Source organism: Geomonas sp. Red32 (assembly GCF_023652955.1).
Lineage (GTDB): Bacteria > Desulfobacterota > Desulfuromonadia > Geobacterales > Geobacteraceae > Geomonas.
Genome location: NZ_JAKLOY010000005.1, coordinates 1 through 114518 on the forward strand (window position 1 = coordinate 1; position 114518 = coordinate 114518).

109 protein-coding genes, 5 tRNA genes and 1 rRNA gene (1 of these 115 running past the window's edge) are annotated in these 114518 nt (G+C 61.1%); 16 read left to right on the forward strand and 99 right to left on the reverse strand.

What is annotated here, in order from left to right:
- From L4X63_RS13800 to L4X63_RS14140, 69 genes are all read right to left on the reverse strand, one after another.
- Positions 1 to 90 (reverse strand): 16S ribosomal RNA (locus L4X63_RS13800); the annotation flags it as partial.
- 526 nt (positions 91 to 616) lie between these two features.
- The gene (gene tyrS / locus L4X63_RS13805) at positions 617 to 1807 is read right to left on the reverse strand and encodes a tyrosine--tRNA ligase (RefSeq protein ID WP_250679577.1); all 1191 of its coding nucleotides are present in this window, start codon (positions 1805 to 1807) and stop codon (positions 617 to 619) included.
- A gap of 157 nt (positions 1808 to 1964) precedes the next feature.
- Positions 1965 to 2756: a TIGR00282 family metallophosphoesterase gene (locus L4X63_RS13810; protein WP_250679232.1), complete on the reverse strand. Its 792-nt coding sequence runs from the start codon at positions 2754 to 2756 to the stop codon at positions 1965 to 1967.
- Complete coding sequence (gene rny, locus L4X63_RS13815; protein ID WP_502799917.1) at positions 2746 to 4341, reverse strand: ribonuclease Y; 1596 nt, start codon at positions 4339 to 4341, stop codon at positions 2746 to 2748. Before rny ends, L4X63_RS13810 begins: the two co-directional genes overlap by 11 nt.
- The gene (locus tag L4X63_RS13820) at positions 4337 to 4924 is read right to left on the reverse strand and encodes a 5-formyltetrahydrofolate cyclo-ligase (protein WP_250679234.1); all 588 of its coding nucleotides are present in this window, start codon (positions 4922 to 4924) and stop codon (positions 4337 to 4339) included. The genes rny and L4X63_RS13820 overlap by 5 nt, the downstream gene beginning before the upstream one ends.
- Before the next feature lie 318 nt (positions 4925 to 5242).
- Entirely contained in the window at positions 5243 to 5521 is a 279-nt protein-coding gene (locus L4X63_RS13825) for a cell division protein ZapA (protein ID WP_284694641.1), read from the reverse strand.
- A gap of 4 nt (positions 5522 to 5525) precedes the next feature.
- Positions 5526 to 5702: a cell division protein ZapB gene (locus L4X63_RS13830; RefSeq protein ID WP_250679236.1), complete on the reverse strand. Its 177-nt coding sequence runs from the start codon at positions 5700 to 5702 to the stop codon at positions 5526 to 5528.
- Between the two features lie 51 nt (positions 5703 to 5753).
- On the reverse strand, positions 5754 to 6989 hold the full coding sequence (gene ftsY / locus L4X63_RS13835; RefSeq protein ID WP_250679237.1) for a signal recognition particle-docking protein FtsY: 1236 nt from the start codon (positions 6987 to 6989) through the stop codon (positions 5754 to 5756).
- Complete coding sequence (locus L4X63_RS13840) at positions 6989 to 7348, reverse strand: roadblock/LC7 domain-containing protein (protein WP_250679238.1); 360 nt, start codon at positions 7346 to 7348, stop codon at positions 6989 to 6991. Before L4X63_RS13840 ends, ftsY begins: the two co-directional genes overlap by 1 nt.
- A 29-nt stretch (positions 7349 to 7377) precedes the next feature.
- Positions 7378 to 10911 (reverse strand): chromosome segregation protein SMC, encoded by a 3534-nt coding sequence (smc, locus tag L4X63_RS13845; RefSeq protein WP_250679239.1) that lies wholly within the window; start codon positions 10909 to 10911, stop codon positions 7378 to 7380.
- Between the two features lie 301 nt (positions 10912 to 11212).
- Entirely contained in the window at positions 11213 to 11707 is a 495-nt protein-coding gene (gene rplQ, locus L4X63_RS13850) for a 50S ribosomal protein L17 (RefSeq protein ID WP_250679240.1), read from the reverse strand.
- Between the two features lie 41 nt (positions 11708 to 11748).
- Positions 11749 to 12768, reverse strand: a complete 1020-nt coding sequence (locus tag L4X63_RS13855; protein WP_250679241.1) for a DNA-directed RNA polymerase subunit alpha — start codon at positions 12766 to 12768, stop codon at positions 11749 to 11751.
- 30 nt (positions 12769 to 12798) lie between these two features.
- Positions 12799 to 13425 carry a 30S ribosomal protein S4 gene (gene rpsD, locus L4X63_RS13860; protein WP_250679242.1) on the reverse strand — a complete coding sequence of 209 codons (627 nt, stop codon included), beginning with the start codon at positions 13423 to 13425 and terminating at the stop codon, positions 12799 to 12801.
- Between the two features lie 59 nt (positions 13426 to 13484).
- On the reverse strand, positions 13485 to 13880 hold the full coding sequence (gene rpsK, locus L4X63_RS13865; protein ID WP_250679243.1) for a 30S ribosomal protein S11: 396 nt from the start codon (positions 13878 to 13880) through the stop codon (positions 13485 to 13487).
- A 15-nt stretch (positions 13881 to 13895) separates the two neighbouring features.
- Positions 13896 to 14264, reverse strand: a complete 369-nt coding sequence (gene rpsM / locus L4X63_RS13870) for a 30S ribosomal protein S13 (RefSeq protein ID WP_250679244.1) — start codon at positions 14262 to 14264, stop codon at positions 13896 to 13898.
- Positions 14265 to 14291: 27 nt separating this feature from the next.
- Positions 14292 to 14405: a 50S ribosomal protein L36 gene (gene rpmJ, locus L4X63_RS13875; RefSeq protein WP_012529389.1), complete on the reverse strand. Its 114-nt coding sequence runs from the start codon at positions 14403 to 14405 to the stop codon at positions 14292 to 14294.
- 31 nt (positions 14406 to 14436) lie between these two features.
- Positions 14437 to 15183 carry a type I methionyl aminopeptidase gene (gene map, locus L4X63_RS13880; protein ID WP_250679245.1) on the reverse strand — a complete coding sequence of 249 codons (747 nt, stop codon included), beginning with the start codon at positions 15181 to 15183 and terminating at the stop codon, positions 14437 to 14439.
- Between the two features lies 1 nt (position 15184).
- The gene (locus L4X63_RS13885) at positions 15185 to 15835 is read right to left on the reverse strand and encodes an adenylate kinase (RefSeq protein WP_250679246.1); all 651 of its coding nucleotides are present in this window, start codon (positions 15833 to 15835) and stop codon (positions 15185 to 15187) included.
- Between the two features lie 6 nt (positions 15836 to 15841).
- Positions 15842 to 17149 (reverse strand): preprotein translocase subunit SecY, encoded by a 1308-nt coding sequence (gene secY / locus L4X63_RS13890; RefSeq protein ID WP_250679247.1) that lies wholly within the window; start codon positions 17147 to 17149, stop codon positions 15842 to 15844.
- Between the two features lie 2 nt (positions 17150 to 17151).
- Positions 17152 to 17592 carry a 50S ribosomal protein L15 gene (rplO, locus tag L4X63_RS13895; protein WP_250679248.1) on the reverse strand — a complete coding sequence of 147 codons (441 nt, stop codon included), beginning with the start codon at positions 17590 to 17592 and terminating at the stop codon, positions 17152 to 17154.
- A gap of 19 nt (positions 17593 to 17611) precedes the next feature.
- Entirely contained in the window at positions 17612 to 17788 is a 177-nt protein-coding gene (rpmD, locus tag L4X63_RS13900; protein ID WP_250679249.1) for a 50S ribosomal protein L30, read from the reverse strand.
- 21 nt (positions 17789 to 17809) lie between these two features.
- Entirely contained in the window at positions 17810 to 18298 is a 489-nt protein-coding gene (rpsE, locus tag L4X63_RS13905) for a 30S ribosomal protein S5 (RefSeq protein ID WP_250679250.1), read from the reverse strand.
- A gap of 21 nt (positions 18299 to 18319) precedes the next feature.
- Entirely contained in the window at positions 18320 to 18691 is a 372-nt protein-coding gene (gene rplR / locus L4X63_RS13910) for a 50S ribosomal protein L18 (protein WP_250679251.1), read from the reverse strand.
- Positions 18692 to 18713: 22 nt separating this feature from the next.
- The gene (rplF, locus tag L4X63_RS13915; RefSeq protein WP_250679252.1) at positions 18714 to 19253 is read right to left on the reverse strand and encodes a 50S ribosomal protein L6; all 540 of its coding nucleotides are present in this window, start codon (positions 19251 to 19253) and stop codon (positions 18714 to 18716) included.
- A gap of 25 nt (positions 19254 to 19278) precedes the next feature.
- The gene (rpsH, locus tag L4X63_RS13920; protein ID WP_250679253.1) at positions 19279 to 19677 is read right to left on the reverse strand and encodes a 30S ribosomal protein S8; all 399 of its coding nucleotides are present in this window, start codon (positions 19675 to 19677) and stop codon (positions 19279 to 19281) included.
- Positions 19678 to 19707: 30 nt separating this feature from the next.
- Positions 19708 to 19893 (reverse strand): type Z 30S ribosomal protein S14, encoded by a 186-nt coding sequence (locus L4X63_RS13925; RefSeq protein WP_250679254.1) that lies wholly within the window; start codon positions 19891 to 19893, stop codon positions 19708 to 19710.
- Between the two features lie 21 nt (positions 19894 to 19914).
- Entirely contained in the window at positions 19915 to 20454 is a 540-nt protein-coding gene (rplE, locus tag L4X63_RS13930; protein ID WP_250679255.1) for a 50S ribosomal protein L5, read from the reverse strand.
- 15 nt (positions 20455 to 20469) lie between these two features.
- A complete protein-coding gene (gene rplX, locus L4X63_RS13935) occupies positions 20470 to 20796 on the reverse strand; it encodes a 50S ribosomal protein L24 (RefSeq protein WP_250679256.1) in 327 nt (108 codons plus the stop codon).
- Positions 20797 to 20816: 20 nt separating this feature from the next.
- Positions 20817 to 21185 (reverse strand): 50S ribosomal protein L14, encoded by a 369-nt coding sequence (gene rplN, locus L4X63_RS13940; RefSeq protein WP_250679257.1) that lies wholly within the window; start codon positions 21183 to 21185, stop codon positions 20817 to 20819.
- 27 nt (positions 21186 to 21212) lie between these two features.
- On the reverse strand, positions 21213 to 21470 hold the full coding sequence (gene rpsQ, locus L4X63_RS13945) for a 30S ribosomal protein S17 (protein ID WP_250679258.1): 258 nt from the start codon (positions 21468 to 21470) through the stop codon (positions 21213 to 21215).
- A gap of 8 nt (positions 21471 to 21478) precedes the next feature.
- On the reverse strand, positions 21479 to 21667 hold the full coding sequence (rpmC, locus tag L4X63_RS13950) for a 50S ribosomal protein L29 (protein ID WP_250679259.1): 189 nt from the start codon (positions 21665 to 21667) through the stop codon (positions 21479 to 21481).
- On the reverse strand, positions 21657 to 22079 hold the full coding sequence (gene rplP, locus L4X63_RS13955; RefSeq protein WP_250679260.1) for a 50S ribosomal protein L16: 423 nt from the start codon (positions 22077 to 22079) through the stop codon (positions 21657 to 21659). The genes rpmC and rplP overlap by 11 nt, the downstream gene beginning before the upstream one ends.
- 15 nt (positions 22080 to 22094) lie before the next feature.
- On the reverse strand, positions 22095 to 22730 hold the full coding sequence (gene rpsC, locus L4X63_RS13960) for a 30S ribosomal protein S3 (protein WP_250679261.1): 636 nt from the start codon (positions 22728 to 22730) through the stop codon (positions 22095 to 22097).
- A 23-nt stretch (positions 22731 to 22753) separates the two neighbouring features.
- Positions 22754 to 23089 carry a 50S ribosomal protein L22 gene (gene rplV / locus L4X63_RS13965; RefSeq protein WP_250679262.1) on the reverse strand — a complete coding sequence of 112 codons (336 nt, stop codon included), beginning with the start codon at positions 23087 to 23089 and terminating at the stop codon, positions 22754 to 22756.
- A 21-nt stretch (positions 23090 to 23110) separates the two neighbouring features.
- Positions 23111 to 23392, reverse strand: coding sequence for a 30S ribosomal protein S19 (gene rpsS / locus L4X63_RS13970; protein WP_250679263.1), 282 nt, complete (start codon positions 23390 to 23392; stop codon positions 23111 to 23113).
- 25 nt (positions 23393 to 23417) lie between these two features.
- Positions 23418 to 24242 carry a 50S ribosomal protein L2 gene (rplB, locus tag L4X63_RS13975; RefSeq protein WP_250679264.1) on the reverse strand — a complete coding sequence of 275 codons (825 nt, stop codon included), beginning with the start codon at positions 24240 to 24242 and terminating at the stop codon, positions 23418 to 23420.
- Positions 24243 to 24260: 18 nt separating this feature from the next.
- Positions 24261 to 24560, reverse strand: coding sequence for a 50S ribosomal protein L23 (locus tag L4X63_RS13980; RefSeq protein ID WP_250679265.1), 300 nt, complete (start codon positions 24558 to 24560; stop codon positions 24261 to 24263).
- Positions 24557 to 25180, reverse strand: a complete 624-nt coding sequence (gene rplD, locus L4X63_RS13985; RefSeq protein WP_250679266.1) for a 50S ribosomal protein L4 — start codon at positions 25178 to 25180, stop codon at positions 24557 to 24559. The genes L4X63_RS13980 and rplD overlap by 4 nt, the downstream gene beginning before the upstream one ends.
- Before the next feature lie 15 nt (positions 25181 to 25195).
- Positions 25196 to 25831: a 50S ribosomal protein L3 gene (gene rplC, locus L4X63_RS13990; protein WP_250679267.1), complete on the reverse strand. Its 636-nt coding sequence runs from the start codon at positions 25829 to 25831 to the stop codon at positions 25196 to 25198.
- A 17-nt stretch (positions 25832 to 25848) separates the two neighbouring features.
- Positions 25849 to 26157: a 30S ribosomal protein S10 gene (gene rpsJ / locus L4X63_RS13995; RefSeq protein WP_012529365.1), complete on the reverse strand. Its 309-nt coding sequence runs from the start codon at positions 26155 to 26157 to the stop codon at positions 25849 to 25851.
- Positions 26158 to 26271: 114 nt separating this feature from the next.
- Positions 26272 to 27462: an elongation factor Tu gene (tuf, locus tag L4X63_RS14000; protein ID WP_250679268.1), complete on the reverse strand. Its 1191-nt coding sequence runs from the start codon at positions 27460 to 27462 to the stop codon at positions 26272 to 26274.
- A gap of 45 nt (positions 27463 to 27507) precedes the next feature.
- Positions 27508 to 29586, reverse strand: a complete 2079-nt coding sequence (fusA, locus tag L4X63_RS14005) for an elongation factor G (protein WP_250679269.1) — start codon at positions 29584 to 29586, stop codon at positions 27508 to 27510.
- Between the two features lie 39 nt (positions 29587 to 29625).
- Positions 29626 to 30096, reverse strand: coding sequence for a 30S ribosomal protein S7 (gene rpsG, locus L4X63_RS14010; protein WP_250679270.1), 471 nt, complete (start codon positions 30094 to 30096; stop codon positions 29626 to 29628).
- Positions 30097 to 30122: 26 nt separating this feature from the next.
- Entirely contained in the window at positions 30123 to 30494 is a 372-nt protein-coding gene (gene rpsL / locus L4X63_RS14015) for a 30S ribosomal protein S12 (RefSeq protein ID WP_250679271.1), read from the reverse strand.
- 132 nt (positions 30495 to 30626) lie between these two features.
- Positions 30627 to 34778, reverse strand: coding sequence for a DNA-directed RNA polymerase subunit beta' (gene rpoC, locus L4X63_RS14020; protein ID WP_250679272.1), 4152 nt, complete (start codon positions 34776 to 34778; stop codon positions 30627 to 30629).
- Between the two features lie 89 nt (positions 34779 to 34867).
- The gene (gene rpoB / locus L4X63_RS14025; protein ID WP_250679273.1) at positions 34868 to 38983 is read right to left on the reverse strand and encodes a DNA-directed RNA polymerase subunit beta; all 4116 of its coding nucleotides are present in this window, start codon (positions 38981 to 38983) and stop codon (positions 34868 to 34870) included.
- Positions 38984 to 39144: 161 nt separating this feature from the next.
- Positions 39145 to 39528, reverse strand: coding sequence for a 50S ribosomal protein L7/L12 (rplL, locus tag L4X63_RS14030; protein ID WP_250679274.1), 384 nt, complete (start codon positions 39526 to 39528; stop codon positions 39145 to 39147).
- A 52-nt stretch (positions 39529 to 39580) separates the two neighbouring features.
- Positions 39581 to 40102, reverse strand: a complete 522-nt coding sequence (gene rplJ / locus L4X63_RS14035; protein ID WP_250679275.1) for a 50S ribosomal protein L10 — start codon at positions 40100 to 40102, stop codon at positions 39581 to 39583.
- 281 nt (positions 40103 to 40383) lie between these two features.
- Positions 40384 to 41085 (reverse strand): 50S ribosomal protein L1, encoded by a 702-nt coding sequence (rplA, locus tag L4X63_RS14040; RefSeq protein WP_250679276.1) that lies wholly within the window; start codon positions 41083 to 41085, stop codon positions 40384 to 40386.
- 21 nt (positions 41086 to 41106) lie between these two features.
- Positions 41107 to 41529: a 50S ribosomal protein L11 gene (gene rplK / locus L4X63_RS14045; RefSeq protein WP_250679277.1), complete on the reverse strand. Its 423-nt coding sequence runs from the start codon at positions 41527 to 41529 to the stop codon at positions 41107 to 41109.
- Between the two features lie 63 nt (positions 41530 to 41592).
- Positions 41593 to 42120, reverse strand: coding sequence for a transcription termination/antitermination protein NusG (gene nusG / locus L4X63_RS14050; RefSeq protein WP_250679278.1), 528 nt, complete (start codon positions 42118 to 42120; stop codon positions 41593 to 41595).
- Between the two features lie 11 nt (positions 42121 to 42131).
- On the reverse strand, positions 42132 to 42317 hold the full coding sequence (gene secE / locus L4X63_RS14055; RefSeq protein WP_250679279.1) for a preprotein translocase subunit SecE: 186 nt from the start codon (positions 42315 to 42317) through the stop codon (positions 42132 to 42134).
- A 31-nt stretch (positions 42318 to 42348) separates the two neighbouring features.
- Positions 42349 to 42425 (reverse strand) — tRNA-Trp (locus tag L4X63_RS14060).
- Between the two features lie 40 nt (positions 42426 to 42465).
- Positions 42466 to 42618 (reverse strand): 50S ribosomal protein L33, encoded by a 153-nt coding sequence (gene rpmG, locus L4X63_RS14065; RefSeq protein ID WP_250679280.1) that lies wholly within the window; start codon positions 42616 to 42618, stop codon positions 42466 to 42468.
- 83 nt (positions 42619 to 42701) lie between these two features.
- Positions 42702 to 43892, reverse strand: a complete 1191-nt coding sequence (gene tuf, locus L4X63_RS14070; RefSeq protein ID WP_250679281.1) for an elongation factor Tu — start codon at positions 43890 to 43892, stop codon at positions 42702 to 42704.
- Between the two features lie 72 nt (positions 43893 to 43964).
- Positions 43965 to 44040, reverse strand: a tRNA-Thr gene (locus L4X63_RS14075).
- Between the two features lie 9 nt (positions 44041 to 44049).
- Positions 44050 to 44126: transfer RNA gene (locus tag L4X63_RS14080), tRNA-Gly, on the reverse strand.
- 107 nt (positions 44127 to 44233) lie between these two features.
- Positions 44234 to 44318: transfer RNA gene (locus L4X63_RS14085), tRNA-Tyr, on the reverse strand.
- A gap of 20 nt (positions 44319 to 44338) precedes the next feature.
- Positions 44339 to 44414 (reverse strand) — tRNA-Thr (locus L4X63_RS14090).
- 335 nt (positions 44415 to 44749) lie between these two features.
- Positions 44750 to 45298 carry a cysteine hydrolase family protein gene (locus L4X63_RS14095; RefSeq protein ID WP_250679282.1) on the reverse strand — a complete coding sequence of 183 codons (549 nt, stop codon included), beginning with the start codon at positions 45296 to 45298 and terminating at the stop codon, positions 44750 to 44752.
- Between the two features lie 89 nt (positions 45299 to 45387).
- Positions 45388 to 45558 (reverse strand): twin-arginine translocase TatA/TatE family subunit, encoded by a 171-nt coding sequence (locus tag L4X63_RS14100; protein WP_250679283.1) that lies wholly within the window; start codon positions 45556 to 45558, stop codon positions 45388 to 45390.
- 263 nt (positions 45559 to 45821) lie between these two features.
- Positions 45822 to 46307, reverse strand: coding sequence for a HyaD/HybD family hydrogenase maturation endopeptidase (locus L4X63_RS14105; protein WP_250679284.1), 486 nt, complete (start codon positions 46305 to 46307; stop codon positions 45822 to 45824).
- A gap of 281 nt (positions 46308 to 46588) precedes the next feature.
- The gene (locus L4X63_RS14110; protein WP_250679285.1) at positions 46589 to 48271 is read right to left on the reverse strand and encodes a nickel-dependent hydrogenase large subunit; all 1683 of its coding nucleotides are present in this window, start codon (positions 48269 to 48271) and stop codon (positions 46589 to 46591) included.
- A gap of 32 nt (positions 48272 to 48303) precedes the next feature.
- Positions 48304 to 49623: a Ni/Fe-hydrogenase cytochrome b subunit gene (gene hybB / locus L4X63_RS14115; protein WP_250679286.1), complete on the reverse strand. Its 1320-nt coding sequence runs from the start codon at positions 49621 to 49623 to the stop codon at positions 48304 to 48306.
- Entirely contained in the window at positions 49623 to 50549 is a 927-nt protein-coding gene (hybA, locus tag L4X63_RS14120) for a hydrogenase 2 operon protein HybA (RefSeq protein WP_250679287.1), read from the reverse strand. The genes hybB and hybA overlap by 1 nt, the downstream gene beginning before the upstream one ends.
- Positions 50533 to 51645, reverse strand: coding sequence for a hydrogenase small subunit (locus L4X63_RS14125; RefSeq protein ID WP_284694642.1), 1113 nt, complete (start codon positions 51643 to 51645; stop codon positions 50533 to 50535). Before L4X63_RS14125 ends, hybA begins: the two co-directional genes overlap by 17 nt.
- A 509-nt stretch (positions 51646 to 52154) precedes the next feature.
- Complete coding sequence (locus L4X63_RS14130; RefSeq protein WP_250679289.1) at positions 52155 to 54107, reverse strand: ATP-binding protein; 1953 nt, start codon at positions 54105 to 54107, stop codon at positions 52155 to 52157.
- Positions 54104 to 55465 carry a sigma-54-dependent transcriptional regulator gene (locus L4X63_RS14135; RefSeq protein ID WP_250679290.1) on the reverse strand — a complete coding sequence of 454 codons (1362 nt, stop codon included), beginning with the start codon at positions 55463 to 55465 and terminating at the stop codon, positions 54104 to 54106. Before L4X63_RS14135 ends, L4X63_RS14130 begins: the two co-directional genes overlap by 4 nt.
- 202 nt (positions 55466 to 55667) lie before the next feature.
- On the reverse strand, positions 55668 to 57638 hold the full coding sequence (locus tag L4X63_RS14140) for a YgiQ family radical SAM protein (protein WP_250679291.1): 1971 nt from the start codon (positions 57636 to 57638) through the stop codon (positions 55668 to 55670).
- Between L4X63_RS14140 and L4X63_RS14145 the strand changes: the two genes are divergently transcribed.
- Positions 57601 to 57834, forward strand: a complete 234-nt coding sequence (locus L4X63_RS14145; protein WP_250679584.1) for a hypothetical protein — start codon at positions 57601 to 57603, stop codon at positions 57832 to 57834. The two genes, L4X63_RS14140 and L4X63_RS14145, sit on opposite strands and share 38 nt — an antisense overlap.
- A 189-nt stretch (positions 57835 to 58023) precedes the next feature.
- On the opposite strand, the gene argC is transcribed toward L4X63_RS14145, so the two are convergent.
- The 8 genes from argC to L4X63_RS14185 all read right to left on the reverse strand — a co-directional run bounded on the left by argC (position 58024) and on the right by L4X63_RS14185 (position 65280).
- Positions 58024 to 59064 carry an N-acetyl-gamma-glutamyl-phosphate reductase gene (gene argC / locus L4X63_RS14150; protein WP_250679292.1) on the reverse strand — a complete coding sequence of 347 codons (1041 nt, stop codon included), beginning with the start codon at positions 59062 to 59064 and terminating at the stop codon, positions 58024 to 58026.
- Between the two features lie 150 nt (positions 59065 to 59214).
- A complete protein-coding gene (gene rpsI / locus L4X63_RS14155) occupies positions 59215 to 59604 on the reverse strand; it encodes a 30S ribosomal protein S9 (RefSeq protein ID WP_250679293.1) in 390 nt (129 codons plus the stop codon).
- Between the two features lie 22 nt (positions 59605 to 59626).
- Positions 59627 to 60058 carry a 50S ribosomal protein L13 gene (gene rplM / locus L4X63_RS14160; protein WP_250679294.1) on the reverse strand — a complete coding sequence of 144 codons (432 nt, stop codon included), beginning with the start codon at positions 60056 to 60058 and terminating at the stop codon, positions 59627 to 59629.
- A gap of 222 nt (positions 60059 to 60280) precedes the next feature.
- Positions 60281 to 61072 (reverse strand): tRNA pseudouridine(38-40) synthase TruA, encoded by a 792-nt coding sequence (gene truA / locus L4X63_RS14165; protein ID WP_250679295.1) that lies wholly within the window; start codon positions 61070 to 61072, stop codon positions 60281 to 60283.
- A 15-nt stretch (positions 61073 to 61087) separates the two neighbouring features.
- A complete protein-coding gene (locus L4X63_RS14170; RefSeq protein WP_250679296.1) occupies positions 61088 to 62104 on the reverse strand; it encodes an aspartate-semialdehyde dehydrogenase in 1017 nt (338 codons plus the stop codon).
- Positions 62105 to 62312: 208 nt separating this feature from the next.
- On the reverse strand, positions 62313 to 63410 hold the full coding sequence (gene asd / locus L4X63_RS14175; RefSeq protein WP_250679297.1) for an aspartate-semialdehyde dehydrogenase: 1098 nt from the start codon (positions 63408 to 63410) through the stop codon (positions 62313 to 62315).
- Between the two features lie 51 nt (positions 63411 to 63461).
- Positions 63462 to 64550 carry a 3-isopropylmalate dehydrogenase gene (gene leuB, locus L4X63_RS14180; RefSeq protein WP_250679298.1) on the reverse strand — a complete coding sequence of 363 codons (1089 nt, stop codon included), beginning with the start codon at positions 64548 to 64550 and terminating at the stop codon, positions 63462 to 63464.
- A 124-nt stretch (positions 64551 to 64674) separates the two neighbouring features.
- The gene (locus L4X63_RS14185) at positions 64675 to 65280 is read right to left on the reverse strand and encodes a Tgt2/MlaC family protein (protein ID WP_250679299.1); all 606 of its coding nucleotides are present in this window, start codon (positions 65278 to 65280) and stop codon (positions 64675 to 64677) included.
- 245 nt (positions 65281 to 65525) lie between these two features.
- Between L4X63_RS14185 and L4X63_RS14190 the strand changes: the two genes are divergently transcribed.
- From L4X63_RS14190 to L4X63_RS14205, 4 genes are all read left to right on the forward strand, one after another.
- On the forward strand, positions 65526 to 66833 hold the full coding sequence (locus L4X63_RS14190) for a ChaN family lipoprotein (protein WP_250679300.1): 1308 nt from the start codon (positions 65526 to 65528) through the stop codon (positions 66831 to 66833).
- A gap of 25 nt (positions 66834 to 66858) precedes the next feature.
- Positions 66859 to 67566: a CDP-diacylglycerol diphosphatase gene (locus L4X63_RS23915; protein ID WP_250679301.1), complete on the forward strand. Its 708-nt coding sequence runs from the start codon at positions 66859 to 66861 to the stop codon at positions 67564 to 67566.
- Positions 67567 to 67578: 12 nt separating this feature from the next.
- A complete protein-coding gene (locus L4X63_RS14200; RefSeq protein WP_250679302.1) occupies positions 67579 to 68031 on the forward strand; it encodes a PaaI family thioesterase in 453 nt (150 codons plus the stop codon).
- A gap of 180 nt (positions 68032 to 68211) precedes the next feature.
- Positions 68212 to 70347: a PAS domain-containing hybrid sensor histidine kinase/response regulator gene (locus L4X63_RS14205; RefSeq protein ID WP_250679303.1), complete on the forward strand. Its 2136-nt coding sequence runs from the start codon at positions 68212 to 68214 to the stop codon at positions 70345 to 70347.
- A 63-nt stretch (positions 70348 to 70410) separates the two neighbouring features.
- Here the strand turns inward: L4X63_RS14205 and L4X63_RS14210 are convergent, their stop codons facing one another.
- The 6 genes from L4X63_RS14210 to L4X63_RS14235 form a co-directional block, all read right to left on the reverse strand.
- Positions 70411 to 71787 (reverse strand): TolC family protein, encoded by a 1377-nt coding sequence (locus tag L4X63_RS14210; RefSeq protein ID WP_250679578.1) that lies wholly within the window; start codon positions 71785 to 71787, stop codon positions 70411 to 70413.
- Between the two features lie 199 nt (positions 71788 to 71986).
- The gene (mlaD, locus tag L4X63_RS14215; RefSeq protein WP_250679304.1) at positions 71987 to 72445 is read right to left on the reverse strand and encodes an outer membrane lipid asymmetry maintenance protein MlaD; all 459 of its coding nucleotides are present in this window, start codon (positions 72443 to 72445) and stop codon (positions 71987 to 71989) included.
- Positions 72446 to 72465: 20 nt separating this feature from the next.
- Positions 72466 to 73215 carry an ABC transporter ATP-binding protein gene (locus tag L4X63_RS14220; RefSeq protein ID WP_250679305.1) on the reverse strand — a complete coding sequence of 250 codons (750 nt, stop codon included), beginning with the start codon at positions 73213 to 73215 and terminating at the stop codon, positions 72466 to 72468.
- A 4-nt stretch (positions 73216 to 73219) separates the two neighbouring features.
- On the reverse strand, positions 73220 to 73990 hold the full coding sequence (locus L4X63_RS14225; RefSeq protein WP_250679306.1) for an MlaE family ABC transporter permease: 771 nt from the start codon (positions 73988 to 73990) through the stop codon (positions 73220 to 73222).
- A 141-nt stretch (positions 73991 to 74131) separates the two neighbouring features.
- Complete coding sequence (gene msrA, locus L4X63_RS14230) at positions 74132 to 74683, reverse strand: peptide-methionine (S)-S-oxide reductase MsrA (protein WP_250679307.1); 552 nt, start codon at positions 74681 to 74683, stop codon at positions 74132 to 74134.
- Between the two features lie 188 nt (positions 74684 to 74871).
- Positions 74872 to 76659: a GspE/PulE family protein gene (locus L4X63_RS14235; protein WP_250679308.1), complete on the reverse strand. Its 1788-nt coding sequence runs from the start codon at positions 76657 to 76659 to the stop codon at positions 74872 to 74874.
- Positions 76660 to 76811: 152 nt separating this feature from the next.
- Between L4X63_RS14235 and L4X63_RS14240 the strand changes: the two genes are divergently transcribed.
- The 6 genes from L4X63_RS14240 to L4X63_RS14265 all read left to right on the forward strand — a co-directional run bounded on the left by L4X63_RS14240 (position 76812) and on the right by L4X63_RS14265 (position 86185).
- Complete coding sequence (locus L4X63_RS14240; protein ID WP_250679309.1) at positions 76812 to 77129, forward strand: phasin family protein; 318 nt, start codon at positions 76812 to 76814, stop codon at positions 77127 to 77129.
- Positions 77130 to 78812, forward strand: coding sequence for an ABC1 kinase family protein (locus L4X63_RS14245; RefSeq protein WP_250679310.1), 1683 nt, complete (start codon positions 77130 to 77132; stop codon positions 78810 to 78812). It abuts the gene before it with no gap.
- A 208-nt stretch (positions 78813 to 79020) separates the two neighbouring features.
- The gene (gene lpxC / locus L4X63_RS14250) at positions 79021 to 79938 is read left to right on the forward strand and encodes a UDP-3-O-acyl-N-acetylglucosamine deacetylase (protein ID WP_250679311.1); all 918 of its coding nucleotides are present in this window, start codon (positions 79021 to 79023) and stop codon (positions 79936 to 79938) included.
- Positions 79939 to 80062: 124 nt separating this feature from the next.
- Complete coding sequence (locus tag L4X63_RS14255; protein ID WP_250679312.1) at positions 80063 to 82324, forward strand: sensor histidine kinase; 2262 nt, start codon at positions 80063 to 80065, stop codon at positions 82322 to 82324.
- A gap of 127 nt (positions 82325 to 82451) precedes the next feature.
- Positions 82452 to 85652: a DUF3971 domain-containing protein gene (locus tag L4X63_RS14260; RefSeq protein ID WP_250679313.1), complete on the forward strand. Its 3201-nt coding sequence runs from the start codon at positions 82452 to 82454 to the stop codon at positions 85650 to 85652.
- A gap of 125 nt (positions 85653 to 85777) precedes the next feature.
- Positions 85778 to 86185, forward strand: coding sequence for a hypothetical protein (locus L4X63_RS14265; protein ID WP_250679314.1), 408 nt, complete (start codon positions 85778 to 85780; stop codon positions 86183 to 86185).
- An 84-nt stretch (positions 86186 to 86269) separates the two neighbouring features.
- On the opposite strand, the gene L4X63_RS14270 is transcribed toward L4X63_RS14265, so the two are convergent.
- The 3 genes from L4X63_RS14270 to cdaA form a co-directional block, all read right to left on the reverse strand.
- Positions 86270 to 87931: a B12-binding domain-containing radical SAM protein gene (locus tag L4X63_RS14270; RefSeq protein ID WP_250679315.1), complete on the reverse strand. Its 1662-nt coding sequence runs from the start codon at positions 87929 to 87931 to the stop codon at positions 86270 to 86272.
- A gap of 69 nt (positions 87932 to 88000) precedes the next feature.
- A complete protein-coding gene (locus tag L4X63_RS14275) occupies positions 88001 to 89026 on the reverse strand; it encodes a C40 family peptidase (RefSeq protein ID WP_250679316.1) in 1026 nt (341 codons plus the stop codon).
- A gap of 124 nt (positions 89027 to 89150) precedes the next feature.
- Positions 89151 to 90323 (reverse strand): diadenylate cyclase CdaA, encoded by a 1173-nt coding sequence (gene cdaA, locus L4X63_RS14280; RefSeq protein ID WP_250679317.1) that lies wholly within the window; start codon positions 90321 to 90323, stop codon positions 89151 to 89153.
- 184 nt (positions 90324 to 90507) lie between these two features.
- On the opposite strand from cdaA, the gene ubiE reads away from it, so the two are divergent.
- On the forward strand, positions 90508 to 91224 hold the full coding sequence (gene ubiE, locus L4X63_RS14285; protein WP_250679318.1) for a bifunctional demethylmenaquinone methyltransferase/2-methoxy-6-polyprenyl-1,4-benzoquinol methylase UbiE: 717 nt from the start codon (positions 90508 to 90510) through the stop codon (positions 91222 to 91224).
- A 79-nt stretch (positions 91225 to 91303) separates the two neighbouring features.
- Here the strand turns inward: ubiE and L4X63_RS14290 are convergent, their stop codons facing one another.
- Positions 91304 to 91876 carry a class I SAM-dependent methyltransferase gene (locus L4X63_RS14290; protein ID WP_250679319.1) on the reverse strand — a complete coding sequence of 191 codons (573 nt, stop codon included), beginning with the start codon at positions 91874 to 91876 and terminating at the stop codon, positions 91304 to 91306.
- Between the two features lie 89 nt (positions 91877 to 91965).
- Here L4X63_RS14290 and L4X63_RS14295 point away from each other — a divergent pair, with 89 nt between their 5' ends.
- Both L4X63_RS14295 and L4X63_RS14300 read left to right on the forward strand, forming a co-directional pair.
- A complete protein-coding gene (locus tag L4X63_RS14295) occupies positions 91966 to 92229 on the forward strand; it encodes a hypothetical protein (RefSeq protein ID WP_250679320.1) in 264 nt (87 codons plus the stop codon).
- Between the two features lie 173 nt (positions 92230 to 92402).
- Entirely contained in the window at positions 92403 to 94241 is a 1839-nt protein-coding gene (locus L4X63_RS14300; protein WP_250679321.1) for an AMP-dependent synthetase/ligase, read from the forward strand.
- A 257-nt stretch (positions 94242 to 94498) separates the two neighbouring features.
- Here L4X63_RS14300 and L4X63_RS14305 read toward each other — a convergent pair whose 3' ends face one another.
- From L4X63_RS14305 to L4X63_RS14330, 6 genes are all read right to left on the reverse strand, one after another.
- Positions 94499 to 96340, reverse strand: a complete 1842-nt coding sequence (locus L4X63_RS14305; protein ID WP_250679322.1) for a tetratricopeptide repeat protein — start codon at positions 96338 to 96340, stop codon at positions 94499 to 94501.
- A gap of 153 nt (positions 96341 to 96493) precedes the next feature.
- Positions 96494 to 101224: a multiheme c-type cytochrome gene (locus L4X63_RS14310; protein WP_250679323.1), complete on the reverse strand. Its 4731-nt coding sequence runs from the start codon at positions 101222 to 101224 to the stop codon at positions 96494 to 96496.
- Positions 101225 to 101315: 91 nt separating this feature from the next.
- Entirely contained in the window at positions 101316 to 102188 is an 873-nt protein-coding gene (locus L4X63_RS14315; protein ID WP_250679324.1) for a cytochrome C, read from the reverse strand.
- Positions 102189 to 102704: 516 nt separating this feature from the next.
- Positions 102705 to 104042, reverse strand: coding sequence for a sigma-54-dependent transcriptional regulator (locus L4X63_RS14320; protein WP_250679325.1), 1338 nt, complete (start codon positions 104040 to 104042; stop codon positions 102705 to 102707).
- 17 nt (positions 104043 to 104059) lie between these two features.
- Positions 104060 to 105508: a sensor histidine kinase gene (locus L4X63_RS14325; RefSeq protein ID WP_250679326.1), complete on the reverse strand. Its 1449-nt coding sequence runs from the start codon at positions 105506 to 105508 to the stop codon at positions 104060 to 104062.
- The gene (locus L4X63_RS14330) at positions 105505 to 106383 is read right to left on the reverse strand and encodes a PhnD/SsuA/transferrin family substrate-binding protein (RefSeq protein ID WP_250679327.1); all 879 of its coding nucleotides are present in this window, start codon (positions 106381 to 106383) and stop codon (positions 105505 to 105507) included. The genes L4X63_RS14325 and L4X63_RS14330 overlap by 4 nt, the downstream gene beginning before the upstream one ends.
- Before the next feature lie 445 nt (positions 106384 to 106828).
- On the opposite strand from L4X63_RS14330, the gene L4X63_RS14335 reads away from it, so the two are divergent.
- Entirely contained in the window at positions 106829 to 108454 is a 1626-nt protein-coding gene (locus tag L4X63_RS14335; RefSeq protein ID WP_250679328.1) for a fumarate hydratase, read from the forward strand.
- A 751-nt stretch (positions 108455 to 109205) separates the two neighbouring features.
- Here L4X63_RS14335 and L4X63_RS14340 read toward each other — a convergent pair.
- From L4X63_RS14340 to L4X63_RS14365, 6 genes are all read right to left on the reverse strand, one after another.
- Entirely contained in the window at positions 109206 to 109877 is a 672-nt protein-coding gene (locus tag L4X63_RS14340) for a fibronectin type III domain-containing protein (protein ID WP_250679329.1), read from the reverse strand.
- Between the two features lie 329 nt (positions 109878 to 110206).
- Positions 110207 to 110713 carry a chemotaxis protein CheX gene (locus L4X63_RS14345; protein WP_250679330.1) on the reverse strand — a complete coding sequence of 169 codons (507 nt, stop codon included), beginning with the start codon at positions 110711 to 110713 and terminating at the stop codon, positions 110207 to 110209.
- Positions 110714 to 110783: 70 nt separating this feature from the next.
- On the reverse strand, positions 110784 to 111746 hold the full coding sequence (locus L4X63_RS14350; protein WP_250679331.1) for an HD-GYP domain-containing protein: 963 nt from the start codon (positions 111744 to 111746) through the stop codon (positions 110784 to 110786).
- Between the two features lie 112 nt (positions 111747 to 111858).
- Positions 111859 to 112041 carry a MerR family transcriptional regulator gene (locus tag L4X63_RS14355; protein ID WP_250679332.1) on the reverse strand — a complete coding sequence of 61 codons (183 nt, stop codon included), beginning with the start codon at positions 112039 to 112041 and terminating at the stop codon, positions 111859 to 111861.
- A 258-nt stretch (positions 112042 to 112299) separates the two neighbouring features.
- Complete coding sequence (locus tag L4X63_RS14360; protein ID WP_250679333.1) at positions 112300 to 112746, reverse strand: glutaredoxin domain-containing protein; 447 nt, start codon at positions 112744 to 112746, stop codon at positions 112300 to 112302.
- An 11-nt stretch (positions 112747 to 112757) separates the two neighbouring features.
- The gene (locus L4X63_RS14365) at positions 112758 to 113141 is read right to left on the reverse strand and encodes a S41 family peptidase (protein ID WP_250679334.1); all 384 of its coding nucleotides are present in this window, start codon (positions 113139 to 113141) and stop codon (positions 112758 to 112760) included.
- Positions 113142 to 113248: 107 nt separating this feature from the next.
- Here L4X63_RS14365 and asnS point away from each other — a divergent pair, with 107 nt between their 5' ends.
- Positions 113249 to 114518 carry the 5' portion of an asparagine--tRNA ligase gene (asnS, locus tag L4X63_RS14370; RefSeq protein ID WP_250679335.1) on the forward strand. The gene runs 116 nt beyond the window's last position, so the window shows 1270 of its 1386 coding nt (coding positions 1-1270); its start codon is at positions 113249 to 113251; its stop codon lies beyond the right edge, outside the window.

The following is a 114518-nucleotide window of genomic DNA, read 5'->3' on the forward strand; positions in this document are numbered from 1 at the left end:
CACCGGAGCAAGCTCCGGATCCCGTTCGACTTGCATGTGTTAAGCACGCCGCCAGCGTTCGTTCTGAGCCAGGATCAAACTCTCCAGTTTAAAATAAAAACCGAAAGCTCGATTCTGTTTAACAAAAACAACTGACTTAAATAGACCCACAATGTGATTCGTCTACTATTTAGTTTTCAAAGACCAAGATCGCCGCTCGTTGCGGCAGACTTCGCAATCTACACAAACCAGACTCGACTGTCAACCGATTTTTTTCTCGGCTGGAAGTTTTTCTTAGCGACTCTCAGAGGCGAAACCTTAGAGAGAGCAAACCAAACTCCTGAACCGTCGAGCTATTTGGATTTGAGAGAACGTTGCTGCGAAGTCAAACTTTATAACAGAGAGGCTTTCGACTGTCAACCTCTTTTTTTACCGCCGTGACCGTTTTTGTTTCCCGGTCAGTAGCGAGGTGTGGTTATAGCAAATGGTCGGAGCAGGGTCAACGGGTTTATTGTTAGTTTTTGTTCAGACCAATTTAAAGACACCTAAGGGATCAGAAGGGAAAGAAAAAGGGGACAGGCACCTTCTTGCGAAGGAGCCTGTCCCCTTGATTGATCAGTGTCGCGGAGCTGACAGACTACGACAGTTTTACTTTGGCGAAGCGGCGCTTGCCTACCTGAATAACGTATTCGCCGGCACCGAGCTCGGCGGTGTCGTCGGCGATCTTTTCGCCGTCAACTTTGACGCCCCCGCCCTGGATGGAACGACGCCCTTCCCCACCGGACTTCACCAACCCGGCAGTCGCCAGAATCTTGAAGATAGGCATGCGCTCGCCTTCAAGGGCAATGGCTACTTCTTCCAGGTCTTCAGGGGTCTGGTTGTCACGGAAACGCTTGATGAAGTTCTCGTCGGCTTGGACGGCCGCGTCGGCACCGTGGTACCGCCCTACCATCTCCCGGGCAAGCTTCTTCTTGGCTTCCATCGGGTGGACGTTGCCGTTCTTAAGACCAACCTTCAGCTCTTCCAGCTCGACCAGGCTCATGTCGCTCAACAGCTCATAGTAACGGAGCATCAGCTCGTCGGAGATCGACATCACCTTGCCGTAGATCTCATCGGCGGGCTCGTTGATCCCGATGTAGTTGCCAAGCGACTTGCTCATCTTATTGACGCCGTCGAGACCTTCCAGAAGGGGCATGGTCAAAACGGTCTGGGGGGTCTGCCCCCACTCGCGCTGCAGCTCGCGGCCCACCAGCAGGTTGAACTTCTGGTCGGTACCGCCGAGCTCGACGTCGGCCTTAATGGCGACGGAGTCGTATCCCTGCACGAGCGGGTACATGAACTCGTGAATGGAGATCGGCTGCTGGTTGGAGAATCGATTGCTGAAGTCCTCGCGCTCGAGCATCCTCGCCACCGTATACTTCGAAGCCAAGGCGATCATATCGGAGGCGGACATCTTACCGAGCCAATCCGAGTTGAACACGACCTTGGTGATCTTGGGATCCAGGATCTTGAACACCTGCTCCTTATAGGTCTCGGCGTTCTTGAGGACGTCTTCGCGGCTCAGGACTTTCCTGGTCTCGGACTTGCCGGTCGGGTCTCCGATCATACCGGTGAAGTCGCCGATCAGGAAATATATCTCGTGGCCGAGCTGCTGGAACTGACGCAGCTTGTGCAGGAGCACCGTGTGACCCAGGTGAAGGTCGGGTGCGGTCGGGTCGAACCCCGCTTTGATCTTGAGAGGCACGCCGGTCTTGACCGACTTCTCGAGTTTCTCGACGAGCTCCTTCTCTACCAGGATCTCGACGGCCCCCCTCTTGATTACTTCCATCTGCTCGGCGACACTCTTCACGCTACTACCCTCCAAGGCGTTATGTCTTAACCGGTGACCGGTGAGACTCTGCTTCCTGGCCCGGGGCCAGACATCCCCATCCGCACCCTGCCCCCCCCCTTAAGGGAGGGGGACCAAGGCACTATTCACCGGCAGGTCAGGAGCCGCAGGGGATGTTTATTCTTTCGATGCCGAGTGCGAGACCGGTGGTCTCGTCTATGTCGATAACGACGGCATTGATCCGGATGTCCTTCTTGGCGATCTCGAATTTGGCGGGACGCTGGGTGACGAACTTGTAAATCGGCTCTTCCTTCTTCACCCCGATCACCGAATCGAAGGCGCCGGTCATACCGACGTCGGTGATGTAGGCGGTGCCGGCGGTCAGGACCCTCTCATCGGCAGTCTGGACATGGGTATGGGTCCCAACCACTGCCGAGACGCGTCCATCCAGGTACCACCCAAGCGAGGTTTTCTCCGACGTCGCCTCTGCATGGAAATCCACGAAGACGATCGGCGTCTCTTCCTTCAGTTTGGCAACCTCCCGGTCGGCGCAGCGAAAGGGGCAATCAAGGCTGTTCATAAACACCCGTCCCTCAAGGTTCAGGATGCCGATCTTCACTCCACCTGGCGTACGGGCGATGGTGGCGCCGTGCCCGGGGGTGCCTTCCGGGTAGTTGGCCGGCCGCACGATCTTGTCGGAGCGGCTGATGTACTCGACCGCCTCCCTCTTGTCCCAGATATGGTTACCGGAGGTAAGGACGTGAATGCCGCACTTGAAGAGATCCTGGGCGGTCTCGGCGGTAAGGCCGAATCCGCCTGCGGCATTCTCCCCGTTGGCGATCACCAGATCCACGTAATGGCGATCGACGATCCGGTGCAACTCCCGGGAAAGGGCTTCGCGGCCGGGCTTCCCGATGATGTCGCCTATGAACAGCAGCTTAACGGGCATATTCGGTTGCCCTGGTTTCCCTTATCACATTGACCTTGATCTGGCCGGGATACGTCATTTCGGTCTCGATCTTCTTGGCGATGTCCTTGGCCAAGACGATGGCACGATCGTCGCTCACCGTGTCGGAGGAGACCATGACGCGGATCTCGCGGCCGGCCTGGATGGCGAAGGAGTTGAGGACGCCGTCGAACGAGGTGGCGATTCTCTCCAGGTCGTCCAGACGTTTCACGTAGGTTTCCATCATCTCCCGGCGTGCACCCGGGCGTGCTCCGGAGAGCGCGTCGGCCGCCTGCACCAGGACAGCCAGCACGCTGGCCGGCTTCTCGTCTTCGTGGTGGGCCATGATGGCATGGATGATCTTGGGGGACTCGCCGTACTTCTTGGCGATCTCCGCGCCGATGACCGCGTGGGAACCTTCCACCTCGTGGTCGACCGCCTTGCCGAGGTCATGGAGAAGACCGGCGCGCTTGGCCTGCTTGACGTTGATCCCGAGCTCGGCGGCCATGATCCCGCAGAGGAAGGCGACTTCCAGCGAGTGCTGGTAGACGTTCTGGCTGTAGGAGGTCCGGTATTTGAGGCGGCCGATCAGCTTGAGGATCTCCGGGTGGATGCCGTGGACGCCGAGGTCGAAGGCAGCCTGATCGCCGGCCTCCTTCATCGCCTGGTCGATCTCCTCCTGGCTTTTGGCTACCACCTCCTCGATGCGGCCCGGATGGATACGGCCGTCGGCGATCAGCTTCTGGAGGGAGAGTTTGGCCACCTCGCGGCGGACCGGATTGAAACCGGAGAGGATGACCGCCTCCGGAGTATCGTCGATGATGAGGTCGATGCCGGTAGCGGCTTCCAGCGCCCTGATGTTACGCCCTTCGCGGCCGATGATGCGCCCCTTCATCTCGTCCGAGGGGAGAGCAACCACCGACACGCTCCTCTCGGCTACGTACTCGCCTGCGTAACGCTGCATGGCCAGGGCCAGGACCTCTTTCGCCTTCTTGTCGGCGGTGGCACGGGCCTCTTCTTCCATGGTGCGGATCAACTTGGCGACGTCCAGTTTGGCCTCGTCCTCCATGGCGTCCATGAGGACCTTCTTGGCCTCCACCGAGGTCATCCCGGCGATCTGCTCCAGCTTGGCCCTCTGTTCGTTCACCAGGTTGTCGAGCTTCTCCTCTTTCTGGACCAGGGACTGCTCTTTGCTGGTCAGGGACTGCTCGCGCCCCGCCAGGGACTGTTCGCGCTTGAGGAACTCGGTGTCGCGCTGATCGAAGAGGTTGGTCTTTTTATCGAGATTGTCTTCCTTCTGCTGGAGGCGTTTCTCCAGGTTTTGCAGCTCTTTCCGTTTCTCGGATGTTTCCAGTTCGAACTGGCGCTCCATCTCCTCTTTGGCCTGGTAGACGGCGTCCTTGGCCTGTACCGCCGCTTCCATGGCCATCACTTCGGTCTGCCGCTTGGCATCCTCGATCATTTTGGCGGCCAGCGTCTCGGCGTTGGCGACCAGAGAATCGGAAAGCTTCTTACGCAGCAGGTTGCCGATGAAGTATCCGACACCTGCCGCCACGAGCACCAATAGTATGGTGATTGTAATGTCAATTTTCACGTGGTTCCCCCTCACATATATTGTTGTTAACGCGAACCAGCCTGACCTCGGTGACGACTACATCCATCGTCACGTCATGCGGCTCGCCGACTATCTCTGCCACAAGCTGAAAATCATAGCAAAAACCGACCAGTCTCCCCGTCCTCTCCAGAGTGTGAAGCGTGCGGTCGTAAAATCCCTTTCCGTAACCGATCCTTCTGCCGCAGATGTCAAAGGCCACCCCCGGCACCACGATCAGGTCGGCCTTCAGCACGTCGAAGGGAGCGCCGACCGGCTCCGGGATGCCGAACTTCCCCCGGACCAACTCCTCAAGGGATGCTACCTCGCGGAACTGGAGGTCTTCCCCGACGACGGCGGGGTAGAGCAGCTTCTTACCGGCAGCCAAAGCGGCCTGGGCCACGAGGTCGGTGCGAACCTCGCCGTGGACCGGCGCATAGGAGGCGACCGAACGGGCCTCGAGGAACTCCGGGAGCTCGAGGAAACGACGCTGCAGCGCGGCACTGTGCGAAGCGACCTGCTCGGCAGTCATCTCCCGGCGCCGGGACAACGCGGCGGCTCTCAGGGACCGTTTTGGCATCGATCGAAATTTCCCGTAGTTAAACGGCAGTGGACCGGGCGTGAACGCCCGTTGAGACAGGACTCTTTTGGGAGGGGAGTGCGGCTGGAGTGTTGGGTGAGCTACTTGACGGTGGTGATAGAAGGCTCGCGTTCAAATAATCGCAATTGAACTCTATATCAAATCGGCCATTAACCTCTAGACGTATGGAACTTAAGCGCCATCAGGCTACCTATCAACAATCGTAAGAAGACAGCTTCTTTCGAGGTAATCAGTCAAGTGTACTACCGTAATCTGCCAAACCGCTATATGTTGAAATCTCCCGTGAGAGACCCGAAACTACACTGCGTTATCGACACGGCCTATGAGGGAAGAGATTCTCTCCCGGCAGCTAAGCCGTTCTTCTTCAAGTTGTTTCTGCGATGCGAGGTACGCCTCGGCCAGGTTCATCAGGGTCAGGATCACTACCAGTTGGTGATCGCCGCTGGAAACCGCCTCGGTTGCCTCGGCAAGCTTCTCGTTGACCAGGGACTCGACCTGTGCCACATGCTCAGGGGTAGAGGTACTTTTGACCTGGAGCTCTCTCCCTAAAACCCTGATGCAGTGCGAGACGACCAAGTTATCAGACCCCTTCCAGTCTCTTGAGGATCGAGTCGAGCTTGACCTTGAAGTCTACCCGCTCCCCGCTCAGACGCTTGTTCTCCTCGTGCAGTCTCACGTTCTCGAGCTTCAGCTCCTCGATCACGTTGACCAGAGAATCAATACGCCCCTCCAATTCATTAAACAATTCAACGGTCATAATTCACCTATTGCGGCGGATATTATGCAATAAGTACGTAAAAGTCAAGGATTACTCGAAAAGAGCCTCCACGAACTGGACCGGATCGAACTCCCGAAGATCCTCGACCGACTCGCCAACCCCAATGAAACGGACCGGAAGCGCGTATTCATGACTTACCGCTACTACGATCCCCCCTTTGGCGCTGCCGTCGAGCTTGGTCAGCACCACGCCGGTTACGTCGGCGGCTTCCTTGAAAAGCTTGGCCTGGGAGAGGGCGTTTTGGCCGGTGGCGGCATCGAGGACCAGCAGCGTTTCGTGGGGGGCGTCGGAGATCTCGCGGGTCAGCACGCGGCGGATCTTCTTCATCTCCTCCATCAGGTTCACCTTGGTGTGCATACGTCCGGCGGTATCGATGATGAGGACATCGCTGCCGCGGGCCACGGCGGCCTTGCAGCCGTCGAAGACTACCGCGGATGGGTCGGCACCTTCTTTGTGCTTCACGATGTCCGCCCCGACCCGCGTGGCCCACAGCTCCAATTGGTCGGCGGCAGCGGCACGGAAGGTGTCGGCGGCGGCGAGCAGGACCTTCTTACCCTCGCCGGTGTAACGGGCGGCGAGTTTGCCGATGGTGGTGGTCTTGCCGACGCCGTTGACGCCGATCACCATGATGACAAAAGGTTTCTTCCCTTCCACCACCAGGGGCGCGGCATGAGCCTCCAGGCGGAGCTGGATCTCATCTTTGAGGGCCTTCTTAAGGGCGGCGCCGTCGGAGAGTTCGTTTCTTTTCAGGCGCTGCTCGAGGGTGCGGACCAGGTCGACGGTGGTTTTCACCCCGAGATCGGCGGTTATGAGGATTTCTTCCAGCTCCTCGAGCGTGTCGGTGTCGATCTGCTTTTTGCCGAGCAGCAGGGCATCGACCCGCCCGACGATGCTTTCGTGGGTTTTACTGAGACTTTTCTTGAGGCGCTCGAAGAAGCTCGGCTTGGCCTGCTCCTTCGGGGGCTCTACTGGTACCGGCGGCACGGCCGGCAAAGGCGACGGAACCGGAGTCGACTGCGGAGCAGGAGGTGCGGAGTCCGGCCTGGTGGACGCCGGGGGGACCGGGGGGGCGGTGAAGAGGCTGTCGTCGGGACGGGCAGCGGCAGACGGCACGGTGGCCGGCGGCTGGATGGGCTCCGCAGGCGCGGACGCTTCGCCCGGCTCCTGGCCGGTCTCTGCGGAAGGCGCGTCCTCCTTCGGCTCCTCCTGGCCCAGGCCCAACTTCTTCAGAAAGCCTTTGAAAAAGCCCTTGTTCTCTTCGGCCATCAGTATATCTCCTTCTCCAGCAGCCCGGAGACCTCCCGGAAGGAGCGAAGCGCCTGCAGCGGCAGGGCTTGCGGTCCGAGCGTCATCACCAGCGCGTACTCGGCACCGATGGCTCCCACTATGGCATGCTGTTCGTCGGTTGTAATCAGGCTCTCCTGAACCTGTCCGGCAGCGTACTTCTCATGCAACGTCTTAAGGCGGGTAAGGAGTATTCCCCAGTGGGCGGCAGTCACCTTCATCTCGAACGGGTCCCCCTGGCAGTGCTGCTCCACGGCTTCCCCTTCCCAATCGGCCAGGATCGCCCCGGTGGCACCCGGCACGGCCTCGACAAGGTTAGTCAGAAGTTGTTTGAAAGGCAAGTTCCACTCCTAAAGAAAATTGAGCAGCGCTAGCAGTTGAGGCGTACGGAAACCAGCTTCGACACCCCTGGCTCTTCCATGGTGACGCCGTACAGAGTATCGGCGACCGCCATCGTAGCCCGGTTGTGGGTGATGATGATGAACTGGGAGGTGGCACTCATCTCACGGACCATGTCGTTGAAACGGCCGATGTTGGCGTCGTCCAGCGGCGCATCAACCTCGTCCAGCAGACAGAAGGGGGACGGCTTGATCAGGAAGATCGAGAAGATCAGCGCGACCGCGGTGAGCGCCTTCTCCCCCCCGGAGAGGAGCGACACGTTCTGCAGCTTCTTGCCCGGGGGCTGAACGATAATGTCCAGGCCGGTGGTGAGGAGATCCTCCTCGTCGGTCAGCCTGAGCTCCGCCTGACCGCCGCAGAAAAGGCGCGGGAAAACGGTCTGGAACTTCTCGTTCACCAGGTTGAAGGTCTCCAGGAAGCGCCTGCGGGTGGTCCGGTTGATCTTCTGGATTGCCTTCTGCAAGGCCCCCATCGATTCTTCGAGGTCGTCGCGCTGCTCGGAAAGGAAGTTGAAGCGCTCCTCCATCTGCTTGAACTCCTCGATGGCCATCAGGTTAACCTCGCCCATCTCGTCGACCGCCTTTTGCAGCTCGGCCTGACGGGAACCTTTCTCCGCCTCGTCCCACTCCATCGGCGCGTAGGTGGCAAGCGCCTCGGCGACCTCCATCCGGTACTTCTCGCGGAGGGTCTCTTCCAGGTGGGCGAGCCTCATCCCCGCTTCTGAGAGTTTCAGGTTCTTTGCGGAGAGCTCGTCGCGGACCGAGGCGACATCACCGCGGACCACCTTGACCCGCATCTCCTCCTCGCGCACGGTCTCCGACTCTCCCTCGTAGCGGTCTTTAATCTTGGCAAGCGCCTGCTCGCTTTCGATCTGCCGGGCAATGATCTTTTCGAGCTCGACTTCCCCCTGCTTGATCGTCTCGACGAGGCGGACGCGATCGGTACCGGCCCCTTCCAGTTCCTTGCTCCGGCTGGCAATGCGATTCCTGAGGTCGGCGCACAGTCCTTCCACCCGCTGGTGGGCCCTCTGGGCGGACTCCCCCTTCTCCTTCAGGGCGGCGACCCGCACCTTGAGAGAGGTGACCAGTTCGCGCGCCTCCTCCATCTCGAAGCGTGCACCTTCCAGCCTGCGCTGCAGCTCCTCGACCCTAACCTCGATGCCTCGCTTCTGCTCGTCGGCCTGCGACTTCTTGGTGTCGGCCTGGGCCAGCTCTCGGGAGACCAGGGACTGCTCTTCGCTTAACTGGTCCTCTTCCATCTCCCTGACGGCCGCGTTCTCTTCGATCCGGCGGCACTCGGCGCCGGCGCTCTGGAGATCCTTCTGGGTGTCGAGGATCTTCATCTCCAGGCGGTGCAGCTGCTGCCTCAATTCGCCGCGCTCGATTTCGGCGTCGGCCATCTCCGTGCGCCGCTTTTCCCGAGCATCGGTCAGATCCTGCACTTCCCCGGTCAGCCGTTCGACTTCGGCACCGAGAGTCTTGATCTCGCGCTTCTTGTGAATGATCCCCTGCTGGGCGGATTCGGAGGAGCCCCCCTGGACGATGCCGCCGGTGTGGGCGAGATCCCCCTCCAAGGTTACGAAGGTGCAGGTGGGGAAGGCCGCCGAGAGGGTGACCGCCTGGGCGAGATCGGTAACGAGATAGGCGCCGGAGATAAGGGGGATAACCAGGGAGGCCAGATCGGCCGGTACCTGGACACGGTCGGTCAGCGGAGTGGCACCTTTGGGCTTGTCGCCGTTAAGGTGGCACCAGGGAGCGGCGGTGACAAAGCTGCAGCGTCCGCCGGAGCTTCCTTTGAGATGGGCCACGGCCTCCAAGGCAACATCGGCGGAAGGGGTGAGGAGGTACTGTAGCCGTTCGCCGAGCACCGACTCCAGGGCGACCTCGCACTCCTCGTCAACCTCCAGGGCGTCGGCCAGCATAGTAAAGGAGGTTCCGTGGAAGGCCTCGGCGGTGAGCAGGTTGCGGACACCCTGTCCATAGCCGGCGAACTGGGCTTCGAGCTCCTGTAAGGATTTCAAACGGGAAGCCGCGGCAGAAAGCTGGTCACGGCGCTGCTGCAGCAATTTGTCCCCCGCCTCCTGGGCCTGCTTCAACTCGGCCTCGCGGGCAGTGACGACGGTTAGTTCTTCCTGGGCCTCGCTTTTTCGAGTGGTGAGTTTGGCCGCCTCATCCTTCAAGGTGTCGGCCTTGGCTGCCGCCTCCATCAGCCGCTCTCCCAAAAGCACACGCTCGCGCGAGCTTGCCTGCAGCCGCTCGGCGATGCTGGAAAGGCGCTTGGCAGCGGCCTGGTGCTGGTTGTTGGCCTGGGCGGACTCGGACAGGACGGTGAAAAGGGCGCGGCGAGCCTCTTCCAGCTCCCGGCTCACCCCCCCCTCGCTCGCCGCCATCTCGTCGAGGAGTGCTTCCCGGGCCTCGAGCGACTCGCTCTCGCGCGAGACTTCTTCGAGGTAAGAACCGCGCTGCTGCAAGAGGGTAGAAAGTTCCAGCTCGGCCTGGGCGAGCTGGTCCTTGAGCCCCTGCAACTCTTCCTGGAATCGTTCGCCCTGTCGGTCCAGGTTGGCGAGTTCACGGCGCTGGAAGTCGAGGCGGTTTTCGCCACCTTGCAGCTCGCTTTTCCACTTGAAGATATCTTCCTGGGCCGCGGCCAGTTCCTTCTCGGTTTCCAGCAGCCGGACCTTCTTCTCCTCGATGGTAAGCTCACCCTCCTGGAGGAGGGCCGAGAGCCGGCTCCCCTTCACCTCGAGCTCGGCGATCTCCTTTTCGAGGGTGCGGCGCTCCTTGTCGACCACGCCGTAACCCTTGGCGGCGAAGAGCAGCTCGATTTCACGGAGCTCCTGCCTGAGCTCGCGGAACTTCTCCGCCTTCTTGGCCTGGCGCTGCAGGGCGTTCATCTGCCGCTTGATCTCGGAGATGATGTCGCCGATCCTGAGGAGGTTCTGCTTGGTCGCCTCGATCTTCTTGAGGGCGACCACCTTTCTGGCCTTGAACTTGGTGACTCCGGCGGCCTCCTCGATGAGGAAACGGCGCTCTTCGGGCTTGGCGTGGAGGATCATCCCGATCTTCCCCTGCTCGATGATCGAGTAGGCGCGGGCACCGATACCGGTGTCCATGAAGAGTTCGGCGATGTCCAAAAGTCGGCAGGGGGTCTTGTTCAGAAGGTATTCGCTGTCTCCGTTTCGGTAGAGGCGGCGGGTAACCTGGATTTCGGCGAAGTTGAGATACTTGGCGGGGACGCGGCCGTCCTCGGTGGAGAAGAAAAGAGAGACCTCGGCCATGCCCAAAGGCTTCCTGAACTCGGTGCCGTTGAAGATGATGTCTTCCATCGCCTTGCCGCGGAGGTTCTTGGCGGACTGTTCACCCATCACCCAGCGGATGGCGTCGCATACGTTGGACTTGCCACAGCCGTTGGGGCCGACGACTCCCGTGATGTTCTGGTTGAAGTCGAGGGAGACCTTGTCCTGGAAGGATTTGAAACCTTGGATTTCTAGGCGTTTGATCTTCATTAGCCGGACATACTAACAGAGAGGGGGTTTTAATGTAAAGGTAAAGATAACAGCGCGGCAGATCCGCACCGTGATCGGCAGATTCGGTTCGTCTCCCCCCTTGTTAAAGGAGGGCTGGGGGGCATTGCTTTCAAGCGGGGAATCTACGGCTTGCCCCCCCCTCCCCCCCTGTAACAAGGGGGAAAGTTGGTGCGAGCCCTTAAAAAGAGGGAGATTTCAGAGGGGCGTTAAACAGTGGGTTGGAAACAAAAAGAGGCACGGTTTCCCGTGCCTCTTCGTTGCTTCTTGATCAAACCAGAGATTACTCTTCGGTCTTCTCCTCGGTAGCCTCGGCCGGAGCCTCGGTGGCTTCTGCCGGAGCGGTCTCGACCGGAGCAGCCTCGGCCTTGGCGGCTTTGGGAGCCTTGGCCGGCTTGGCGGCGGCTTTCTTCGGCTTCATCTCTGCTTCGACGAGCTCGAGGATGGAAACCGGAGCGGTGTCGCCCGGGCGGATGCCGAGCTTGATGATCCTGGTGTAACCGCCGGGACGCTCGGCATAGCGGGGAGCGATTTCAGTGAAAAGCTTGGTCACAACCTTTTTGTCGCGGATATAAGCGGCAGCCTGCCTGGTCGCGTGAAGGTCGCCCTTCTTGCCGAGGGTGATCATCTTCTCGGCGATGGAGCGAAGCTCCTTGCACTTGGCATCGGTCGTGGTGATCTTTTCGTGCTCAAGGAAAGAGGTGACCATGTTCCTGAACATGGCGATCCTGTGACTAGTGGTCCTGCCGAATCTTCTACCTGCGCTGTTGTGACGCATATCGTTTCACTTCCTTTCAATCTATAAATGAAGTCGTAAGACTATTCTTCCTTCTGCTCGCCCCTCAGGCGCCTCATGATCTCCGGATCCGGGAAGTTGTCGAGCTTCATCCCGAGGGTGAGCCCCATGTCGACCAGGATATCTTTGATCTCGTTGAGAGACTTGCGGCCGAAGTTCTGGGTCTTCAGCATCTCGGCTTCGGTCCGGGAGACCAGTTCGCCGATCAGCTTGATCCCGGCATTCTTCAGGCAGTTGGCGGAACGCACCGACAGCTCGAGCTCGTCTACCGAGCGGTAGAGGTTCTCGTTGAAGCGCTCGCGCTCCTCTTCCGGTTCGGCCTCCTCCTGGGGCTCCACGTCCTCATCGAAGTTGATGAAGATGGTGAGCTGGTCCTTGAGGATCTTGGAAGCGAAAGCCACGGAATCCTGCGGCTTCACGCTGCCGTCGGTCCAGACTTCCAGGGTCAGCTTGTCGTAGTCGGTGATCTGACCGACACGGGCGTTGGTGACCGTGAAGTTGACCTTGTGGACCGGAGAGAAGATGGCGTCGATGGGAATGGTTCCCACCGGAGCCTTCTCGTCGCGGTTGCGGTCGGCCGGAACGTAACCCTTGCCGACTTTGACCACCATGTCCATCTCGAGATTCGCGTCCTTGGAGCAGGTCGCGATATGGTGCTCCGGATTCAGAATCTCAACGTTCTGATCGGTGATGATATCCTTCGCTTTGACGACGCCTTCGCCCTTCTGGACGATGCGGACCATCCTCGACTCGTTACCGTGCACCTTGAGGCGCACGCCTTTGAGGTTGAGGATGATGTCGGTCATATCTTCGGTGACACCCGGGACGGCCGAGAACTCGTGCAGTACCCCTTTGGCCTTCACCGACACGATGGCGGCACCCTGGAGGCTGGAAATCAGCACGCGGCGCAGGCCGGTACCCAGAGTGGTGCCGAAGCCCCTTTCGAAAGGCTCGGCGAAAAACTTGCCATAAGTATTGGTGAGCGTTTCTGTCTCAACCTGGAGCTTCTTCGGTCTGATCAGATCGCGCCAGTTTCTATACATTTAGTTCCCCCTGTATCGGTTGTGCACCCTTTACTTGGAGTAGAGCTCGACGATCAGCTGCTCCTGGATCGGCATGGTGATGTCTTCGCGGACCGGCATGTTCTTCACGGTGCCTTTGAAGGTATCCTTGTCGAGTTCCAGCCACTGGGGCATGCCCCTGCGCACGACGGCCTCGAGGGACTCGCTGATGACAGCAATCTTGCGGCTCTTCTCGCGGAGCTGGATGACGTCGCCGGTCTTCACCTGGATGGAGGGGATGTTAACCTTCCGGCCATTGAGGGTGAAGTGGCTGTGACGAACGAGCTGACGAGCCTCGGTGCGGGAGGAGGCGAAACCGAGACGGTAAACCACGTTGTCGAGCCTTCTCTCCAGGATGAACAGCAGGTTCTCGCCGGTGACCCCTTTCTGGCGGTCGGCCTGCTCGAAGTAACCGCGGAACTGGTTCTCGAGGATGCCGTAGACGCGGCGGACTTTCTGTTTCTCACGGAGCTGAACCCCGTAATCGGAAACTTTAATGCGACCCTGGCCGTGCTGGCCCGGCGGGTAGCTCCTTCTCTTGATTGCGCATTTATCAGTAAAGCAGCGCTCACCTTTGAGATAGAGCTCCACACCTTCGCGCCTGCAAAGCCTGCAATCAGGCCCAGTATACCTAGCCAATGAAGACCTCCTATATTCCTAACTGATGGTTCGTAACTCCAGGTGCCGTAAAACGGGACCTAGACTCTTCTTCTCTTCGGGGGACGGCAGCCGTTGTGCGGAATCGGGGTGACGTCGCGGATGAAGCTCACCGAGAAACCGGCAGCCTGGAGGGCGCGCAGGGCGGATTCGCGGCCGGAGCCGGGACCCTTCACGTAGACCTCGATGGTGCGCATGCCGTGCTCCTGAGCCTTCTTCGCGGCATCCTCGGCAGCCATCTGGGCGGCAAACGGGGTGCTCTTCCTGGAGCCTTTGAAGCCTTTGGCCCCGGAGGTGCACCAAGCCACCACGTTACCGACCGGGTCGGTGATGGTGATCATGGTATTGTTGAAGGTAGCCTGGATGTGGGCCACCCCGTTGGGAATATTCTTTTTCTCTTTTTTCTTCTTAACGACCTTCTTAGCCGGGCTCGCCATTATTCCTCCAGAACCTTATTTCTTCTTACCAGCGACCGTACGAGCCGGCCCTTTTCTGGTACGTGCATTGGTCTTGGTGCGCTGACCGCGGCACGGGAGACCTTTCCTGTGACGAAGACCGCGGTAGCAACCGAGATCCATGAGGCGCTTGAGGCTCATGGAAATATCACGGCGCAGGTCACCCTCGACCTTGACGCTCTTGTCGATGTAGTCCCTGATTTTCGAGACCTCAGCCTCAGTCAGGTTGTCGCAACGGGTGTTGAAATCAACACCAGTCGCTTTGAGAATTTCCTGGGAAAGAGACCTGCCGATACCATAAATATAGGTAAGCGCGATCTCGATTCTCTTAGTTTTCGGTAGGTCTACCCCTGCGATACGTGCCAATGCCCGCTCCTCCTAATGGAATACTCTTTAGCCCTGTCTCTGTGAATGCTTCGGAGTTTCGCAGATAACCCTGACGATACCCTTACGCTTGACAATTTTGCACTTCACACAGATCTTCTTAACAGATGCCCTAACTTTCATCTTTAGTTTCCTCTCAAAACGTAGTGCTGTCTCAAATTTGGGTGAGGATCCGGGGCCCCTTTGCAGTGATGGCCACGGTGTGCTCAAAATGCGCCGACAGGCCGCCGTCACAGGTGACAGCCGTCCACCCGTCATCAAGCACCCTGACTTCGAATCCCTTCTCGTTGATCATCGGCTCAATGGCCAGTACCATACCTGGCTTCAACTTGGGCCCCTTCCCCGGGGCGCCGAAGTTCGGAATCTGCGGTCCTTCGTGAAGCTCTTTGCCGATGCCATGACCGACGAAATCCCTCACCACCGAAAACCCGCGGGATTCGACGCAGGATTGGACCGCGTGAGCCAGGTCGGAAAGCCGGTGGTCCGGGTCGCAAAGCTCGATGGCCCGGTAAAGCGACTCCTCGGTTGCCTTCAAGAGCCTTGAGGCCGACTCAGAGACCGCCCCCACTGCAACGGTGATTGCCGCGTCCCCGTAGAAACCGTCGTAGACGACGCCGTAGTCGAGGCTGACGATATCGCCGGGTTTCAGAACCCGTGCGGAGGGAAACCCATGAACCACCTGCTCGTTGACGGAGCAGCAAAGCGAAAAAGGGAACCCGCTGTAGCCCTTGAAAGCCGGTTTGGCCTTCCTCTTCAACGCCTCCCTTTCGGAATACGCATCGAGCTCCAGCAGAGTCACCCCGGGAGCGACCATCTCTCTCAGCCCGGCGAGCACCTCCGCAACGATCCTGCCGGCGGAGGCCATCTTCTCGATCTCGGCCGGAGACTTGAGGACGATCACCTTAGGATCCTTGGATCCGGGAGACGATGTCGGCCTGGATCCCCTCAACCGTCCCGAGCCCGTTGACCGAGCGGAGAAGGCCGCACGACTCGTAGTAGGCGATCAGGGGAGCAGTCTGCTCCTCGTACACCGCGAGCCTTTTCAGAATGGTTTCTTCTTTATCGTCCTCGCGCTGGAACAGCTCGCCACCACAGGCGTCGCAGACACCGGCCACCTTGGCGGGGGCGAAATCGACATGGAAGACGGCTCCGCACTTGGCGCAGGCGCGGCGGCCAGTGAGACGTTTCAAGAGCTCACCCTTATCCACCGACAGCGAGATAACGTGGTCGATCTTCCTACTCATGCCGGAGAGGACCTGCCCGAGCGCGTCGGCCTGGGCCACAGTCCTCGGGAAACCGTCTAGGATGAACCCCTCGGCGCAATCCGCCTGGACCAGCCTCTCCTCGACGATACCAATCACCACGGCATCGGGAACCAGTGCGCCGGAGTCCATGTACCCCTTGGCCTTGACCCCCATGGGAGTCTGGTCCTTAACGGCAGCCCGCAGTATATCGCCAGTGGATATCTGCGGGATCCCGTACTTCTCGATCAGCAATTTCGCCTGGGTGCCCTTGCCAACGCCGGGGGGGCCCAGGAGTATCAGGTTGGTCATCGAGGTTTATCTCCTGCCCTGGATTCGAACGCCCTTCATGAACCCCTCGTAGCTCCTGGTGATCAGGTGAGCCTCGATCTGGGCCAAGGTGTCCATGCCGACCCCCACCGCAATGAGGAGCGCGGTGCCGCCGAAGTAGAACGGAAGGTTAAACTTGCCGATCAGGATCGAGGGAAGCACGCAGACGGCCGAGATGTAGATGGCCCCAGCGAAGGTCAACTTGGTGAGCACCGCATCGAGGAAGTCGGAGGTCTCCTTGCCAGGACGGATGCCCGGGACGTAGCCCCCCTGCTTTTTCACGTTATCGGCGACGTCAACAGGGTTGAAAGTGACAGCCGTGTAGAAATAGCAGAAAAAGATGATAAAGGCAACATAAAAGATGTCGTAAACCAGCCGCCCCGGAACGAGCATCTTGGAGACCTGCTGCACCCAGGGTACGTTGATGAAATTGCCAACGGTCGCCGGGAACATGATGATCGAGGAGGCGAAGATCGGCGGAATAACCCCCGCCATGTTCACCTTCAAGGGAAGGTGCGAGCTCTGGGCCCCCACCGTCTTCAGCCCCACCACCCGTTTTGCGTAGTGGATCGGGATCCTTCTCTGGCCGCGCTCGATGAAGACCACGGCGGCGATGACCACGAACATGACTGCACAGACCAGGATGAGCACCAGCACGTTAAGCTCGCCGGTACCGATCAGGCGGAAGCTGTTGCCGATAGCGGTCGGGATGCGGGCCACGATGCCGGCAAAGATGATCAGCGAGATACCGTTGCCGATCCCCTTCTCGGACATCTGCTCGCCGAGCCACATGATGAAGGCGGTCCCTGCGGTCAGGGTAATCACGGTCATCAGACGGAAGCTCCAGCCGGGGTTCGGGACGACCAGCTCACCGGCCGGACCGCGCATGGCCTCGAGGCCGATGGAGATGCCGAAGGCCTGGACCACCGACAGCACGATGGTACCGTAGCGGGTGTACTGGATGATCTTCTTGCGGCCGGCGTCGCCCTCCTTGGAGAGCTTCTCGATGGCCGGAACCACCACGGTCAGCAGCTGGAAGATAATGGAGGAGGAGATGTACGGCATGATGCCGAGAGCGAAGACTGCCAGTTTCTCGAGAGCCCCACCGGAAAACATGCCAAACATCCCAAGCAGAGTGCCCTGGGCTGCTTTGAAGAAATGGGACAGCGCCTGGGCATCGATGCCCGGGGTCGGTATATGACAACCGACCCTGTACACGGCCAGCATGGCCAGCGAAAACAGCACTCTCTTCTTAAGCTCGGGAATCTTGAAAATGTTCTGGAAGGCTTCTATCAAGACTAGATCTCCTCGATGCTCCCACCTGCAGCAGTGATTTTTTCACGGGCGGCGCCGCTGAATTTGCTGGCCTTGACGGTCAGGGCACGGGTCACGTCGCCGGTAGCGAGGACTTTGATGCCGTCGCAGACATCGGAGACGATGCCGGCTTTCAGGAGTGCCTCGGCGTCGACCACGGAGCCGGCTTCGAAGACTTCGAGCTGGCAGAGGTTCACCAGTGCGTAGACCTTCTTGGTGAGCGGGGTGAAGCCGCGTTTCGGGAGACGGCGATGCATCGGCATCTGGCCACCCTCGAAACCGAACTTGATGCTGCCGCCGGAGCGGGCTTTCTGGCCTTTGTGACCCTTGGTAGCGGTCTTGCCGTGGCCGGAGCCGGTGCCCCTGCCGATGCGCTTCCTATCTTTGGAGGCCCCGATGGCCGGTTTTATGGTATTCAATTCCATTTTTATCACCTTTAGGGAATTACTCTTCGACTCGAACCAGATGAGCGACCTTGTTGATCATCCCGCGTACTTCCGGGGTATCCTGCAGGGTCACGGTCTTCTCGCGCTTGGTGAGCCCCAGGCCCAGGAGACGGTTTTTCACCCTCTCCGGCTGACCGATGTGGCTCTTGATCAGGGTAACCTTGACTTCAGACATGTTTCAGCTCCTTGACGGCTTCTATTCGGTGACGCCGCGGCGAGCCATCAGCTCTTCCGGGGTCTTCAGCTTGGCCAGGCCCGCAAAGGCGGCCTTGACCACGTTGTGCGGGTTGTTGGAACCCAGGCACTTCGCGAGAATGTTGTGCAGACCCGCGGACTCGAAGACGGCGCGGGCAGCACCGCCGGCGATCACGCCGGTACCGGGGGAAGCCGGCATCATGAGCACCCTGCCGGCGCCGAAGTGGCCCAGCATCTCGAACGGGATAGTCTGGCCGGCTACGATGGGAACCTTGATCAGGTTCTTCTTAGCCTGCTCGACGCCCTTACGGATCGCCTCGGGGACCTCGTTGGCCTTGCCCAGGCCGTAGCCCACCACGCCGTTACCGTCGCCGACCACCACGAGAGCGGAGAAGCTGAACCGACGGCCACCCTTGACAACCTTGGCAACGCGGCTGATATGGACGACCCTGTCGGTAAGATTTAATTCACTGGCATTGATCTTAAGCAAACCTATTCCTCCTTACCTGCCCTAGAAGAGCAGACCGTTTTCGCGTGCGGCTTCAGCCAGAGCTTTGATCCTACCGTGGTAGAGGAACCCGTTACGGTCGAAGACGACCGTTTTGATGTCCTTCTCGAGGGCCTTCTTGGCGATGGCGGCGCCGACCTTGGCGGCTGCCTCGACGTTGCCGGTGTAGTCCAGTCCTTCAGCCACCTCGCCCATAACGGTGGAGGCGGCAACCAGGGTGGCGCCGGTGGTATCGTCGATCAGCTGTGCGTATATGTGGCGTGCGCTCTTGAAGACGTTCAGTCTGGGACGTTCCGGCGAACCGGTGACCTTTTTCCTGACCCTGGTCTGTCTTTTAAGACGGGCGGCCTGTTTTTTTTGGGCGAGAGAACTCAAGGCACTTCTCCTTAGCTATTTGCTATTTTTTACCGGTCTTACCGGCTTTTCTCAGAATGGTCTCGTCAGCGTACTTGATGCCTTTCCCTTTGTAGGGCTCCGGACCACGGAAGTCGCGGATCTTGGCAGCAGTCTGACCGACCAGCTCCTTGTCGATACCTATCACTTTCAGCTTGGTCATCTTGTCGACTTCGACGCTGATGCCCGCCGGAAGCTCGAAGTTGATCGGGTGGGAGTAACCCAGGGAAAGGTTCAGCACGTTCCCTTTGGCCTCGGCACGGTAACCAACGCCGTTGATCTCGAGGGCGGTCTCGAACCCTTTGGAAACCCCAATCACCATGTTGTTGATGAGGGTCCTGGTCAGGCCGTGGGCAGCGCGGCTCTTGGTGGAGTCGTCGGCGCGGCCGACCGTGATCTGGCCCTCGGCCACTACCACGGAGACGGCATCCATCACCGAGCGGGAGAGTTTGCCTTTCGGCCCCTCAACCTTGATCTCCGGCGCGTTGTATATGACTTTCACCCCCGCAGGGATCGCGATGGGAAGTTTTCCAATCCTAGACATGCAAAGCTCCTTAAAGCGAAAATAACTACCAGACCGTGCAGAGCACTTCGCCGCCGATGTTCAGCTCGCGAGCAGTCTTGTCGGTGATGAGCCCTTTGGAGGTCGACAGCACGGCGATGCCCAGTCCGTTTTTCACCTTCTGGATCTTGTCGGCGTTGACGTAGACCCGGCCGCCCGGCTTGCTGATCCTCTTGATCTCGTTGATGACGGGTTCCTTCTCGTCGATGAACTTGAGGTACACCCGCAGGATCCCCTGCTTGCTGTCCGCAATCACCTTGAAGTTCTTGATGTACCCCTCGGCGCGCAGCACGGTGGCGAGGCTGACCTTCAGGTTGGACGAGGGGATGTCAACTTTCTGGTGTTTTGCCATACCAGCGTTCCTGATTCTGGTCAGCATGTCGGCTACTGGATCTGTCATGCACATATCGAAACTACTCCTTATTCCTTGAGTCTGTTACCAGCTGGATTTGATGACGCCCGGGATCTGGCCGAGGTTAGCGAGCTTCCTCAGGCAGATACGGCACATGTCAAATTTCCGGTAGTAAGCTCTGGGACGGCCGCACAAGGGGCAGCGGTTACGCTCGCGAACCTTGAACTTGTTCCCTCTCTGAGCCTTTATGATCATCGATGTCTTAGCCACGGACTTCCTCCCAACTCTCTTTTAGTTTCTGAACGGGAGTCCCAGGAGCTTAAGAAGCGCCTTGCCTTCCGCGTCGGTCTTTGCAGTGGTCACGATGGTGATGTTGAGACCCTTGATCTTGTCCACCTTGTCGTAATCGATCTCAGGGAAGATGAGGTGCTCTTTGATGCCCAGGGAGTAGTTCCCTTTGCCGTCAAAGCCCTTGCCGGAGATCCCTTTGAAGTCGCGTACGCGCGGCAGCGACACGGAGATCAGGCGGTCAAGGAACTCGTACATCTTCTCGCGGCGCAGCGTCACGGCGCAGCCGATCGGCATCCCCTGGCGGAGCTTGAAGCCCGCGATGGACTTCTTGGCCTTGGTGATGACCGGTTTCTGGCCCGCGATGGCGGCCAGCTCTTCCACGGCCGAATCGAGGATCTTCACGTTCTGGATCGCCTCGCCAAGGCCCATGTTCAGGACGATCTTGGTGATCTTGGGGACTTCCATCACGTTCTTGTAGTTCTGGTCCTTGATAAGCTGCGGGACCATTTCCGTATTGTAAAGCTCAGCTAGCCGTGCCATTCAAATCCTCCAAAACTATTTATCAAAGGACTCGCCGCATTTGACACAGCAGCGCGCCTTCTTGCCGTCTTCCAGGACGGTTACCTTGGTCCGCACGGGCTTGCCGCACTTCTCGCACAGGAGCATCACGTTGGAGATGTGGACCGGAGCCTCTTTCTCCACAATGCCCCCCTGCTCGGAACCGCGAGCCTTGGTGTGGCGCTTGATCATATTGATCCCTTCGACGATAACGCCGTCCTTCTTGGGAACAATGGAAACCACCTTGCCGCTCTTGGACTTATCCTTGCCCGAGATCACCACGACGGTATCGTTCTTCTTGACATGTAACTTTTTGCCCAGCATCGTTATTCTCCAGGATCTTGTTAGAGTACCTCGGGGGCGAGGGAGATGATCTTCATGAACTTCTTAGCGCGAAGTTCCCTGGCCACCGGTCCGAAGATACGGGTACCGACCGGCTCGCCGGCGTTGTTGATCACGACGCCCGAGTTGGTGTCGAAGCGGATGTAGGAACCGTCGGGACGGCCCACGGCCTTGGCGGTGCGGACCACCACGGCTTTCACCACGTCGCCCTTCTTCACCTTGGCGTTCGGGATGGCCTCCTTGACCGAGGCGACGATGATGTCGCCAATCCCGGCATAGCGTCTCTTGGAGCCGCCGAGCACCTTGATGCAAAAGAGCTTCTTGGCGCCGGAGTTATCGGCCACATCCAGTATTGTCTGCATCTGAATCATTGTAAACTCCCAGCGAGCAGGACCTTGTTAGGCCTTGGACTCGATAATCTGTCTGATCTTCCAGCGCTTGTCCTTGGACATCGGGCGGGTCTCGACGATGAGCACCTTGTCGCCGATCTTGGCGGCGTTGACTTCGTCGTGCGCCTTGTACTTGGCCGAACGCTTGATGTATTTATTGTAGACGGGGTGCTTGACCAGACGGTCCACCTTGACGACGGCGGTCTTCTCCATCTTGTCGCTCACCACGATCCCGATCTGGGTTTTCCTGCTGCCTCTTTCGCTCATGGTATCTCTTACCCTCTTTTTTCGCGGAGTACGGTGTTCACCCTGGCGATGTCCTTCTTGAGAAGGGAAACTTTGGAAGTATTCTCCAGACGCCCGGTGTGGAGCTGAAACCTCACGGCGAAAAGCTCCTTGGTGAGTTCAGCGCTCTTGGCTTCGAGTTCGGCAGCCGTCGCGTTTTTCAGTTCACTAGCCTTCATTGTTTTCCATCCTTGAAATGAATTTCGTGGCCACGGGGAGCTTGTGGGCCGCCAGGCGGAATGCCTCGCGGGCTACTTCCTCGGTCACCCCTTCCATCTCGTACAGGACGCGGCCGGGCTTGATCACGCAGACCCAGCTGTCCGGCGAGCCTTTGCCTTTACCCATACGGGTCTCGGCGGGCTTGGCGGTCAGCGGCTTGTCCGGGAAGATGCGGATCCAGATCTTGCCGCCCCTTTTGATGTAGCGGGTCATGGCGATACGGCCCGCTTCGATCTGGCGGGAATCCAGCCAGCCGCACTCGGTAGCCTGCAGACCGAACTCGCCGAAGGCGAGCGACACGCCGCGCTGCGGGGTCCCGGTCATGCGACCTTTCATCTGCTTTCTATGCTTAACTTTCTTAGGCATTAACATCGCAAAAGACTCCTATTATTTTTTAGCGGCGAGCACTTCGCCCTTGAAGAGGAGCACTTTGACGCCGATGATGCCGTAGGTGGTCTTCGCCTCGGCAAAACCGTAATCGATGTCGGCGCGCAGCGTGTGCAGCGGCACCCTCCCCTCGCGGTACCATTCGGTCCTGGACATCTCGGCCCCGCCCAGGCGGCCCGAGCAGGTGATCCGGATACCCTTGGCGCCGAACTTCAGGGTGCTGGTAACGCTCTTCTTCATGGCGCGGCGGAAGGCGATACGGCGCTCGAGCTGCATGGCGACGTTCTCAGCCACCAGCTGGGCGTCCAGCTCCGGCTTGCGGACTTCCTGTATGTTAAGGTAGACCTCTTTGTCGGTGAGCTTGGCCAGCTCCTTTTTCAAGGTCTCGACTTCGGAGCCCTTCTTGCCGATGATGAGGCCGGGACGGGCGGTGAAGATGTTGATCTTCGCCTTGCCGGCGGCGCGCTCGATCTCGATCTTGGAGACCCCGGAATGATACAGCCTTTTCTTAAGGAAGGCGCGCAGCTTGATGTCCTCGTGAAGCAGCGCTGCATAGTCCTTTTCAGCGTACCAGCGGGAATCCCAGCTCTTGATGACGCCAAGCCTGAAACCTATAGGATTAACTTTCTGACCCAAAACTCCACCTCCGAGCGGTTAGCTTATTTCTTTTCCGCCAGAACCACAGTGATGTGGCTCGTCGGTTTTCTGATCTTGCTGGCGCGACCCATGGCGCGCGGAACGAAGCGCTTGAGCACGGCGCCGCCATCGACGAATATGGTCTTCACGTAGAGCTTGTCCACGTCGGAGACCCCCTTCTGCTCGGCATTGGCAACGGCCGAGGAGAGGAGCTTCGAGATCAGCTTCGCCGACGGTTGCGGCGAGAAGCGCAGGGTGTTGAGCGCAGTCTGAATGCCCTGGCCCCTGACGAGGTCGACCACAAGACGGGTCTTCCGCGGGGAGAGGCGGACAGAGGATAATTTAGCCGATGCTTCCATTACATGACTCCTTTAAGAACCTTACTTCTTCTTCAGCTTGCTCTTCTTGTCAGCAGCGTGACCGTAGAAGGTTCTGGTAGGTGAGAACTCGCCCAGTTTGTGGCCGACCATGTTCTCGGTGACGAACACAGGGATGAACTTCTTGCCGTTGTGCACCGCAAAGGTGAGCCCGATGAAGTCCGGGGTAATGGTCGATCTGCGCGACCAGGTCTTGATGACCTTCTTGGCTCCGGCCAGTTCAACCTGGACCTTCTTCTCGAGGTGTTCGTCGACGAAAGGCCCTTTCTTAATAGATCTTGCCATCTTAAAAATCCTCTATCCGGATGAATTATTTGGAACGACGCTTCACAATGAAAGCGGTCGACCGTTTATTGGTGCGGGTCTTGTAGCCCTTGGTGGGGATACCCCACGGGGTTACCGGATGACGACCGCCCGAAGTACGGCCTTCGCCACCGCCGTGCGGGTGGTCGACCGGGTTCATAGCGACGCCGCGGACGTGCGGACGGATGCCAAGCCAGCGGGAACGGCCGGCCTTGCCGATGGAGACGTTCTCGTGATCCACGTTGCCCACCTGGCCGATGGTGGCCTTGCAGTCCATGAGGATCATGCGGACCTCGGAAGAGGGGAGCTTGACGGTTGCGTACTTCCCTTCCTTGGACATAAGCTGGGCGAAGGTGCCGGCCGAACGGGTCAACTGGGCGCCCTTCCCTACCTTCATCTCGATGTTGTGGATGATGGTACCAAGCGGAATGTAGCGGATCGGCAGGGCGTTGCCCGGCTTGATGTCGGCCTGGTTGGAGGAAAGGATGGTATCCCCCACCTTGAGGCCGACCGGGGCCAGGATGTAACGCTTTTCGCCGTCGGCGTAGGTCAAGAGGGCGATGCGGGCCGAACGGTTCGGGTCGTACTCGATGGAAACGACCTTGGCCGGAATATCGACCTTGTCCCTTTTGAAGTCGATGATGCGGTACTTCTGCTTGTGCCCGCCGCCGACGTTGCGGCTGGTGACGCGGCCGTTGGAGTTACGGCCGCCGGACTTGCGCAGGGCTTCGCAGAGGGACTTCTCGGGTTTGCAGGCGGTGATCTCGTCGAAAGCGGAGCAGGTCTGGGCCCTTCTCCCCGGAGAAGTCGGTTTGTAGGTTTTAATAGCCATTATTCAAATCCCCCAGCTCTAAGCTTCGAAGAAATCGACGTCGCAGCCCTCGGCGAGGGTTACGTACGCCTTCTTCCAGTTGGAGCGCTTGCCGATGCCGCGCACGGTGCGCTTGGTCTTGCCGGCCACGTTCACGGTGTTGACAGCGGTCACGGTGACCGGCTTGTCCTTGGAGCCGAACAGCTGCTCGACTGCAGCCTTGATCTCGATCTTGTTGGCCGCGCCGTTCACCACGAAGGCGATGACGTTCTTGGCGTCCTTCTCAACCGTGGTCTTCTCGGTGATGAGAGGCTTCTTGATGACGTCATAGATATTCATGACTGTAACACTCCTTCAACCTTGCGAACGGCAGCCTCAGTGAAGACGACGCTCTGGTATTTCATAATGTCGAAGATATTGAGACCTTCCGGGCCGAGCACCTTGACGTTCTTGACATTGCGAGCGGAAAGTTCAAGCGTAAGATTCGCAGTATCGGTGATCACGAGAGTTTTGTCAAGGTTAAAGGCATTCAAGACATCAACAAAGGCTTTAGTCTTGATGGAGGGAAGCTCAAAGCTGTTCAGAACAGTTATAGCTTCTTTCTTATAGAGCATGGAGAGTGCGCTTCTGAGAGCGGCTTTCCTTGCTTTCTTGTTCATAGACAGATTGTAGGTCTTCGGCTGCGGGCCGAATGCCACACCGCCGCCCGGGTACTGCGGGGCGCGCTTGCAGCCCTGGCGGGCGTTGCCGGTGCCTTTCTGCTTGAACGGTTTCTTGCCGGAGCCGGAGACTGCGGAGCGGTTCTTGACCGCCACGGTGCCCTGACGGCGGTTGGCGAGCTGAATCTTGACGGCTTCGTGGATCAGGTACTCGCGAACGTCGTCGTTGAAGACGGCGTCGTCGAGCTCGATCTCGCCGACCTTGGTGTTTTTAATATCGAATACGTCTAACTTGGCCATGTCTATCTCCCCCCGTTACCGTTTGGTCTTGACGCTATCTTTGATAACGACAAGCCCGTTGGAAGAGCCGGGGATCGCTCCACCGAGCAGAATCAGGTTATCAGCGGCGTCCACGCGAACTACTTTCAGTCTCTGGACGGTCACCTTCTCGTTACCCATCTGACCCGGCATCTTCTTGTTCTTGAAGACCCTGGACGGGGTAGCGGAGCAGCCGATGGAGCCCGGAGCGCGGTGGAAGCGGGAACCGTGGGAAGCACGGCCACCTTTGAAGCCCCAGCGCTTGATGACGCCCTGGAAGCCCTTACCGATGGAGGTACCGGTCACGTCGACCAGGTCGCCGGCTTCGAAAACCGAAGCCTCGATCACGTCGCCCACGTTGTAGGCTTCGGTGGAGTCCATCCGCAGTTCGCGGTAGTGGGTGAACACACCGGCACCGGCACTCTTGCAGTGGCCGACCTGCGCGGCGTTGGCGCGGGAGGCTTCCTTCGGGCCGAAGCCGACCTGGATGGCGACGTAACCGTCTTTCTCCACGGTCTTCTTCTGGAGGACCACGCAGGGCCCTGCCTCGACGACGGTGACCGGGATACGGCGACCGTCTTCGGCGAAAATCTGGGTCATGCCCAGCTTCTTTCCAATCAATCCCTTATTCATGGTCAACTATCCTTGTCTTAAAGCTTGATCTCGACGTCCACACCTGCGGAGAGGTCGAGTTTCATCAGAGCGTCAACGGTCTGCTGGGTCGGTTCGAGGATATCGATCAGACGCTTGTGGGTCCGGATCTCGAACTGCTCGCGAGACTTCTTGTCGACGTGGGGTCCACGCAGCACGCAGTACTTGTTGATGACGGTCGGCAGCGGAATCGGGCCAGCCACGCGGGCACCGGTTCTTTTTGCAGTGTCGACGATCTCGCCAACGGAAGTATCGAGCAGCTTGTGGTCGTACGCTTTCAAGCGAATTCTAATTTTCTGACTAGGCATTTCTTCCTCGTGATGAAACAAGTTTGGCAGTTTACAGTCGACAGTTCCCGGCAAGGTCGCAAGCGCAATCCCACCGGGAACTGTAGTACTGAAAACCGTATGTAAACTACTTGGTTATTCGATGATAGAGGCGACCACGCCTGCGCCGACGGTACGGCCACCTTCGCGGATTGCGAAGCGGAGCCCTTCGTCCATGGCGATCGGGGTGATCAGGTTGACGGTAACGGAGACGTTGTCGCCCGGCATGACCATCTCGGTGCCGGCTTCAAGGTCGACCACGCCGGTCACGTCGGTGGTCCTGAAGTAGAACTGCGGACGGTAGCCGTTGAAGAACGGGGTATGACGGCCACCCTCTTCTTTGGAGAGGATGTAGGCTTCGGCCTTGAACTTGGTGTGCGGGGTGATGGAGCCCGGCTTGGCCAGAACCTGACCACGCTCGATCTCTTCACGCTTCACGCCGCGGAGCAGGGCGCCGATGTTGTCGCCAGCGCGGCCTTCGTCGAGGAGTTTGCGGAACATCTCGACGCCGGTGACGGTGGTCTTGGCGGTCTTCTTGATACCGACGATCTCGATCTCTTCGCCGACTTTGACGATACCGCGCTCGACGCGGCCGGTAGCGACGGTACCGCGACCGGAGATGGAGAAAACGTCCTCGACCGGCATCAGGAACGGCTTGTCGATGGCGCGCTGCGGCTCCGGGATGTAGGCGTCGACGGCGTCCATCAGCTTCATGATGGCCTGCTCGCCGAGCTCGCCCTTGTCGCCTTCGAGGCCCTTGAGAGCGGAACCCTTGATGATGGGAATATCGTCACCCGGGAAGTCGTAGGAGGAGAGGAGTTCACGGACTTCCAGCTCGACGAGCTCGAGGAGCTCCTCGTCGTCCACCATGTCAGCCTTGTTGAGGAACACGACGATGTAGGGGACGCCAACCTGACGGGCGAGGAGGATGTGCTCGCGGGTCTGGGGCATCGGGCCGTCAGCGGCGGACACGACCAGGATAGCGCCGTCCATCTGGGCAGCACCGGTGATCATGTTCTTGACGTAGTCGGCGTGGCCCGGGCAGTCGACGTGGGCGTAGTGGCGCTTGTCGGTCTCGTACTCGACGTGGGCGGTAGCGATGGTGATACCACGCTCACGCTCTTCCGGAGCGTTGTCGATCTGGTCAAAGGCTTTGAACTCGGCCTGGCCTTTGCCGGCGAGAACCTTGGTGATGGCAGCGGTCAGGGTGGTCTTGCCGTGGTCGACGTGACCGATAGTACCGATATTAACGTGGGGTTTAGTTCTTTCGAATTTAGCCTTTGCCATTTCGTAATCCTCCTAGTAAGGGAATTGAAAAGTATCTTTAAGCGCTTAGCCTTTAACCTTGGCGACGATCTCTTCCTGAACCGACTTCGGAACCGGCTCGTAGTGGTCGAAGGTCATCGAGTAGGTAGCGCGGCCCTGGGTGGCAGAGCGGAGGTCGGTGGAGTAACCGAACATCTGTGCCAGCGGGACCATCGAGGTGACTACCTGAGCACCGGCACGCCCTTCCATACCCATGATGCGGCCACGGCGGGAGTTCAGGTCGCCGATGACGTCGCCCATGTACTCTTCCGGAACCACGACCTCGACCGACATGATCGGCTCGAGGATCTGCGGGCCGGCTTTCTGGCAGCCCTCTTTGAAGCCCATGGAGCCGGCGATCTTGAACGCCATTTCCGAGGAGTCGACCTCGTGGTAGGAACCGTCGACCAAAGTGACCTTGACGTCGACCACCGGGAAACCGGCCAGCGAACCGTTGTCGAGCGCTTCCTTGATCCCTTTGTCGACCGCCGGGATGTATTCGCGGGGAACGACACCACCCTTGATAGCGTCGACGAATTCGTAGCCTTTGCCGGCCTCCTGCGGCTCGATCTCGAGCCAGACATGACCGAACTGACCGCGGCCGCCGGACTGACGGACGAACTTCCCTTCCGACTTGACCTTCTTGGTGATGGTCTCGCGGTAGGCAACCTGCGGCTTGCCAACGTTGGCGTCGACTTTGAACTCGCGGAACAGACGGTCCACGATGATCTCGAGGTGCAGCTCGCCCATGCCGGAGATGATGGTCTGGCCGGTTTCCTCGTCAGTCTTCACGCGGAAGGACGGGTCCTCGGAGGCCAGTTTGCCAAGCGAGATGCCCAGTTTTTCCTGGTCAGCCTTGGTCTTCGGCTCGATGGCGATGGAGATGACCGGCTCGGGGAACTCGATGGACTCGAGAATGACGGCGTGGTCTTCGTCGCAGAGGGTGTCGCCGGTAGTGGTGTACTTAAGACCCACCGCGGCAGCGATGTCACCTGCGAATACTTCTTTTATCTCTTCACGCTTGTTGGCGTGCATCTTAAGGATACGGCCGATCCTCTCGCGCTTCCCTTTGGTCGAGTTGTAGACGTAGGAACCGGAGTTCATGACGCCCGAGTAGACCCTGAAGAAGCAGAGCTGGCCGACGAACGGGTCGGTCATGATCTTGAAGCCCAGCGCGGAGAACGGCTCGGTGTCCGAGGCGTGACGCTCGATGGGAGCTTCGGTGTTGGCGTCGATACCCTGGATGGCCGGGATATCGGTCGGGGCCGGCATGTAGTCGAGTACTGCGTCGAGCAGCTGCTGAACACCTTTGTTCTTGAAGGCGGAACCGCAGATGACCGGGCAGATCTTGATATCGAGGGTGCACTGGCGGATGGCAGCCTTGAGCTCAGCGTTGGTGATTTCCTCGCCGCCGAGGTATTTCTCCATCAGGCCGTCGTCGTGGCTGGACACTTCTTCGATGAGTGCCTCACGGTACTCCTGAGCCTGATCGACCAGGTCGGCCGGGATCTCGACTTCGTCGAACACGGCACCCATGGTCTCGTCATTGAAGACGATGGCTTTCATCTCGATCAGGTCGACGATCCCCTTGTAGTGCTCCTCGGCGCCGATCGGGATCTGGAGGGGAACCGGGTTCGCCTTGAGACGGTCCTTGATCATGGCAACGCCGCGGAAGAAGTCGGCGCCCACGCGGTCCATCTTGTTAACGAAGGCGATGCGGGGAACGCGGTACTTATCAGCCTGACGCCAGACGGTTTCCGACTGGGGCTCGACGCCGCCGACCGAGCAGAAGACCGCTACCGCGCCGTCCAGCACGCGCAGCGAACGCTCGACCTCGATGGTGAAGTCCACGTGACCCGGGGTGTCGATGATGTTGATACGGTGGTCCTTCCACATGCAGGTGGTAGCGGCGGAGGTGATGGTGATGCCACGCTCCTGTTCCTGCTCCATCCAGTCCATAGTGGCGGCGCCATCGTGCACCTCACCGATTTTATGGGAAACACCGGTATAGTACAGAATACGCTCGGTGGTGGTGGTCTTCCCTGCGTCTATGTGAGCCATGATCCCGATGTTTCGGGTCATTTCAAGCGAAACCTGACGTGCCACTTACAATTCCTCCAGAGTGTTGTGCGACTTGGTACGGTACTACCAGCGGTAGTGAGCGAAGGCCCTGTTGGCCTCGGCCATCTTGTGGGTATCCTCACGCTTCTTCACCGCGGAACCGCGGTTGTTGTAGGCGTCGAGGATCTCACCGGCCAGCTTGTCGGTGACAGTCTTCTCGCTACGAGCGTTGGAGTACTTCACCAGCCAGCGCATGGCCAGCGACACGCGGCGCTCCGGACGCACCTCGACGGGGACCTGGTAGGTCGAACCGCCAACCCTTCTCGACTTAACCTCGAGCATGGGCTTGATGTTGTCCAGGCACTTCTTGAGAACCTTGACCGGCTCGTCATTGGCGCGCGAAGCGGCGAGCTCGAGTGCACCGTAAAGGGCGCGCTCGGCGGTGCTCTTCTTACCGTCCAGCATGATTATGTTGATGAGTTTGGCAACAACCCGATCGGCGTACTTCGGATCCGGGAGGATCACCCTCTTGGCAACTTCTCTTCTTCTAGGCATTGAAAAGACCTCTCGCTGTTAATCGGTTACTTCGGACGCTTGGCGCCGTATTTGGAACGACTCTTCATCCTACCCTTCACGCCGACGGAGTCGAGCGTGCCGCGGACGATGTGGTAACGGACACCCGGAAGGTCCTTGACCCTGCCGCCCCTGATCAGGACCACAGAGTGCTCCTGGAGGTTGTGCCCGACGCCCGGGATGTAGGAAGTCACCTCGACGCCGTTGGTCAGGCGCACACGGGCAACCTTACGGAGAGCGGAGTTCGGTTTCTTCGGGGTGGTGGTGTAAACCCTCGTGCAGACACCCCTCTTCTGGGGGCAGCTACGAAGTGCCGGAGCCGTCGACTTCTCTGCCTTAGACTCGCGACCGATACGGATAAGCTGATTGATAGTTGGCATTTCAGACCCTCTTACGCTATGCAGTCCACCTCAGGGGCTTCCCCTGCGGAAGCGACGAAAATAGCAACATAGCATGTGCTTGTCAAGTTTTATTTGAAAATATTTTCACGCACACCACCACCTAGGGGCGATCTACGCTTCGTCCAAATCTTCCAGCTCTTCCTGCTCGACCACGGGTTCGGGGATGATGACAGGCTCTTCGGCGATCATGCGAAGGTTGCGGTAGACCGCCAGCCCCGTACCAGCCGGGATCAGGCGCCCCATGATGACGTTCTCCTTGAGACCGCGAAGACTGTCAACTTTACCTTCTATGGATGCCTGTGTCAAGACTTTTGTTGTCTCCTGGAAGGAGGCCGCCGAGATGAAGGACTCGGTGGAGAGCGAAGCCTTGGTGATGCCGAGGAGCAGCGACTCCGCGGTAGCCGGCCTTCCGCCCTTGGCCATCGCCTTTTCGTTCTCCTCTTCGAAGACCCAGCGCTCGATCTGGTCGTCGATCAGCAGGTTGGTGTCGCCGACATCTTTCACGCGGACCCTTCTGAGCATCTGGCGGACGATGGTCTCGATGTGCTTGTCGTTGATCTTGACGCCCTGCAGACGGTAGACCTCCTGGACCTCGTCGACCAGGTACTTGGCCAGTTCCTTCTGGCCGAGCACGCGGAGGATGTCGTGCGGGTTGGAGGAACCGTCCATGAGCGCCTCGCCGGCGCGCACATGGTCCCCTTCGTGGACGCTGATGTGCTTCCCTTTGGGGATGAGGTATTCCTTCGGCTCGCCGACCTCCGGGGTGACGAGGACTTTGCGCTTGCCCTTGGCGTCCTTGCCGAAGGCGACCACGCCGTCGATCTCGGTGATGACCGCGAAGTCTTTCGGCTTCCTGGCTTCGAAGAGCTCGGCGACTCGGGGAAGACCACCGGTGATGTCCTTGGTCTTGGTGGTTTCGCGCGGGATCTTGGCGATCACGTCACCGGCGTTGACGATGGAGTCTTCCATCACGTTGATGTTGGAACCCACCGGCAGGTAGTAGCGGCCCAGGGTGGACTCGCCCACCTTGGCGGTCTTGCCGGACTCGTCCTTGATGGTGATGCGCGGACGCTTGTCGGTGTCGCGGGTTTCGATGATGACCTTGCGGGAGAGGCCGGTGACTTCGTCGACCTGCTCTTCCATGGTGACACCCTCGAGGACATCGCCGAACTTGATGCGGCCCGCGACCTCGGTGAGGATCGGCATGGTGTACGGGTCCCACTCAGCCAGCGACTCGCCCTGCTTGACCGGCCCTTCCGGGCTGACCTTGATCTTGGCGCCGTAGACCACGGTGTACTTCTCGCGCTCGCGCCCGGTCTCGTCCACGATCGCCAGTTCGCCGTTACGGTTCATGACGATGTGGTGCCCTTCCGAGTTGGTGACGTAGTGCAGGTTGATGAACTTCGCGAAACCTTCGTTCCTCGCCTCGAGGGAGGTCTGCTCGGCGCGGCGGGATGCAGTACCGCCGATGTGGAAGGTACGCATGGTCAGCTGGGTACCCGGCTCGCCGATGGACTGGGCGGCGATAACGCCGACCGCCTCGCCGCGGTTGACCAGGTGGCCGCGGGCCAGGTCGCGGCCGTAGCACTTGGCGCAGATGCCGCGGCGGGACTCGCAGGTGAGCACCGAACGGATCTTGACCTTCTCGAGACCGGCGGCCTCGATCTTGGCTACCAGGGTCTCGTCGATCTCCTCGTTGGCCGGGACCAGCACGTCGCCGGTGACCGGGTCGAGGATGTCGTCCAGGGCCACGCGGCCGAGGATACGGTCGCCGATGTGCTCGATGACCTCGCCACCCTCGGTAAGGGAGGTGACGGTGAGGCCGTCGATGGTGCCGCAGTCGACCTCGGTGATGATGGCGTCCTGGGCGACGTCGACCAGACGGCGGGTAAGGTAACCGGAGTTCGCGGTCTTGAGCGCGGTATCGGCGAGACCTTTACGGGCACCGTGGGTCGAGATGAAGTACTGGAGCACGGTGAGGCCTTCGCGGAAGTTCGCGGTGATCGGGGTCTCGATGATCTCGCCGGACGGCTTGGCCATGAGTCCCCTCATCCCGGCCAGCTGACGGATCTGCTGGGCGGAACCCCTCGCGCCGGAGTCGGCCATCATGTGGATCGCGTTGAAGGACGGGACCTTGACGTCGTTTCCTTCCGGGTCCTTGATGGTGTCGCGGGAAAGGTTGTCGAGCATCTCCTTGGCGATGTCCTCGGTGGATTTCGCCCAGATATCGATGACCTTGTTGTAGCGCTCGCCGTCGGTGATGAGACCCTCGGTGTACTGGTTCTGGATCTCCTGCACCTCTTCGGTGGCGCGGGTGATGATGGCCGGTTTCCCTTCCGGGATGACCATGTCGTTGATGGAGATGGAGATACCGGCCTTGGCGGCGTAGCGGAAGCCGATGGACTTCAGCTTGTCGGCCAGGACGACGGTCTCCTTGTTCCCGGCCAGACGGTAGCAGATGTCCACCAGGTTGGAGAGCTCCTTCTTGGTCATGACCTTGTTGATGGCCGAGAACGGCACCTGGGCCGGCAAGATCTCGCGGAGCAGCACGCGGCCAGGGGTGGTGTCGATCAGGGCCGGCTTCTCGTCGCTCTCCAGGTTCTTCATCCTGACCTTGACGCGGGCCTGGAGGTTGACCTCCTGGGCATCCCAGGCGATATTGACCTCATCCGGGGAGGCGAAGATCTTGCCCTCGCCCTCGGCGAAGAACTTCTCGCGGGTCATGTAGTAGATGCCGAGAACCATGTCCTGCGACGGCACGATGATCGGCTTGCCGTGGGCAGGAGAAAGGATGTTGTTGGTGGACATCATAAGGACGCGGGTCTCCACCTGGCTCTCGACGGAGAGGGGCAAGTGGACGGCCATCTGGTCACCGTCGAAGTCGGCGTTGAAGGCGGTGCAGACCAGCGGGTGGAGCTGGATCGCCTTACCCTCGATGAGGACCGGCTCGAAAGCCTGGATACCGAGCCTGTGCAGCGTCGGGGCGCGGTTCAGCATGACCGGGTGCTCTTTGATGACCTCTTCGAGAACGTCCCAGACCTCCGGCTTCTCCTTCTCCACCATCTTCTTGGCGCTCTTGATGGTGGTGACGAAGCCGCGCTCCTCGAGCTTGTTGTAGATGAACGGCTTGAAGAGCTCGAGAGCCATCTTCTTGGGAAGACCGCACTGGTGCAGGCGCAGCTCGGGACCGACGACGATAACGGAACGGCCGGAGTAATCGACACGCTTACCGAGCAGGTTCTGACGGAAGCGGCCCGACTTGCCTTTCAGCATGTCGGAGAGCGACTTGAGCGGACGCTTGTTGGGGCCGGCGATGGCGCGGCCGCGGCGGCCGTTGTCGAACAGGGCGTCGACCGCCTCCTGCAGCATGCGCTTCTCGTTGCGGATGATGACTTCCGGGGCCTGCAGCTCCATGAGGCGCTTCAGGCGGTTGTTCCGGTTGATGACGCGGCGGTAGAGGTCGTTCAGGTCCGAGGTGGCGAAGCGGCCGCCGTCCAGCGGGACCAGCGGGCGAAGCTCCGGCGGAAGCACCGGGATGCACTCGAGGATCATCCACTCCGGCTTGTTGCCGGAGTTTTTGAAGGCATCGATGACCTTGAGGCGCTTGGCGGTCTTCTTGCGCTTGGCCTCGGAGGTAGCCTCCTGCATCTCGACCCTGAGGTTCTCGGAGAGGACGTCGAGGTCCATCGAGGTCAAGCAGGAACGGATGGCGGCGGCACCCATGCCGGCCTCGAAGGAGCCGTGGCCGTACTCCTCGAGGGCCTTCTGGTACTGGTCCTCGGAGAACACCTGCCCGAAGGGGAATCCGGTGTTCTTCGGATCGGTCACCACGTAGGCCTCGAAGTAGAGGACCTTCTCGAGATCTTTCAGGGTGATGTCCATCAGGTTGCCGATACGGGACGGCAGGGACTTCAGGAACCAGATGTGGGCCACCGGGGTGGCCAGGTCGATATGCCCCAGACGCTCGCGGCGGACCTTGGACGGGATGACCTCGACGCCGCACTTCTCGCAGACGATGCCTCTGTGCTTCATCCGCTTGTACTTACCGCAGTTGCACTCGTAGTCCTTGGTCGGCCCGAAGATCTTGGCGCAGAAGAGACCGTCGCGCTCCGGCTTGAAAGTGCGGTAGTTGATGGTCTCCGGTTTCTTTACTTCCCCAAAGGAACGCTCGCGGATCTTCTCCGGGGAAGAGATGGAGATCTTGATGGAGGAGAAGTGGAGCGGATCTTTCGGCTTATCGAAAAAAGTGAAAATGTCTTCCAAAGTAGAATCCTCCTTGGTGTTAGGAGTTAAAGTTTGGCGCATCCGACCGACCGGGCAGGTCGGACCGATCAGTCGGATCCGATCACTCGCTAGTCCTCTTCGCTCTCTAGGAGCTCGACGTCGAGACCAAGGGACTGGAGTTCCTTGATGAGGACGTTGAAGGACTCCGGCAGGCCCGGCTCCAGGGTGTGCTTCCCTTTGACGATGGCCTCGTACATCCTGGTGCGGCCCGCCACGTCGTCGGACTTGACGGTGAGGAACTCCTGCAGCGCGTAGGCGGCGCCGTAGGCTTCCATGGCCCAGACCTCCATCTCCCCGAGCCTCTGGCCACCGAACTGGGCTTTACCGCCCAGAGGCTGCTGGGTGACCAGCGAGTAGGGACCGATGGACCTGGCGTGGATCTTGTCGTCGACCAGGTGGTGGAGCTTCAGGACGTACATGATGCCGACGGTGACCTTGTGCATGAACTTGTCGCCGCTCTTGCCGTCGTACAGGGTGACCTGTCCGGTGGTTTCGAAACCGGCGTGCTTCATGGCGGCCTGGATCGACTCCTCGCTCGCCCCCTCGAAGACAGGGGAGGCCATCGGGACACCGCGCTTCAGGCGCTTGGCCACGTTGATGAGCTCCTCCCCTTCCAGCTTGTCGAGGAAGGCGTCCATTTCGGGATTGCCGTAGGCACCCTTGAGGAAGCGCTTGATCTCGTCGTGCGGGGCGTTCTTTTCGAGGAACTCCTCGATCTTCCACCCGAGACCTTTCGCGGCCCAGCCAAGGTGGGTCTCGAGGATCTGACCGACGTTCATACGGGACGGAACGCCGAGCGGGTTCAGCACGATCTCGACCGGACGGCCGTCTTCCATGTACGGCATGTCCTCTTCCGGAAGGATCCTGGAGACGACACCCTTGTTACCGTGACGGCCGGCCATCTTGTCGCCGACCTGGAGCTTACGCTTGATGGCGATGTAGACCTTGACCATCTTGATGACGCCCGGCGGGAGGTCGTCGCCGCGGCGAAGCTTCTGCACCTTGTCGTCGAAGACGTACTTGATGATGTCGATCTGCTGGTTGAGGGTGGACAGGGTCTGCGCCACTTTCTCGTCGATGGTGTCGTCGTCGGCGATGGAGATCTCGTCCCAGCGGTCCATGGAGATACCCTTGAGCATCTCCTCGGTGATCGCCCCACCCTTCGGGATGACGACCTTGCCGTCGGAGCCCTCGATCTTCACGGCGGCGGTTTTGCCCACCAGCAGTTTTTTCAGCTTACCGATCGCCGAATCGCGGATGATCCGGATCTCGTCCTGCTCGTCCTTACGGAGGCGCTGCTCCTCGGCCTTCTCGATGATCTCGGTACGGGCGTCCTTGTCGGCCCCTTTACGCGAGAAGATCTTGGCGCCGATGACGGTGCCTTCCACCCCCGGCGGCACGCGCAGCGAGGTGTCGCGGACGTCGCCCGCTTTCTCGCCGAAGATGGCGCGCAGCAGTTTCTCTTCCGGGGAAAGCTGAGTCTCGCCCTTCGGAGTGATCTTGCCGACCAGGATGTCGCCCGGGCGGACTTCGGCGCCGATCCGGATGATGCCGGACTCGTCGAGGTCTTTCAGGGTCTCTTCACCGAGGTTCGGGATATCGGAGGTGATTTCTTCCTTGCCGAGCTTGGTATCGCGGGCCACCGCCTCGAACTCCTCGATGTGGATCGAGGTGTAGCGGTCGTCCTTGACCAGGCGCTCGGAGATGAGGATGGAGTCCTCGTAGTTGTAGCCGCCCCACGGCATGAAGGCGACCAGGACGTTCTGGCCGAGAGCCAGCTCGCCCATGTCGGTCGAGGGACCGTCGGCGATGATGTCGCCGGCCTTCACGTGGTCGCCCACCTTGACCACCGGCCGCTGGTTGATGCAGGTGTTCTGGTTGGAACGGGCGAACTTGATCAGGTTGTAGATGTCGACACCGGTGCCGGTCGCGTCGTACTGGTCCTCGTCGATCTTGACGACGATCCTGGAGGCGTCAACCGACTCGACCACGCCGTTGTGGCGGGCGACCGAGGAAACACCCGAGTCGCGGGCCACGACGCGCTCCATGCCGGTACCGACCAGCGGGGAGTCGGCCCGCAGCAGCGGTACCGCCTGGCGCTGCATGTTGGAGCCCATGAGTGCACGGTTGGCGTCGTCGTTCTCGAGGAACGGGATGAGCGAGGCGGCGACGGAGACGAGCTGCATCGGAGCCACGTCCATCAGCTCCAGCTCGTCGCGGCCGACCAGCACGAACTCGCCGGACTTCCTGGCCGAGATGTAGTCCTGCGAGAAGCGGCCGGTCTCGTCCATCTCGGCGTTAGCCTGGGCGATGGCGTGACCTTCCTCCTCCAGAGCGGAGAAGAAGCGGACCTCGTCGGTAACCCTGCCGTCCTTCACCACGCGGTACGGGGTTTCGACGAAGCCGTGCTCGTTGATCCGTGCGTAGGTGGAGAGCGACGCGATGAGGCCGATGTTCGGCCCCTCGGGAGTCTCGATCGGGCAGACGCGGCCGTAGTGGGTCGGGTGTACGTCGCGGACCTCGAAGCCCGCACGCTCGCGGGTAAGACCGCCCGGTCCAAGGGCCGAGAGACGGCGCTTGTGGGTGACCTCGGAGAGCGGGTTGGTCTGGTCCATGAACTGCGAGAGCTGCGAGGAACCGAAGAACTCCTTCACGACGGCCGAGACCGGCTTGGAGTTGATCAGGTCGTGCGGCATCAGGTTCTCGACTTCCTGCAGGCTCATGCGCTCCTTGATGGCGCGCTCCATCCTGACGAGGCCGATGCGGTACTGGTTCTCGAGGAGCTCGCCCACGGCACGCACGCGGCGGTTGCCGAGATGGTCGATGTCGTCGATGTTACCCTTGCCGTTTTTCAGCTCGATCAGGTAGCGGACCACCTCGAGGATGTCCTCACGGGTGAGCGTCATGCAGTCGAGCGGCACGTCCACGCCGAGCTTGTAGTTGAGCTTCAGACGGCCGACCGCGGAGAGGTCGTAACGCTCGGCGTTGAAGAAGAGGTTCTCGAAGAGCACCAGGGCCGACTTGAGGGTCGGGGGATCGCCCGGACGCAGACGGCGGTAGATCTCGATCAGCGCCTCGTCGGTGGAGCCGATCTTGTCGATCAGGATGGTGTCGCGAAGCGAAGAGGTGACGTGCAGGTTGTCGATGAAGAGCACCTGGAAGCTGGCGATCCCCTTCTGGGTCATCTCCTCCAGTTTCGCCTCGGTGATCTCCTCGTTGCACTCGACCAGGATCTCGCCGGTGGCGGGATCGTAGATGTCGTGGGATGCGACCTTGCCGATGACTTCCTCGGCGGTGATCGGGATCTCCTTGATGCCGTGCTCGGTCATCTTGCGGATGGCGGCCTTGGTGAACTTGCGGTTCCCCTTGAGGATCACCTCGCCGGTCGCGGGGTCCACGATGTCGGCGGTCGCCTTCTGGTTGGAGAGGAGTTCGGCGTCGGCCACCTTGGTGAGCGCACCGTTCTCGCCGACCTTCACCTCCTCGGACTTGTAGAAGTAGTTGAGGAGGGCGTCGTTGGAGTAGCCAAGGCCCTTCAAAAGGACGGTGGCCGGCATCTTGCGGCGGCGGTCTATGCGAACATAAAGGATGTCTTTATGGTCGAATTCAAAGTCAAGCCACGAGCCGCGGTAAGGGATCACGCGGGCCGAGTAGAGGACCTTACCGGAGGAGTGGGTCTTCCCTTTGTCGTGGTCATAGAAAACGCCCGGGGAGCGGTGCAACTGGCTCACGATGACGCGTTCGGTGCCGTTGATGATGAAGGTACCGTTCTCCGTCATCAGCGGGATCTCGCCGAAATAAACCTCCTGCTCCTTGATATCGCGAATCGACCGGGTACCGGGATCCTTGGCGACATCCCATACGACAAGCCTCACCTTCACCTTCATCGGGGCCGCGAAGGTCATCCCGCGCTGGTGGCACTCTTCCACGTCATACTTCGGCGCGCCCAACGAATACGATACGTACTCAAGCGAGGCGGTGTCACTGAAGTCCTTGATGGGGAACACACTTTTGAAAACGGCCTCAAGGCCCGAGTTCTTGCGTGCGTCTACCGGCGTGTCGAGTTGGAGGAATCTCTTGTAGGAATTTTTCTGGATGTCGATGAGGTTCGGTATGTCGATGATCTTGTGGATCTTGGCGAAGTTCTTGCGCAACAGGGGGTTATTCGCGATTGAATAAGCCATATCTTCTCCTTTGGTGAACGCCTTGGAAGACCTTCACCCCCTTGAATTTCCTGCTGTTTCACTGCTGCTGCCAGGTGGGTGAAGCGGCCTCAAACTAAAAACAGAACAGCCAAGGCCGCAAATTGCGACCTTGGCTTGGATAAAGATCGGCGTCTTTATGCTTACTTGACTTCCACTTCTGCGCCGGCTTCTTTGAGCTGCTTCTCGGCGTCAGCAGCCTCATCCTTGGAGATGCCGGTTTTGACCGGCTGCGGAGCGCCGTCGACCAGGTCCTTGGCTTCTTTCAGGCCCAGGGAGGTCAGAGCGCGGACAACCTTGATGACAGCGATCTTGTTGGCGCCAGCGCTTTTGAGGATGACGTCGAACTCGGTCTTCTCTTCGGCAGCTTCAGCCGGGCCAGCAGCCGGGCCAGCAGCGGCAGCGACGGCAACCGGAGCAGCGGCGGAAACGCCGAATTTCTCTTCCAGCTCCTTCACGAAGCCGGCGAGTTCGAGGACGGTCATGTTCTCAATAAAGGAGACTACTTCTTCTTTGGTGATAGCCATTAGCTTATTCCTCCAGGAATTATTTTAGATGGTTAGTGTCGGTTGACTAGTCTTAGGCAGCTTTTTTCGCACGAATGCCATCGAGCACGCGGACGAAGCCACCCGGAACGGCAGCCAGGACGCGGACGAAGTTGCTGGTCGGGGCCTGCATAGAGCCCAGCATGCGGGCCAGCAGGACCTCGCGGCTCGGCAGGTCGGCCAGTGCCTGTACGTCGCTCGGGTTGATGGTCTTCCCGGTAAGAACGCCGGCCTTCAAGGTGAAGGGCGTGGTGGCGTCTTTCGAGAACTTCGAGAGCACTTTTGCTGCTGCGACGGGATCGTCGTAGCTGAGCGCGATCGCAGTCGGGCCGGCGAGGAAGGGGGTGATCCCCTCTTTGTCGGTGCCTTTGGAAGCGATCTCGAGCAGGGTGTTCTTGAAGACCTTGAACTCGACGTTGGCCTTGCGCAACTCGACGCGGAGAGCTTCGGCCTGGGTCACGGTCATGCCGCGGAAATCGGCGGCGAAGATGGCCTGGGCACGCTGAAGCTTCTCGTGCATTTCGGCAACAAGTTCTTTTTTGGTTTCCTTATTCAAGCGCTTTCCTCCTTTCTTTTAATGCGGGTCGAAACCCTGCCAAAGTCAGGAAGTTGCGGATAAATCCGTCAACATCTTTGAGTCTCGGTTGGCCGCCTTGCGGCATTTAAGCACGCCCCTTTGCTTCCGGATTGTGCACCTACTGTCTTTGACTTTGGGCTTTAAACTCTATTCGAATCTCTAGACGCGCTAAACGGAGGCCAAGCTAAGAGAGCGGATCAACCGCGTGGGTCGATCCGCATCTAGCTTGAGCCGCGAAAACCGCGGTCTATAGTTATTGCTTATTTGAGGACGGAGGCGATGTCGGCCAGGTCCAGGTTGACGCCCGGGCCCATGGTCGAGGAAACGGACACCTTCTTCATGTAGGTACCCTTGGCCGCCGCCGGTTTGGCCTTCTGAAGGGCTTCCACCAGGGCAACCACGTTCTCCCTCAGGGTCTGCACGTCGAAGGAGACCTTGCCGACCGGAGCGTGAACGATACCGGCTTTCTCGACGCGGAACTCGACCTTACCGGACTTGGACTCCTTGACGGCGCGAGCGACGTCGAAGGTGACGGTACCGACTTTCGGGTTAGGCATCAGGCCGCGGGGACCGAGGAGCTTACCGATCTTACCGACCACGCCCATCATGTCCGGGGTGGCGATGGCGGTGTCGAAGTCGAACCAGCCGCCCTGGATCTTGGCGACCAGGTCGTCGGCGCCCACGTAATCGGCACCGGCCTCGCGGGCCTCCTTCTCCTTCTCGCCCTTGGCGAAGACCAGGACGCGCACTTCTTTGCCCAGGCCGTTCGGGAGGACCACGGCGCCGCGGACCATCTGGTCGGCGTGGCGGGGATCGACGCCCAGTTTAACGGCCACGTCGACGGTTTCGTCGAACTTGGCGAAAGCGGCACCCTTCACGAGAGAAAGTGCGTCATTGATAGGATAGGTCTTGCTTCTGTCCACCTTGGCAAGAGCTTCCTGAAGCTTCTTATTAGTTGCCATTTCTAGTCACCCTCTCTTTACTTAAGCTATTTCAACGCCCATGCTGCGGGCGGTGCCTTCGATGGTCTTCATGGCAGCCTCGAGGCTCGCAGCATTGAGGTCCGGCATCTTCTTGGTGGCGATCTCGCGGACCTGGTCCTTGGTCAGTTTGCCGACCTTGGTCTTGTTGGGCACTGCGGAGCCACTCTGGATGCCGAGGGCCTTCTTGATGAGAATCGGGGCCGGCGGAGTCTTGGTGATGAAGGTGAAGGACCGGTCGGCGTAGACAGTGATCACCACCGGGGTGATGGTCCCTTCGTCAGCCTGGGTCTTGGCGTTGAACGCCTTGCAGAACTCCATGATGTTGACGCCGTGCTGGCCGAGCGCCGGACCGATCGGGGGAGAAGGATTCGCCTTCCCAGCGGGTACCTGCAGCTTTATATAACCGGTAATCTTTTTGGCCATTTTTCCTACTCCTTTGATCTATCCTGAACTGCCTGATGCTTATTCGTTCACAGCAGGATGAACCTACTGTTTTTCCACCTGCATGAATTCCAGCTCCACCGGGGTCGCGCGGCCGAAGATAGAGACCATGACCCTGAGCTTCCCTTTGTCCGGCTTGACGTCTTCCACCACGCCGGAGAAGTTGAGGAAGGGGCCGTCGATGACGCGGACGGTTTCGCCGACCTCGAAGAGGACCTTGGGACGGGGCTTCTCGGCACCCTCTTCCATCCTCTTGGTGATCTTGTTCACTTCCTCATCGGGGATGGGGAAGGGATTGTTGCCGCCCACGAAACCGGTCACCTTGGCGGTTTCCTTCACCACGTGCCAGGTGTCGTCGTTGAGCTCCATGTTGACCAGGATGTACCCGGGGAAAAACTTTCGCGAAGAGGTCTTCTTCTCGCCCTTCTTCAGCTCGACAACCGTCTCGCACGGGATCAGGATCTCACCGAAGAACTCTTCCATCCCAAGGTTCTTGATCCTTTCGGCGAGCGAAAGGCGCACCTTGTTCTCGAAGCCGGAGTAGGTGTGAACACCGTACCATTTAAGTGCCATATTGTAGTCCTCTAGCGGAGTACCGACTGGATGATCTTTGCAAGGACTACGTCGCAGGCGCCAAGGTAGAGGGAGATCAGTACAATGATGACGACAACAACCTGGGCAGTGGAAAACGTCTCCTTGCGAGTCGGCCAGGTTACCTTGGCAAGCTCTTCCATCACATCGTTGTAGAAAGTTTTGGCTTTTGCGAGCACATGCCACCCCACTGATGTTTATAAATAAAAATGGCAGGCCAGGAGGGATTCGAACCCCCAACACCCGGTTTTGGAGACCGGTGCTCTAGCCGTTAGAGCTACTGGCCTGCGGCGGAGACCCCGTACCGTCACGGAGCCTCAAAGCGGATTATTTGGTTTCTTTGTGCGGAGTGTGCTTGCGGCAGAAACGGCAGTACTTGTTGAACTCGAGCTTCTGCGGGGTGTTTTTCTTGTTCTTGGTCGTCGTATAGTTGCGCTGTTTGCACTCGGTGCAACCAAGGGTAATAATATCTCTCGCCATTGTTCGATCCTTTCTTACATCCTAAAAAAAGCCTGCGCTCCCCGCCGGTTCAGCCAGCAGGGAGCGCACGACCTGAAGGTTTACTACTCGATGATGGAGGCAACCACGCCGGCGCCGACGGTACGGCCACCTTCGCGGATTGCGAAGCGGAGCCCTTCGTCCATTGCGATCGGAGTGATCAGGTTCACGGTGACGGAGACGTTGTCGCCCGGCATAACCATCTCGGTGCCGGCTTCGAGGTCAACCACGCCGGTCACGTCGGTGGTCCTGAAGTAGAACTGCGGACGGTAACCATTGAAGAACGGGGTGTGACGGCCACCCTCTTCTTTGGAGAGGATGTAGGCTTCGGCCTTGAACTTGGTGTGCGGGGTGATGGAGCCCGGCTTGGCCAGCACCTGGCCACGCTCGATCTCTTCACGCTTCACGCCGCGGAGCAGGGCGCCGATGTTGTCGCCAGCGCGCCCTTCGTCGAGGAGTTTGCGGAACATCTCGACGCCGGTGACGGTGGTCTTGGTGGTCTTCTTGATACCGACGATCTCGATCTCTTCGCCGACTTTGACGATACCGCGCTCGACGCGGCCGGTAGCGACAGTACCGCGACCAGAGATGGAGAAAACGTCCTCGACCGGCATCAGGAACGGCTTGTCGATGGCGCGCTGCGGCTCCGGGATGTAGGCGTCGACGGCGTCCATCAGCTTCATGATGGCCTGCTCGCCGAGCTCGCCCTTGTCGCCTTCGAGGCCTTTGAGAGCGGAACCCTTGATGATGGGAATATCGTCACCCGGGAAGTCGTAGGAGGAGAGGAGTTCGCGGACTTCCAGCTCGACGAGCTCGAGGAGCTCTTCGTCGTCCACCATGTCGGCCTTGTTGAGGAACACGACGATGTAGGGGACGCCGACCTGACGGGCGAGGAGGATGTGCTCGCGGGTCTGGGGCATCGGGCCGTCAGCGGCGGACACGACCAGGATAGCGCCGTCCATCTGGGCAGCACCAGTGATCATGTTCTTGACGTAGTCGGCGTGGCCCGGGCAGTCGACGTGGGCGTAGTGACGCTTGTCGGTCTCGTACTCGACGTGGGCGGTAGCGATGGTGATACCACGCTCACGCTCTTCCGGAGCGTTGTCGATCTGATCAAAGGCTTTGAACTCGGCCTGGCCTTTGCCGGCGAGAACTTTGGTAATGGCAGCGGTCAGGGTGGTCTTGCCGTGGTCGACGTGACCGATGGTGCCTATGTTAACATGCGGTTTAGTTCTTTCGAATTTAGCTTTTGCCATTAGGATATCCTCCCTGATGTTACTGCCGACGTTTCTGGTTGTATATTGATGCGCAATTCTTTGAGGAGTGAATGGAGCCCACAACCGGATTCGAACCGGTGACCTCTTCCTTACCAAGGAAGTGCTCTGCCTACTGAGCTATGTGGGCTTACATTTTTGGAGCGGGAAACGGGACTCGAACCCGCGACCCTCAGCTTGGAAGGCTGATGCTCTAGCCAACTGAGCTATTCCCGCCAATTCCGTGCGAAGTTTTTTGATTCGATTGAGCGGCGACCTTACCAGTACTTGCGGCCCTCAGGCCTCCTGATTCGGGGCGGCGCCCATCTCATCTGAAGTTTTTATGGTGGAGGGAGGAGGATTCGAACCTCCGAAGTCGATGACGACAGATTTACAGTCTGTTCCCTTTGGCCGCTCGGGAATCCCTCCAGACGGTGTGTGTGCTTGTGTGGAGCTGACGATGGGACTCGAACCCGCAACCTGCTGATTACAAGTCAGCTGCTCTACCAATTGAGCTACGCCAGCCCATCATCGGCCCCGCTCCGTTTCCGGAGCCAGTTCGTCAAAGCGAGTTCCACTTTCTAAAGCAAATCGTCCCGGGTGTCAATCTCTTTTTTCAAGAAGCGAAAATATTTTTTTCATCCGGGCCGCGTCCCGCCTGGCAGGAGCGTTTTCGCTGCCGCAGCGGAGCAAGCGCCAACTATAGCACAATGAGCTTGGGATGCAAGCTAAAATAATGAGAGGTTCAACTTAATCGTGCCGAGCGGCAGAGAAAGTCCGCTCTTTTAAATAGATCCGCCATCCACCCGCTCCCCTCGTCAAAACAGTACCGGGGTCTCGGATACGACCCCGGCAAAGCGTTACAGAGAAGCAGAGACCTCTTCCGTGGATATCGCTTTGGCGAAGGTGCCGTGGAGGGCAGCGATGTAGGCCGAATGGACGTCGGGGGCGGAAACAGTGCGATCGCCGAAAGAGAGGGCGCGGGTGGCGCAGGCATCGTGCGCGAGGAGGCAGGTGAAGCCGAGATCGAAGGCGGCGCGGACGGTGGTGTCGACGCACATGTGCGTCATCATACCGGCCACCACCAAGGTGCCGATCCCCTCCCCTTTCAGGACGTCGAGGAGAGGAGTGCCGCGGAAACAGCTGGGGAAATGTTTGGTGATTACCAGCTCTCCGTCCCGGGGAGCCACCGACGGATGGATCCCGGCACCGGCGGTACCGGGGATGAAGAAGGTGGCTCCCTCGCGGGCGGCGAGGTGCTGGACGTGGATGACCGGCAGCCCTTTGTCACGGAAGGCGGCCAGGAGCGTTGCGGCATTATGGGCAGCTTCGGGGCTCCCGGCCAGTTCCATGGCGCCGCCGGGAAAGTAGTCATTCTGGATGTCGATAACGAGCAGTGCCTGCTTCATACGGCCTCCCACAGAAGAAGTTCGCTGGAAAAGAAGTGGCCGCGACCGTAGCACAATTTCAGTAACCGGACAAGATGAGGAGAGAGTTATTAGGGCTTCTTCTCCTCAATGGGGGTCACATCGTTTCCATCCAAGGCTTTCTTGAACCCTTTGATGCTGCTGCCAAGCGCCTGACCGAACTGGGGAAGCTTGCTGGGGCCGGCGACAATGAGAACAATGGCGAGAATGATGCAAACCTCGGGTAGGCCAAAACCGAACATGGTAGTTACTCCTTCGCACTTTTTTCAATAGCATCCCGGCGACCTCAAGGGACGGCAACCTTCCAAACTGGCGCGTCTTCCACCCATTTCGGCCGGCCGAAATTCGGCCTAACCTACCGATGTAGCAGGGGTAACCGCGCAAAACTGGTTCAAAATCTAGATAAAAATGGTGCCACAACACCGGCCGCTAACCGGAACTGCCTCGCATCGCTAGCCGGCAAATATCGCTTCCCGCCCTTCCCTCACGGGTTGGGCGAGAGTGCCTAGCGCCCCTTCGGCTTAAGCTCGATGCCGAGCGAGGCGAGCTCGTCGACCACCAGCGAGGCCACCTTCACAAGCCCGGCCTGCAGCGGAGGGGAGAGGACGGTGCCGGGATCGAGGCTCTGCGGGATGATGCCGAAGAAGGTGAGGTCTGCCTTGGGCGCGTCGCGCATCTCGCTCAAAAGCAGCATCTCCTGCAGCCCGATCTGGTGCGGGGACATTTTGACAGGGATCTTCTTCAACATGATGTCTTCCCGCTCGTAGCGGAAGATGTCGCCCGGCTCGCCAGCCGTATCGACCACGTCAACCAGGATTACCTTGTCGGCCTCCTCGAACTTGAAGTGCACCATGATGCCGAGGGTCCCGCCGTCGTAGACCTCTACGTTTTCGGGGACCTCGTAGTGCGCTTCCAGATGCCGGATAAAATGAACGCCGAAACCTTCATCCGAGAGGATGAGGTTACCGGCGCCGTAGATGAGAACCTGCATGAATACTCCTTCTTCCCGGAGGAAGATAATACTCCTGCCGAAGCAGGCGATGCGGCTGGCCTATCAAAAAGAGCTTCCCCCTATGCCCCCGGAGGGAGGTTGGGGGTGGGGGAAGCCGGCCCGAAGGGAGGGCCAGACAAAAAAAATACTGCTGCCCCACGCTCCATCTCTGCGTTCACGCCCCCCTCTGCGTAACGCTCCCCCCTCTCCCGCCTTCGCCGTTACTTCGGCGGACGCGTCGCAGAGGGGGGGAGCGTGTGGGCGGGACGTTGGTGATCGGACTACATCACCTTGACCTTGGTGATCTCCTTGCCGGCGGGGTCGATGGTGTGGACGGCGCAGGCGATGCACGGGTCGAAGGAATGGATGGTGCGCAGGACCTCGAGCGGCTTGTCCGGCTGGGCCACCGGGTTCCCCATCAGGGATGCCTCGTACGGACCGAGCTCGCCCTTTTCGTTTCTCGGAGCGGCGTTCCAGGTGGAGGGGACGACGGCCTGGTAGTTCTCGATCTTCTTACCCTTGATGACGATCCAGTGAGACAGGGTGCCGCGCGGCGCCTCGTGGAAGCCGACCCCGCGGTATTCACCGGCCGGGATCTCGGTATGGTTCGCGTAGGTCTTGTCGCCCGAGACGAGATTGTTGATCAGTTTGTCGAGGTTGTCCAGCGCGATGTCGGCCATGACGTTTGCGCGCACGCCGCGGCAGAAGATCCTCCCCATGGTGGAGTGGATGTCGTTGAGACCGATCCCCAGCTTGGAGACCGCACCGTCGACCAGCCCTCTGACCTTCGGGTTCCCTGCCACGTAGGCGGCCATGATCTGGGCCGGCGGACCGACCTGGACCGGCTTCCCTTCCAGAGTCGGGGCCTTGCACCAGGAGTACTTGCCGTTTTCCTTGAAATCGGTGTAATCGGGCTTGGTCTCCCCTTCCCACGGGTGGAGAGTGCCGGAGCCCTCGTACCAGGCGTGGGTTACGTTCTCCTTGATGTTCTTGATCAGGTAGTCGTCGTGGTGGTCCTTGATCATCCTCATACCCTTGATGTTACCGCCGGTGACGATGCCGCCCGGGAGTACGAACTGGGTATTCTTGGTGTCGAGCGGGAATTCCGGCACGGCCAGGTAGTTGGTAACCCCTGCGCCGTATTTGAACCAATCCTTGTAGGCGCCGGCGATGGCGAGGAGATCCGGGTAGTAGACCTTCTGCACGAAATCGCGGGTCTCTTCCATGAGGGTCTTCAGGTAGATGAGGCGCTCCATGTTGAGGGTGGCGAGGTTGTCGACGTTGATGGCGGTGGCGACGCCGCCCACCACGAGGTTCTGGATGTGCGGGTTCTTCCCGCCGAGGATGGCGGTAGCCTGGGATGCCTTCCTCTGGTAGTCGAGCGCCTTCAGGTAGTGGGTGACCGCCAGCAGGTTGATCTCCGGCGGGAGCTTCATGGCCGGGTGCCCCCAGTAGCCGGACGCAAAAATGCCGAGTTTGCCGCCCGCCACGAAGGCCTTGAGCTTTTCCTGGGTGGCCTTGAACTCCTTCTCGGAGTTCCCCGGCCAGTCGGAGATGCTCTGGGCGATGGAGGCGGTCTTCTTCGGATCGGCGGAAAGCGCCGAGACGATGTCGACCCAGTCAAGGGCGCAGAGGTGGTAGAAATGCACGATGTGGTCCTGCACCGAGTGCTGGGCGATCATGATGTTCCTGATGTACTGGGCGTTGAGCGGCACTTCCACGTTGAGCGCGTTCTCGACGGCGCGGATCGAAGAGATGGCATGAACGGTGGTGCAGACGCCGCAGAAGCGCTGTACGAAGCTCCAGGCATCCTGGGGATCGCGCCCCTTCAGGATCACCTCGATCCCCCTCCACATCTGGGCGGAGGACCAGGCGTTGGCGACTCTGCCGTCATTTACTTCAACGTCCACCCGCAGATGGCCTTCGATGCGGGTGATGGGATCCAGCGTTACTCTCGTAGACATGTATTCCTCCAAGGGATAAGTAGCGAATGTAATCAGGCGGCCTTAGGCAGCGGCGCGTGTTCCTTCTGTTCCGGCTCCAGTTTCTTCCGCATTTTCCCGCCGTGCCCGTGGGTGTTCGGGAGCACCGGGAAGAGTGCAACGAACACCTTGTAGCCGAGGATCTCCAGAGCCACGATACCGACGGTGATCATGATCTCTGCGAAGGACGGGAAGTACCTCCACCCCTTGCCGGGGTTGAACCCGATCAGGTAGACGTTGAAGCGGTAGAGTGCTCCGCCGAGCACGATCATGGCGGCGGAGACGAAGAGCCAGCGCGGGGAGTGGCGCATCTTCTTGACGAAGAGAAGAAGCGAGCCGACCGCAACCAGCAGGAACTCGGTCAGGAAGAAGCCGGAATAGAAATCGCCTTTAAGGGCGGCGCCCACCTGCCCGCGCCAGATCAGGTCCCCCACCACGACGCTCAGCCAGATCACCGTCACGTACGGGATGAGGTTGGCGAGCCCCGACAACTCCTCGGTCTCGTAGGGACGTTTGAAGCTGTAGCAGGAGATGAGCGACTCCAGGATGGCGATCGCGTAGCCGATGAAGATGCAGTTCAGAAGGAACAGCAGCGGCAAAAAGCCGGTGTGCCAGAGCGGGTGCAGCTTGGTGGAGGCGATCAAGAGCAGCGATCCCAGCGACGACTGGTGCATGGTCGGCAAGGTGATCCCCAGGACGATGAAGAAAATCAGCACCTTGTTGAGCCGCGGTTTCAGCCAGGCGGCGCCCAGCCGGACGGCCTCCAGCTTGTCGACCATGTCATCCGGATCGGGAGCGATCTTCGGGTGCAGCCAGTCGCGCACGCGGTGCATGGTCTCCCACTTGCTGTTCTCGATGCTGGTCAGGATGGCGGGGATGAACTCGATGATGAGCACCGTCGAGTAGGCCATGACGCAGAGTGCCACCTCGAACATGGCGGAGTTAGCCTGCCACTTCGAGGGGATGAAGAAGTTGTAGGCATTCCACGGGCGGCCCAAGTCGACCATGACCGAGAAGCCGGCCAGGCCGTAGCCGAACATGGAGGTGAGAATCGCGGAGCGGATCAGCGGGTGGTACTGCATCCTGTTCCGGATGTAGACCAGGATGGCAACCGCGTAGCCGCCGCAGGCGATGGCGGTGCCGGTGGCGACGTCGTAGGTGATCCAGATACCCCACGGGTAGCCGTCGCTCATGTTGGATACCGCGCCGATCCCTTTCACGTAGCGCACGCCCACGAAGAAGAAACCGACCATGACGGTGAGGAGGAGGATCCAGAAGGCCTTGGTGAAGATCTTACCTTCCAGTCTCTGGTATTCATCTTGATGATGAGACATCAGCTTTCCTCCTTGTCATGAGAGTCATGGCCTTCCTTGCCGTGCCCTTTCATGTTCTTCACCGCGATGAAGCAGAGGGTCGAGTACAGGGCCACCGGGGCGATGAACCCCTTGTAGATGGTGTGCTGAATCTTCTCGGAAAACTCGGCGGGTGCCTCGGGCTTGATTTCCGGCAGCCCCAGCTTGTTGAACGGCATGGCGGCCAGGTACATATGGTTGGTGCCGCCCCCTTCGTGTTCGCCGTAGACGTGGGCGATGTAGCGGTCAGGGTTCTCGAGAAGCCTCTGGTGGGCCTCTTCGAGGAGGTCCTTACGCTTACCGAACTTGATGGCGCCGGCCGGGCAGGTCTCCGCGCAGGCCGAGATCCCTTTCTCGCGCAGGTTGGTGTTTTTGCAGAGGTCGCACTTGACGATCTGCGGGATGGCCTTCTCCCACTGGAACTTCGGGATGTTATAGGGACAGGCAACCTGGCAGTAACGGCAACCGATGCAGGTGTTCTTGTTGTAGTCGACGATGCCGGTCACCTTCTCCTTGGTCATGGCCGATACCGGGCAGACCGAGACGCAGGAAGGCTTCTGGCAGTGCATGCAGGAGTACTTCACGTAGCTCCAGCGCTGGTTGGACTCCTTGAAGAGCTTGATGAGGGTCCGGGTGGAGCCGTCGAGGTCGCTCGGGGCATCCCACAGGCCGTCGGAGTCGAAGCTCGCTTTCTCGTAGGAGAGGCTGCCGTAGTCACGGTTCACGCGCTTGCAGGCGGACATGCAGGCCTTGCAGCCGACGCACTTGGTGGCGTCGTAGAGCATGCCGACCTCTTCGTTATTGACGACCAGCTTTTCACTGGCGCCCGCGGTGGCGGCGGTCCCGGCGACGACACCGGCACCGACCGCGACCACCTTCAAAAAGTCGCGCCTACTTTGTTTCTTCATCGTGCCCCTCCTGCTCCTCTCCGGAAGGCAGTTTCTTGGCGACCATGGCGCCAGCCCCCAGAGCGGCACCGGCGGCCAGTCCGACGAAGCCGGTGGTCAGCGGATCGGGGCCTTTCCCCTTCTCCTTGAGATCGACCGGGGCGTAGCTGTCGAACGGGGTCGGCTCGTGGATCTGAACCTTCTCGGCGATCGCCTTCTGGAAAAGGATGCTCGGTTCGGTGCAGCCGATGCAGGGGTGCCCAACCGAGACCGGCCACACGCCGACGTCGTTGAAGCGCTGGACCGAGCAGTTCGCGTAGGTAGCCGGACCTTTGCACCCCAGTTTGTAGAGACAGTACCCCTCGGCATGGGTGGCGTGGCCGTAGGCCTGGGCGAAGCGCCCGGCGTCGAAATGGGGACGGCGCTCGCAGTGCTCGTGGATCTTCCTGCCGTAGGCGAACTTCGGACGGCCGAGGTTGTCCAGCTCCGGGATTTTCTTGAAGGTCAGGTAGTAGAGAACGGTAGAGAGGAAGTTGTAGGGGCTCGGCGGGCAGCCCGGAAGGTTGATGATCGGCTTGTCCTTGATGATATCCTTGACGCCGACCGCGCCGGTCGGGTTGGGAGCGGCGGCCTGGATCCCGCCGTAGCTAGCGCAGCTGCCGATGCAGATGATGGCTGCGGCGCCTTCGGCGGCGTGCTGCAGGGATTCCAGGGCAGTCTTGCCGGACACCTTGCAGAAGATGCCGTTCTGCTTGGTCGGGATGGCGCCTTCCACCACCAGCAAGTACTTGCCGTGGTTGGCGGCCATCGAGTCGTGCAGCGACTTCTCGGCCTGGTGCCCGGCACCCGCCATCAGGGTCTCGTGGTAATCCAGCGAGACCATGTCGAGGATGAGGGTAGAGATCGTCGGATGGCTCGAACGGAGCAGAGACTCCGAGCATCCGGTGCACTCCTGGAAGTGGAGCCAGATGACGGCCGGATTGCCGTTCTTCTCCACCGCCTCAGCCACCTGGGTGTGCATGGCAAAGGGAAGGCCCATCATGGCCGTGGCGGCCATGCAAACCTTCATAAAACTCCTTCGCGTAACTCCTTCACAAATCATTTCATCGTCTTTCATACCACCTCCGGGAGAGTCGAGTCGCTAGTATCGAGCAACAGCCATGCCAACGCCCCGGAGTGCGAAAAAACCAGCGATTCCGTAAACGCCATAAAAAAACGGTGGCCCCGCCGAATGGGCACACCGCGCACTTTGTATCCTTCTGTCTTGCCGTTTTGTATCATTTTGTCCAACCGGTGCGCCAAAGTGACGCACACCTTCTCGTGCGTTCATCTATTCTCCCCCCCTTTGCAAACGTTTATCGGGGAGTTACTGGGAGACCATCAAGTCCCCCTTGATAAAGGGGGATTTAGGGGGATTTGCCTCTCGACCCACCAAAGTGCAAATCCCCCCTGTCCCCCCTTTGACATGGGGGGGACCTCGTTTCGGCAACCGTCCCCGATGTCCCTCTAGAAGCTTCGCAAAGGGGGGGACGCGTCGCTGATGCTGCAGGTGTAACTCCCCCTCCCCTGGAGGGAGGGAGCAAGGGGGGTGGGGGAAGCATCCAGGAGGCGCCGCAGCGGGTCCGGCTAAATCGGGAGAATAACGCTGAAAGAGGTGCCGAAACCGGGGCGGCTGGTGACCTCGATGGTGCCGCCGTGTTCCTTCACGATGCCGTAGGAAACCGAGAGACCGAGGCCGGTACCGGTGGTCTTGGTGGTGAAAAACGGGTTGAAAATCTGGTTTACGTTCTCGGCCGGAATTCCCACGCCGGTGTCGGAGATGCATACCTGGAAGGTCTCTTCGTCCAGGCCGGGGAGTGTCTCCACCGTCAGGGTGCCGCCCGCCGGCATGGCCTGCACCGCGTTGAGAATGAGGTTGGTGAAAACCTGGTGTAGCTGCCCGCTGTCGCCGGAAACCAGGGCTACTTTCGGGGAGAACCTCTCCTCAAGCTCGATCCCATCCAGCGACTCCTGGTGGCCGATCTGCGCAAGGATATCCTTCAGGAGCCCGTTGAGCTGGACCGTCCCCTGCTCGCGCCGCTCGCGGCGGGCGAACTTGAGGAGGTTGGTAACGATCCGCTCCACCCGCTTCACCTGGGCGAAGATCGTTTCCACCTCCTCCCGGTTGGGGTCGTCCTCGTCGATGGAGAGCTGCAGGAGCTCGGTATTGCCGCGGATGATGGCCATCGGGTTGTTGATCTCGTGCGCCACCCCGGCAGCCAGCTCACCGATAGCAGCCAGCTTTTCGACTCGCAGCAACTCCTCCTTGGTCTGCAGCAGGAGGCGGTTATTCTCTTCCAGCTCGGCGGTCCGCTGCTCGACCTTCTTTTCCAGGTCGCGGTTGAGCTCGATGATCCGCTCCTCCCTCTCGTTCAGAGCCCGGCTCATCTCGTTGAAGCTCCCGGCCAAGTCGCCGATCTCGTCGCGGGAGTCGATGTTGCTTTGGACGTTCCTCTCCCCGGCGGCGAGTTTCTTGGCCAGCATGGAGAGCTCTTTCACCGGGCGGGCCAGCCGGCTTCCCAGCACGCCGGACACCGAAACCCCGATCAGAAGGCTTAGAAACACCACTGCGCACAACAGGAGGTTCAGGTCCGAACGCCCGGTCGAATAATTGCTCTCCTGCATACCGAGATAGAGCGCACCGAGGGGAACGCCCTGGAGGGAGCGGATCGGGTCGTAGGCGGTCAGATACCAGTCATTGGAGACGAAGGTGCGCTCCACGGTCCGGTTATCGCCCAGCAGCACGCTGCGGTAGATCTCGTCGGGCAGCTTCTCCCCGGCGGGATAGTTCGCAGTGGCCGGCCCGGCCCCCGCTATGCGGACCTTCCCGAAAAACAGGTTGGCCGCCCCCACCTCTTTGCGCTGCCCCGCCCCCTCGTAGACCGCGGTCTTGATCTTTTCCAGCAAGGCATTGTTGTTGTTGAGGAGAACACCGCCGCACATCGCGCCGACCACCGTACCGGAGGGAGCGCGAACCGGAACCGCCACCTTCAGAAACAGGCCGGCAACCACCGTATCGGCCCCAGCGACGACCTTCGCCCGCTGGGTCAACGCCCCCCCTTCCAGGGCAAGCCTTGATACCGGTATCACGGTAGCTCCCGCGGCGACCTCCCCCTTGAGGGCGCGGGCTACGTATTGGTCGCCATTTTGGAGATCGCCGTAGATGAGAGGATTGGCCGCGCGGAACACCACCTTGCCGTAGGCGTCGACCGCCGTAAGGAGGTCCAGATGCTCTGCCTGGCGCACCGGCCCCAGCAGGGTCGCGAGGGTGGTGCGATCTCCGGCATCTATGGCCGGGGCCGTGGCCCCCAGGGCGGCGGTGAAGCGCACCACGTCGTTGACCCGGGAGAGTTCCTGGCGAAGCGCCTCGCGGGCCACGTTGAGGTCGGTCTTGGCCTTTTCCTGCGCCTGGCCGCTCATCTTGGTGTTGACGATGAAGATACCGGCCAGGAAACAGAAAACGATGCCTATCGCCAACGGGATCAGGGTGGCGACCGTGAGCTTAGTCTTGATGGGGAATCGGCTCAGGGAGAATTTCATTCGGGAATGGCTATCGCGTACTCGGCTATCTTGCGGTCCAGGGTCCGGCGCGAAATACCGAGTATATCTGCGGACTTGCTCTTATGAAAGCCGGTGCTCTCCAGGGTATGGGCGATATGGTCGCGCTCCATGTTTTCCAGCGACACCAACGGCACGTCCTTCTTGGGCGGCGCTTCCGGCTCCTTCTTCCACATCGGTAGCTCTTTGGGTGTGATACATTCGGTACGCGCGAGGATTACCGCCCGCTCCATGACGTTTTCCAGCTCCCTGATATTGCCGGGCCAGTCGTAGTAAGTGAGGAGCCTGAGCGCGTCGTCGGTGATGAGCGTGACCCGCTTCTTGATCTTCTGGGCGTATTTCGCCAGGAAGTGCTCGGCGAGCGGCCGTACGTCCTCCCGGCGCTCCCGCAAAGGCGGGAGAGGAATGCTGATGACGTTGAGACGGTAGAAGAGATCCTCCCGGAAGGTCCCCTTGCGGACCTCGTTTTCGAGGTTCTTGTTGGTGGCGGCCACGAAGCGGACATCGACCTTTATGGCCTTGGTCGATCCAACGGGGATGAATTCGCGCTGCTGGATGACCCGCAAGAGTTTGGCCTGCATCGGAAGACTCATGTCCCCCACCTCGTCCAGGAACAAGGTGCCGCCGTCGGCCTCCTGCAAAAGCCCTTTCTGTGCGGAAGTGGCGCCGGTGAAAGCGCCGCGGACATGGCCGAAAAGCTGGCTTTCGAGGAGGGATTCGGTGAGGGCTGCGCAGTTTATAGAGAGGAAGCGGCCGTTGCGACGCAGGCTGTTGCAGTGGACAGCTCCCGCGATCAGCTCCTTTCCGGTGCCGGATTCGCCGAGCACGAGGATATTGGCGTCGCTGGCTGCCACCTGCAGCGTCATATCGTAGATCTCGCGGAAAGAATCGCTTTGGAAGACGATTGCCTGCTGAAGGGGTTTCTCCAGTTCCGACTTGAGGGAGAGGTTTTTCTGGATCAACTGCTCTTTCTCCAGAGCGTTGTTGATCATCCCGAGGATCTTTTCCTTGGGGAATGGCTTGGTTACGTAATCGTAGGCGCCGAGCTTGATGGCTTCCACCGCTGCGTCGATGGTACCGAAGGCGGTCATCACGATGACCGGTAGCGCCGGCCGTATTTTCTTGGCCTCGGAAAGGACGGTGATACCGTTGATGTCCGGCATCCTGACATCCTGAAGCAAGAGGTCGGCGTCATCGAGGTCGCCGGCCTTAAGCCGAGCCAGGAGTTCCTTCCCCCCCGTGAAGGTCTCTACCAGGTGCCCCTCCGAGTTGAAGAGCTTCTTCAGGTATTTGAGGATCCCTTCTTCGTCGTCGCAAATCAGAATTCTTCCCTGTGCCATTGCCACTCCTGCCTTGCTCAATACTGCCATCAGGATCCCCCTCGCACTCTACCGCTGCCGTTTGAGAGTACAACGATGGCAGCCGATAGTAACATCGCACGCGCTGCTTCTTCAAAGCAATTTCCGGGCACTGTAATAGCCTGTCCGGGATCGCGCGACGCTGTATACATGCAAAATCGGGTCCAGATAATTCTGATTCGGTTTACCGCCTGCGCCCCCCGAACAATTCGTCGGCGTCCCCTTCCCTTCCACATTCTTTCAACGCCAGCAGACAGTTCTTCCGCTCCTCGGGCACATGGTAGAGAAGGAGTGACTTCTGGAGCCCTTTCTCCCTATCGCTTTTGGCGACGTAGACCTTGGCACCGGTCAGGGGATCGATCCCCGTGTGGTACATGCAGGTGGAGAGAGTACCCGGGGTGGGGGTGAAATCCTGCACCTGCTCGACCTTCATCCCCCAGCGTCTCAGCATGAGGGCGAGGTCGACCATGTCCGAAAGGGTGCAGCCGGGGTGGCCGGAGATGAAGTAGGGGACGATGTGCTGCTTCTTCCCGATGCGCGAGCTCTCCTTGAGGAAGGCGTCGCGGAAGCGCTCGAACGTTGCACGCCCCGGCTTGCGCATGGCGGCGGTGACGCGGTCGGTGAGGTGTTCGGGAGCGACCTTGAGCAGTCCGCTTACGTGGTGCCCGATCAGTTCGCGGAGATAGCGCGGCTGCCGCTCGAGGAGGTCGTAGCGGACCCCGGAAGAGACGGCGATATGTTTGACACCCGAGACACCCCGGGCGCGGGCGAGAAGGCGGGAGCTCCGGGCGTCGTCGGTGACGAGATTGCCGCACGGCTTGGGAAAGAGGCAACTCTCACGCCGGCAGACCTTCTCGGCCTCCTTGTTCCCACAGGAAAGGCCGAACATGTTGGCGGTCGGCCCGCCGATATCGCTCACGCTCCCGCGGAACCATGGCTCGGCGGCCAGGCGCTTGAGTTCGTCCAGCACGCTGGCGTCGCTGCGGGATTGAATGGTCTTACCCTGGTGATGGGTGATGGCGCAGAAGGCACAGCCACCGAAGCAGCCGCGGTGGGTAGTGACGGAGGTCCGGATCTGCTCGTAAGCCGGGATCGCCTCGCCATAACTTGGGTGCGGCGCTTTCTGAAAGGGGAGCGCGTAAAGGGCGTCGAGCGCCTGAGGGGTGAGAGGCTGCGCCGGAGGATTGCACACCAGGTAACGCTCGGCATGGCGCTGGACGACCACCCTGGCGCAGCCGGGGTTCTGTTCGGCGGATAGGAGCTTGAAGGAAACGGCGAAGGTTTCTTTGGCGGCGGAGACCTCTTCGTAGGAGGGGAGTTCGACGGCTTTGGCGCCAGCGCTAAAATCCCCCCTGTCCCCCCTTCGCAAAGGGGGGGACGCGTCGCCACCGCTTTCCCGGCTTTCCCGGCTTTCCCGGCTTTCCCGGCTTTCCACGGTGTCCACGGTGTCCACGGTGTCCACGGTGTCCACGGTGTCCACGGTGTCCACGGCGGTGACAGTGGCGGCAGTGGCGGCGGCACCCGGCGGGGTGGACGCGACGTAGGCGGTGCCGCGGATGTCGCGGATGGCGGCGAAGTCTTCGCCGGCCTGCAGCCGTTCCACCAGTTCCCGCAAGGGTGCCTCCCCCATGCCGTACACCAGCAAGTCAGCCTTGGCGTCGAAGATGATCGAGCGGCGGACCTTGTCCTCCCAGAAGTCGTAGTGGGCAAAGCGCCTCAGGCTCGCCTCGATGCCGCCGATCACCACCGGCACATCGCGGTAGGCCTCTTTCAGCCTCGAGGTATAGACGATGGTGGCGCGATTGGGCCGGGCGCCATGGCGGTCGCCGGGTGTGTAGGCGTCGTCGCGGCGAAGCTTCCGTGCCGGCGTGTAGTGGGCCACCATTGAGTCCATGGCGCCAGCCGCCACGCCGAAGAAGAGGCGCGGCTTCCCCATCGCCATGAACGGTTCCTTGCTCCGCCAATCCGGCTGGGCAATGATCCCCACCCTCAGCCCCAGCGATTCCAGGAAGCGCGCCAAAAGCGGCACCCCGAAGGCCGGGTGGTCGATGTACGCATCCCCGCTCACGAAGATGACATCCAGCTCGTGCCAGCCGCGTGCCCTTGCTTCGGCCATCGTGGTCGGAAGGAAGGCGGACACGGACTTATCCCCCATCCTCACCCGGTCACTCCCCTTGAAGGGGAGGTTACCAGCGGCAGAGGTACTCGCAGGAGCCGGATTCTTCGCCGAGGCGGGCTTGGTCGAAGGCTTTGAGGGCTTCGCCGGGACCGGCTTGGACGGAGACGATTTCGAGGTGCTGGAGTGCGGCGATGACGGCTTTGGCGATTTCGGCTTGCTAGGAGAGGAATGAAAGTTGGGTCTGCCGGATTGCTGCTTGGGGGAGCGTGCCTTTTTCATAAAACCTTTGGCTCGTCACGAGCCTTTTATCAAAGTCCCCCTTTGAAAAAGGGGGATTTAGGGGGATTTGCCTTTCAGATGAAACACCTGCAAATCCCCCCCTGCCCCCCTTTTTTAGAGGGGGGAGGAGAGAATGGGGAGACTACGGGAAGACCGGGAGGAGTTCCAGGCCAAGGGTCTCGGGGAATCCGCACATGAGGTTCATGTTCTGGATTGCCTGACCGGAGGCGCCTTTGACCAGGTTGTCGATGGCGGAGAGGATGATGATCCTGCCGGTCCGCTCGTCGACCACGATGCCGATGTCGCAGAAGTTCGATCCCCGCACGTACGCAGTGGAGGGGAGACGCCCTTCCGGCAGCACCCTCACGAACGGCTCGCCGTCGTAGAAGGTTTCATAGAGAGTGATGAGCTCGGCCGCCGTCACCTTCCCGTTGGGGGCTGCGTAGATGGTCGAGAGGATCCCGCGGTCCATCGGTACCAGGTGCGGAGTGAACGAGATGGCGATGTCGCTGCCGGCCAGCAGGGAAAGCTCCTGCTCGATCTCCGGGATGTGCCGGTGAACGCCACCCACGCTGTAGGCGCGGAATGCCTCGTTGACCTCGCAGTACAGGTTATCGACCTTGGCGCCGCGGCCGGCCCCTGAGGTCCCTGACTTGGCGTCGACGATGATCGAGGCGGGATTGATCACCTTCCCCTTCAGAAGCGGTGCGAGGCCGAGGATGACGCTGGTCGGGTAGCAGCCGGGGTTGGCAATCAGCGACGCCTCGGCGATCTCGGCGCGGCGAAGCTCCGGAATGCCGTACACGGCCTGCTCCAGGAACTCAGGATTGAGGTGCTTGTCGTACCACTTGTTGTAGACCTCGGCATCGTGCAGACGGTAGTCGGCGGAGAGATCGATCACGTCCTTGCCCATCTTCAGGAAGGTCGGGACGACCGCCATGGCGGCCTTGTGCGGAAGAGCGGTGAAGACCACGTCCACTTTTTCGGCGATGGTTACCGGCTCCAGGTTCTCCAACAGGATGTCGCAACGGCCACGGAGAGTCGGAAAGACATCGCTGACCGGGCGGCCCGCACTCTGTTCCGAGGTTACGCAAGTTACCGCGACCTCAGGATGGGAATGAAGAATCCGGAGTAACTCTACACCGGTGTAGCCACTGGCTCCGACTACGGCAACCTTTAACATGGAACGCCTCCGTGCACTGGTAATTCGGGAATTGTAGTAGGTAGTGAAAGGAAAAGGCAACCGATTTGTAGCACCGAACAAACAGCAAAAGGAGGAACCCTTGCGGATTCCCCCTTTGAAGTGCTGAATGAACGGCTTTCCGGCAGCGGATTAACGCTTGGAGAACTGGAAGCTTGCGCGGGCAGCTTTCTTGCCGTATTTCTTTCTTTCCTTGATGCGCGAATCGCGGGTGATGAAACCAGCCTTTTTGAGGGTGCCACGCAGTTCGGCTTCGGCCTCGATGAGGGCCTTGGTGATGCCGTGTTTGATGGCGCCGGCCTGGCCGGAGTCGCCGCCGCCTTTGACGGTGACGAAGATGTCGTACTTGCCGACATTCTCAGTCAGCTCAAGCGGCTGCTTGACGACCATCTTGGAGGTTTCACGACCGAAGTACTGGTCGAGAGACTTGGTATTAACCGTGATCTCACCCGAACCCGGCTTGATCCAAACCCTGGCGATCGAGGATTTCCTTTTTCCCGTAGCGTAAAAGCTCACTGCCATTTTATATCTCCTGATGTACGAATTAGATGTTCAGATTTTTCGGCTGCTGTGCGGCATGCGGATGAGCAGAGCCGGAGTAGATCTTGAGCTTCTTCAGCATGTGACGGGCAAGCTTGTTCTTGGGAAGCATACCCTTGACCGCTTTCTTGAGGAGCTCTTCCGGCTTCTTGTCAAGAAGCTTGCCGGCAGTGATCTCTTTGAGACCGCCGGGGAAAGAGGAGTGGCTGTAGTAAGTCTTGTCGGAGAATTTCTTGCCGGTCAGGGCAATTTTCTCGGCATTGACGACGATTACGAAGTCGCCGGTATCGACACTCGGGGTAAAGGTCGGCTTGTTTTTGCCACGCAGGACGTTGGCGATTTCGGTGGCAACACGGCCGAGGACCTTATTATCCACATCAACCAGGTACCAATCCCTGGTCACTTCTTCTTTTTTGGCAACTTGCGTCGTCTTCATAAAACCTCACAGCTATCTGGAATTAGCAAAAGCTACTATGGGAAATTCGGAAATTGAAAATTTAATCGAATTGTCTGTCCGTGTCAAGATAAAAACTCGGATAATGTTTGATTAACAAGGTCGGCACTAGGTCCCCCCCCTTTGCGAAGGGGGGACAGGGGGGATTTTAGCTATCGGTGGAGAAGCCCTCCTCCGCCCCAATGGCCGGGTTCCCCCACCCCCTCACCCCCTCCCTCCAAGAGAGGGGGAAATCGGGACCGGCATTTTCAGCGACTCTTCCGGGTAGAATACTTCCATCAGGCAAAGCCCCTGCGGCGGCGCGGTGATACCGGCGTCCGGGCGATCCCCTTCGAGAAGGAGCCGCCTGATATCCTCCGCAGTTCTCCTTCCCAGCCCGACGTCCACCAAGGTCCCCGCCATGATCCGCACCATGTTCTTGAGAAAGCCGCTCCCGTTGATGTCGAGGTGAAGGAGTTCCCCCTCCCGGACCAGATCGATCGAGTTGATCCTCCGGATGGTCGTTTTGGCCGCGCATCTGGCTCCCTGGAAGGCAAGGAAGTCGTGCTCGCCGATGAACCCGGCCGCCGCCGCCTCCATAGCCGGAACGTTCACCGGTCCCGGCACCCTCCACGACGTATGCCTCACCAGGGGTGAGCGGAAGCGGTCGAGGAGGAGCGTGTACCGGTAATGTTTCGACACCGCATCCGCACGCGGATTGAACTCCAGCGGGACCTCGCACGCGTCGCGCACGGCGATGTCCTCGGGAAGCTGGGTATTGAGCCCCTCGCGAAAGGCGCGTAGCGGCATCCCCTTGCCGGTCCTGAAACAGGCCACCATGCCGCGGGCATGGACACCGGCGTCGGTCCGCCCCGAGGAGCGGAGCTTGGCCGGCTCGCCCAGCATGCGGCCGAGCGCCTCCTCCATGACCTCCTGGATGGTAAGCCCGTTCGGCTGGATCTGCCAGCCGGCATAGGCGGTGCCGTCGTATTCGACGATGAGCTTGATGTTCCGCATACGGCCCCGTGGTGGTTACAGGTATTTCTCGATGAGGATCTCGGCGATCTGCACCGCGTTGGTGGCGGCACCCTTGCGGAGGTTGTCGGCCACGATCCAGAGGTTGAGGCCATTCTCTACCGACTCGTCTTCGCGGATGCGCCCCACGAGGGTGGCATCCTCTCCGGCGGCATCGATCGCCATCGGGTACTCGCTCTCCTCAGGATCGTCAACGAGTTCGACACCCGGCGCAGCCTTCAGGAGCGTTCTTGCCTCGGCCACGGTCAGCTTCTTCCCGGTCTCGATGTTGACCGACTCCGAATGCCCGAAGAAGACCGGCACCCTGACGCAGGTGGCGGTGGTCTTGATAGCCGCCCCCATGATTTTCTTGGTCTCGTTGACCATCTTCATCTCTTCCTTCGTGTAGCCGTTGTCGCAGAAGGAATCGATCTGCGGCAGGCAGTTGAAGGCGATCTGGTGCGGATAGACCTTGTTTTCGGCGGGGCGGCCGTTCAAGAGCTCACCGGCCTGGATCCTCAGCTCGTCGATGGCCTTGTTGCCGGTGCCGGAAACCGCCTGGTAGGTGGAGACCACGATCCTCTTGATGGCCGCCGCGTCGTGCAGCGGCTTCAATGCCACCACCATCTGAATGGTGGAGCAGTTCGGGTTGGCGATGATCCCCTTCTTCCTGAAACCGGCGATCGCCTCCGGATTCACCTCCGGCACTACCAGCGGGACATCCTCATCCATCCGCCAGGCGGAGGAGTTATCGATGCAGACCGCGCCCGCCTTGACTGCGGAGGGGCAGAACTCCTCGGAGCGCGCACCGCCCGCCGAGAAGAGAGCGATGTCGATCCCCTTGAAGGAATCGTGGGTAAGCTCTTCCACCTCGATGGATTCGCCGCGGAACTCGAGAAATTCGCCGGCGCTCCGTTTGCTGGCCAGCAACTTGATCTTCCCGACCGGGAAATCGCGCTCATCCAGGCACTCCATCATCTGCGCCCCGACCGCGCCGGTAGCGCCCACGATTGCAACATTGAAAAGCCTGCTCATATCTTCTCCTTACGTTCGTCCTCTATTTTCAATCCCCCCTCCCCTTGAGGGAGGGGGCGAGGGGGTGGGGGAGGTATCAACGGAGTACCGAAGCCAGCCTCCCCCCCACCCTGCCCCTCCCCCTCCAGGGGGGAGGGAACAAGAGGCAAAAAGAGAAGCGCGCCCCGCAAGGGGACGCGCTCCTTACTGCCGTTATGTGAGGAAGAGACTACCTCTCCTTCAGGATCTGCAGCATGCGGCGCAGCGGCTCGGCGGCACCCCACAGGAGCTGGTCGCCGCAGGTGAAGGCGGTGACGTACTCCGGCCCCATCTTCATCTTGTGCAGACGGCCGACCGGAACGGTGAGCGAACCGGAAACGGCGGTCGGGGTGAGCTGGGCCAGGGTGTCCGGCTTGTTGTTGGGAACGTACTTGACCCACTGGTTGTCGTTCTTGATCATCTCCTCGAGGTCGGCGAGAGGAACGTCCTTCTTGAGCTTGATGGTCAGCGCCTGGCTGTGGCAGCGCATGGCGCCCACGCGGACGCAAAGGCCGTCCACCGGGATCGGGGTGGCGGTGCCGAGGATCTTGTTGGTCTCGGCGTACCCTTTCCACTCCTCGCGGCTCTGGCCGTCTTCCACTTCACGGTCGATCCAGGGAAGGACACTCCCGGCCAGCGGGAAGCCGAACTCCTTCACCGGCATGTCGCCGCCCCTAAGGGTTGCGGTGACCTTCTTGTCGATTTCGAGGATGGCGGAGGAAGGATTCTTCAGCTCCTCGGCCACCGCCGCATTCAGGACACCCATCTGGGAGAGAAGCTCGCGCATGTTGGGAGCGCCCGCGCCCGAGGCGGCCTGGTAGGTCATGGAGGATATCCACTCAACCACGCCGGCGCGGAAGAGCCCGCCGAGGCCCATCAGCATGAGGCTCACGGTGCAGTTGCCGCCGATGTAGTCCTTGACCCCCTTGGCGAGCGCTGCATCGATGACGTTGCGGTTGACCGGGTCGAGGATGATGACGGCATCGGACTCCATACGGAGGGTCGAGGCCGCGTCGATCCAGTAGCCGTTCCAGCCGGCCTTGGCGAGCTCCGGACGGACCGCCTTGGTGTAATCGCCCCCCTGGCAGGTGATGATCACGTCGAGCTTTTTGAGCTCGTTGATATCGGAAGCGTCCTTCAGGGTGCCGGCGTTCATCGGGGCCGGCTGCCCCGTCTGGGAAGTGCTGAAAAACACCGGCTCGATACCGGCGAAATCATTCTCCTCCTGCATGCGCTGCATAAGGACGGAGCCAACCATACCACGCCAACCGACAAGTCCGACTTTCATAGTTCGTTCCTTTTCGCTTATTGGGTTAATAGGGAAGTAAGTGTTTAGCTATTACAGGTTCGCGATGATCGCGTCGCCGATCTCCTTGGTGTTGACCAGCTTCTCGCCTTCCTTCTGCTGATAGATGTCGCGGGTGCGGTAGCCCTGATCGAGCACCTTGGCCACCGCGCTGTCGATGGCGTCGGCCGCCTCGACCATCCCGAAGGAGTAGCGGAGCATCATCCCGGCGGAGAGGATCTGGGCGATCGGGTTGGCGACACCCTGGCCCGCGATATCCGGGGCGCTGCCGCCGGAGGGCTCGTACATACCGAAGGAACCTTCAGCCAGGGAGGCGGAGGGGAGCATGCCGAGGGAGCCGGTCAGCATCGCGGCCTCGTCGGAGAGGATGTCGCCGAACATGTTTTCGCAGAGGATGACGTCGAATTGCTTCGGCCACTTTACCAGCTGCATAGCAGCGTTGTCCACGTACATGTGAGTGAGCTCGACGTCCGGGTACTCCTTGGCGATCCCGATCACCACTTCACGCCACAAAACCGAGGAGGAAAGGACGTTGGCCTTGTCGATCGAGCAGACCTTCTTGCCGCGCTTTCTGGCCGCCTGGAAGGCGACGTGGGTGATGCGCTCGATCTCGGGGACGCTGTAGCGCATGGTGTCGACCCCGACGCGCTCACGCCCTTCCCCTTCGATCCCTTTCGGCTGGGAGAAGTAGATGCCGCCGGTCAGCTCGCGAATGACCAGCACGTCGAAGCCCCCCGCGATGACCTCTTCCTTCAGGGAGGAGGCGCCGGTCAGGGACGGGAAGATGATGGCCGGACGCAGGTTCGCGTAGAGGCCGAAGATCTTGCGAAGCGGCAAAAGGGCGCCGCGCTCCGGCTGCTCGTCGGGCGGAAGGCTTTCCCATTTCGGGCCGCCTACCGAGCCGAAGAGGATGGCGTCGGCGTTCTTGCAGATGTTAACGGTGGTTTCGGGAAGCGCACGCCCCTCGAGGTCGATGCCGGCACCGCCGACGTTTGCGTGAGTGCGCTCGAACTTCACCTCGTAGCGTTTCTCGATTGCGTCCAGCACCTTCAGCGCCTCGGCCATAACCTCGGGGCCAATGCCGTCACCAGGAAGAACCGCCACTTTGAAAAGCTTTCCCATTTATAAAACCTCCACGTTGTTATTAAATTCGCGATTCTATTAGCGTAGGCGCTGGATTGTCAATACAAAAAAGGCCGTCAAACAAAGGTTTAACGGCCTCAATTACAGTTATGGAAACAGCCAGTTACGGCGCTTTGATCTCCTCGCTCTTCGTCCTTAGCTTCTTGACCAGTGCAGGGTACCCCTGGCTGTTGATGATCCGGTTGAACTGTCCCCGGTAGTTGGAGACGAGGCTCACCCCTTCGATCACCACGTCGTACACCATCCATCTCCCGTTTTTGAGCAGGAGCCGGTAATCCAGTGCATATTCGTCCCCCTTGGGAGCTATGACTTTCGACCTCACCTCCGCATGCTGTCCGTCCACCACCTCGTTGAGGTAGACGATCTTCTCGTTATGATAGGACTCGATCTTTCCGGCGTAGGAGTTCTGCAAAAGGGTCTCAAACAGGGAGACGAACTCCGCGCGCTCCTGGGGGCTCCGCTCCTTCCAGTGGGTTGCCAGCGAGCGCTGGGCCATCTCCCCGTAGTCGAAGATCCGGCTGATCGACTGCTTGAGTGCCTGCCGGCGCTGCTGTTCCTTCTGCGGCTTTTTAAGCTCAGGATTCGACACGACCCTGACCACCTCGTCGACCACCTGTTTGACCTCGCTGGTGGGCGAGGCATAGCCATTGGCAGGGGTGACAACGCAAAGAAAGAAGACCATGACCAGTGACATAAACGATGACTTCATACTCATTCCTCCCAACCAGGTACTGCCGCATCTCCGCACAACTTGCGGTTTATATTCATGAGTGTTATGGTACCATCTTTGTATTCCGCGGGGTAGAGCATACCATCCGGCACTGATTCAGCAACCGGATAATCAATCGCAATCCCTGACTCTTGGAGCGGCCTGAGCCATGAATCGTCTCCCTTGCCTTGCCCCGCCGATTTCAATTCACGCCCCCCTTACAATGGGCGTCTTCCGGAGGAACCATGTCCTTACTCCCGCGACCGCTACTGCTTGCCGCCTGCCTCGGACTCTTTGCCTTGACCGCCTGCTCGACTGCACCGAAGCACCGTCTCATGGGTAATCCCGAGAACCCCTATCCGCTGGAGACGCCCCCCAAGGTCGGGGAGATCGTCCACCTCGCCACCGGCGTCAAGGTGAGCGCCGAGGAGATGCTCGACATCGCCGGCGACTCGCGGGTGGTCTACGTCGGCGAGACCCACGACAATCCGGCTTCCCACCGCCTCGAGCTTTTGGCACTTAAGGGAATGGAGCGCCGCCACCCGGGCCAGACGGCCCTCGGGATGGAGATGTTCACCCGGTCGCAGCAGCCGATCCTGGACCGCTGGGTGGCGGGAGAGTTGGACGAAAAGAGCTTCGTCAAGACGTCCAAGTGGTACGACAACTGGCGGATGGATTTCGACTACTACCGCGACCTGCTCCTCTTCTGCCGGGACCAGCACATCCCGGTGGTGGGATTGAACGCGGACAAGAGCCTCGTGCAGGCCGTGAGGAGCAAGCCGCTCGCAGAGCTCACCCCGGAAGAAAAGGCGCAGCTCCCCGAATTCGACATGAACGACCCGTACCAGCGCGGGATGACCGAAAGCATGTTCCAGGGGCACACCCATGGGAAAATGGCCGTGGAAGCCTTCCTGCGGGCCCAGACCTTGTGGGACGAGACCATGGCCGAGTCGGCGGTACGCTTCCTCAAAAGCCCGGCCGGCAAGGGGCGTCACCTCGTGGTGATCGCGGGGGGCAATCACATCAACTATGGATTCGGCATACCCCGCCGTGTCTTCCGGCGGCTCCCCACCTCGTACACCTTGATCGGCGGGAGCGAGATCAGCATCTCCGAAGGGAAGGTCCCCGAGTACATGGATGTCACCATCCCGGATTTCCCGATGCGGCCCTACGACTTCCTTGCCTTCATCTCCTATGAGCAGTTGCAGAAGCAGATCCTGCTCGGCGTCGCATACGAGCCCGAACCGAACGGCAAAGGGCTCAAGGTACAGACCGTGGTCCCCGATTCCAACGCATCCCGCGCCGATATCAAGGCCAGCGACATCCTTACCGCCATGGACGGCGAGCCGCTCACCGACGGCTACGACCTTTCGTTCGGCATCAAGAAGAAAAACCCCGGCGACCACGGAACCATCGAACTGCTGCGCGACGGCAAACCGATGAAGGTCGACGTGGAGTACCGCGGCGCTGGCGGGGCCCCGGCAACGGGAGCCGCCCCGGCGGCAGGCGCCCCCCCGGCCGCCAGCGAAACCCATCCCAAAGAGAAACCGTGACCGGCCGGCCGCAAGGAGAATGCCCGTGAATCGATCCCGCTCTCTCCGGGTGCTTACCGTCTCGGTACTGATCGCGCTCTGGGTGAGCCTGCCGCTCAATGCCCTGGCAGGCTCGCGCGACATTCTCTGGGATATCATCGGCAACTGCCTCGACCCGTCGGCCGCGGACTACTGCGCCAAGTGCCGGGCACCCCGTGCGGAAACAGCCTGTGCCGCGGAGAATTTCTGCAAGGAGACCACCGAGGTCTGGGCCGAAACTGCAGACTTCGTCGCCGTCCGCGACCGCAAGATGTGCGGCTGCCCTTCCGGCTTAGTCCATGGGCTGGCCATCCCCCGCGCCCGGGTGGCCGGTGTGGAGGATCCGCGGCGTCCGGCCGCCATATGGGAGTTCGCCTGGGCCACCGGGCGCTCGAAGATTCCCGAAGAGGATCTGCTCACCGTCGTCGTCAATCCCCGTAGCGGCCGCAGCCAGGACCAGATGCACCTGCACATGGTCAGGCTCAAGAAAGACGCCCGCAGCCGCTTTTCCTCCTACCCGACCGCCCGGATACGCGACCTCGCCAACGTATGGGACACCGCGAGCCGCCTCGCCTGCGCCGCGAAGCTCTCCGAGTACGGCGTCCTCGTGGCCCGGGATCCCGGGGGGGGATTCGTCGTGCTGGTCGATGCCGCCAGCCCCGAGAAGGACTTCGTCCAGGAGCGTTGTCTCCCGAACCAGCCACACCAACCGTGAGGAGCCGATAGCATGACCGCACCTTCGACAGGGCCGCACCAGTTCGCCATGCCGGCCTGGATCAGCACCGCCCCCTTCGAGCAACTGCTCAACATGACGATCCATTGCGCCGAAGACGGCAAAGCGACCCTCTCCATGCCCTTTTACCAGGAGTACTGCAACGGTGCGGGGCTCATGCACGGCGGAGCGCTGGTGAGCCTCGCGGACACCGCCGTCGTCATGGCCATCAAAAGCCTCGTCGAGCCGGGCTCCCACTTCGCCACCATCAAGATGGAGGTGAGCTTCCTCCACCCGGTAAAGAAAGGGGTGGTCACCGCCCGTGCCGAGGTGGTTTCCCGGGAAGAGAGGATCATCCAGGGGATCACCACCGTCTATGACGACGAGGAGCGGGGTGTGATGGAGTTCCGCTCCACTTTCAAGATCGCCCGCGACGTCAAGGTCCGCGGCATTACCTTCGGAGACTAGACCACCTGACCTTCCTCACCAGCCCCGCTCCGGGGTAATCCCATAATCTCCCCGGGAGATCCGCCTCCTCGCTTCCGCCCAGGCGTCCCCGCACCACAGCCGTTGACGCCCGGGGTCCGGATGTGACATAGTTCGCCGGAATTCCACCTTTTCTCCGGCAGTTACCAATTGGAGCACGCGATGAGGACCAGGCTTCGGCGGGGGGCCGCCAGGGAAACCAGGAAAATTGTCGTTATCTACGCCCTCTTCGGGAGCGCCTGGATCTTCTTTTCCGACACCCTGGTCTCCGGGATGATCGAGAGCAGGGAACTCATCGCCCGCCTCTCCGTCTTCAAAGGGCTTCTCTTCATCCTCATTACCTCCGCCATGCTCCACCAGTTGATCGGGCGCTTCGGCCGGCGCAACGCCGAGATGATCGAGGAACTGGCCGAAAGCGAAGAGCGCTTCCAGACCATCTACCACAACGTCAACGACGCGATCTTCATCCACGCCCAAGACGGCAGCATCCTCGACGTAAACCAGACCATGTGCACCATGTACGGTTACCCCCGCGAGGAGGCCCTCAAGCTCTCCGTACAGGACATAAGTTTTGGCCGCCCCCCCTACTCGCAGGCAGAGGCCATGGTCCACCTCGAGAAGGCCGCCGGCGGAGAGGTCCCGGTATTCGAGTGGCTCTGCCGGCGCAAAGACGGCACGCTCTTCTGGACCGAGGTCAACATGCGTGGGGCCGCCATCCGGGGGGAACCAAGGGTCATCGTCGTGGTACGCGACATCACCGCCAGGAAGGAGAGCGAGGAGACGATCAGGAAGAACGAAGAGGCGCTCAAGGGGATGATGGAGCAGATGCCGACCGGGGTAGCCTGGACCGGCGAAACCGGTACCTTTGCCTACCTCAACCGCTGCCTCATCGACTGGCTCGGCTACACCGTCGAGGACGTTCCCACCGTCGAACAGCTTCTGGTCCGCGCCTTTCCCGAGGCCTCCGGCGGAGGTACCGTCCGGGAGGTCTGGAACCGTGCCATCCGAACTGCCCGGGAAGGCGGCGCCGTCCCTCCGGTCGAGGGGACCGCGACCTGCAAGGACGGCTCCCGCCGCCACCTGATCGTCAACATCCGGCTGGTACACGACCGCTTCCTCTACATCTTCACCGACCTCACCCGCTGGGAGGCGATGCAGTCCGAGATCCTCAAGACCCAGAAACTGGAGTCCCTCAGCATCCTGGCCGGCGGGATCGCCCACGACTTCAACAACATCCTCACCGGCATCCTGGGAAATCTCTCCTTCATGGGGCTTCTCATCGATCCCTCCCACCCGGCCCGCAAGTCGCTGGGACACGCCGAAAAGGCGTCGCTGCGAGCCGCCGAACTGGCCCACCAGCTCCTCACCTTCGCCAAGGGGGGAAACCCGGTGAAGAAGGCGGTCCCGGTGAAGGATCTGGTCAAGGAGTCACTCTCGCTGGCGCTGCGGGGATCGAACTCGAAGGCGGTGGTCGATCTCCCGGAGGTGATCGACTGCATCGAGGCCGACGAGGGGCAGATGAACCAGGTCTTCAACAACGTCATCATCAATGCGCTGCAGGCGATGCCGGGGGGCGGGACTCTTACGGTGAGCGGAGAGAACGTGGTGCTGGGGGAGGACAGCGGCCTGCGGCTGCCGCCGGGACGCTACGTGAAGATCAGCTTCGCCGACCAGGGGTGCGGGATTCCTAAGGAAGAGGTGTCGAGGATCTTCGATCCCTTCTACACGACCAAGGCGGGGGGGACCGGGCTGGGGCTCGCTTCGGTCCACTCCATCGTCGGCAAGCATAACGGCAAGGTGGAAGTCTCTTCCACCATCGGCGCCGGAACCACCTTCACCTTCTACCTTCCTGCCTGTCGCCACTCGCCAGAGGGCGAGGCCGCACCCGGCTGCGGTGCAGACCAGGTGGAGACTCCCCAGGGAAGGATCCTGGTGATGGACGACGAGGAAACCATCCGGCTCCTCACCCGCGATATCCTCAATCACTTCGGGTATGAGGTGGTGGCCTGCGCTACCGGCGAAGAGGCGGTCTATATCTACCAGGAGGCGGTGGAAGAGGGGAGCGGATTTGCCGCCGCGATCATGGATCTCACCGTTCCGGCGGGGATGGGTGGCAAGGAGGCGGCCAAACTTATTCTCGCCCTCGATCCCGACGCCGCGCTGATCGTGTCGAGCGGTTACAGTAACGATCCGGTGATGGCCAGCCACCGGGACTACGGCTTCCAGGCCGCCATCACGAAACCCTACGGCTGGACCGAAATCAGGGAGGCGCTCCGCCAATTGCCGCAGAAAAGCTGACCTTCAGCTCAGCCTTCCCCCGCAGCCCTACTCCCCTCCCCTCCCCTACTCCCCTCCCCTCCCCTACTCCGCTTTTCCCACTGCCCGCGCCAGGTTGGCCATGGACATGTTGTAGTCGTAGACCGCCTGGAAGTAGGCGGCGCGCATCTTCGCGTACTGCTGGAGGGCGTCGAAGATGTCCTTGGCGGGCCCCACTCCGAAGTCGAAGTTGGCCAGCGCCGTCACCGCCCACTTCTTCGAATTCTCGTACCCCTTCCTGGTCGCCTCGATGGCGGCGGCCGCCTCCACCCCCTCGTCGTAGAACTTGGTGACCTCCAGGGGGATATTCTCCTCGGCAAACTGCTTCGTAGAGATCAGCCGGTCGTACTGCGCCTGTTCCTGGGAGATCTTCGCGGAGGTGATGCCGAAATCGAGCTTCCACTTGAGCCCGAGTGCCGCCCCGCCCCAGAAGTGATTGAACTCGTCGGGGACCCAGGGGTTGTTGACGCGGTCGCGCCCCGGGGAATCGGCGGCCGAAAGGGTGGCGCCGAGAAAGAAGTCGGGGTAGCGGGCTGCCTTGGCACCGGCGACCAGCTCCTCACGGGCCTTCAGCCCCTCTCGCACCTGCACGAACTCAGGGCGGCCGTCTTTGGCCTTGGCCACATACTCGTCCAACGGGGCCAACTGGTCGGCGACCCGGGTGAGCCGCCCGTCGGCGATCTCCAGCGGCTCACCGGGGGAGAGGCCGATGCGGGCCTTGAGAGCGGACAGCGCCAGGGTCTCCCCCTTGTTGGCCTCGGCGATGTACTTCTCGACTTCGCCTCCGAAGGCGTCGAGCTTGAAGACATCGGCCTCCTCGACGTTCTCCGAGTTCTGCTCGAGAAGCTTCTGCGCCTTCTTCTTGGCGTCGTTGAGGTCGTCGCGCACCTCGGCCAGCAGGGATTTCAGCTCGCGGGCCAGCAGCACTCCGTAGTAGTACTCCTTCACCTTGACCGCGATCTCGTTGCGCTTTTGCTCCTTGCGCGCCTTCTCCACCTCGATGCCGTGGGTGGCAGCGGACATGGCGTGGGAGAGCTTCCCGAAACTATAGATCGGCTGGATTAAGAGGACGTCGGCCCGCGAGAACCAGGTGAGGTCGGTGGAGTTGATGCTGTCGGGAGAGCTGACCTGGTTTCCCCTTGCCCGCGGCACCGGCCCGATCAGCCCGAGGACATCCACCTGTGGCCATCGCCACCCCTTGGCCTCGGAGAGCTTTCCGCTCATGAGCTCCACATCGGCCTGAGCCTCGCCCAGCTCCGGTGCGTGGGTCATTGCCCGCTCAAGGCACTCCCTCAAGCCGAGCGCCCCCTGTGGCGCCGCGTGAGCAGGGGTGACTCCGTAACCGAGGAAGATCGCCAGAAAAGCAGTGAAAACCACCACCGGGAAACGGTGCAGTTTGATATTTAAAAGCTGGAAGCTCATCGCTCTCACATCTCACCTCCTCCGTGCATTTCCCCTCCCCCGGAGAGGGGCCAGGGGGTGGGGTAGTCGGCGAAATCCCCCCTGTCCCCCCTTCGCAAAGGGGGGAACGCTCCGCCAACCAAGCCTATCCGTCCGGTCCCCCCTCCCCCGGAGGGAGGGGGCCAGGGGGTGGGGGAAGCCGGCCTCAGGCATCATTCCTTTAATCCACTTTCCCGTGGATGTACTTGCTTAACAGGTCCTCCAGATCCACCGACGACTCCGTTTCGCGGATGACGCCACCCGGGCCGATGGCGGTGTCCGAGCCGCCGGGCCTCAGGAGGATGAACTTGTCGCCGATGATCCCGCGCGTCCGCACCGAGGCGATCACGTCGTCCTGGAGTTTCACCGACCGCTGCAGCTTGAGGACGACCCGCGCCCTCCCGGCCTGCTTGGGATCGAGACCGATGCTGTCGACCTGTCCCACCTCCACGCCGGCGATCTCCACCGAGGCCCCCTTCTTGAGCCCCGATACCGAGTCGAAGAGAGCGTAGACCCGGTAGTTGTCCCCCCCGACGATCTCCAGTTTGCCGAGCCGGATCGAGAGGTAGCCGAGGCAGAGAATCCCTACCAGCACGAAGACGCCGACCAGCGTGTCCAAGCCAACCTTTTTGGTGTCCATGACGTTTGCCTCAAGCCTCGCTATCTGATCAGCCGGATCGGCCCGTCCAGGCTGCCGCTGATGAACTGGCGCACTACCGGGTTGGCGGAACCCTGCACCTGCCCGGGAGTCCCGCTCTCGATGATCTTTCCCCGGTAGAGAACGGCTACCCGGTCGGAGATGTCGAAGATCTCCGGGATCTCGTGGGAGACCACCACTGCCGTGTAGCCGAAGCGGCCGTGGGTTTCCTTGATCATCTGGTGGATGGCGCGGCAGATGACCGGGTCGAGCCCGGTGGTCGGCTCGTCGAAGAGGATGATGGCCGGGTCCATCAGGAGCGCGCGGGCAAGCCCCACCCTCTTTTTCATCCCCCCCGACAGCTCGTCCGGGTACTTCCGTTCCACGTCCGGGAGCCCGACGTGGGAAAGCGATTCCCTGACCCTTTGAGCGATCTCCGCGTCCGAGAGCTTGGTCTTCTCCTGCAGCGGGAACGCGACGTTCTCGAAGACGGTGAGCGAGTCGAAGAGGGCGGCGTTCTGGAAGAGCATGCCGAACTTCTCGCGCACCCGGTTGAGGGCGGTCCTCCCCATTCCGGAGATCTCCTCGCCGTCGACCGTCACCGTTCCGGTCTCCGGCTTCAACAGGCCGATCATGTGCTTGAGGAGCACACTCTTCCCCTCGCCCGATGGGCCGATGATGGCAGTGATGAGACCGGTCTCGATCTCGAGGTCCAGTTCGTCGAGGACCACCTGGCTGCCGAACGATTTTGTCACCCGCTCAAGCTTGATCATGGCGTCACAAAAGTACCGAAGTTATGAAGTAGTCCCAGATCAGGATCATGACGCTCGACATCACCACCGCGGTGGTGGTCGCCCTCGAAACCCCTTCGGCTCCGTGTCCCGTGTAGTACCCCTTGTAGCAGCAGATCCAGGAGACGATCCCCCCGAAGCAGACGGACTTGATCACCCCGGAGTAGACGTCCTTCCACTCCACGCTCTTTTGCATCTCGCCGAAGTAGGCGCCTGGATTGACCCCGAGGAGTTTGACGCCGACCAGGTACCCTCCCCAGATGCCGACCACATCGAAGATGGCGCAGAGAAGCGGCAAGGCGAGCAGCGAGGCCACCAGCTTGGGCGCCACCAGGTACTTGAACGGCTCGAGCGCCATGGTCTCCAGGGCGTCGATCTGCTCGGAGATCCGCATGATGCCGATTTCGGCGCTGATTGCGCTGCCGGCCCGCCCGGTCACCATGAGAGCGGAGAGGACCGGGCCGAGTTCCCTGATAAGGGAGAGAGCGACCGCCACACCGAGCATCCCTTCCGAGCCGAACTTGGTCAGCGTATAGTAACCCTGGAGCCCGAGCACCATTCCGGTGAAGGCGGCAGTCAGCACGATGACAAAGGAGGAGCGGACGCCGATAAAAATCATCTGCTTCAGTACGTGCCGCGGGTGCCCGGGAGACTTGATAGCGATGTAGAAGGCATAGAGGATGAAGTTGAACATCCTCCCCATCTCAGTGAGGCCGGCAAGAGTGAGTGCGCCGATTTTCCGAGTCAGAGTAATCATCGCTTCACCAATCGAAGGAGAGTCACAATGAAAGTGTAAGAGATGGGCCGGAATTGGCAAGGCAGGTTGAAAGCGAGGGGAGAGGGTGGCCGAAGGCCGGGTGAGGGGTAGCTTGCAGTATCAGACGAGCCGGGGGAGAACTTAGTGCTTCTCCCCCCAAAGCTCCTTCAGCCGGTAGATGCGTCCGCAGTTGTCGTGGTACTGCTTGTAGCGGTACGGTTCCTTCTTGTAGTACTGCTGATGGTATTCCTCAGCCTCGTAGAACTCCCCCGCCGGAACGATCTCGGTGGCAATCGGCCGTTCGAAGGTGTAGACCTCCAGCACTTCGCGCAGGGTGTCCTCCGCTATCCGCTTCTGGTTCTCGTCGAGGTAGAAGATCGCGGTCCGGTACTGGGTCCCGTAGTCGCAGAACTGGCGGTTACGGGTGGTGGGATCGATATTGCGCCAGAAGACCCGCACCAGCTCGCGGTAGCTGACCTTGGCGGGATCGAAGCGGATCCTTACCGCTTCGGCGTGGCCGGTTTCCCCCTGGCAGACCTCCTGGTAGCTCGGATTGGCAACCTCCCCGCCGATGTAGCCGGGCATGACCGAGACGACCCCGCCGATCTTATCGTAGACCGGCTCCATGCACCAGAAACATCCCCCGGCAAAGATGGCGGTCTCCAACCCTTTGGCCTCTGCATCTGCATTCATACACGCCTCCCGGCACCGTAAGCAGTAAATCGATTCTCCATCTCTCAAAGGGAGCCAGACAAAGATGTCATAAATAGTAGATGGGGAACTCCCGGCTGTAAAGGCGCGCCAAAAGGAAGCCGTTTCAAAGTAAAGACCCCGGCAGGAAATCCACCGGGGTCTTTTTGAGCAGGCGAGGAGAACCGGAGTTAGCCCGTTACCGCGAGGACCTCTTCGTAGGTGGTGATCCCTTCCAGCATCTTCCTGATGGCCAGCTCGCGCAGCGGGACCATGCCGTCGCGGCGGGCGGCCTCCTGGAGCGGGGCGAGGTCCATATGGTCGGCGATGACGCTCTTGGTAATCTCGTTCACGTCCATGATCTCGAAGATGCCAGTCCTTCCCTTGTAGCCGGTCCCCCGGCATTCGGGGCACCCCTCTCCGTAGGAGATCTTGTGGCTCCCTTTCAGCCCCAGGTACTCCCGCTCCTCCGGGGAGATGGCGCGATCCTTCTTGCAGGCCGGACAGATCTTCCTGAGGAGCCTTTGGGCTATCACGCCGATGATGGTGGAGGAGATCAGGAAGGCCGGGATCCCCAGGTCCAGCAGCCGCGTGATGGAGGAAGGAGCATCGTTCGTGTGCAAGGTGGAAAGCACCAGGTGGCCGGTCAGCGCCGCCTGCACCGCGTTCTCGGCCGTCTCGCGGTCGCGGATCTCGCCGATCATAATGATGTCGGGGTCCTGCCGGAGGATGTTTCTCAGCACCTTGTCGAAGGTCACCCCGATCGCGGTCTGCACCCCCACCTGGTTGAATTCCTCCATCACCATCTCGATCGGATCCTCCACCGTTACGATGTTGACCTCGGGGCTGGAAAGGGTCCGCAGCGTCGAGTAGAGGGTGGTGGTCTTGCCGCTGCCGGTCGGGCCGGTGACCAGGATGATGCCGTTGGGGCGGCGGATGTAGGAGTTGTACAGCTGGTACTCGCGGGGGTAGAACCCCACGTGGTCGAGGTCCTGCATCAGGATGTCGGGGTCGAAGATCCTGATGACCACCTTCTCGCCGAAGGCCACCGGCAGGGTGGAGACGCGGAGCTCGATCTCCTTGTCACCGTGGGCGGTCTTGATGCGGCCGTCCTGGGGGCGCCGTTTCTCGGCCAGGTCCATGCGGGAGAGCATCTTGATGCGCGAGACCATCGGGGGGTGAAGCTGTTTCGGGACGGCATGGATGTTGTGGAGCACCCCGTCCACCCGAAGCCGGACGAGCGACTTCTCGCGCTTGGGCTCGATGTGGATATCGCTCGCCCGCTGGTCGAAGGCGTACTGGAGGAGAAACTCCACCGCCGACACGATGTTGCGGTCGGTGCTCTCGATCTCGTGCCCCATCTTGAGCCGCACGAACTGCTCGAGGTTGCCGAGATCCACCGACGGCCCCACCTCGATCTCGGCCGCCTTCACCGAGGCGCGGAAGCCGAAGAACTCCCGGAGGATCTTCAGGATGTCGTTGCGGGAGGAGAGCACCCGGCGGAAATCCATCCGGGTGAGGTCCTTGAGCTCCTCGATGACCTCGTCATTGAAGGGGTCGGCGACCGCGATGGTCAGCACCCCGTCGCCGAGAGCGACCGGGACGATCAGGTTCTTGAGGGCGAAGGGGCGGGAGATGTGGGCGGTGACCAGCTCCAGGTCGAGCTTCATCGGGTTGATCTTCAGGTAGGGGAGCCCGACCGCCGAAGCGAGCATCTCGGTGATGGTGTCCTCGGTGAGGATCCTCCCTCCGGATCCCGCCACCTCGAGAGTGAAGGAGGCGATCACCTCGGCCGGGGAAGGCTTCTCGGGGACCTGCTGCAGCCGCCGGGAGTAACCCGCCTGCTGGGCCCCCGTCAGGCGCTGGGCCTGCGCCTCCCCCTTGGTCAGGATGAGGTTGAACTGCTCCTGGTCGATCAGTCCGCGCTGCAAAAGCATCTGACCGAGGTTCTTGAGAGTCACCGTCTTCTTTTTGTGCATAGAGGCGTCCTTTTTGGCCGGTGCCGATATGGCAGTATCCGGTAGAACCCGAGTAAAGTCAAGGGGCTGTGCCGTTGACAACGCGAGTGTGGCCGGTATCATTAACACGTCATGCCGCTTGGTGTTGCTGACGATCCCAAAGGAGGTAGACCATGTTCGAGCTTTTGGAGAAGGCGGCCCTTACCGCGCTGGGCGCCGCGGCGCTCACCCAGAAGAAAGGAGAGGAACTGGTGAAGGAGATGAAATCCCGCTACAAGGTAAGCGAGGAGGAGGGGAAGGCGTTCCTGGAAAGGCTCCAGGAGCTGGCCAAGACGGGGCGCGAGAAGACCCAGGAGATGGCCGAGGCCGAGGTCAAAAAGGCCATGGACCGCATGGGGGTGGTCTCCCGCGAGGAGTTCGACCGGCTGGAGCGCCGGGTCCGCGCACTGGAGGCCTTGCAGGCCTTGGAAGAGGAAGAGACCGGGGCCTAGATGCTGAGATTCATCCAGATAAACCGCAACGTCAGGAGTATCAAGCGCTACCGCCAGATCATCGCCGTGATGGGCGGCTACGGGCTGGAGCAGCTCCTCGAGTACCTGAACCTCACCCAGTTCGTGGCGGCCTCGCGCCGCGTGCTGCGCCGGTCGTCCAGGATCTCCCAACTCTCGGCCCCCCAAAGGCTCAGGCTCGCCATGGAGGAGCTCGGCCCCACCTTCATCAAGCTGGGGCAGCTCCTCTCCACCCGCGCCGACATCATTCCCCCCGCCTTCGTCCAGGAGTTCGCCCGCCTGCAGGACTCGGTCCCCTCTATTCCCTTCGAGCAGATCAGGGAGAAGATCGAGCGGGAGCTGGGGGTCCCCATCAGCTCCCGCTTCGCCCATATCGATCCCGAGCCGATCGCCGCCGCCTCCATTGCCCAGGTGCACCGCGCCCGCCTGTTGAGCGGCGAGGATGTGGTGGTCAAGGTGCGCCGCCCGGGGATCACCCAGCTGGTCGAGACCGACATCGACATCCTGATGGGGGTGGCCATCCTGGTCGAGCGGCACCTGGCGAGAAGCGACATCTACGACCCGGTGGCGGTAGTGAGGGAGTTCGCCTCCACCATCCGCCGGGAGATGGACTTCGCCCGCGAGGGGCATGCCATCGAGAAGATCCGCGATAACTTCCAAGGCGACCCGACCCTCTACTTCCCGGCCGTCTACTGGGAGGCGACCGCCAAGGGGGTCCTGACCATCGAGTACGTGGAAGGGATCAAGGTGAGCGACCACGCCGCCATCGATGCCGCCGGCCTCAACCGCCGCGAGATCGCCCACCGCGGCGCGGTAGTCTTCCTGAAGATGGTGCTCGAGCACGGCTTTTTCCACGGCGACCCCCACCCCGGCAACGTCCTCATCCTCCCGGGCAACGTGATCTGCCTCCTCGATTTCGGCATGGTGGGAAGGCTCGATCCCGGCATCAAGCGCTACCTGACCAACGTCCTCTCGGCGGTGACCAGGCGGGACGTGGACGAACTGGTGGAAACCATCACCTCCCAGGTGGAGGTCGGCGAGAACCTCAACGTCCCGGCTCTCAAGAAGGGGCTTTTGGAGTTCATCGACGGCTACTTCGAGATCCCGTTGAAGGATATCGAGGTAGGCCGCATGCTCCTCGAATTCATCGACCTGGTCTCCACCCACCGGATCCAGATCCCTCCCGACCTGACCTTCCTGGTCAAGGTGCTGGTGGTGGTCGAGGGGATGGGGAGGGAGCTCGATCCGCAGTTCGACATGGTCGGCCACCTGCGCCCCTTCCTCGAGCAGGCCTTCAGGGAGCAGCACTCGCCGTGGAACCTCATGCACGAGATGGAACAGGGCATGCAGGCGTATCTGGCGCTCTTTCGCAACTTCCCGCGCGAGTTGAAGGAGATCCTCAACAAGATCAACCGGAACAAGTTCAGGATCGACCTGGAACACCGGGGGCTCGACCGCTTCAGCCGGGAGCTCGACCGCTCCGCCAACCGCCTCTCCTTAAGCCTCATCATCGCGGCGCTCATCATCGGCTCCTCGATCGTCATGCAGACCAACCGCGGGCCGCTTTTGATGGGGATGCCCGCCTTCGCCTTCCTCGGCTTTCTCTGCGCGGGGATCGTCGGCTTCTGGTGGATGATCGCCATCCTGCGCTCCGGCCGCCTCTGACTGTTGCACAAATGCAACACTCAACCGTTGCTTTTGCACCACACGACACACCTCCCCGCCCCCTTGCGGCCACCTCCCCCCATGGGCCGCAACCGGCAAATCCTTTAATAATAACGACTTCCTTCCCAGACCAGACGGCGACCACATTTGGCCCGCTCCTTGCTAAATAGTCCGCATACTGATTATTTATTCCGGCCGGGAGCACGCCATGATATTCCAGAACACGTTGGGCAACAAAGTAACCTTCAGCGGCATCGGCCTTCATACCGGAAAGACCATCACCCTGACCCTGCGTCCGGCCGAGGCCGGCACCGGGATCGTCTTCCACCGGGTGGACATCTCTCCGGCGGTCTCGATCGAGGCCAAGGCGGCCAACGTGGTTGCCACCCGGCTCTCCACCACCATCGGGCACGACGGGGCCACCGTTTCCACCATCGAGCACCTGATGGCGGCCCTCTACGGCTGCGGGATCGACAACGCCCACATCGACATCGACGGGCCGGAAGTCCCCATCATGGATGGCAGCGCGGCACCGTTCGTGGAGAACATCGTCAAGGCTGGCTCCAAGGCCTGCGGCAAGGCCCCGCGGAAATACCTGGTGGTCAAGAAGCCGGTGACCGTCATCGAGGGGGACAAGCGGATCTCCATCATCCCCTCGCGCCACTACAAGATCTCCTTCGACATGGAGTTCGCCCACCCGGCGGTGCGCAGCCAGTTCCGCTCCATGGTCTTCAGCAACGACTGCTTCTCCCGTGAATTCGCCGCCGCCAGGACCTTCGGGTTCCTCGCCGAGGTTGAGATGATGAAGTCCCACGGCCTGGCCCTGGGGGGATCGCTCGAGAACGCCGTCGTCATCGGCGACGAAGGGATCCTCAACGAGGAAGGGCTCCGCTACCCGGACGAGTTCGTCCGCCACAAGATCCTCGACTCGGTGGGCGACCTGGCGCTGGCCGGCTACCGGCTGTTCGGGCACGTGAAGTCGGTCAAATCCGGCCACGACCTCAACCACAAGCTGGTCACCGAGCTCCTCAAGCGCACCGACGCCTACGCGATCGTGGAGCTTGCCCCCGAGGGTGTCCTCCCGATCAACATCGCCGCCCCGGAGTTCACCTACCAGGCCGCCTGATCCTGGTCCGTCACCAGAGCCGCACCGAGGCAGTCCCGCAAAGGGGCTGCCTTTTTTGCTGATTTCCGTCTGCATCTGCCCGTCCCCTATTGAGTAGCGGACGGTTTTCGTATAGAGTGGCACGATGCCGAAATCCCCAGAAAATCCGAGCAAAAAGGACCCGTCCGGGCCGGACCTCCCCCCGGGGGAGATCAGGAAGCGGAAGCGGGAGGCGGTCTTCATCTGCCTCTCCATTTTGAGCATCCTCCTTTTGACCGTGTTCGAGATCCACCTGTCGCGCCTTTCTTCCGAGGTGCCGATGGGGAGCAACATCGTCATCTTCGGGATCATCAACGTCATCATTCTCCTGATCATCCTGCTCATCTATCTCGTCTTCCGCAACATCACCAAGCTGGCCTTCGAGAGGCGCAAGAACGCCCCGGGGGCGAAACTCCGCACCAAGCTGGTGCTCGCCTTCGTGACCCTTTCGCTGGTCCCCACCATGCTGCTCTTCTTCGTCTCCGCCGGCTTCATCACCAACACCATCCAGAACTGGTTCAACAAGCAGGTGGAGAGCTCCCTCAACGAGTCGATGGAGGTCGCCCAGACCTACTACAAGAGCTCGGCCGCCAACGCGCTCTACTACGGACAGCAGATCGCCGAGATCGTCAAGGAACGGGAGCTTCTCAACGAGGACAACCTCCCCAAGCTGAAGAACCTGGTCCGGCAAAAGCAGAAGGAATACAACCTGGGCGTCGTGGAGGTCTTCTCCTCCCAGCGCGAGGAGCTGATCCGGGCCGCCAACCCGAAGGTGCCGCTGGGTGAATTCACCAACCCATCCTCCGACGACATCAAGGTGGGGCTCGCCGGCGACGAGCTGACCAGGATCAGCGCGGCGGGCAAGGCGGACCTGATCCGCGGCATCGTCCCGGTCCGCTCCAACTGGAATAACAAGGACGTGGTCGGGGTCATCGTCGTCAACTACTACGTCCCCTACTCGCTGGTGGCCAAGATGCGGGAGATCTCCGCCTCCTACCACGAGTTCCGCCAGCTGAAGATCATGAAGAACCCGATCGCCACCGGGTACATCCTCACCCTCTTCCTGATCACCATGGTGATCGTCTTCCTGGCGGTATGGTTCGGGGTCTACCTCGCGAGAAGCCTCACCGACCCGATCCGGCAGCTCGCCGAGGCGACCCGGCAGGTGGCCGAGGGGAACCTCGACGTGCACCTCGGGGAGACCGGACACGACGAGATCGGGATGCTCATCTCCTCCTTCAACCGGATGACCCAGGACCTGCGCGAGAACCAGGCGGCCCTGCAACGGACCAACGAGGAGCTCCAAAAGTCCAACCTCGAGCTGGAGCAGCGCCGCCGCTACATGGAGACCGTGCTCGCCAACGTCAACGCGGGGATCATCTCGGTCGACAAGGACGGCCTCCTCACCACGGTCAACAAGTCGGCCGAGAAGCTATTGGCCATCAACCTCGACAAGGTGGGGGGGAAGAACTTCCGCGAGGTGCTCTGCGTCGAGCACCTGGACATCGTGAAGGGTCTTTTGCGCGACATGGTCCTCGCCAAGCAGGATGCGATCACGCGCCAGATCACCATCACCGTACGCGGCCAGGAGGTGACGCTCCTCTCCAACCTGACCGTTTTGAAGGACGAGAACGACGTCTTTATGGGTATGGTCGTGGTGCTCGACGACCTCACCAGCCTGATCAAGGCCCAGCGCATGGCGGCCTGGCGCGAGGTGGCGAGAAGGATCGCCCACGAGATCAAGAACCCGCTCACCCCGATCCAGCTCTCGGCCCAGCGGCTGAGAAAACGCTACCTGTCCCGCTTCGAGGGGGAGGAGCAGGTCTTCGACGAGTGCACCGCCATGATCATCAAGTCGGTGGACGAGCTCAAGGGGCTGGTCGACGAGTTCTCCAAGTTCGCCCGCATGCCGGCCGCGGTACCGAGGCCCAACGACTTGAACGAGCTTTTACGGGAGGCGCTCACCCTCTACGTCGAGGCGCACCGCCACATCCGCTTCACCTTGAAGGCCGACCCCGGCCTCCCGAAGATCATGCTCGACCGCGACCAGATCAAGCGGGTGCTGATCAACCTTTTGGACAACGCGGTGGCCGCCATCGAGGGAGAGGGGGAGGTCGAGATCTCGAGCGCCTTCGATCCGGTCCTGAAGATGGCCACCTTTACCGTATCCGACACCGGTCACGGCATCTCCGCCGAGGACCGCCCGCGGCTCTTCGAGCCGTACTTCTCCCGCAAGAAGAGCGGGACCGGCCTTGGGCTCGCCATCGTCAACACCATCATCACCGACCACCACGGCTTCATCAGGGCCAAGGAAAACCTCCCCAAGGGGAGCCGGTTCATCATCGAGCTCCCCGCGGACGCCGCATAAGAGAATTTCTACCGTCTACCGCAGGCCGCGTTGAACGGCCTCATCGTGAAACGCGGCGATCACCGTGACCGCAAAATACCGTCGCGTATCGTACCTCGACGCGGCCTACATCTAATAACGACAGACAATGAACAAACCGACCCGACCGAAAAGACCGTGGCTTTTGCCCCTCATCCTGGCGATCATCTCCATCGTGGTGGTGGGGGCCAGCCTCTCGCTCCGCTATCTCGACCTCGACACCTACAAGGCGCAGATCGTCTCCCAAGTGAAGAGCGCCCTCAAGCGCGACCTAAGCTATCAATCCGGCGACTTCTCCCTCCGTTACGGCCCCTCCTTCACCTTCTGGGGGGTGACCATCAAGGAGAAGGACGGGGTCACCGACTTCATCAAGACCGACCGGCTGATCCTGCGGTTCGCCATCCTCCCGCTTCTGCACGGCAAGATCGCCCTCTCCCGGATGCGGCTCGACCAGCCGGACATAAAGCTCAGCCGCGACGCCAGCGGGACCTTCAACATCAGCGACCTCCTGAACCGCCCGGAGGGGGGTACTGCCCCCGGCATCGGCGGCATCGAGGTGAAGCAGGGGAGGATCACCTTCACCGATGCGGCGGCGGGTCCCCAGCCGCTGGTCACCACCCTTACCGATACCGCCCTCTACCTGAGCCGGCTCACCCGCGGGAAATCCTGCGACGTCGAGCTCTCCGGCTCGCTCGTCACCGGCTCCCGCCGGGTCCCCATCTTCGTAGGCGGGGACGTGGTGCTTCCGCACCAGAACGAATCCTGGAAAAACTGCCAGATCAACGTGCGGGTCAAGACGGGGGGGATCGACACCGCCCACTTCTGGCCTTACTACGGCCGCTTCCTCCCCTTCAAGAGCCTCGGGGGAACGGTGGCACTGCAGGGTAGCTTCAAGGGGCGCCCCACCGCCTTTCACTCCAAGCCCGAATTCACCATCGCCGGACTGCAGATGGATTATCCCCAGGTGTTCCATGCCCATCTGAGTCCCCGCCTGGTCAAGGGCTCCTGCGACCTCGAGCTCAAGGACCAGCACCTCAACATCGACGCCATCAAGCTCGACGTCGACGGCGGGCTCAAGGTACAGGGGAGCTGCCGCCTCTCGGACCTCAACTCGAAGGACCTGCGGATCACCGCCAAGGCGACCACCAGCAGGTTCAACCTGGCCGACTACCGCCAGTTCATCCCCTACGGAATCATCGTCAAGGACACCGCCGACTTCATCGAGAGGAAGATCCTGGGGGGGCGCTACAAGCTCGAAGAGGGAAGACTGGACGGCAGGGTGAGCCAGATCCTCCACATGGAGAAAGGGCAGAATTACAACATCCTCTACGTCAGGGCCCACGTCGACGACGGGGTGGTTGCCTACGGCGGAGGCTTCCCGGTGGTGAGCGCCATTTCCGGGGAGCTCTTCATGGAAGGTAAAGACTTCATCCTGAAAGGGATGAAGGCCAAGTTCGGCACCTCCCCCATGACCCTCGATGGCCGGATCACCGACTACCCGCTCGATACCCCCTGCCGCTATCCCTTCACGGCCGTCGTGCAGCCGCGGCTTCCCGAAGCGGCCTGGGTGCTCGGGCATCCCCAGGGGCTCACCCTTTCCGACGGGGGGACCGTAAAGATCACGGCGGACGGCGGAACCTCCGCGTACCGCATGAACTGCGAAGCCGATCTCGGCAAGGCTGCCTATTCGCTCCCCGATCTCGTGGTGAAACCGCAGGGGCGCGCCAATACGCTGGCGCTGCAGGTGACCTTCGAGAAGGAACTTTTCCGGATCGCGGGGCTCACCTACCACCTGGCGCCCCTCACCCTCAACGCCTCCACCGTCAGCCACTACGACGGCCCGATGAGCCTCGAGCTCAAAACGAACCAGTTCCAGGTGGGGGAGGTGGCCCCGCTCCTTCCGGCCCTGGCCAAGTACCACCCGGCCGGGAAGGTGCTGGCCAACCTGCACGGCACCGGGCCGTCGCTGGCCAAGCTCAACTGGGGAGGAAGCGTCGATGTGGCAGGCGTTTCGCTTCGTCCCGGCGACAAGGTCAAGCCGTTGAGCGGCGCCACCGGGACCCTTAAATTCAGCGGCGAGACGGTGGGAACCTCGCAGCTTACCGTGCGGCTGGGAAGCTCCATCCTGAGCGGGCACGGGAGCCTCACCGGCTTCAAAAGCCCCGCCGTTTCCGCCGTCTTCTCCTCCCCATCCCTCGACCTCGCCGACGTGGGGATCCCGGCCGGGAAGCACCCGGTGCGGGCCGAGCGGGTACAGGGCACCCTCACCTACCACCGCGACCGCGACCGGCTCCAGATCTCCGCGCTCTCCGGCTACCTCGGGAAGAGCCAGCTCCACATCCGGGGAGCCATCGAGGACCTCCAGCATCCCAAGGGGGAGCTTTCGGTGAACTCCTCCCACCTGGAGGTCGAGGACCTCACCCCGGTCTTCGGCTCGGGGAGCGGCGACATGCGCCCGGCCCTGAAGATCCACCTGGCCGCCGCCGAAGGGCGCTGGAAGGAGATCCAGTTCCAGAGGCTCAAGGGGGTGGCGACCATCGAGGATAAGGTCCTCGAGCTGCAGCCGCTCGACTTCGAGACCATGGAGGGAGCGGTCAACGCCAAGGGGAGGGTCGACCTCGGCCCCGGGCCGACCCGCTACCAGCTGACCTGCTCCATGGAGAAGGTCTCCGCCGACCAGCTTTTGCGCGCGATGGGGGTCAAAAAGCAGGAGCTGACCGGGACCGTCTCGGCCAAAGGGGAATTGACCGCGCGGGGAGACAGCTCCCTCGAGCTGAGGAAGACGGTCTCCGGCAGCGTTAAGCTCCGGGCCGAGAAGGGAACCCTGAAGCGGTTCGCCACCCTTTCCAAGATATTCTCCATCCTGAACGTCTCGCAGCTCTTCAGAGGGAAACTCCCGGACATGGTCTCGGGGGGAATGCCCTACAACAAGATCACCGGCGACTTCAGCATCAAGGACGGCGTGGCCACCACCCAGAACCTCTTCATGGACAGCAACGCGATCAACCTTTCGGCGGTGGGGAGACTCGACCTGGGAAGGGATGAGATCGACATGAACATCGGCGTCCAGCCGCTGCAGACGGTGGACAAGGTGGTAAGCAGGATCCCGATCGTCGGGTGGATACTCACCGGGAAGGATCATTCCCTCATAACCACCTACTTCGAGGCAAAAGGGAAGATCGAGGATCCTCAGGTCAAGGCGGTTCCGGTAAAATCACTGGCAAAAGGGGTGATCAACATATTCAAGCGGGTGTTTGAGCTGCCCGCCCGGCTCATAACCGATACGGGAGAAGTCATCATCGGTAAGTAGCCGTGACAGAGAGAGACCCGGCGGGATCGGGGATATCCCTGTAAAATTTTTCTATTGTCAATGGGCACAAACAGTGCTATTTTCACCAACGCCCAAGCTTAATAACATCCAACCTGGAGGAAACTGTGAAGAACACTTTGGTAGTCATGTTGGCAATCGTTGCCATAGCCGCTGCCGGCTGCAAAAAAAGCGAAGAGGCCCCGAAAGCTGCGGCTCCTGAAGCAGCTGCTCCCGCAGGGCAGGCTGCAGCTCCGGGCGCTAACCCGCACGCTGGTCTGAAGCCGCAGGAAGTCAAGCCGGGAACCGGACACAAAGGGAAGGTCCTCGAGACCATGGACTCCGGCGGGTACACCTACGTCCTCGTTGACGAGGGTGGCCAGAAGGTCTGGGTTGCCGCTATGCAGACCCCGGTGAAAGTGGGCGACACCGTTGAATTCCCCGACTCCCCGCCGATGATCAACTTCCAGAGCAAGACTCTGAAGCGCACCTTCGACAAGATCATCTTCGCTCCGGGCCTGGCCGTCAACAAGTAAGCCAACGCCAAAGCTGAAAACATAAAGGGGTGGAACCACTGGTTCCACCCCTTTTGTTTTTTCGTGTTAGCCGACTTTCGTCTCCTACCGGCACGCCTCCATCCCTTCCAGGGCCACCGTGTGCTGGGGATCGAGCTTGAGCGCCTCCTTGAAGTGCTTCTCCGCCCCCCGCCGGTCCCCTCCCTCCAGGGCCAGCTCCCCGAGCGAGAGGAAGGCCGGGAGATGGCGCGGCACCAGCTTCGCCACCTTGCGGTAGCACTCCGACGCCTTGGCGAGATCCCCCGTGCGCGCCAGCAGCCCGCCAAGGAGGAGGTGCCCCCAGGGGTTCTCCGGCTCTCTGCGGGCGATGGAGCGGTAGACGGCTGCCGCCTCGTCCCAGGCCCCCTCCCCTTCCAGCGACTCCCCGCAGAGCATCTCGGTCACCAGCGACCACCCGAGAAGCTTCCGCTGCCGTTCGAAGTCCTCCAGTGTGTAGGCGCCGCGGGCCCCCACCCGTTCGAGTGTCTTCAAAAGCCGCGTCCGGCTCTTCTCGACGAACGGGTCGCGGCGGACCAGGAATCCCTCTCCCGACGGCCGCTCGAAGAGGTCGGCCGGTACCGTCCCTTCCCGGACCGCGCCGTCGAAGAGCCGGGTCCCCGGATAGTAGACCAGCGGCGAGACCTGCCCGTCGTGCGGTTTGATGGTCTCGATGAGGCGCAGGCTCTCCTTGAGGTGCCCCTCGTTCTCTCCGGGGATGCCGGTAATGAGATAGACCGAGAGGTTGATCCCCACCTTGCGGACCGCCTCGGCGGCAGTTTCGACCTCGTGGGGACGGATCCGCTTCCCGAGCGCCTTCAGCATCTCGGGTGCCCCGGACTCGACCCCGAACTGGATGCACTCGCAGCCGGCCAGTTTCATGGCCCGCAGCATCTCCTCGTCCACGGCGTTGACCCGCGACTGGCAGTTCCAGAGGACCGGCAACCGTTCCTCGCGGATCAGCCGGCAGATCTCGAGCACCCGCTTGCGGTCGGAGGTGAAGGTATCGTCCCGGAACGAGAAATAGAGAAGGCCGTAGCGCTCGATCAGCATCTTGAGCTCGGCGACCACCGAGGCCGGGGAGCGGAAGCGGACGCCGCGCCCCCAGAAAAGGGGAGAGGAACAGAAGAGGCAGCTGGCCGGGCATCCCCGCGAGGTGATGACGAACTCCAACTGGCGCCGGTAATCGACTCCGAAGCTCTCCCCGGTGCTCTCCCCCGCCAGGGGAAGGAGGTCCAGTTCGGCCACCGGGGCGCGGTGGGGAGTGGCGGCCGGGGTGCCGTCCACCCGGCAGGCGAGTCCCGCCACCTCGGCGAGCGTGCCGCCGGCGGAAAGACGGCCGAGGAGCTCCACCAGGGTCTCCTCTCCCTCGCCGATGGCTACCGCGTCGATCTCGGGATGACGGGCCAGGAGGTCAGGCCAGGCATGGGTCGCGTGCGGGCCTCCCAAGACCACCACGGTGGCCGGGTTCAGCTCCTTGGCGATCCTCGCGATGGCCAGGGTCTCCACGCGATTGTGGGTGAACTGGGAGAGCCCCACGAGCTCAGGGCGCAGGCGCTGGAGGAGGCTCTTCACCTCACGCCTGGGGACGCCGGAGAGGTTGGCCAGGGTGGAGCGGTGCCCGGCCTTCCTGGCGGCGGCGTCCAGGGTCAAAAGCCCGGCCGGGAGCAGGGAGGTGAAGGGGTCGTCGGCCCCCTCGGGATGTGACTGGTAGGCAAGGAGGATGTTCATCTGCACCCATAAAAAAATCCGGCCCAAGGGGCCGGATTCGTGAAAGTTCGCTGGAAAGGGGTCCCGGAGCTACTGGCTCGCCAGGCCGAGGGTGTCGTTTTGCTGGGCCTCGTCGGCGCTTTCCTCCTCAACACCCAGCATCAGGTCGTCGAGCTTGAAGATGTCGGGATTAACCTTGGTGATCCGCTTGGCCCCAAGGTAACGGGAGCGGTAGTAGGGGGTGTTCATCGGGGAAATCACCACGCGGCGGTCGCGGGAGGAGGCGTGGATCATCTTGTTGTTGCCGAGGTAGATGCCGACGTGGGAGGCATAGGAGGCGTAGGTGCTGAAGAAGATCAGGTCCCCTTTCTGCAGGTCGCCCGGGGCTACCGCGCTCCCCACCTCGAACTGCTCGCGCGCGGTGCGCGGGAGGGAGACTTCCAGCTCGCGGAAGACCTTCTGCACGAACCCGGAGCAGTCGATCCCGCTCACCCGGGAGGTGCCGCCGAAACGGTAGCGGGTACCCAGGAAGCCGTAGGCCGATTTCTTGAGCTCGCTCACGCCGTCGACCTTGAGCTCGGCGCTCTTCTTCAGGTCGACCGGGCTGTCGGTCCCCAGGTCTTCGGCCAGCTCCTGGAGGCTCTGCTCGTAATCCTTCTCGCTGAAAAGGTCGCTATGGCGAAGCAAAAGCTTCTTGGCAACCTTCGGACGGGACTCCTCGACCGGAGCCGCTTCCCTGAGCGCCAGCACCCTCCCCGCTCTAACCTTCTTGCCGGTGATACCATTCAACCGCTTGAGCTCTGCCACGGAAACGCCGGTCTTCTTGGCGATGCGGGCAAGCGTCTCGGTCCGTTTTACCTTGTAGCTGGAGGATCCCGCGGAGGAAGACGCCGAGGCGACGGTCCTGGGAGGGATGACCAAAACGGAACGGGGCTTGAGCTTGTTGCCGACCAGGTTGTTGGCGGCTTTGAGTTCTTCGACGGTTACGTGGTACTTCTTGGCGAGGCTATGTACGGTTTCGTTCTTTTTAACGCGGTGAGTCTTGGCGGCGAGGGCCAGCGAAGGGAAGGAAAGGATAAGCAGGCATATGGCTAGGAGCTTAAGTCGATATGTCATGAACCCTCCTTCGTTCTAGAAAAAAAGTGCTGCGCGTCGATAATTATAACAAAAAACCTCCGCTGTCAAGTTTAATGATACAGAGAGATATTCCGGGGCGCCGAGCAACAATGATTTGCGGAGGTTATCGCCCCTTCACCAGGTCCTTCTTCGTTTTACGTTCTGCTGTTATGCGTACCGTGGAGCGTTCCATGGAGGTGACCGCCACCCCGGTCGGAAGCCTGACATCTTCCTTGCGGATGGGGACCGAATTCACCCCCTCCTTCAACTTGGAAAGGTCGAGATCGACCACCACGTCGAGGTCGCGGGGAGAGGCGATCAGGGTGGAGAAGGTCTTCAGCTGGATGGAGACCTCCTCGGGAAGCTCGCGGCTCTTCAGCATGAGGCTGTCCGGGAGGTTGTGGAAGCGGAGCGGGGCGGAGACGGTGACGATCTCGCCATGCCGGAAGGTGATCAGGAGCCAGCTGGCGAGCACCAGCACGAAGACCGCGGTCTTGGGCCAGAGGTTCGAGAAGAGCAGGCGGCGCAGCCCGCCCCCCTGCGCCTGGGCGGAGAGCGGCACCAGGAGGGAGGTGAGCTTGTCGTGGAGCTCGGCCTGGGAGCGGATGATCTCCAGGGCCCCTCCCTGGGCGAGCGAAACCTCACCGCGCTCCTCCGACACGATGACCACCGCGGCGTCGGAACGCTCCGACAGCCCGAGCCCCGCGCGGTGACGGGTCCCGAGCTGTTGGGGAACGTCGGCGCTGACCGAGAGCGGGAGGTGGCAGGAGGCAAGGGCGAGACGTCCGGCCTTGATGAGCACCGCCCCGTCGTGCAGCGGCGAGGTGGTGACGAAGATGCTCCGGAGCAGCTCCCCGGAGACCAGCGAGTCGAGCGGCACCCCGTGCAGGACGAAGTCGTCGAGGATCTCCTCGCGCTGGAAGACGACCAGGGCGCCGACCCGCCGGGAGGCGAGGTCGAAGATGGCCGACGAGAAGTCGAGCAGGTCCACCCGCACCACCTGCTGCTGCCGGTCGAAGACCTTGCGCAGAAGGCTCAGCCGGTAGAGGGCCTGCCTGATCTCCGACTGGAAGACGACCACCAAGAGGACCAGCAGCACGGTGCCGACCTCCTGCAGGATCCAGCTGGTCATGTAGAGACCGAGGCTCTTGGTCACCACGAAGATCCCCCCCAGGAAGAACAGCCCCAACAGGACCTGGAGCGCCCTGGTGTTCTTGAACCAGCTGTAGAGCTGGTACACCAGGAAGGTCATGATGAGGATGTCGGCAATGTCTTGGGGCCGGAAGTACGGGAACACGATACTCTCCTTACAGGATGGGGGCACTCACGGAGGGGACGAAGCGGGACACAGCACACTGCCTCGCCCCTTTTTACTGGCAAGCCGTAGCGCTTTATGCTAATAAATAGCCCTTCGACTGCTTGATAGCAGAGCGAAAAACCTAGGATTTATAGCATTTCGAGGATTAAAAAGGTAGGAAAATATGTACGCATTGTCGGAAAAAGGTGAACGTATACGCGCCATGTTCGGGAGCATTGCCCCCCGCTACGATTTCCTGAACAGGCTCCTGTCGCTGGGGATCGACCGCCGCTGGCGCCGCTTCGCGGTCGGCAAGATCGGGGTCTCCGGCTCCGGCAAGGTACTCGACGTCGCCACCGGCACCGGCGACGTGGCCCTCGAGATAGCATCCCAGACCGCCCCCTCGCTCGAGATCGTCGGCATCGACTTCTGCAAGGAGATGGTCGACCTCGGGAAGGTGAAGGTGGCAGGTTCGCGCTTCGCCGGAAGGATCTCGCTCCAGGTCGCCCCCTGCGAGGATATCCCCTTCCCGGACCAGACCTTCGATGCCGCCACCATCTCGTTCGGCATCAGGAACGTGGTGGACCGGCCCGCCGGGCTCGCCGAGATGCACCGGGTGCTCAAAGGGGGAGGAAGGGTGGTGATCCTGGAGTTCTCCACCCCGACCCTGCCGGTCTTCAAGCAGCTCTACCACTTCTACTTCCTGAAGGTCCTCCCGAAGATCGGGGGGATGTTCTCGCGGATGAGCGCCTACCAGTACCTCCCCGACTCCGTGCTGGAGTTCCCTTCCCGGGACGAGTTCAAGGGGATGATGAGCCAGGTGGGATTCCAAAACGTCCAGCACTTCGACCTGACCGGCGGCATCGCCACCGTCTACCTGGGAGTAAAGAAAGCCTCCTGACCCGACACCCACCCTGACGGCAGGTCCCAGCATCCCCTCCCCTTCAAGGGGAGGGACAGGGTGAGGATGGGGTCACCCTTTAGAGCCTCTTCCGGAAGATGACCCGTGCCACCGGCGTCTCCTGGAGAGGCTCTTCTTCTATAGCCAGGATCTCCCCACCCTGCTGCGCAAAGAGCGCCTTTAGCTCCCCCGGCAGGAGCAGAAAGCTCCGGTTGTGCATCCCCTGGAGCGAGGGGGTGTCCAGGATGGTCTCCATGACGATGACGCCCCCCGGGTTGAGCGCCTCCACCATGTCCGGTATCAACGGGCGCAGCAGGAAGTTGAAATCGACGATGAGGTCGAAGGAACCCGCCAGCCGGTACTCTTCCAGGTCCGCCCGCCGGAAATCGACCTTGACCCCGGCCTCCTCCGCCCTCGCCTCCCCCTTCTCGAGCCCCTTTTCCGCTATATCCACCGCCACCACCTGAAAGCCCCGCCTGGCGAGGTAGATGGCGTTTCGCCCCTCCCCGCAGGCGAGATCGAGCGCCCGCCTCCCCGGCAAAAGCGGGAGCACCCCGTCGAGGCTCTCCGCCAGGAATGGGGATGGGGTGAGCGAAAAATAGTACCCCTCCTCCAGGTAGCGCCGGTTCCATTTCTCGCGGTCGTTCTCCAAACTCTCCCTCCCCCTTTTCCGCGGCCGCAGCGCCGCGACGTTTTCTGTCGTGCCCCCGTGGTGTACTGTCACCATCAAGGAGGTGTGACATGATCTATCTTACCAACGACGCCCTCGACCAAGCGGTCTACTTCGAACTGCGGGGAAAGCAGCCCCACCGCAGGGGGAACATCGTGGAACAGGTCTACTTCGGACTGCTCGGCAACGGCGTGCACGAGGTACCGGTCACCATGACCAGGAGCCGGGGTAGTTTCGAAGTCGCCTTCGGGAAGAGCGAGCTCTTCTCGCTGGTGGAAGAGGATACCGTCCGCCGGATGCTCGGCGAGGCGATAACGAGAAAGCCCCTTCACTGACGCGCTCTTCTCCCATTTTTTCGGCGCCGATTGTTATAGCAGAAGGTGCCGAACCTTGGTATAAGTATCCATCATAAATTTCATGAGGGAGAGGGCATTGCGCGGCCAGGCGAGGGCCGGGAACGCGAAATGCGCCGCCAGGGGGGAGATGGGTGCAGACGCTGGACCGATTTTTGAAAACCCGTTGGGACGCCTTTCCGGAGAGGGTCGCCTTGCGCCAGAAGATCTCCGGCTCTTGGCGGGAGGTAACCTACGCCGAGGTTTGGGAAGCCTCCGGAGCCATCGCATCCGGACTTTTGGAGCGGGGGTTGCGCCCCGGGGAACACGCTGCCTTGCTGGGCCCCTCCTCCATCCGCTGGGTCGAGTGCTATCTCGGCATCCTGCGCGCGGGGGGGGTGGTGGTCCCCATCGACAAGGAGCTCAAAAGCGCTGAACTGCGCCACATTCTGGCCGACTGCCAGGCCCGCTTCGTCTTCACGGAGCAGGCCTTCCAGGAGCCGCTGCTCGAGGCGCTCCCCTCCCTCCCCCATCTCGAGCAGATCGTGCTGATGCATCGCGGCACCGCCCATCCGGACGACCCGGCCACTTCCCGCGCGCTGGCAGCGCTTCTGGCCGAATGGCAGCAGCTGGTCAAGACCCAGGAGATCCCTCCCGAGGCGGTGACCCGCATGGAGATCCTGGCCCGCCAGCTCCACCGTCTGCTGACCACCGAGTACCTGCGGGGAAGACCGGCCCCCGGGCAGCCGCCAGCTGCCGCCAGCACATCTGGAAAGGGGGAAACCGCTTCCCAGGAACGGGTTACCACCCTGGGTTCGCTGGTCCGCCACACCCTTCCCCCCGCCTCTCCGCGCGAGCCGGGCGACATCGCCATCGTCCTCTACACCTCGGGGACCACCGGCCGCTCCAAGGGGGCCATGCTCTCCCACGCCAATATCGTCTCCAACCTGACCGGGGCGGCCGCCCACTTCCAGCTCGACGAAACGATCCACACCCTCTCCTTTCTCCCGATCAACCATGTCTTCGAGCAGGTGGCCGGCGTGCTTCTCCCGCTCTCCCTGGGAGGAAAGGTGTCGTTCGCGGAGTCGCTCAAGAAACTGGGGGAGAACCTGGCCGAGGTGAGGCCGACCTTCCTCCTCGGGGTGCCCGCGGTCTACAAGATGCTCCTCGACCGGATCATGAAGAAGATCGCCGCGCGGAAGACCTCCCGTGCCCTCTACGCCCTGCCGCTGACCCGCCGGGTGATCGCCGCCAAGGTGAGAAAATCGTTCGGGGCCGGGACCGTCTTCATAAGCGGGGGCGCCGCCCTCGATCCCGCCATCGCCAAGGGGCTCCTCTCCTTCGGGATTCCCGTCTTCCAGGGGTACGGCATCACCGAGACCTCGCCGGTCATCTCGGCCGAAAGCCCGGGAGGCAGGAGGCTCGGGAGCGTCGGCACCCTCTTCCCCGGCGTCGAGGTCCGCATCGACCGTCCCAACGAGGAAGGTGTCGGCGAGATCGTCGTCAAAGGCCCCAACATCATGCAGGGATACTTCCAGAACCCGGAGGCCACCTCCGAGGTGCTCGAGAACGGATGGTACCGTACCGGCGACCTCGGCCGGGTCGATCCCGACGGCTACCTCTACATCTGCGGGCGCGCCAAAAACCTGATCGTCACCCCCAACGGAAAGAACGTCTATCCCGAAGAGGTGGAGAACGAGCTCCTCAAGAGCCGTTTCATCGCCGAGGCGATGGTGTACGGCCACCACGTCGACCCGACCCACGAAGAGGTGCACGCCATCATCCATCCCAACCAGGAGGAGCTCGACAACTACGCCCTGGAGCAGGGGATGGGACGGATGACGGTAGCCGACGTGGAGCGGATCATCCGGGAGGAAGTGCTGAAGGCCGGGAAGAACCTGGCCGACTACAAACGGGTCAAGCGCTTCACCCTCCGCGAGGACGAATTCCCCAAGACCACCACCAGAAAGATCAAGCGCTTTGCCGTCGAAGCGAGCGTCTCCGCCCACGAGTAAGGACGCTCACGTCCGCCCCGCGCTCTCCCGTTTTCCCGTAATTCCGTTTCCCCCACATCCACCCTCACCCTGTCCCTCCCCTTCCCACTCTCCCTCCCCTTCATGGGGAGGGCAGGGGTGAGGATGGGGTATTGACTCAGCGTCGCAATGCACTGGGAGGAAGGGGCGTGCTCGGCTGCGCTGGCCGGGACAGGCGGCGTAGCAAGGCCGGCAGTTACCGTGGCACGATCGTTTGCAGATGAGGCGGCATTACGCCATCAGTGGGAAAGGATGGTTTGGAGGCTTTGGCGGGCGGGAAGGTAACCGGGGTCGAGCTTGAGCGCCTTGGTGTAGCTTTCGACGGCGGCCGCCCGGTTGCCGCGGGCGAGTTGGAGGTCGCCCAGGTTGCCGTAGCATTCGACGTACCCCGGGTCGAGGACGATGGCCTTCCCATAGTGATAGATCGCCTGGCCGCTGTCCCCTTTCATCTCGAAGGCGACCGCCAGATTATGGTGAGCCACGGCGGAACGGGGATCGCGTTCGAGGGCGGCGTCCAGCTGGGCTATCGCCTCATCGACGAGACCGCTGCCGGCGAGGTCGCTGGCCAAGCTCAGCCGGGCCTTGGTGTACTCGGGGTGAGCAGCCAGGAGCGAACGCAGTTCGGCCATCGCCTCCCCTTTCCTCCCCATTTGCTCCAGAGCGGTTGCCGCCCCAAAACGCGCTTCGAGGTAGTCGGGATTGAGCTGGGCCGCCTCACGGAAGGCCGCCAGGGCGGCTTGACAGTTTCCGGCCTCTTGCCGGGAGATCCCAAGCATGGTGTACGCCAGATAGTTTCGGTTATCCACCCTGACAGCCTCGGAGAAGAGTGTCCCGGCGTCTCGAAACTGCGCGGCCCGCATGAAGGAGAGGGCAGCCAGGACAGCGACCGCGCATCCGAAGAGTAGCCCGCCATTTTTCCGCGACAGGCGCAGCTTTCCCCGAAGGTCCCCCGCAAGCCAGACCACCATCACGAAAAGCCCGATGTGCGGCGTGTAGCTGTAGCGGTCCGCCATCGCCTGCCCCCCCACCTGCACCAGTCCGATGACGGGAACGAGGGTGCCGACGAACCAGAACCAGCCGAAGGGAAGATAGGGAGCGCGGCGGGCGAACACCACCACCGCCACGGTAACGAGGGCCAGCACCATGCCTGCCGCCGCGTACCGCCACGGCTCCATCCCCGACAGGGAAAGGGGGTAAAAAATGGTGAGCTTGACCGGCCAGAAGGTCTTCTCGAGGTAGCGAAGGTAGGAAACAACTGCATTGCCGAGCCGCACGGAGACCGGAAGCTTCTCAAGCGACATCATGGCGGCCTCCCTTTGGGCCGCCAGGGTGAGAGCCGACGAGGCTGCGGAGAGGATGATAAAGGGGACCTTCTCCCAAAGTGCCCGGGCTAACGATACCTCCGGCAGCTCCTTCGGTTGGCCCGGTTTCCCCGCAAAGGGGCGGATTCTCCTTAACGGCCAGCAGTCGAACAGCATCATCAGAAACGGGAGGGTGACCAGCATCGGCTTGGCCATCAGCCCTAGGGCAAAACAGCAAAGGGTCGCCAGGTACCGGTGGAGAACGGGGCGGGCCGCGTACCCGCGGTAGGCCAGCAGGGTGAGTACCAGAAAAAAGGCGCTCAGGACATCCTTTCTCTCGGCCACCCAGGCCACCGATTCGACGTGCATCGGATGGACGGCGAAGAGCGCGGCGACGGCGGCGCTACGAAAGAGTGCGCCGGTTGAGCGCTCCAAGAGGCGGAACAAGAGTACGGTGGAGAGTGTGTGCAAGAGGAGGTTGTGAAGGTGGGGCCAGCCGGCCGAAGGCCCGGCCAGTTGACCATCCGCCATGTGGGAGAGCCAGGTCAGCGGGTGCCAGTTCGAGGCATAGAAGGAGGTGAAGGCCCAGCTGACGTTGCGCAGGGTCAACCCGGACAAGACGTGCGGATTGTTCCGGACGTAATCGTTGTCGTCGAGAATGATAAAGCCGTGAGAAGCGGTCTGAACGAAAATGAGGAGGTTCAGCAGTACCAGCGACACCACGACGAAGAGGTAGGTGCCCCTGGAAATACTGCCGTCTCTGTCGATCCTGTCGATCATCCCCGCATCCCCCCGAAGAAAATACCTATCTATACCAATCCCGTCGCCAAGGCAACCGAATCGGCATCCTGCCGGGTGTTCCCGGGCCTAAAAAAACCCCGCCTCTTTCGAGGCGGGGCTAGGTACTGCATCACACTAGAGTGGTACTAGGTACTACGGACGCTCAACAGCGGCCCAGGAACCAGCCGGGTACTGCGGAGCCTGTGCGGTGCCGTTACCGACAACGGCGCTGCGGTTCCAGGCTTTGAGGTAGAGCATACCCTCGGTGGTGCCGGTAGCGAAGGTACCAAGGGTGCCGTCGGTGTAAGCGGTAGCACCGGCGCCGAAGTTGGTCGGATCCACGGTGCTAGCAGTGGTTGCGACCGACAGGTCGATGGTGCCGTTGTCCAGGAAGTCGATGGTGTCGTACACGAGACGACGGACGTAGCTCCTGGCGTGAACGAAGGCGGCCGGCTCCCTGGAGAGGAGGTTGATGTTGAGGCAGGCACCTTCGAGTTTGAGGGCCGAGGCGTTGCTCAAGGTGCCGCCACGGGTCCAGTCGGTAACCGACTGCTTGTTCCCCTTGGAGTCAAGCGGGAGGCTCTCGTCGTAGAAGTACGGGTACGCTGCAGAGTTGTAGCTGATGTTGTAGTTGTCTTTCAGCAGCTTGATGGCCAGGTTGAGGCTGACCTGGAAGGCATTCTGGTTCGGCTCGACGAACTTCTGGAGGAAGTTGGTGGAGTCGAGGGCAACCGGGCCGGTTGCCGAACCTTCGGAGGTGTGGCAGTTGATGCAGACCTGGTTGTAAGCGTCGGCATTGATCTCGAGCTTGTGGCCGGCGTCCGGACGGTTAGCCTGAGCGCCGCTCAGCTTGGCCCTCATGTGGCAGGTGATGCAGGGGCCGTTTTCGTCGAGGGTGCCGGCGACGATGCTGTGGTCGCCGACGATGGCCGGGGTGCCGAGGTTACGGTGGGTAGAGGAGACGCCGCCGTTCATGTCGAGCGACGAGGTCAGGGTCTTACCGTAGGTGGAGCTGCCGATGGTGGCGGAAGCCGAGGTGAAGGCGGTGAAGCCGACCTTGGCGTACATGAGGCCGGAAGCTGCCAGGTAGTGGCTGTTCTGGAAGCCGGAGTTGGACAGCGACAGACCGTTGTTGACGGCCTGGACCAGGGTGGCGCCGCCGAGGCGGCCGCTGTGGCAGCTGTTGCACATGTTGGACTCGCCGACGTCAGGGAACTTGACGGCGGTGCGGGCCTTGACGGTCAAACCGGTCACCTTGTCTACGGTGGAGATGTTGTAGAAGGTGGCCACGCCCACGCCGACGGTGGAATCCGGAGCCGGGTAGGAGGCGTAGGTCTTGCCGTTGCCGTAGGCGGCGGCGGCCAGGGAGACCACGGAGCGACGGTCGAAGCTGTTGTTGGTGTGGCAGGTGTTGCAGTTCAGCGGGGAGTTGACGACTGCGTTAGCGGCGGTGTCAACTGGGGTGATGTTGGTGAACTTGCTGTCGGCGAACTGAGCGAAGCCGTCAGCAGTGTGGCAACGCTGGCAGTCGTTCTTCGGAATCACCTGGCTGAAGTCGGTGGTAGCACCGGCGTTTCTCCAGAGGTGACCGGAACCCGGCATCCAGGCGGCGCCGGTGGTCTCGCCGTGAGCGGACTCGGCCCAAGCCTCGCGGGCGGCAGCCTGGAGGGTGGACTCGCTCGGGTTGTGGCAGGTGGTGCAGGCAGCGGAGCCTACCATGTACTGCACTTTGTAGGTGCCGGCTGCGTAGTGGTTGTTGATGTTGACGACGTACTCGCCGGCAGCCTTGACCTGGTCAGCGGTGACGCCCGGGTTGATCGGAGCGGTGGTGGAAGCGGCCACCGGAGCGACGCCGGCCAGAGCAGCGGCGGCGTTGCCGTTGTTCAGGAAGGCAGCGGTGTCGTTGACGAGCTGCTTCAGGTACTGCGGGTTGTGGGCGAAGGCCCCTTCGTCGCTGGTGCTGTAGGCAACGTTCCAGAGGAACTTGATGTTGTAGTAGGCGCCGGCCAGGTCGGCGAAGTCAGCGCTCTTGCCGGTGAAGGCGGTGTTGGCGATGAGACGCTTGCTGTTGGCCGGGCTGATGCCGTAGGAGCCGTTGCTGTAGGTGAAGACGATGATCGGGGTGCCGTACTTGTTGTTGCTGCTGGCCATGTACTGGGCCAGGGTGTAGACGGCGCCGACGAAGCGGTTTTTAGCCTCGTCCACGGCGGCGGCGTTGAAGCCGGCGGAGTGGCAGGTGGCGCAGACGGTCGGCAGGGTGCCGTCGGCTTTGGCAACTTCGAAGTTGTGCTTGCGGTAAGAAGCGCTGCCGTTGGAGCCGGTCTCGGTGTTGTTGTCCATGTGGCAGGTTACGCACGGACCGGAGGTGCCGGTGCCGGCGTAGGTCACGCCGATGGCGGCATGGCCGTTGGCTGCGGAGGTGTAGGTGCTGTACTTGTTGCCGAACTTGTAGCCCATCTTGCCGTCGAGGATGGCGGCCTGGTACACGCCGTGCGGAGCGCCCAGGGCGGAGCCACCGGTCAGGGTGAGGGTGGTGTACTGGGCGAAGGTACCCAGGGTAGCAAATACAGCACCGTTGGTGGCGCCGTTGCGGCCAGCGTGGCAGGAGATGCAGACGTTGGAGTTTTTGAAGTCGCGGTAGGTTGCCGACTTGATGATCTTGCCGCTCAGCTTGGAGGAGTAGTTGTAGTAAGCGGTGAACGGTTTGTTGTAAGCACGGATGGAAGCCGGGTTCCAGCCGTTGATGTTGCCTTCCGGCAGAGCCACTTCGGCCTCGCCGGAGATGGCGCCCTTGGTGGTCACGTGGCAGGCGCGGCAGGTGATGACCTCACCGGTGGTGTCGGCGGTGTTCTGGAAGCCCCAGGCGCGCAGATCCTGGAAGTTGGAGTTGATGAAGTTGACGAAGCCGGTGGTGGTGTGGCAGCGTACGCAGCCGTCGGAAGCGCTGTTGGACGGATTCACACTGGCGGAGGAGAAGCCGCGGTACTTGAAGTAGGAAGCGGATTTCCAGCGGCCGTACGGATCGGCGTGCATGGTCTCGGCGTACTCGCCGTTGATCTGGTTGTTGTGGCCGTGGCAGTCGGTGCAGCTGTTGTTCGGGGTCACGTAGGAAGAAGATACGTTGACGTAGACAACGCGGGTGCCGGAGTACCAGCCGATGGTGGTGGAACCGACGTTGAACTGGGTGGTTCCTTTGTAGGCAGCCTGGCTGGAGGCGGTGCTGGTGTTGGTCGCCAGCTTGTTCATGGAGTGCGGAGCCTTCATGCTGTTGTCGGCATTGAAGATGCTGTACTGGCCGACGTGGCACTTGTCGCAGGAACCCGCAGCGGTCTTGGCGTGGGTGGTTGCGTCGTAGGCCGGGAACTCAGCCTTGGTGCTGTGGGAGTCGTGGCAGTCGACGCAGGTCACCTTCATCTCGAAGTACGGATCGAGGTAGTGAGCCGACTTCTTGAAGGACTCGGTCGGAGACCCGTGGTGCGAACCGGTGTGGCAGATCATGCAGGTGTTCGCAGCGGTCGGGGTGGCCGGGTTGTGAGCGATGTCGGAGGAGTAACGGTTGAAGGTACCGGCAGCGGCCAGCTGGCCGGAGTGGCAGGTGGCGCAACCCGGCTGGTTGGTGCTGTTGAAGTGGCACTTCTGGGTGGCGCAGGTGGCCAGCTGATCCCCGGCGACGGCGCTGTCGCCGTTGTTGCGGAGGTTGGTCCAGTGCGGGCTGGTCAGGAAGCCTTCGACATTGGCGTCGGCGTGGCACTTGGAGCAGACAACGGCAGAGCCGATGGCCATGGTCTTCTTGTCGACGGTGGTGCTGGTCCAGGTACCGGGCATGGTCTCGTGGCAGCTCACGCAGTCGACGGCGTTACGCTTGTGGTTGGAGAGGTTCCACTGGGTAGCGGTCCTCTGCACGGAAGCGGAAGCGGACAGGTGGCAGGTGTTGGTGCAGCCCTGCATCTGGCCGGTGTTGTCGGTGCCGGCAGCGTAGGAGAGGTTCAGCGGGCCGGTGACGTTGGCGATGGTTACCACGACCGAACCTTTGAACGGAGCGGCGGTGTTGCCCTGGCTGTCAACCATGGAGATGGCGCCGTGGGTGGTGCCGGTCACGGTGATGCCGGTGACCATGTTGTAGGGAGCCATCGGGGCGACGATCAGTTTCACGTCGGTGCCGTAAGCGACCTTCGGGTTGACCGGGAGGATGCCGTTGGCAACCAGCGGGCTGCTGGTGTTGGTGGTCACCACGTTGATCTGCTTCTTGTAGTTGGCAGTCACGTTGAAGACCTTGCCGGTGACGGAGGGGTCAACAGTGTAGGTACCGCCGGTGGTGGCGAAGCCAGACTGCAGCACGCCGTTGACGTACAGGCTCGACACGTAGAAGCCGGTAGCCGGAGCAACGGTGACCGGGATCGCGGTGGTGTCGGAGTAGTTGTACATCTTCATGCCGTAGGTGGCGATGGAGTGGCCAGCGGCAGAGATGGTCCCGCCTGCGCTGCCGTTCTGGATCTGCAGCTGCCAGGTCTTGGCGGCGGAGGTGGCGGCGTTGGAGCCAACGAAGCCGGCGAAGATCTTCACGGTGTGATCCGGAGTCTGCAGGCCGTTGTAGGTGTAAGCGCCGGAAACCGGAACGGTCTGGGCTACGTTATCCACGGTGACGGTCGAAATCTTGTAGCCGGCGTCCGGGGTAACGGTAACGGGAACAACCGCTGCGGTGGTGAAGCTGGTGAAGCGGATGGCGCCGACACCGGAAAGCGCGGTGTTGTTGGCCACCTTTACGCTACCACCGAGGGTGGTAGTCTTGGTCTCTACCCAGTAGGTCGAGTAGGCGGTGGCAGCCCACGCCCATACGACCGCTACCAGGGTAAGACAGACCAATGTTGCCAGTCCTTTTCTCATTTTATCTATCCCCTTTTCATAATAAGTAAGATCTCGGGTTCTTTTACTTGCCTGCCTCCCTGCGGGCATCCGGAGGAGAGGCGGCCCACCATTACTTCACGTGGCAGGAGAGGCAGATGAGCGAGTTGCTCTGCTTCGCGTACAGGAAGTAGTTCGGAGCGGTCACGGTCACGCCGAGCTGGGTCCTGGTCACGCCGTCGGTGAAGCCGTCCTGGGTGGCGTTCTCTTTGTTGTGAACCTCGTGGCAGGTGGCGCAGGTCATGATGTTGGTGCCGTAGAGGTTGTCGACGATCTTCTTGCCGCCGGCAGCGCGGGTCACGGTGTTGTACACGCCCTGGGTGGTGCCGGTGGTGTCGATGTTGGTGGCGTAGGTGTGATCGGAGGTCACGATCTCGGTGGACTTGGTGCCGTCGGCGTTAGCGAAGCCGTTGGTGGAGTTGGCGTTACGCCATGCGGCGATCTCGTTGTAGTCGAACCCGATCGGGTGGGTAGCGGTGAGGTCTTTGCCGAGGGCGGCGCGGCCCTGGCCGAAGCCGGTGTCCACGTTGGCGATGGAGGTGGTGCCGGTGGTGTTGCCCAGAGCGGAACCGTGCTCGTCGATGGCGATGGCGCCGTCATGGCAGCTCATGCAGAGACGGCTCGGGCCGGCCAGCGGGTCGGTGATGGTGAAGGTGCCGTTGTTGGAGTTGAGCGGGGTTGCCCAGGCGTACGGGGTGTAGGTGGTGGTGTCCGGAATGGTGTGGTTCCACAGCGGAAGGTTGAACCCGCCGTCATTGGACTGAGCGTGGTGCGGGGTGTGGCAGAATACGCAGACTCGGCCCATGGAGTCGGCGGTCGGACCGACAACCTTGGTCATGTCGTGCAGGGAGCCGTTAACCCCGGTGCCGGCCGGAAGACCGGCGAGGGCGGTCCCCGCCGCGGCGAAGGAACCGAACACTGCCACTACTGCTAATACCTTTTTCATTCGTGCTTCTCCTTTTGCATTAAATTGAATGCGATTGCATTCCTCCCTTGCGGGAAATCAAGAGTGAGAACCGTGTGAACCTGTCGTTCGGTGAAAAGACCGCTTCAGAACCCCTCCTTTCTCCTTTTTCGTTGTATGTACACAGCCAGACTGTCTCAAAACCGCTTTCACACCCCCTATTGAGCAACTTGCGGACCCAAAGAGTGGCACGGCGGCGGTACAGCTCTTTGTGAGTGCGAATCTAATTCACGCGTCACCACCCCGAAAATACCCCTTCATCTACCAGACACCTGCATGTCATTTTTCCGTCATATAGCGTCCGATGGGCCGTTCAAAGCCCAAAACGAAAAAGCCCGCCGGGGATCCCCCCGGCGGGCTGTGAAGCTCTTTCGTCGTTAATTTTTCTTCCGGTGATACGATTTCGTAACCACTGCGGCAAATCGCCGCCAACCCTTCCCGCCTAAAAACCGGCCACGTTACCGCACCGTAACACGGTGCGACAGGTGACCGGAATTACTATTCTTTCTTCAGTTTCTCCCAGAGTACCTTCCGGGAGAGCCCGAGCATCTTGGCCGCCAGCGTCTTGCGTCCGCCCGCATAATCGACCACCTTTTCGATGTAGCGCCGCTCGAACTGGGAGACCGCCTCCTTGAGCGGACGCCCCACGGTAAACGACTCGAAGGTGGTCCCGATCACCCCCGGGCTCTGGAGCTCGGCAGGGAGGTGCTGAGGGGTCACCTTCCCCCCTCCATGAAGAAGGGAGATCCTCTCCGCAATGTTGCGAAGCTCGCGGACGTTGCCGGGGTAGTTGTACTGCACCAGCATGTCGAGGGCCTCGGCGGTCAGCTCGGGAAGATCGTCGGGCGCGAACTGCTCGAGGAACCGCCTCAACAAAAGCGGGATGTCCTCCCGGCGCTCGCGAAGCGGCGGGAGACGGACGAGCACCACGTTGATACGGTACAAAAGGTCCTCGCGGAACTCCTTTTCCCGGGCCATCTCGGAAAGGTCGCGGTTGGTGGCGCAGACCAGGCGGAAATCGATCTCCCGGAAAGCGGTGCTCCCGACCCGGGCCACCCCCTTTTCCTGGAGTACCCTGAGCAGCTTCCCCTGCAGCTCCAGCGGGAGCTCTCCGATCTCGTCGAGGAAGAGGGTCCCCCCCTCCGCCATTTCTATATAGCCGGGGCGCCCCTTTTCGGCGCCGGTGTAGGCCCCCTTTTCCACCCCGAAGAGCTCGCTCTCGATGAGGGTGGCGGGGATGGCGGCGCAGTTGACCGGGACGAAGGGGCCGCTTCCGCGGGGGCTTTGGCGGTGGATGGCCTCGGCGACCCGCTCCTTGCCGGTGCCGCTTTCCCCCTGCAAGAGGACCGAGGTGCTGGTGTGGGCGACCCTGGCGGCCATCTCCAGCGCGGCCAGCATGGCGGGACTCCTGGTGATGATGTCCGAGAAGGCCTCCGGGAGCTCGTAATGCTGGACATCCTTCCCTTTCTTTCTCAGCTCGGCGAAGCTGTCGAGCCTCAGGAAGAGGACCTCCATGGCGAACGGTTTGGTGAGGAAATCGAAGGCCCCCATCTTCATCGCGGTCACCGCATCGTCGATGGTGCCGTAGCCGGTCATCACCAGCGAGCCGCAGTGCGGCTGGCGGGCCAGTATCTGCCGCAAGAGGTCGAGGCCGTTCACGTCGGGAAGCTTGATGTCCTGGATCACCAGGTCGAAGCTCTCCTCGCCGATGGCACTCAGGGCGTCGGCCCCGCTCACCGCGAGCCTGACCTCATGCCCCGCCCCCGCCAGTACCGACCTGAGCGCGCCCCCGAAAAGAGGATCGTCTTCCACCACCAATAGTTTCATGCTGCTCATCGCGCTCAACTCCTTTTCTACGCCGTTTGCCGGACGGGAATGGTGACGGTGAAGACCGTCTCCCCCTTTCTGCTTGCCACCGCGATCTCCCCGTGGTGCAGATCGACGATGTCCTTGCAGACCGCCAGCCCGATGCCGGTCCCGGTTCCGGCCGGCTTGGTGGTATAGAATATTTCGAACACCTTGTCCAGCTCCTCCGCGGGGATCCCCTCCCCACGGTCCAGCACCGTCAGGCGGTACCCCTCGGGGGAGAGCGCCGCGGTGAGCTCGATTACCCCGTCGGGCGGCGAGGCCACCGTGGCGTTGAGCACCAGGTTCAGCACCACCTGGTGGAGCTTTCCCTTGTCGATCTCGAGAGGGACCGGCGGCTGGCAAAGATCGCGGGCAGCCAGCTCCACCCGGTACTTCTTGGTGGCCATGGTGGCGAAGGCGGCCGTCTCGGAGAAGAAGAGGTCGCTCGGGACCCGGGCGAGCTCCAGCCCTCCCTTCCTGCTGAAATCGGTCAGCTGGCGGAGGATCTTCTGGATCCTCTCCATCCCTCCCTTGAGGACCGCCCCGCACTCCTTACCTTCGGGGGGAAGCTTCCGCTCCACCTCGTAGAGCGCGGCCGACATGGCGGCCATGGGGTTGCCGATCTCGTGGGCCACCCCGGCGACGATCTCTCCGATGGTGGCCATCTTCTCCCGGTGGATGAGCTGATTCATGGCGCGCTCGCGCTCCCGCTCGCTGCGGCCGAGCCGCTCCACCATCCGCTGGAAGCTCGTCTGGAGATCGCCGATCTCGTCGCGGCGCGGGGGAAAGGTGGCGGATGTCAGCGCCCCGAGGTCGATCGCCCCCATGGCCGCCGCGAGCTCCTCGATGGGGCGCGCCATGGCGGCACCGATGGCGTACAGGACCACGGTGGAGGCGGCCGACAGCACCACCGCGAAGAGGACGATCTCCAGGGTGAAGGCGTTGAACTCCTCCTCGATGGCGGCACAGGAGAAACCGACCCTGAACGCCCCCCACTTCTTGGTACCTATCCGGAGGGGGATCCCCATGTCGAGGATCCGCTGCCCGGAGGGATCGGCCGTGTAACGGCTCACGAAGGCGTTTCCCTCGATGGCTTGCCTGGTCAGGGGGTCGCGGTAGTAGACCCCGAGCTCTTCGGTGCGGTTGTGGCTTAGGACCTTCCCCTGGGGGTCGGTGATGAAGGCGTAGACGGCGGGGAAGTCGGGATTTTTGATGACCTCCTCGACGTAGTTGTCGAGCAGCCCGGGCGCGGCCTCCATCTCCTTGAGTATCATGGTGTTGATGATCGGCCTCTGCAGGGTGGTGAGGAGAAGCCGCCCCTGGCTCTCCAGGGTGTGGTAGAGGTGGCGTTTCTCCTTGACCACCACGTGCCCTCCCCAGCTTAAGGAGAAGAGCAGCACCAGCAAGACGGAGGCGAGCACGAACTTGGTTTTTATGCTGTGGAACGGGATCATCTCCGGTGGCACTCCATCCCGCAGCCGTACGGCTTCCGGGCATACAGGGAGAGTACCTCGCGGTAGTCCCCTCTGCTGGCCGGCACGAAACCGTTATGGAACTCGCGGTCCAGGCTTTTCAGCACCGCCCGGTGCCGGGGGTTGGCGGGATCGAGCTTGAGGAGAGCGGCGGTCACCTGGGCAACCACCTCTTTGGGGGTTGCCGGCCTCGCCAGAAGGGGAACCGACGGGATCTCCTCGGAACAGGCGATCATCCGCACCCCCCTCTTCAGGTGATGCAGGGCGGTGGCCTCCCGGACGAAGGCTGCGTCGTGCTCTCCCCTTAAAACCGAGGCCAGTGCCTCCCCGTGGGTCTTGTGAGTTTCCATGTCACTGAAATCGGACCCCTTCATGCCGTACTGGCTCAGGAGCTTCCAGGCGAACAGGTTGCCGGAGATCGAATGCCGGTAGGCAAAAGCGACCCGCTTGCCCCGCAGGTCCCGCACCGAACGGATGGGAGAATCCACGGGGACCACCAGGCAGGAGCGGTACACCGGTCGCCCCTTGTCGTTGCGAGGCTTCACGATGGGGACCATCCCGTAGCCGAGCACGGCCTTGGCGAGCCCCCCATCACCCACCGCCGCAATCTCCACCTTCCCCTCCTTGAGGAGCCTCGCGGTCTCGAGATAGTCTTCCCCAAGCACCAGCTCGAACCGGTAGGGGGTGTTTTCGGTCAGGTAGTCCATCAGGGGCTGGTACCGCTCGAACATGGTGATCGGCTGGGAGTATAGCGTGGCGCCGAAGCGGACCAGGGGCTTTTCGGCCCGGCAGGGGGCGACGGCCAGCAGCCCGGCGAGTACCATCACGAAAACGGCAAGGGGAAGCTTTCGATACATGAGCTATTGCACCTTAATAACCACAAATATTGCTCCGAGATACACCCGGAGTGCTCCGCCAAGGGGCGTAACGAAAAAGTAACAGTGTGGCGATTTAGCAGACAACGGAACGTGCGTTACCGGTGCCGCGGAGGGGCCGTGCGCCGCGCGCCGGGCAAACCCGCTCCCCCGTCCTGGCACCGGACGGCAATCCGCCCCCCCTGCCGCTGCAATGTTGACGCCATCTTACGCACGGCCAACGGTTTCCGGCAGTTGCGCAGCCGGGCAGCGCCTGAAAGGGATCGGGCCGGAGCAACTTCCCTCTCGACAAAATGAGCCGTTTGCAATATATTCGCGTACTGTATACAATCCGGGCCGCCCCGGCAGCGCCCCGGTAGCGCATCCGCCGCCAACGGCACCTATTTATAACATCTTTTATCATCCCACCAAAAGGAGAAGAGAAACGATGGCAACTCCCGAATTCAAGTACCAGGAAGCCTTCCCGCTCGGTCCGGACACCACCGAATACCGCCTGCTCCCCGACTCCAAGCAGTACGTGAGCGTCGCCAGCTTCGAGGGGCAGGAGGTTCTCAAGGTTGCCCCGGAGGCGCTGACCGTGGTGGCCAACACCGCCATGAAGGACCTCTCCTTCAAGCTGCGCCGCGAGCACAACGAGCAGGTCGCGAAGATCCTCTCCGACCCGGAAGCTTCCATGAACGACAAGGGCGTCGCCCTCGCCTTTCTCCGTAACGCCGAAGTTGCCGCCAGCCTCGAGCTCCCGATCTGCCAGGACACCGGCACCGCCATCGTGATGGGCAAGAAGGGGCAGGCCGTCTGGACCGGCACCAACGACGAGGAGTACCTCTCCAAGGGGGTCTACAAGACCTACACCGAGGAGAACCTCCGCTACTCCCAGACCGTGGCCCTCGACATGTACAAGGAGATCAATACCGGGACCAACCTCCCGGCCCAGATCGACCTCTACGCCACCAAGGGCGCCGAGTACAAGTTCCTCTTCATGGCCAAAGGTGGCGGCTCCGCCAACAAGACCTACCTCTACCAGGAGACCAAGGCGCTTCTCAACCCGGACAGCCTGGTGAAGTTCCTGGTGGCCAAGATGAAGACCCTGGGGACCGCGGCCTGCCCGCCGTACCACCTGGCCTTCGTCATCGGCGGCACCAGCGCCGAGACCTGCCTCAAGACCGTGAAGCTCGCGAGCGCCAAGTACCTCGACGCCCTCCCCACCGTCGGCAACGAGCACGGCCAGGCCTTCCGCGACGTCGAGCTGGAAGCGAAGCTCCTCGAAGAGGCCCAGAAGAGCGGCATCGGCGCCCAGTTCGGCGGGAAGTACTTCGCCCACGACGTCCGCATCGTGCGCCTGCCGCGCCACGGCGCCTCCTGCCCGGTCGGCATGGGCGTTTCCTGCTCCGCCGACAGGAACATCAAGGCGAAGATCAACAAGGAAGGGATCTGGGTCGAGCAGATGGACGAGAATCCGGGCCGCCTGATCCCCGACCAGTACCGCGGCAAGCACGGCCACGGCGTGAGGGTGAACCTCAACCAGCCGATGAAGGACATCCTGGCCGAGCTGACCAAGCACCCGGTCTCCACCCCGCTGCTTCTTTCCGGCACCATCGTGGTCGGCCGCGACATCGCCCACGCCAAGTTCAAGGAGATCCTCGACTCCGGCAAGCCGCTTCCGGAGTACCTGAAGAACCACCCGATCTACTACGCCGGCCCGGCCAAGACCCCGAAAGGGAAGCCCTCCGGCTCCTTCGGCCCCACCACCGCCGGCCGCATGGACTCCTACGTCGACCTGCTGCAGGAAAACGGCGGCTCCATGGTGATGATCGCCAAAGGTAACCGCAGCCAGCAGGTCACCGACGCCTGCAAGAAGCACGGCGGCTTCTACCTGGGTTCCATCGGTGGCCCGGCAGCCGTCCTCGCCGAAGAGAACATCAAGAAAGTCGAGTGCATCGACTTCCCCGAGCTCGGCATGGAAGCCGTCTGGAAGATCGAAGTCGAAGACTTCCCCGCCTTCATCCTGGTCGACGACAAAGGGAACGACTTCTTCAAACAGCTCGGCCTCTAAGCCGCAGCCCCAGTCCCACCCAAAAGCCCCCGGCGCTTCGGCCCCGGGGGCTTTTTCTTTTATATGGAGTTACGCCAAGGACTGTGGTTCCTACCGTTCCCTGCCCACGCCTAACCCGACCTGCCCAGGATTAACACCACAACTAGATGTCTATTTCGCCGGGGCTACCGTTTACCTCCGGGCCCTAAGGTTAATCCGGCGGGCATAACGTTAAGTCGGACGGACTCAAGCTTAAATCGGCAGATTTAAGCTTAAGACGGATGGAGTTAAGCGTAAGTCGAGGGATAGAAGGAAAAATCTTGAGGATTAAGCTTCAGAACCACGGTTTCTTCATAGAAGCCGGAGGGAATGGCGCGAAAATTGTCTGGGATAGCCCACAAAAGGGCCGAACTTGGTTAATCGACCGGATTTAAGCTTAAGTTGGGCGCATCCAAGCTTAAGTCTTCCGATTTAACGTTAAGGCCGGCGGAGTTAACCTTAAGCCGGCGGATCTATGGTCAGGTTTGAGAATGTGAGCGTAAGCCAGCGGATTTTACGTTATCCCCGGGCTCTCCCCCTTAGACGGAAGAAAGCAGGGCAACGGTGGTGGAGGAGAGCGGCAGATGAGCGTGTCATGAGAGAGTGATGAGGGGTAGACTGACCGCAGCGGACGGGCAAAGGCGGGTAAATGGCGGGGGCAGTGCCGGACCGGAGACGGAGATTGCAGAAGGTGGATGCGGGGCCAGGCATGCGGCCTGGCCCCTGGTTGGCGTCAGATGGCACGGAGGCTGACCACGGTGGACCAGGGACCGGCTCCGCGGGCGTTGATTCCCCTGAGCCGGAAATAGTAGAGCTTGCCCGGCTCAAGCCCGTCGAACTCCAACTTGGTCCCCACCCCGCTCTTCAGGAAACTCCAGTTCTCCCCGAAGGCGGGATCCTTACAGGTGTACCAGAGCTCGCTGCACTTTACCCCTTTCATGTAGGTGTACTTGGCATACCCGCTCCCCGTATGGGGCCCATGGGAAAGGACCAGACCGGTCGCCGGGGCGTCCAGGGGCGGCGGCACCCGATGCCGCACTACGGGGCCCGCCGATAGGTAACCGGTGTTCAACAGGGCAGCCGGATTTTCCCGTCCCATGATTTCGACCCAATTACCGAAGTGGTAGACGTCCATGACCAGTTTCGCCCGAGTGTCGTCCCTTAACGCCGTCTGGGAATTGTCTCCCCCCAGCACCGCAAGGTAGGCCTGGTTCAGCGTTGCATGTCCCTTGCTCATGGAAGCCAGGATGGAATCCACTGCCGAGGGATTCCCCTCACGGTAGCACTCGTGGACGGCTGCGCAGGAGAGGATGTTACCTGTTTTAGCCAGCAAGGCTGGTATCTGCTCCCCGGCGAGCCACGTCAACAACGGTTTTTTCGGCGATTCCTGCTTCTTCTTTGACATACCGGACCTCCTTTCCTGAAATCTGGACTGCTTTCGTGCCAGTTTACAGAAGGAACCGGGGATGGCAAGGGGGGGGTGGATGACGTAACGGTGCGAATTATCATGAGAACAGGCAGGAGAAAAATGCGGGGGAGGTAACGATTGGAAAGGACTGGGGGAGGAGTGGCGGATTGCTCATGAAGGGGGCTGCCGGCACTGTGAATTTTTTTAAGAGAGGTGCTCGGCGTGACCGCCTGGCCACGGAGTGCCGCCGCAAGGTACCGATCCGGCAAATACCGGGCCGCCCCCGGCGCGTGTGGCATCGGGGGCGGCCGATCTTGCTGCAGGAACTACATGTAGACCATGACCCTGAAGGCCATCCGGGAGTCCATGGTGGTGAAGGGTATGGTGACCCCCTTGCACTGGACGCTCATACTCCCGTCGGCGGAACCGGGCGGCGGCGGGGGAAATTCGTCGATGGGACGGATGCGGCCGGAGACCACCAGCGGGAAGCCGAGCGCCACGCTCCCGTACTGCTCGTGGTACTTGGTCTTGAAGACCCCGGCGATGTTGTTGGTGATCTCCCCCATCGCGTCGTTGATCGACTCCTCGTCGGCTTCCTCGATCATCAGGAGGTCCTTGGCGATCTGCTCGGCCGACGCCTTCTCGCAGGAGAACAGAATGTAGCCGACCCGGTCCCCCGCCACTCCCACGATACCTACCACATCGCTACGCAAAGGGTTGATCTTCTTCTCGACTTTGCCGGCGAAGACGTCTATCCCCATGTAGCTCTTAAAGGTATCCTGGGTGGCCGACATGATGGTGAACATGATTTCTTCAAAGGTGATGCTGGACAAGATGCCTCCCTCCGATCCCCAGCGGGATCCCTCTCCTCGTGATGTTTTTCTTCCGGGTTAACGTCGATCATCACAGAAACTGCGCCGGGTTGTCCGCGCAGACGATCCCTTCCAGCACGTCCAGCAGCTTCTCGTTGAAGGCTTCCTTCATCTCCTGCTTCATGAGCCCGACGGCAATCGATGAGGAGAGCGCTTTGCGGCAGGTGCGGTCGATGGTCAGGGTACAGTAGACGTCGCAGATGGCGGCGGCCTGGGCACTGCGGGCGATGGCGGGTCCCTTCAGGCCCTGCGGATAACCTTTACCGTTGTTGCGTTCGTGGTGGTAGCGGACGATCCCCAGCGAGATGTCCGAGATCTTGGTGTTGGCCTTCAGGTACAGGTACCCGTCCTCGGGGTGTTTGCGGTACGCCTCCATCTCGGCGGGGGTCAGCTTCCCTTCCTTGTTGAGGATCTCCTGGGAGACGAAGATCTTGCCGAAATCGTGCAGCAGGGTCCCGATCGCCACGTCGATCATCTCGTCGTGGGAGAGGAGGTACGCTTCGCGGTGGAGCAGCACGGAGAGGGCGGCCACCTGGAGGCTGTGTACGAAGGTATAGTAGTTGTGCGACATAACGTTCTCCAGCGAATTGAGGCATGCGGGGTCGCTGGAGAGGTACTGCAGCAGGTTCTCGACGAGCCTCTTGCTGCGGTTGAAGTCGCTCACCTTCTCGGGATGCTCGAAGAGGTCGCCGACGAAGTTGATCGAGGTCTGGTAGATGATCTTACCCTTGGTGGCCGCCTGCAGGGTGTCGTCCTGGAGTACCCGCTCGGCGTTGGTCTCCATGTAGGTGGTGATGGCCTCCAGATCCTCCGGGCTTACGAAGAGCACCTCCACGTTGTTCCCCAGCAGGCGGGTGGCGTCCTGCTGGGTGAAGTTTCTGCCGTGGCTTTTGTAAAGAATGTATTTGTCGCCGCTGCGGATGTACAGGGCCACATCGGGGAAGACTTCGGGTTGAATACTCTCTATGTTTACGGGGACATACATTTCACCCATAGCCACCTCCGTCATGCCGTCCGGCTTCGTCGCCAACGGCAAGACAGGTATAGATATCGGCATAAGAGCCGAGATCTTAAGCGTTTATCGGCGAAATCGTGAAGAAGGCGTTTCAGATGCCGGTCAATTCACCGATTTTGAGCTCGACATCGTCCCCGTTGACGCGGACGACCTTCCCGTTCTCATCCTCGGTCCGGATCACTCCCTCGTCGATCCACACCCTCAGCCGCTCCTCCTCTACGCCGAACTTGGCTACGGCTTCATCGATTGTGTACCAGGTCTTGGATACCAGCATGGTGCCCCCCTTGAGCGGTCCGCCTCGCCGCTGCGGTATGGTTACGTTGAGGAAGCCGCCTTTCACATGAGTAAAAAAACCGTCTTCCCTCATGGATGGATGGTATCGCTGTTACCTTTCATGTCAAGGGAACCGGCGGAAGAAAACTAAGGATCACGGGGATTTGCAACGCGCCCGCTCCGCTTTTTGAGGGGGAGAACGCAAAAAGCCCCCGTAAAACGGGGGCTTTAATGAGTACATCGGGCGCGGGGGTGGCTGCTATTTCTTCAGGTACTTGTCGAGGGTCTTCTGGAAGCTCTTCTCGTTGAAGCCGCGTATCACTTCGGCGTCATCGCCGATGACGATCACCGGGACTCCCTGGCTCTTGTACTTGCCGGTCAGGAGGTGGTAGGCCTCGGTGTCGATCTCGACGTCGCGGTTGATGAAGGGGATGTTGTTCCTGGTGAAGTACTCCTTGGCCTGTTTGCAGTGCGGGCACCAGGAGACCGAGTAGAGTACGATCTTCGGATAGCTCTGCGCCGCGGGACGGGCGGGGAGTGGGCTTTGGGAGAGGGGTGTGCCGCTGTCGGCGGCCGCCACAGTCCCCCGCGGGTTGTCGGCCAGGCGGCTTACCACCTTGCCACCCGGCGCGCCGCCGTCGGCGGCCAGCGCGGAGACCGCAATGAGAAGCGAGACGGCCAGCGATATCATGGATGCGATGCGCATGACTATACCTCCTACCGGGCCTTATTAACCTTGCTCCCCGGAAGAGCGAGTTGGCGGCGGACGAGTTTGAAGGTGAGCACCTTCGGGTTGCCCGGACGCCGTACCTTAAGCAAGACGGCGGTTCCCGCTTTTCCCCGCAACCGGTGCTCGACCATGTCCTTAAAATTGCTTCCCTGGGTAGCAGCCCCGTCGATGTGGGTAATGACGTCATTCACGTGGATGCCGCCTTGCTGGGCGGGTCCCCCCTGTACCAACTGCCTCACCACGATGGAACCATCGGCCCGGGGAACCCCATCAATACCGACGCCGCCGAAGTAGACGGAAGAGTTGGCTCCCCATAAGGGGGCGGCGGCCAGGAGCAGGAAGACAACCATAGCGAAAAACGTTTTCATCATGGGAGGTAAAGGTATACGAGGGTAGTATTGGTGTCAACTATGGTTTTGGCCAGCCGGCGGTTTTCATGTTATATATAATGAATCCAAACGCATACGGAGTTGCCACTATGACTGCAAGGATCAAGGTAAAACAGGCCCTCGAGAACGGGCGGCCCGGCCAGGAACTGCTGGTCAAGGGATGGGTGCGGAGCGTCAGGACCGGCAAGGGAGTGACCTTCGTCGCCCTCAACGACGGCTCCTGCCAATCGGGGATCCAGGTGGTCATCGAGCCGGATCTTCCCAATTTCGACGAGGTGAGCCGGATGGGGACCGGGAGCGCGGTCGCGGTACATGGGCTCCTCCAGGCATCTCCGGCGGCCGGGCAGGCGATGGAACTGAAAGCTCGGCAGGTCCAGATCGTCGGGGATGCGGACCAGGAATACCCGATGCAGAAGAAGCGTCACAGCTTCGAGTATCTTAGGACCATTGCCCACCTGAGGGTGAGGAGCAACACCTTCGGCGCCGTCTTCCGGGTCCGTAGCGCCTTGGCCCAGGAGGTCCACCGTTTCTTCGCCGAGCGGGGCTTTCTCTACGTCCACACCCCCATCATCACCGCCAACGACTGCGAGGGGGCGGGGGAGCTTTTCCGCGTCACCACCCTCGACCTCGCCAATCCACCCCGCGTCGGCGGCCGGATCGACTTCGGCGAAGACTTCTTCGGCCGCGCCACCGGGCTCACCGTGAGCGGACAACTGGAAGGGGAGATCTTCGCCCAGGCTTTCTCGGACATCTACACCTTCGGCCCCACCTTCCGTGCCGAGAATTCCAACACCTCCCGCCACGCCGCCGAATTCTGGATGATCGAGCCCGAGATGGCCTTCGCCGACCTCTCCGACGACGCCGACCTGGCGGAGGCGTTTTTGAAGAGGCTCTGCACCTTCGCCCTCAACAGCTGCGACGAAGACATGCAGTTCTTCAACGCCCAGATCGACAAGGGGCTCATCGGGAGGATCGAGGCAGTAGCCACCGCCACGTTCGCCCGCATGACCTACACGGAAGCGATCGAGCGGCTCAAGAAAGCGGCCGTCTCCTTCCAGTACCCGGTGGAGTGGGGACTCGACCTGCAGTCGGAACACGAGCGCTACCTGACCGAACAGGTGGTGGGAGGCCCCGTCTTCGTCACCGGCTACCCGAAGGGGATCAAGGCCTTCTACATGCGGATGAACGACGACAACCGGACGGTGGCCGCCATGGACCTTTTGGTACCTAAGGTTGGCGAGATCATCGGCGGTAGCCAGCGCGAAGAGCGCCTCGACCGGCTGACCGGGAGGATGGCGGAGACCGGGATCGATCCGGAAAGCCTTTCCTGGTACCTCGACACGAGGAGATGGGGCTCCA

Bases quoted from the DNA above. Each gene is read 5' to 3' on its own strand.
- asd (WP_250679297.1), bottom strand. From the start codon at position 63,410: ATGAAAGTCGGACTTGTCGGTTGGCGTGGTATGGTTGGCTCCGTCCTT.
- smc (WP_250679239.1), bottom strand. From the start codon at position 10,911: ATGAAGATCAAACGCCTAGAAATCCAAGGTTTCAAATCCTTCCAGGAC.
- L4X63_RS14330 (WP_250679327.1), bottom strand. From the start codon at position 106,383: ATGTATCGAAAGCTTCCCCTTGCCGTTTTCGTGATGGTACTCGCCGGG.
- rplB (WP_250679264.1), bottom strand. From the start codon at position 24,242: ATGGCTATTAAAACCTACAAACCGACTTCTCCGGGGAGAAGGGCCCAG.
- L4X63_RS14190 (WP_250679300.1), top strand. From the start codon at position 65,526: ATGTCCTTACTCCCGCGACCGCTACTGCTTGCCGCCTGCCTCGGACTC.
- L4X63_RS13885 (WP_250679246.1), bottom strand. From the start codon at position 15,835: ATGACCAACCTGATACTCCTGGGCCCCCCCGGCGTTGGCAAGGGCACC.
- rplA (WP_250679276.1), bottom strand. From the start codon at position 41,085: ATGGCAACTAATAAGAAGCTTCAGGAAGCTCTTGCCAAGGTGGACAGA.
- rpmD (WP_250679249.1), bottom strand. From the start codon at position 17,788: ATGTCTGAAGTCAAGGTTACCCTGATCAAGAGCCACATCGGTCAGCCG.
- rpsS (WP_250679263.1), bottom strand. From the start codon at position 23,392: ATGGCAAGATCTATTAAGAAAGGGCCTTTCGTCGACGAACACCTCGAG.
- argC (WP_250679292.1), bottom strand. From the start codon at position 59,064: ATGTTAAAGGTTGCCGTAGTCGGAGCCAGTGGCTACACCGGTGTAGAG.
- L4X63_RS14095 (WP_250679282.1), bottom strand. From the start codon at position 45,298: ATGAAGCAGGCACTGCTCGTTATCGACATCCAGAATGACTACTTTCCC.
- L4X63_RS14225 (WP_250679306.1), bottom strand. From the start codon at position 73,990: ATGATTACTCTGACTCGGAAAATCGGCGCACTCACTCTTGCCGGCCTC.
- L4X63_RS14260 (WP_250679313.1), top strand. From the start codon at position 82,452: ATGAACAAACCGACCCGACCGAAAAGACCGTGGCTTTTGCCCCTCATC.
- L4X63_RS14210 (WP_250679578.1), bottom strand. From the start codon at position 71,787: ATGAGCTTCCAGCTTTTAAATATCAAACTGCACCGTTTCCCGGTGGTG.
- L4X63_RS14360 (WP_250679333.1), bottom strand. From the start codon at position 112,746: ATGCGCATCGCATCCATGATATCGCTGGCCGTCTCGCTTCTCATTGCG.
- hybB (WP_250679286.1), bottom strand. From the start codon at position 49,623: ATGTCTCATCATCAAGATGAATACCAGAGACTGGAAGGTAAGATCTTC.
- rpsJ (WP_012529365.1), bottom strand. From the start codon at position 26,157: ATGCCTAGTCAGAAAATTAGAATTCGCTTGAAAGCGTACGACCACAAG.
- L4X63_RS14320 (WP_250679325.1), bottom strand. From the start codon at position 104,042: ATGAGCAGCATGAAACTATTGGTGGTGGAAGACGATCCTCTTTTCGGG.
- tuf (WP_250679268.1), bottom strand. From the start codon at position 27,462: ATGGCAAAGGCTAAATTCGAAAGAACTAAACCCCACGTTAATATCGGT.
- L4X63_RS13810 (WP_250679232.1), bottom strand. From the start codon at position 2,756: ATGCCCGTTAAGCTGCTGTTCATAGGCGACATCATCGGGAAGCCCGGC.
- rplP (WP_250679260.1), bottom strand. From the start codon at position 22,079: ATGTTAATGCCTAAGAAAGTTAAGCATAGAAAGCAGATGAAAGGTCGC.
- L4X63_RS14200 (WP_250679302.1), top strand. From the start codon at position 67,579: ATGACCGCACCTTCGACAGGGCCGCACCAGTTCGCCATGCCGGCCTGG.
- L4X63_RS14365 (WP_250679334.1), bottom strand. From the start codon at position 113,141: ATGATGAAAACGTTTTTCGCTATGGTTGTCTTCCTGCTCCTGGCCGCC.
- rpsG (WP_250679270.1), bottom strand. From the start codon at position 30,096: ATGCCTAGAAGAAGAGAAGTTGCCAAGAGGGTGATCCTCCCGGATCCG.
- L4X63_RS14105 (WP_250679284.1), bottom strand. From the start codon at position 46,307: ATGCAGGTTCTCATCTACGGCGCCGGTAACCTCATCCTCTCGGATGAA.
- L4X63_RS14335 (WP_250679328.1), top strand. From the start codon at position 106,829: ATGGCAACTCCCGAATTCAAGTACCAGGAAGCCTTCCCGCTCGGTCCG.
- L4X63_RS14325 (WP_250679326.1), bottom strand. From the start codon at position 105,508: ATGATCCCGTTCCACAGCATAAAAACCAAGTTCGTGCTCGCCTCCGTC.
- L4X63_RS14135 (WP_250679290.1), bottom strand. From the start codon at position 55,465: ATGGCACAGGGAAGAATTCTGATTTGCGACGACGAAGAAGGGATCCTC.
- L4X63_RS14220 (WP_250679305.1), bottom strand. From the start codon at position 73,215: ATGATCAAGCTTGAGCGGGTGACAAAATCGTTCGGCAGCCAGGTGGTC.
- L4X63_RS14315 (WP_250679324.1), bottom strand. From the start codon at position 102,188: ATGAAAAAGGTATTAGCAGTAGTGGCAGTGTTCGGTTCCTTCGCCGCG.
- L4X63_RS14305 (WP_250679322.1), bottom strand. From the start codon at position 96,340: ATGATCGACAGGATCGACAGAGACGGCAGTATTTCCAGGGGCACCTAC.
- rpsI (WP_250679293.1), bottom strand. From the start codon at position 59,604: ATGGCAGTGAGCTTTTACGCTACGGGAAAAAGGAAATCCTCGATCGCC.
- L4X63_RS14245 (WP_250679310.1), top strand. From the start codon at position 77,130: ATGCTGAGATTCATCCAGATAAACCGCAACGTCAGGAGTATCAAGCGC.
- L4X63_RS14350 (WP_250679331.1), bottom strand. From the start codon at position 111,746: ATGGGTGAAATGTATGTCCCCGTAAACATAGAGAGTATTCAACCCGAA.
- L4X63_RS14255 (WP_250679312.1), top strand. From the start codon at position 80,063: ATGCCGAAATCCCCAGAAAATCCGAGCAAAAAGGACCCGTCCGGGCCG.
- L4X63_RS14205 (WP_250679303.1), top strand. From the start codon at position 68,212: ATGAGGACCAGGCTTCGGCGGGGGGCCGCCAGGGAAACCAGGAAAATT.
- rpmG (WP_250679280.1), bottom strand. From the start codon at position 42,618: ATGGCGAGAGATATTATTACCCTTGGTTGCACCGAGTGCAAACAGCGC.
- L4X63_RS14270 (WP_250679315.1), bottom strand. From the start codon at position 87,931: ATGAACATCCTCCTTGCCTACCAGTCACATCCCGAGGGGGCCGACGAC.
- L4X63_RS13820 (WP_250679234.1), bottom strand. From the start codon at position 4,924: ATGCCAAAACGGTCCCTGAGAGCCGCCGCGTTGTCCCGGCGCCGGGAG.
- rpmJ (WP_012529389.1), bottom strand. From the start codon at position 14,405: ATGAAAGTTAGGGCATCTGTTAAGAAGATCTGTGTGAAGTGCAAAATT.
- rpsL (WP_250679271.1), bottom strand. From the start codon at position 30,494: ATGCCAACTATCAATCAGCTTATCCGTATCGGTCGCGAGTCTAAGGCA.
- rplN (WP_250679257.1), bottom strand. From the start codon at position 21,185: ATGATTCAGATGCAGACAATACTGGATGTGGCCGATAACTCCGGCGCC.
- tyrS (WP_250679577.1), bottom strand. From the start codon at position 1,807: ATGGAAGTAATCAAGAGGGGGGCCGTCGAGATCCTGGTAGAGAAGGAG.
- rpsK (WP_250679243.1), bottom strand. From the start codon at position 13,880: ATGGCGAGCCCGGCTAAGAAGGTCGTTAAGAAGAAAAAAGAGAAAAAG.
- L4X63_RS14185 (WP_250679299.1), bottom strand. From the start codon at position 65,280: ATGAAGTCATCGTTTATGTCACTGGTCATGGTCTTCTTTCTTTGCGTT.
- rplE (WP_250679255.1), bottom strand. From the start codon at position 20,454: ATGGCACGGCTAGCTGAGCTTTACAATACGGAAATGGTCCCGCAGCTT.
- L4X63_RS14235 (WP_250679308.1), bottom strand. From the start codon at position 76,659: ATGCACAAAAAGAAGACGGTGACTCTCAAGAACCTCGGTCAGATGCTT.
- rplD (WP_250679266.1), bottom strand. From the start codon at position 25,180: ATGGCCAAGTTAGACGTATTCGATATTAAAAACACCAAGGTCGGCGAG.
- L4X63_RS13830 (WP_250679236.1), bottom strand. From the start codon at position 5,702: ATGACCGTTGAATTGTTTAATGAATTGGAGGGGCGTATTGATTCTCTG.
- L4X63_RS14100 (WP_250679283.1), bottom strand. From the start codon at position 45,558: ATGTTCGGTTTTGGCCTACCCGAGGTTTGCATCATTCTCGCCATTGTT.
- L4X63_RS14310 (WP_250679323.1), bottom strand. From the start codon at position 101,224: ATGAGAAAAGGACTGGCAACATTGGTCTGTCTTACCCTGGTAGCGGTC.
- L4X63_RS13980 (WP_250679265.1), bottom strand. From the start codon at position 24,560: ATGAATATCTATGACGTCATCAAGAAGCCTCTCATCACCGAGAAGACC.
- rplL (WP_250679274.1), bottom strand. From the start codon at position 39,528: ATGGCTATCACCAAAGAAGAAGTAGTCTCCTTTATTGAGAACATGACC.
- rplM (WP_250679294.1), bottom strand. From the start codon at position 60,058: ATGAAGACGACGCAAGTTGCCAAAAAAGAAGAAGTGACCAGGGATTGG.
- L4X63_RS14170 (WP_250679296.1), bottom strand. From the start codon at position 62,104: ATGAGCAGGCTTTTCAATGTTGCAATCGTGGGCGCTACCGGCGCGGTC.
- truA (WP_250679295.1), bottom strand. From the start codon at position 61,072: ATGCGGAACATCAAGCTCATCGTCGAATACGACGGCACCGCCTATGCC.
- rplK (WP_250679277.1), bottom strand. From the start codon at position 41,529: ATGGCCAAAAAGATTACCGGTTATATAAAGCTGCAGGTACCCGCTGGG.
- msrA (WP_250679307.1), bottom strand. From the start codon at position 74,683: ATGAATGCAGATGCAGAGGCCAAAGGGTTGGAGACCGCCATCTTTGCC.
- rpsQ (WP_250679258.1), bottom strand. From the start codon at position 21,470: ATGAGCGAAAGAGGCAGCAGGAAAACCCAGATCGGGATCGTGGTGAGC.
- hybA (WP_250679287.1), bottom strand. From the start codon at position 50,549: ATGAAGAAACAAAGTAGGCGCGACTTTTTGAAGGTGGTCGCGGTCGGT.
- L4X63_RS14340 (WP_250679329.1), bottom strand. From the start codon at position 109,877: ATGTCAAAGAAGAAGCAGGAATCGCCGAAAAAACCGTTGTTGACGTGG.
- rplV (WP_250679262.1), bottom strand. From the start codon at position 23,089: ATGGAAGCATCGGCTAAATTATCCTCTGTCCGCCTCTCCCCGCGGAAG.
- L4X63_RS14295 (WP_250679320.1), top strand. From the start codon at position 91,966: ATGATCTATCTTACCAACGACGCCCTCGACCAAGCGGTCTACTTCGAA.
- tuf (WP_250679281.1), bottom strand. From the start codon at position 43,892: ATGGCAAAAGCTAAATTCGAAAGAACTAAACCGCATGTTAACATAGGC.
- rplO (WP_250679248.1), bottom strand. From the start codon at position 17,592: ATGGAATTGAATACCATAAAACCGGCCATCGGGGCCTCCAAAGATAGG.
- ftsY (WP_250679237.1), bottom strand. From the start codon at position 6,989: ATGGCCGAAGAGAACAAGGGCTTTTTCAAAGGCTTTCTGAAGAAGTTG.
- nusG (WP_250679278.1), bottom strand. From the start codon at position 42,120: ATGGCACTTAAATGGTACGGTGTTCACACCTACTCCGGCTTCGAGAAC.
- lpxC (WP_250679311.1), top strand. From the start codon at position 79,021: ATGATATTCCAGAACACGTTGGGCAACAAAGTAACCTTCAGCGGCATC.
- rpoB (WP_250679273.1), bottom strand. From the start codon at position 38,983: ATGGCTTATTCAATCGCGAATAACCCCCTGTTGCGCAAGAACTTCGCC.
- L4X63_RS13855 (WP_250679241.1), bottom strand. From the start codon at position 12,768: ATGTATAGAAACTGGCGCGATCTGATCAGACCGAAGAAGCTCCAGGTT.
- L4X63_RS14110 (WP_250679285.1), bottom strand. From the start codon at position 48,271: ATGTCTACGAGAGTAACGCTGGATCCCATCACCCGCATCGAAGGCCAT.
- L4X63_RS14125 (WP_284694642.1), bottom strand. From the start codon at position 51,645: ATGAAAGACGATGAAATGATTTGTGAAGGAGTTACGCGAAGGAGTTTT.
- L4X63_RS14240 (WP_250679309.1), top strand. From the start codon at position 76,812: ATGTTCGAGCTTTTGGAGAAGGCGGCCCTTACCGCGCTGGGCGCCGCG.
- rpmC (WP_250679259.1), bottom strand. From the start codon at position 21,667: ATGAAGGCTAGTGAACTGAAAAACGCGACGGCTGCCGAACTCGAAGCC.
- ubiE (WP_250679318.1), top strand. From the start codon at position 90,508: ATGTACGCATTGTCGGAAAAAGGTGAACGTATACGCGCCATGTTCGGG.
- rplQ (WP_250679240.1), bottom strand. From the start codon at position 11,707: ATGCGTCACAACAGCGCAGGTAGAAGATTCGGCAGGACCACTAGTCAC.
- rplF (WP_250679252.1), bottom strand. From the start codon at position 19,253: ATGTCTAGGATTGGAAAACTTCCCATCGCGATCCCTGCGGGGGTGAAA.
- L4X63_RS14355 (WP_250679332.1), bottom strand. From the start codon at position 112,041: ATGCTGGTATCCAAGACCTGGTACACAATCGATGAAGCCGTAGCCAAG.
- leuB (WP_250679298.1), bottom strand. From the start codon at position 64,550: ATGGGAAAGCTTTTCAAAGTGGCGGTTCTTCCTGGTGACGGCATTGGC.
- rplX (WP_250679256.1), bottom strand. From the start codon at position 20,796: ATGCTGGGCAAAAAGTTACATGTCAAGAAGAACGATACCGTCGTGGTG.
- mlaD (WP_250679304.1), bottom strand. From the start codon at position 72,445: ATGGACACCAAAAAGGTTGGCTTGGACACGCTGGTCGGCGTCTTCGTG.
- L4X63_RS14130 (WP_250679289.1), bottom strand. From the start codon at position 54,107: ATGAAATTCTCCCTGAGCCGATTCCCCATCAAGACTAAGCTCACGGTC.
- L4X63_RS14275 (WP_250679316.1), bottom strand. From the start codon at position 89,026: ATGACATATCGACTTAAGCTCCTAGCCATATGCCTGCTTATCCTTTCC.
- rplC (WP_250679267.1), bottom strand. From the start codon at position 25,831: ATGAATAAGGGATTGATTGGAAAGAAGCTGGGCATGACCCAGATTTTC.
- L4X63_RS14140 (WP_250679291.1), bottom strand. From the start codon at position 57,638: ATGGGGGATAAGTCCGTGTCCGCCTTCCTTCCGACCACGATGGCCGAA.
- rpsH (WP_250679253.1), bottom strand. From the start codon at position 19,677: ATGTGCATGACAGATCCAGTAGCCGACATGCTGACCAGAATCAGGAAC.